Below are 86,232 nucleotides of genomic sequence, written 5' to 3'. Positions count from 1 at the left end.
GGCCTGGGTGTGGCCGATGTTCGACTTGACCGACCCCAGCCACAGCGGCCGGTCGCGGTCGGCGCCGTACGTCGCCAGCAGGGCCTGCGCCTCGATCGGGTCGCCGAGTGTGGTGCCGGTGCCGTGCGCCTCCACCACGTCGATGTCCGAAGCGGACAGGCCGGCGGCGCTGAGCGCAGCGCGGATGACCCGTTCCTGCGAAGGGCCGTTGGGCGCGGTGAGCCCGTTGGACGCGCCGTCGGAGTTGACCGCGGAGCCGCGCAGCACGGCCAGCACCTCGTGGCCGTTGGCCCTCGCGTCGGACAGCCGCTCCAGTACGAGCATCCCGATGCCCTCGGACCAGCCGGTGCCGTCGGCGTCGGCGGAGAAGGACTTGCAGCGGCCGTCGGCGGCCAGGCCGCGCTGCCGGTCGAACTCCCGGAACGGGGTGGGGCTGGACATGACCGTCACACCGCCGGCCAGCGCCAGGGTGGACTCTCCGGAGCGCAGCGACTGGGCGGCCAGGTGCAGTGCCACCAGCGAGGACGAGCAGGCGGTGTCCACGGTGACCGCCGGGCCGGTGAACCCGAAGGTGTAGGCGACCCGGCCGGTGGCGATGCTGCCCAGGTTGCCGTTGCCCAGGTAGCCCTCCAGTTCCTCGGGCACGTGCGCCAGCCTGGTCGCGTAGTCGTGGTACATCAGCCCGGCGAACACCCCGGTGCGGCTGCCGCGAACGGCCAGCGGGTCGATCCCCGCGCGCTCGAACGCCTCCCAGGACAGCTCCAGCAGCAGCCGCTGCTGCGGGTCCATGGCCAGCGCCTCACGCGGGGAGATCCCGAAGAAGCCGGGGTCGAAGTCGGCGACGTCGGCGAGGAAGCCGCCCAGCCCGACCGGCAGTGTGCCGAGGTCCCAGCCGCGGTCGGTGGGGAAGGCGGAGATGGCGTCCCGGCCCGCGGCGACCAGGTCCCACAGCTGCTCGGGCGTGCTGACCCCGCCGGGGTAGCGGCAGGCCATGCCGACGATGGCGATCGGCTCGTCCTCCGTGACCTCCGTGGCGGGGGCGGTGGGTGCCGGTCCGGTCGTGAGGTCGCCGGCCTCGGCGAGCACGAATCCGGCCAGCGCGGCCGGGGTGGGGTGGTCGAAGACGAGGGTGGTGGGCAGCCGCAGGCCGGTGGCGGTGCCGAGCCGGTTGCGCAGTTCCAGCGCGGTCAGCGAGTCGAAGCCGAGGTCGGCGAAGGGCTGTTCGGTGCCGACCTGTTCGGCTCCGGCCAGGTCCAGCACCCCGGCGGCCTGGGTGCGCACCAGGTCCAGGGCGGCGCGGCGGCGCTCCGGCGCGGGCAGCGCGCGCAGCCGGTCGGCCCAGCCGGACCGCTGTCGCTCACGTCGGCGGCCGCGGACCAGGCCGCCGAACACCGGGGGCAGCGGGTCCAGCCGGTGCAGGGCGGTGGTGTCCAGCCGCAACGGCAGTACGACGGCCTCCTCCAGCCCGACGGCGGTGTCGAGGAGTTCCAGGGCTTCCTCGGTGGGCAGCGCGGCGACGCCGCTGCGGGCGATACGGGCCAGGTCGGCCTCGGCCAGCCCGCCGGTGATGCCGCTGCGCTCCTCCCACAGGCCCCAGCCCAGCGCGTGCGCGGGCAGCCCGGCGGCGCGGCGCTGCCGGGCCAGCGCCTCCAGGTGGGCGTTGGCGGCGGAGTAGGCGGCCTGTCCGGCGTTGCCGAGGGTCGCCGAGGCGGAGGAGAACAGCACGAAGCGGGTGAGGTGCCGGTCGCGGGTCAGTTCGTCCAGCCACCGTGCGCCGAGCACCTTCGGCGCCAGCACGGCCCGCAACCGCTCCTCGGTGAGGTCGGTGACCACACCGTCGTCCACGATCCCGGCGGCGTGCACCACCGCCGTCACCGGATGCTCGGCCAGCAGCGCGGCCACCTGGTCCCGCTCGGCCACGTCACACGCCACGACCGCCACGGCGGCACCGCGCCCGCGCAGTTCGGCGGCCAGCTCCGCCATACCGGGCGCAGCGCCACCGCGCCGGGAGGCCAGCACCAGAGCGCGCACCCCGTGCCGCTCCACCAGATGCCGCGCGACCAGACCCCCGAGGGTGCCGCTCGCGCCGGTGATCAGCACGGTGTCCTCAGCCGACCAGGGGGTGCCTCCGGCCGCCTCGGTCACCCGCGCCAGCCGCGGCACGAACACCCGGCCGGCCCGCAGGGCCAGCTGCGGTTCGGCGGTGGCCAGCGCCGCGGTCAGCTCCGCGTCCGTCGCGCCGGCGTCGGAAGTGTCCAGCAGTACGAACCGGTCGGGCCGTTCGACCTGCGCCGAGCGCACCAGACCCCATACGGCCGCGCCGGCCGGTTCGGGTACCTCCTCGGCGGTGGTGGCGACCGCCCCGCGGGTGATCAGGACCAGCCGGGCGTCCGGCGGGGGTTCCTCGGCCAGCCAGCCGCGCACCCGCTCCAGGACGGCGGCGGTGCGCTCGGCCACCGGTATGTCCTCGAGCCGGAACAGCACGTCGGCGCCGGTGTCGCGGTGCCGGCCGGGGCGGGGGGGCGTCCAGTCGAGCCGGTACACGGAGTCCAGCCGCGCGGGCGCGCGCAGTTCGCCGGTGAGGGCGCGCAGCACCACACGCTCGACGGTGCCGACCGGGGCACCGCTGTCGTCGGCGAGGTCCACCCGGACCGTGTCGTCGCCGGTGGGGACGAGCCGCACCCGCAGCGCCGCCGCGCCCTCGGTGTACCAGCGGACGCCGCGGAAGGCGAAGGGCAGCCGCAGGCCGTCGTCGCCGCGCAGGGCGAGGGCGTGCAGTGCGGTGTCCAGCAGCGCCGGGTGCAGGCCGAACTCCTCGGCCCGGCCGCGCTGGGGGTCGGGCAGGGTGACGTCGGCGAAGATCTCGTCGCCGCGCCGCCAGGCCGCACGCAGCCCCTGGAACGCCGGGCCGTAGTCGAGACCGGTCTCGGCGAGCCGGGGGTAGAACTCGTCCAGGGCGACGGGTTCGGCGCCGGTGGGCGGCCACTGCACCAGGTCCGCACCGGTGGTGTCCTGGGCGTCGTCGGTGTCGTCGGTGTCCTCGGCCAGCACACCGGTGGCGTGCCGGGTCCAGGGCAGTGCGGCGTCCTCCGGCCGGGAGTGCACCTCGATGCCGCGGCAGCCGACGTCGTCGGGTTCCGAGATGCCGACCCGCAGGAGGAGGCCGCCCTCGGCGGGCAGCACCAGCGGTGTCTCCAGGGTCAGCTCGTCCAGCCGGGTGTCGCCGAGCAGTCCGGCGGCGTGCCGGGCGAGTTCGACGAACGCGGTGCCGGGCAGCAGCGCGGTGCCGGTGACCCGGTGGTCGGCCAGCCAGGGGTGGCTGCGCAGGCTCAGCCGTCCGATCAGGACGGTGTCGACCGCGCCGGGCAGGGCGACCAGAGCGCCGAGCAGGGGGTGTCCGGCGGGCAGCGCGCCGAACGCGGCCGGGTCCGCCGGTTCGGCGGGTTCCAGCCAGTAGCGGCGGTGCTGGAAGGCGTAGGTGGGCAGGTCGACCGGGTCGGCGGCGGGCAGGTAGCGGGTCCAGTCGATGCTGCCGCCGTGCACGTGGAAGCGGGCCAGTCCGGTGGGCAGCGACACCGACTCCGGCTGGTCGCGGCGTAGCAGCGAGACGAACGCCGCCGTGCTCTCCTCTGGCAGGCAGCCCGGCCCGGCGGCGGTCAGCGCGGTGTCCGGGCCTACCTCCAGGAAGGTGCTGACGCCCTGTTCGTGCAGGTGGGCGACGGCGTCGGCGAAGCGCACGGTGTCCCGGACGTTACGCACCCAGTAGTCCACGCTGGTCGGTGCCGCGTCGATGTCCACGGTGGACACGAAGGGAATGGTCGGGGCGCTGAAGGTGACACCCGCGATCGCCTCCCGGAACCGCTCCAAGACCGGCTCCATCAGCGGCGAGTGGAACGCGTGACTCACCCGCAACCAGGTGTGCCGCCACCCCCGCTCCTTCACCCGCTCCGCGACCGTCTCCACCGCCGCCCGCACACCGGACACCACCACCGACCGCGACCCGTTGACCGCCGCGATCCCCACCTCACCGGCCAGGACCCCGAGAACCTCCTCCTCGCCGGCGTTCACCGCGAGCATCGCCCCACCCGGCGGCAACTCCTGCATCAAAGCGGCCCGCGCACACACCAACGCCACCGCGTCGTCCAGCGACAACACCCCGGCCACATACGCGGCCGCCACCTCACCGACCGAATGCCCGACCACGAAATCAGGCACCACACCGAACGACTCCAGCAACCGGAACAGCGAGACCTCGAAGACGAACAGACCGCACTGGGCGAACAACGTCCGATCCAGCTCCGGGCCACCGTCCAGGACCACCTCACGCACCGGACGACCCAGCACCGACTCCACCCGCGCACACAGGTCCTCGAACGACTCCGCGAACACCGGATACCGCTCAAGCAGCCCCCGCCCCATCCCCGACCACTGCGAACCCTGCCCGGGGAACAGGAAACCGGTCAGCCCACCCCGGTCGGCCGGCCCGCTGATCGCACCAGGAACACCCTCCGCCAGCGCGGCCAGACCCGCCAGCAACTCCTCCCGGTCCGCCGCCACCACCGCACCCCGGTACTCCAGAGCGGCACGGGTGGTGGCGGTGGCGTATGCCAGTCGGGGCACGGTCAGTTCGGGTCTGGCCGCGACGAACTCGCGGAGCCGGGCGGCCTGGGCGGCCAGACCCGTCGCGCCGCGGCCGGAGAGCACCACCGGCATGGGCAACGAGAGCGTCGGCTCCGGCCCGGCGGCCGTTTCCGGCCCGTCGTCGGCCGGTACGTCCGGTTCGGGGGCCTCCTCCAGGATGACGTGTGCGTTGGTGCCGCTGATGCCGAAGGACGACACCGCGGCGCGGCGGGGCCGCTCACCACGTGGCCAGGGCACCGCCTCGGTGGCCGGCGTCAGGGTGCCGGACGCCCAGTCGATGTGCGGGGACGGGGTGTCCGCGTGCAGTGTCCTGGGCACGGTCTCATGACGCAGCGCCAGCACGGACTTGATCACGCCGGCCACTCCGGCCGCGGCGAGGGTGTGTCCGATGTTGGACTTCACCGTGCCCAGCCACAGCGGCCGGTCGCGGTCGGCGCCATAGGTCGCCTGCAGCGCCTGTGCCTCGATGGGGTCGCCCAGCGAGGTGCCGGTGCCGTGTGCCTCGATCAGGTCGACGTCCGTGCCCGAGAGCCCGGCGCCGGCCAGCGCGGCGCGGATGACCCGCTGCTGGGAGGGCCCGTTGGGGGCGGTCAGCCCGTTGGACGCGCCGTCCTGGTTGACCGCGGAGCCGCGGATGACGGCGAGCACCGGGTGGCCGTTGCGCTGCGCGTCGGACAGCCGTTCCAGCACGAGCACGCCGACGCCCTCGGCCATGCCCATGCCGTCGGCGTCGGCGGAGAACGCCTTGCAGCGGCCGTCGGCGGCCAGCACCCGCTGGCGGCTGAACTCGATCAGTGGACCGGGGCTCGCCAGCACGGTGACGCCGCCCGAGAGGGCCAGTGAGGACTCGCCGTTGCGCAGCGACTGCACGGCCAGGTGCAGGGTGACCAGAGAGGTCGAGCAGGCGGTGTCGACGGTCATCGCCGGGCCCTCGACGCCGAGGGTGTAGGAGATGCGGCCGGACAGCACGCTGGACACGACGCCGGTGACGAGGTGCCCTTCGACGGTTGCCGGGGCGTGCGCCAGGCTGGTGCCGTACTCCTGGTAGTTCTGGCCGACGAACACGCCGGTGCGGCTGCCGCGCAGCCCGATGGGGTCGATCCCGGCCCGTTCCAGCGCTTCCCAGGACGTCTCCAGCAGCAGCCGCTGCTGCGGGTCCATGGCCAGCGCCTCGCGCGGGGAGATCCCGAAGAAGCCCGCGTCGAACGCGCCCGGGTCGTCAAGGAAGCCGCCGCGCCGCACGTAGGAGTGCCCGGAGCGCTCCGGGTCCGGGTCGTAGAGGCCCTCGACGTCCCAGCCACGGTCGGTGGGCAGGTCACCGGTGACGTCCCGGCCCTCGGCCAGCACCTGCCACAGGTCCTCCGGGGAGCGCACCCCGCCCGGGTAGCGGCAGGCCATGCCGACGATGGCGATGGGCTCGGTGCGGGACTGCTCGACCTCCTGCAGGCGGCGGTTGGCCTTGCGCAGGTCGACCATGACCCGCTTCAGGTAGCCCCGGAGCTTCTCTTCCTCGGACACGTCCACTCCCCTCCTCAGCTCGCCCCGAGTTCGCGGTCGATGAGGTCGTAGATCTCCTCGTTCGACGTCGGGTCGAAGTCGTCGTCCCCGCCGCCGATCAGCGACAACATCGCCCGCAGGCGCCGTTCGATGTCGGCCCGCTCGCCGTCGACGTCCGCCCCGGCGAGCCGTTCGGAGAGGCGGTCCAGTTCGGTCAGGATGGGTGGGTCGGCGGGCGCCAGCCGGGTGCGCAGGTACTCGGCCACCGCGGCCGGGGTGGGCTGGTCGAACACCAGCGTGGCGGGCAGCGTCAGCCCGGTGGCCCCGCCGAGCCGGTTGCGCAGCTCGATCGCGGTCAGGGAGTCGTAGCCCAGGTCGCGGAACGCCTGGTCGGCGGCGACCGCGGTCGCGCCGGAGTGGCCCAGCACCACGGCGGCCTGCTCGCGTACCAGCCGCAGCAGGGAGCTGCGGCGTTCGGTGTCCGACAGCCCGGCCAACCGCTGCGACCAGGAGGAGCCGGACGGCTGTCCTTCCGGTTCGGACGTGTCGCGCAGTGCGCGCCGCGCCTCGGGGATCTCGGCGAACAGCGGCCTGCTGCGGGCCGAGGTGAACAGCGGCATGAACCTCGCCCAGTCCACATCGGCCACCGACAGTCCGCTCTCGCCGCGCTCGAGGACGGTACGCAGCGCGTCCAGCGCCGGCCCGGGGGCGATCAGCGGCAGGCCTTGCCGGCGCAGCTGGTCGGCGTCCACCCCGTCGGGGAAGCGGGCGCCGTCCCACACGCCCCAGGCCACGGAGGTCACCGGCAGGCCGGCCGCGCGGGCCTGCTCGGCCAGCGCGTCCAGTTCGGCGTTGGCCGCGGCGTAGGCGCCGTGGTCTCCGCTGCCCCACACCCCGGCGATGGAGGAGTAGAGGACCAGCGCGTCCAGCTCGGCCGGGTCGAGGAGTTCGACGAGGTGCCGGGCGCCCTGGACCTTGGCGGTGAGTACGTCGGCGTACTCGGCCAGGTCGGTGTCGGGCAGTGCGGCCAGCCGCATCAGCGCGGCGGCGTGCACCACCGTACGCACCGTCTCGCCCTGCTCGCGCAGCCCGGTCAGCAGCGCTTCCACGGCGGCGCGGTCGCCGATGTCGCAGGCCCGCGCGGTCAGCCGTACACCGAGGCCGTCGAGTTCGGCCGCCAGGTCGGCGACGCCCTCGGCGTGCGGGCCGCTGCGGCTGACCAGCACCACGTGCCGCGCGCCGAGTCCGGCCAGCCAGCGGGCGACTTCCGGGCCGAGCGCGCCGGTGCCGCCGGTCACGATCGCGGTGTCCCTGGCCTGCCAGCCGCCGGCCGCGCCACCGTCGAGCGGGGCGTGCACCAGTCGGCGCAGCAGCGTGCCGGAGCCGCGCACGGCCAGCTGGTCCTCCTCGCCCCAGCCGCCCGCCAGGACACCGCGCAGGTGCTCCAGCGCGGCCTCGTCCAGTTCGGCGGGCAGGTCGACCAGGCCGCCCCAGAACGTCGGGTGTTCCAGCATCGCCACCCGGCCCAGGCCCCACACCTGCGCCGCACTCGGCTCGCGCGGCGGATCGTCGTCGCCGGTGCGCACCGCACCCGAGGTCACCAGCCACAGCGGCACCGCCGCGGCCAGGTCGCCCAGCGCCTGTACCAGCGCCAGGGTGGCGGCCACGCCGGTGGGCACCACCGGGTGCGCGGGGTGCGGGCGGCGGTCGGCGGCCAGCAGGGACAGCACTCCGCGTGGGGTGTGCTCGGCGAGCGCGCGGCGCAGCTGACCGGTCAGGGTGGCGCGGTCGGCGCGGTCGGTGTCCACGGTGACGGCGCGCACCGGGAGGCCGCCGGTGAGCGCCTCCAGCCGGTCCTGCCAGTCCTGCTCCACGCCGGAGGCGGGCACCAGGGCCAGCCAGTCGCCGTCCGGTGCGGTGCGCTCCGGCGTGCCGGCGGCGCGCCACTCGACGCGGTAGCGCCACTGGTCGGACCGGGACCGGGCCTGCTCGGCCAGCCAGTACCAGCGGTGCTGGAAGGCGTAGGTGGGCAGGTCCACCGTCCGCGCGCCGGTGCCGTCGAAGACCTCGGCCAGCCGCACCCCGGCCCCGCGGACGTGCGCCTCGGCCAGCGACTGTAGGAACCGCGGCCAGCCGCCGTCGTCGCGGCGCAGCGTGGACAGCACGGTGGCCCGTGCCCCGGCGGCGTCGATCGTCTCCTGCACGCCCGGGGCGACCACCGGGTGCGGGCTGATCTCGAGGAAGGTGCCGATCCCGGCGTCCAGCGCGGCGCGCACCGCGTCGGCGAACCGGACGGTCCGGCGCAGGTTGGTGTACCAGTACGCGCCGGTCAGCTCGCGGGTGTCGAGCCGCTGGCCGGTGACCGTGGAGTACAGCTCGATCCGCGCCGCGCGCGGGCTGATCCCGGCGAGCAGTACGGCCAGGCTGTCCTTGACGGCGGTGACCTGGGCGGAGTGCGAGGCGTAGTCCACCGCGATGCGCCGGGCCCGTACCCCGCGCGCCGCGCAGTCGGCCTGCAGGTCCTCCAGGGCGGACGGGTCTCCGGAGACGACGGTGGAGGTGGGGCTGTTGATCGCGGCCACGGCCAGCCGGTCGTCGGCGAACAGGGCCCGCACCTCCTCGGCGGGCAGCGCCACCGACATCATGCCGCCCTTGCCGGACAGCTCGGTCAGCGCGCGGCTGCGCAGGCACACCACCGCCGCGGCGTCGGCGAGGGACAGCGCCCCGGCCACGCAGGCCGCGGCGATCTCGCCCTGCGAGTGGCCGATCACCACCTCCGGTTCCACCCCGTGGGCGCGCCACAGCGCGGCCAGCGACACGGTGACCGCGAAGGTCACCGGCTGCACCACGTCCACCCGCTCGAGCGTCGGCGCGTCCGGCGCGCCGCGCAGCACATCCAGCACCGACCAGTCCACGTGGGCCTCGATCGCGGCGGCGCACTCGGCCAGCCGGGCGGCGAACACGGGCGCGGAGTCCAGCAGTTCCAGCGCCATCCCGGCCCACTGCGCCCCCTGCCCGGGGAACACGAACGCCACCCGTCGCGCCGCGTCGGCGGCGGTGCCGCGCAGCACGCCCGGGGTGTCCCGGCCCTCGGCCAGTGCGCCGAGCCGTTCCTCCAGCTGCTCCCGGCCCTCGGCCAGTACGACCGCGCGGTGTGCCAGGGCGGCCCGGCCGGCCGCGCTGGACCAGGCGATGTCCAGCACCCGGTCGCCGGGGTGGCCGGCGAGGTGCGCGGCCAGCCGCGCGGCCTGCTCGCGCAGGGCCTCCTCGGTCTGTCCGGACACCGCGACCGGCAGCAGCCGGGGCTCGGGTTCCGGTCGCCGCGCACCGGACGCGTCCGCCGCGGCCTGCTCGAGGATGACGTGCGCGTTGGTGCCGCTGATGCCGAACGAGGACACTCCGGCGCGGCGCGGGCGGCCGGTGTCCGGCCAGGGCTGCTCCTCGGTGAGCAGCCGCACCCCGCCGGATGCCCAGTCCACGTGGGAGGAGGGCTCGTCCACGTGCAGCGTGCGGGGCAGCACCCCGTTCCGCAGCGCCTGCACCACCTTGATCACGCCGGCCATCCCGGCCGCGGCCTGCGCGTGCCCGATGTTGGACTTGATCGACCCCAGCCACAGCGGATCGCCGTCGCGGTCGCGGCCGTAGGTGGCGAGCAGCGCCTGCGCCTCGATCGGGTCGCCCAGCGGAGTCCCGGTGCCGTGGCCCTCCACCGCGTCGACGTCCTGGGGGGACAGTCCGGCGGCGGCCAGCGCGGAGCGGATCACCCGCTCCTGTGAGGGACCGTTGGGTGCCGTCAGGCCGTTGGAGGCGCCGTCCTGGTTGATCGCGGAGCCCCGCACCACGGCCAGCACGCGGTGGCCGTTGCGGCGCGCCGCGGACAGCGGCTCGAGCAGCAGCAGGCCGACGCCCTCGGACCAGCCGGTGCCGTCGGCGCCGGCGGCGAAGGACTTGCACCGCCCGTCGGCGGCCAGTCCGCGCTGCCGGGAGAACGCGGTGAACGTGGTCGGCTCGGCCATCACCGTCACCCCGCCGGCCAGCGCCAGTGAGCACTCCCCGGAGCGCAGCGCCTGCGCCGCGAGGTGCAGCGCCACCAGCGAGGAGGAACACGCCGTGTCCACGGTGACCGCGGGCCCCTGCAGGCCGAGGGTGTAGGCGATCCGGCCGGAGGCGACGCTCGCGGCGGTGCCGGTGAGCAGGTGCCCCTCGACGCCTTCGGGCAGCTCGCGCAGCGTGGTGGCGTAGTCGTGGTACATCACTCCGGTGAACACGCCGGTCTGGCTGCCGCGTACCGAGGTCGGGTCGATCCCGGCCCGCTCCAGCGCCTCCCAGGCGGTCTCCAGCAGCAGCCGCTGCTGCGGGTCCATCGCCAGCGCCTCGCGCGGGGAGATCCCGAACAGCCCGGCGTCGAACCGGCCGGCGTCGTGGAGGAAGCCGCCCTGCCGGGTGTAGGAGTGGCCGGCCCGGTCCGGGTCCGGGTCGTACAGGCCGGCCACGTCCCAGCCGCGGTCGGTGGGGAATCCGCCGATGGCGTCGCCGCCGGAGGCCACCAGGTCCCACAGGTCCTCGGGTGAGGCGATCCCGCCGGGGAACCGGCAGGCCATGCCGACGATCGCGATCGGTTCGTCCGCGGCCACCACCGGGGAGGCGGCCGCCGGGGTGGTGGCCGGGGTGGCGTCGCCGGCGAGTTCACCGCGCAGGTACGCGGCCAGTCCGGCGGGGGTGGGGTGGTCGAACACCACCGTCGCGGGCAGCCGTACCCCGGTCAGCCGGGCCAGCCGATTGCGCAGTTCCACCGCGGTCAGCGAGTCGAAGCCGATGTCCTTGAACGGGCGGTCCGGTGCCAGCCCGCCGGGGTCCAAGTGGCCGAGCACCACCGCCGCCTGGGTCAGCACCAGGTCCTCGAGCACCCGCAGCGGCTCCCCCTCGGCCAGCCGCCGGCGCAGCCCGTCGGTTCCGTCCGCCGCACCGTCCGTGGCGGCGGCGCGGCGCGCCACCGGCACCAGTCCGCGCAGCACCGGGGACAGCACGCCCTCTTCCGCCCGCTCGCGCAGCGCCGCCGGGTCCAGCCGGACGGCCAGCAGCACCGGGTCGTCCAGCGCGGTGGCCGCGTCGAACATGTCGAGCGCGGTGCCGGAGTCCAGCGGCACCATCCCGGCGCGGGCCAGCCGGGCCCGGTCGGTGTCGGCCATCCGCTCGGTCATCCCGCTGCTCTCGGCCCACAGGCCCCAGGCCACCGAGGTGGCCGGCAACCCGGCGGCGCGGCGCCGCTCGGCCAGCCCGTCCAGTGCGGCGTTGGCCGCCGCGTACGCGGCCTGCCCGGCGTTGCCCAGCGTCCCGGCCACCGAGGAGAAGAGCACGAACGCGGTCAGCTCCGGGCCGGCCAGCTCGGCCAGGTGCCGCGCGCCGTCCACCTTCGCCCGGAAGACCTCGGCCATCCGCCGCGGGGTGAGCGCGGCCAGCACACCGTCGTCGAGGATCCCGGCGGCGTGCACCACCGCCGTCACCGGATGCTCGGCCAGCAGCGCGGCCACCTGGTCCCGCTCGGCCACGTCACACGCCACGACCGCCACGGCGGCACCGCGCCCGCGCAGTTCGCCGGCCAGCTCCGCCATACCGGGCGCAGCGCCACCGCGCCGGGAGGCCAGCACCAGAGCGCGCACCCCGTGCCGCTCCACCAGATGCCGCGCGACCAGACCCCCGAGGGTGCCGCTCGCGCCGGTGATCAGCACGGTGTCCTCAGCCGACCAGGGCGTGCCTCCGGCCGCCTCGGTCACCCGCGCCAGCCGCGGCACGAACACCCGGCCGGCCCGCAGGGCCAGCTGGGCTTCCCCGGTCCCGGCCAGCCGGGGCAGCAAGGCCACGGACGCGGCGTGCCCGTCGGTGTCCGCCAGCACGAAGCGGTCCGGGTTCTCCGTCTGGGCGCTGCGCAGCAGGCCCCACACCGCCGCGGCGTCCGGGTCGACGGGCGGCTCGCCCGGGCCGGCGGCGACCGCGCCCCGCGTGAGCAGCACCAGCCGGGACGCGGCGAACCGCTCCTCCGCCAGCCAGCGCTGCGCCACCGCCAGGGCGTCGAGGACCCCGGCCACCTCGACGCCCACCGCGGCGGGCACCTGATCACCCAGCTCGTCCAGACCGCCCGGGCCCGCGAGCGAGGCCCACGTGCTGTCCTGCGCCGGGGGCACCAGCGGGACCCAGCCGGTGCGGTACAGGTGATGCTGACGGCGGGCGGCGAGTTGCTCGGCGGTCACCGGGCGGAAGGCCAGCGAGTCGATCACCGCGACGGGGTTGTCCTCGGCGTCGGTCATGGTGATCGACACGGCTCCCTCGGCCGCGGGGCGCAACCGGACCCGCGCCGCTGCGGCGCCGGCCCGGTACAGCCGTACCCCGGTGAACGCGAACGGCAGCGCGGTCGTGGCCGCGGGGTCGGCCGTGCCGTCGGCCGGGATGGCCGCGTGCAGCGCCGCGTCCAGCAGCGCCGGGTGCAGCCCGAACGACCCGGCGTCCCCTGCCGCCGGTTCGGGCAGGGCGACCTCGGCGAAGAGTTCCTCGCCGTGCCGCCACAACCGGCGCAGGCCCTGGAACACCGGCCCGTAGCCGTAGCCGAGCCGGGCCAGTGCCGGGTAGCGGTCGGCCGGCTCGACCGGGGTGGCGCCTGCCGGCAGCCAGCCGCCGGTCTCGGGCGCGGGCGCCTCGGTCACGCCGAGCCTGCCCGTGGCGTGGTGCGTCCACTCGGGGCCGTCGCCCGGCCGGGAGTACACGTCCACGGCACGGCCGCCGTCCTCGCCCGGCGCGCCGAGCACCACCTGCACCCGCACGCCGCCGCGTTCGGGCAGCGGCAGCGGCGCGTGCACGGTCAGCTCCTCCAGCACCGGGCAGCCCGCCTCGTCTCCGGCGCGCACGACCATTTCGACGAACGCGGCGCCGGGCAGCACGACGGTGCCGAACACCGCGTGGTCGGCCAGCCAGGGCTGGCGCTGCCGGGACAGCTCCCCGGTCAGCAGCACCTCACCGGTGGAGGCCACCGGCGCGGCCGCGCCGAGCAGCGGGTGGTCGGTGGCGTCCATCCCGAGCCCGGCCGGATGCGCCGCACCCGCCGGTGTGGTGAGCCAGTAGCGCTCCCGCTGGAACGCGTAGGTGGGCAGCTCCGCCCGGTGGCCGGCGGCGCCGAACGCGGCGGTCCAGTCCACGGGGACCCCGCGTACGTACGCCTCGGCCAGCGACAGCAGGAGCCGGTCGGGGCCGCCCTGGTCGCGGCGGAGCGAACCGACCACCACGGCCTTGCTGCCGGCCGACTCGACGGTGTCCTGTACGGCCGCGGTCAGGATCGCATGGGGGCTGGCCTCCACGAACACCCGGTGCCCGGCGCGGTCCAGCTCGCGGATCGTCCGTTCGAAGTGGACGGTCCGGCGCAGGTTGCGGTACCAGTACTCGGCGTCCAGGACCGCCGTGTCCAGGCGTTCGCCGGTCACCGTGGAGTAGAACGGGACCTCGGCGCTGCGCGGCTGGAGTCCGGCGAGCCGGTCCAGCAGTTCGGCGCGGATCCGTTCCACCTGGGCGGAGTGCGAGGCGTAGTCCACCGCGACCAGCCGGGCCCGTACCCCTTCGGCGGTCAGCTTGGCCTCGAGTTCGCGGAGCGGGCCGGGTTCGCCGGACAGCACCACCGCGGCGGGCCCGTTGACCGCGGCCACCGACACCCGCCCGGCCCAGGGCGCCAGCCGCGGTTCCAGCTCGGCGATCGGCAGCGCGACCGACATCATCCCTCCGGCGCCGGACAGGGCGCCCAGCGCGGCACTGCGCAGCGCGCTCACCTTCGCGGCGTCGCGCAGGGACAGCGCCCCCGCCACACAGGCGGCCGCGATCTCACCCTGCGAATGGCCGACCACCGCGTCCGGCTCGACCCCGAACGACCGCCAGAGTTCCGCCAGCGACACCATCACCGCGAAGGACACCGGCTGCACCACATCGACCCGGTCCAGCCCGGGCTGCCCGGCCTCCCCCCGCAGCACACCCAGCAACGACCAGTCCACGAACTCGCCCAACGCCGACGCGCACTCGGCCATCCGCGCCGCGAACACCGGCGACGACTCCAGCAGTCCGACCGCCATCCCCGCCCACTGCGCACCCTGACCCGGGAACACGAACACCGTGCGACCGTCCACGTCGGCCACCCCGCGCACCAGGCCGGGCGCCTCCTCGTCGGCGGCCAGGGCGCGCAGGCCCCGTAGCAGGTCCGCGCGGTCGGTGGCGGTGAGCACGGCGCGGTGCTTCAGCCCGGCCCGGGTGGTGGCGGCCGCGCGCGCGACGGCCTCCAGGGTCAGCTCGGGCCGCCTGTCCAGGTGCGCGGCCAGCCGCTGCGCCTGCGCGCGCAGCGCGGCCGCGGTCTGCCCGGACAGCACCACCGGCACCGGAGCGGACCGCAGTACGGCGCCCGGCTCCACCGCTGTTTCCGACGTCACGTCGGGCGCCTGCTCGACGATCACGTGCGCGTTGGTGCCGCTGATCCCGAACGAGGACACCCCGGCCCGGCGCGGCCGGTCGCCCTCCGGCCAGGGCCGCGCCTCGGTGAGCAGCCGCACGGCGCCTGCCGACCAGTCCACGTAGGGTGAGGGTTCGTCCACGTGCAGCGTGCGCGGCAGCAGCCCGTGGCGCATCGCCTGTACGACCTTGATCACCCCGGCGACCCCGGCAGCCGCCTGGGTGTGGCCGATGTTGGACTTCAGCGACCCCAGCCAGAGCGGCTCACCGTCGCGGTCCCGGCCGTAGGTGGCCAGCAGCGCGTGTGCCTCGATCGGGTCGCCCAGCGTGGTGCCGGTGCCGTGCGCCTCCACCAGGTCCACGTCCGAACCGGACAGGCCGGCCGCGGCCAGCGCGGACCGGATCACGCCTTCCTGGGAGGGGCCGTTGGGCGCGGTGAGCCCGTTGGACGCACCGTCCTGGTTCACCGCCGAGCCGCGCAGCACCGCCAGCACCGGGTGGCCGTTGGCCCGTGCGTCGGACAGCCGCTCCAGCACGAGCTGCCCGGCGCCCTCCGCCCAGCCGGTTCCGTCGGCCGCCCCCGCGAACGACTTGCACCGCCCGTCGGGCGCGAGCCCGCGCTGCCGGGAGAACTCCACGAAGATGCCCGGCGTGGACATCACCGTCACCCCGCCGGCCAGCGCCAGCGAGCACTCCCCGGCGCGCAGCGCCTGCGCCGCCAGGTGCACCGCGACCAGCGACGAGGAGCACGCCGTGTCCACGGTGACCGCCGGGCCGCGCAGGCCCAGGCTGTAGGCGATCCGGCCGGAGGCGACGCTGGCCGTGGTACCGGTCAGCACGTATCCGTCGAGCCCCGCGGCGCCCTCGTGCATCCGCGGGCCGTAGTCCTGTGCCATCACCCCGGCGAACACACCGGTCGCACTGTCCCGCAGGGACAGCGGGTCGATCCCGGCCCGCTCCAGCGCCTCCCAGGAGGTCTCCAGCAGCAGCCGCTGCTGCGGGTCCATGGCCAGCGCCTCGCGGGGCGAGATCCCGAAGAGTCCCGCGTCGAACTCCGCCGCCCCGTACAGGAAACCGCCGGTGCGCGCGTAGCTGCGGCCCGGCCGGTCCGGGTCCGCGTCGAACAGCCCGTCCAGGTCCCAGCCCCGGTCGGTGGGGAACCCGCCGATGGCGTCGCCGCCGGAGGCCACCAGGTCCCACAGGTCCTCCGGCGAGCCGACCCCGCCGGGGAACCGGCAGGCCATCCCGACGATCGCGATCGGCTCGGCGGCGGGCGCCGCCACCGCGGGCGCGGTGTGCACCGGTGTCCCGGCGGCGGCCAGTTCGGCGATCAGGTGCTCGCTGATCCGTTCCGGGGTCGGATGATCCAGTACGACCGTGGCGGGCAGCCGCAAGCCGGTCACCTCGGCCAGCCGCTGCCCCAGCTCCACCGTCATCAGCGAGCCGAATCCCAGGTCCCGGAAGGGGCGGCGTACGTCCAGTTCCTCGGCGGAGTCCAGCTCCAGCGCCGCGGCCACCTCGGCGCGCACCAGCGCGCGCACCGCCTGCTCCCGCTCGTCCGCGGGCAGCCCGGCCAGCCGCGAGGTGGGCCGCGCCTGCGTCTGGGCCGCCGGTACGTCCGCCAAGGCGGGAAGTGCGCCGCCGGTGGCCGTCACCCCGGCCATCCAGTGCCGCCGGCGCTGGAACGGATAGGTGGGCAGCGGGATCCGACGGGCGCCGGAGCCGGCGTAGAAGCGTGCCCAGTCCACGGGTACGCCCCGTACCTGCACCCGGGCCACGGCGGTGAGCAGCGATCGCCGGTCCGGGCGTTCCCCGCCGGTCATCGCGGGGACGAACGCCACGTCCTCCGGCGCGCTGCCGGGGCCCATCGCGCACAGGGTGCCGTCCGGCCCCAGCTCCAAGAACGTGCGCGCGCCGCCCGCACAGGCCGCGGCGATCGCGTCGGCGAACCGGACCGTGCCGCGGGTGTGCCGTGCCCAGAACTCCGGCCAGTCCAGCCCGGCAGCGTCCAGTTCGGCACCTGTCAGCGAGGACAGGACCGGCAGGGCCGGCGGCCGCCAGTCGATCCGGGCGGCGGCCGCGCGCATGCCGTCCAGGATGCCGTCCATGTGCGACGAGTGGCTGGCCATCGGCACCTGGATCCGCCGGGTGCGGCGGCCCCTGGCGGACCAGCGGTCCGCGATCGCCAGCGTGGCGTCCTCGTCGCCTGAAATGACGGTGGCGGTCGGGGAGTTGAGCGCGGCGACCGACACCAGTCCGCCGGTCGCCTCGACGTCCGGCAGCAGCTCCGCCTCGGACGCCTCCACCAGCACCATCGCCCCGCCGGGCGGGACGTCCTGCATCAGCCGGCCGCGGGTGGCCACCAGCGCGCAGGCGTCGGCCAGGGACATCGCCCCGGCGACGTGCAGGGCGGCCAGCTCGCCGAAGGAGTGGCCGAGGACCGCGTCCGGGGTGATCCCCCAGCTCTCCACCAGCCGGAACAGCCCGACCTGGACGGCGAACAGCGCGGGCTGGGTGTAGGCCGGCCCGTCCAGCAGTGCCGCGTCCGCCGAGCCCTCCTCGGCGAACATCACCTCCAGCAGTGGCCGCGGCAGGTGCGGACGCATCTCCTCGGCGATCTCGTCCACCGCCGCGGCGTACACCGGGTGGCGCCGGTAGATGTCCCGGCCCATCCCCGGCCGCTGGTTGCCCTGGCCGGCGAACAGGAACACCGTCCGTCCCTCGACGGCCGTGCCGCGTACCACGCGCGCGTTCGCCGCGTCCCCGGCCAGCGCCTCCAGCAGGGCGGGCACCTCCTCGGCCGACTCGGCGACCAGCACCGCCCGCCGCTCAAGCGCGCTGCGCGTGGTGCCCAGCGAGTAGGCGAGGTCCACCGGGGTCGCCGCCGACTCGCCCACCAGGCCGGCCAGTTCGGCGAGCGCCGCCGGGGCCCGTGCGGACAGTGGCACCAGCACCGGGCCGTCGTACCGCTCGGTGTCGCGATCCGGCGCCGCGCCGGGAGCGGGCGGTTCGGCCAGCACCACGTGGCAGTTGGCGCCGCCCATGCCGAACGAGCTGACTCCGGCCAGCAGCGGGCCCTCCACGGCAGGCCACGGCCCGGTCTCGGTGACCACCCGCAGCCCCAGCTCCGTCAGCGGGATCCGTGGATTCGGGGTGCGGAAGTTCAGGCTGGGCACCAGTTCCCGGCGCGACAGGCACAGGACCGTCTTGACCAGGCCGGCGATCCCGGCCGCGCCCTCCAGGTGCCCGATGTTCGTCTTCACCGAGCCGACCAGCAGGGGCCGTTCGCGCTCGCGCCGCGTCACGGTGCCCAGCGCCGCGGCCTCGACCGGGTCGCCCAGCGGCGTTCCGGTGCCGTGCAGTTCCACGTAGCTCAGGTCGGCCGGCGACACCCCGGCCGCCGCGCACGCCAGCCGCACCACCTCCTGCTGCGCCTCCTGGCGCGGAGCGGTCAGCGAGTCGCCGCCGCCGTCGTTGTTGGTCGCGCTGCCGCGGATCACCGCGTGCACGGTGTCCCCGTCGGCCAGTGCCGCCGACAGCGGCTTGAGCACCAGCACCGCGCCGCCCTCGCCGCGCACGAACCCGTCGGCCCGCTCGTCGAAGGTGTAGCAGCGCCCGTCCGGGGAGATCGCGCCCAGCGCCCGGGTGACGTCGTAGCCGTCCTGGGCGATGTTCAGCTGGACGCCGCCGGCCAGCGCCACCGTGCACTCCCCTGCCGCCAGCGCCCGGCAGGCCAGGTGGACCGCGACCAGCGCGGAGGACTGCGCGCTGTCCACGACCAGGCTCGGGCCGCGCAGCCCCAACGCGTAGGACACCCGGTTGGCGATCATCGCCCGGTTGCGGCCGGTGGCCGAGTGCGGGCTCAGCCGTGCGCCGCGGTGCGCGGCGTAGTCGTCGTAGGTGGCGCCGACGTACACCCCGGTGCCGTCCGCGGTGCCGCCTTCACCGTCGCCGGGGACGATCCCGGCGTCCTCGAACGCCTCCCAGGCCAGCTCCAGCACCAGCCGCTGCTGCGGGTCCAGCACCGCCGCCTCACCCGGGGAGATGCCGAAGAAACCCGCGTCGAACGAGTCGACCTGGTCCAGGAATCCCGCCCGCACCGGCTCGCCGGAGGGCAGCACGGGCACGGCCGGGCCCTCCGGGTGGCAGCGCAGCGGACCGGGTTCGCCCAGCGCGTCCCGCCCGTCGCGCAGCAGCTGCCAGAACTCGGCGGGGTTCGACGCCCCCGGCAGTCGGCACGCCAGGCCGACGACCGCGACCGGTTCCTGGTCGGCGGCGTCACGCACTCGGTTACCCACCCGGGTCTCCTCCTCCACGTCCATCATTGGCGAGGGCATGCCAGATCTGCCCGGCAGTCATGCCGGACCGACAACTTCCTTGACACTGCGGGCAGGCCGGGGCGTCCCGTCGTGCGCACCCGGCACGGTCGGCCGGCGGGCAGGGCAGGCCGACCGACCCGGCCTACGCAGGCACCGGGCCGGTCGCATCCCGGATCGAGCACGGACCAGCCTCGGGCGCCGGCCCCTCCGGGCCGCCGGACATCACCCCGTGACACGGCCCCGGACCGCTGCGGGGCCGGTGGTCACGGTGCCTGCCGCGATCAGCAGGACACGGGTTCGCTCAGGCCCGGACGAACTCCACCGGCACCTTCAGCGCCACCGTGTGCTTGCTGTTGTTGGCCCACGGCACCGGACCGGTCAGCCGCACCTCGGCGACCCGGTCGAGCAACACGCTGAACAGCGTGCGCAGTTCGATGCGGGCCAGGTCCACCGCGAGGCAGCTGTGCGGCCCCCAGCCGAAGGCCACGTGCGGGTTGGGGTCCCGGCGCACGTCGAAGGACATGGCGTCGGCGAACACGCTCTCGTCCCGGTTGGCCGATGACCACCACAGTGTGACCTTGTCCCCGCGGCGGATCTGCACGTCGCGGAACGTGAAGTCCTCGGTGGCCGTCCGCCGGTTGTACGGCGTCGGCGTGGACCAGCGCATCATCTCCTCGACCGCGCTGCCCAGCAGGGACCGGTCCTCGCGCAGCGCCTGCCACTGGTCCGGCCGTTCGGCCAGGGCGAGCAGGCCCACCGCGATCACGTTACGGGTCGGCTCACTGCCGGCCAGGGACAGCAGGTTGACGAACACCTCGCGCTCGTAGTCGCGCAGCGGCGGCTCGCCGTGGCCTTCGGGCAGGTCCTTGGCGGCGATCACGGACAGGAAGTCCTGCGCCGGGGCGGCCCGCTTCTCGGCGATCAGCTTGACGCCGTACTCGTACATGGCCAGCAGCGCGGCCTGGCTGCGGGAGGAGGACTCGCCGGACTCGCGGTCCTCGTAGCCCATCACCACTTCGGTCCAGTCGACGAACTGCGGCCAGTCCGCGCGCGGCACGCCCATCAGCGCGGCCATGACCTCGACGGAGAAGCGGCCGGCGACGTCGTTCTGGAAGTCGCAGGAGCCCTGCTCCACGACCTCGGAGACGATCGCCTCCGCGCGTTCGGTGATGGTCGGGGTCAGCGCGTCCAGCACCGGACCGGTGACCGAGGGTGTGACCAACTCGCGCAGCAGCCGGTGCCGCGGGTCGTCCATCATGTTCAGCATCGCGCCGGAATAGGTGCCGGCGGGCAGGTCGTCGAGGTGGGTGCCGCCGCCCTCGCGGTCGCCGCCACCCTGGGAGGACAGCAGCGGATGGGCCGCGGCCTCGACCACGTCGGCGTAGCGGGAGAGCACCCAGAAGTTCTCACCGTCGCGGGTGCGGCCGGGCGGGTGCAGCAGGATGGGCGCTTCCCGGCGGAGCCGGGCGAAGACCTCGTGCGGGAACCCGTCGCCGAACCGGTCTTGGTCGCTGAGGTCGAAACCACCGAGAACGGTGGGTAACTCGGTTTGGGGAGTCTCAGTGGCGCTTCTTAACCGCGGGACGGCAGGTTGCTCCAACGACATGAAGTCTCCAGTTTTTGCGCTGACGCATCACGGGACGTCAAATGCACCAGCAGTGTCACCCGATCGTGGAAAAATCGTCAAGCGCCTCCTCGACCGGATCCGCTCTCGAACTGAGAGATAGGGATCCATTTATCGGCGGTTTGTTAAACACTTTCTATCGGTGGTTTGTCAAAGCGAGGAGTAGGGCAGTAACGGCGGGGGTGTCGGCATGATCGCGGGCGTCGGTGACTACGACCCTTGGGGAAGTGGCCGACAGGGGGTGGCGCGGGGGTGCGGCTGCGGTGAGGCGCGGCTGCGCGCCGGGGTGCGGGCACACGGTACGGATGAGCGCCGGTGGACGGACTCGCGTGTGCTGTCGCCAAAGTCACAGTGCACCAGCGGCAGTTGTGCCACTCGTTGTGGTCGGCGGCGGTGTGAGCGCCGGCGTCACCGGGCCGCAGCAGGCCCGCGGCCGGGCTCCCCGCCTCGGCCCGCCCCGTGGCCGACGAGCCGTGCCGCCGGGCGCGCGCAGCAGCAGCAACGGCTGGGCGACCTGGGGCAGCTCGCCGTCCGGCCGGCGCGGGAACACCCGCAGCGTGTGCGCCGCGTGCAGCGCACCGTCAGCGGGTAGCGCCCGGAAGCAAGCCTCTCCTCTACTCCCCTTCGTCCGCCGGGGCCGACGGCTGGGGCCGTCCCGGGCTGACCGGGCCGCTCGCGCAGCCCGGTGCCGCGGGGTCGGACGGTGCGGCCGTCACCGGTCGACGCCTCCCAGAACGGGGTCGATGGACGCGACGACGACGATGACGTCGGCCAATTGGCCGCCCTCGCACATCGCCGCCAGGGCCATCAGGTTGGTGAAGGACGGATCGCGGAAGTGGACCCGGTAGGGGCGGGTGCCGCCGTCGGAGACGACGTGCGCGGCCAGTTCCCCCTTCGGCGACTCGACGGCCGCGTAGGCCTGCCCCGGCGGGACGCGGAAGCCCTCGGTGACCAGCTTGAAGTGGTGGATCAGGGCCTCCATGGAGGTACCCATGATCTTCTTGATGTGGTCGAGGGAGTTGCCCAGGCCGTCGGGGCCGAGCGCGAGCTGAGCGGGCCAGGCGATCTTCTTGTCCGCGACCATCACCGGCCCCGGCGCCAGTCGGTCCAGGCACTGCTCGACGATCCGCAGCGACTGGCGCATCTCCTCCAGGCGGATCAGGAAGCGGCCGTAGGCGTCGCAGGTGTCGGCGGTCGGGACGTCGAAGTCGTACGTCTCGTAGCCGCAGTACGGGTCGGACTTGCGCAGGTCGTGCGGCAGACCGGCGGAACGCAGGATGGGCCCCGTGACGCCGAGTGCCATGCAGCCGGTGAGGTCGAGGTAGCCGACGTCGCGCATGCGGCCCTTGAAGACCGGGTTACCGGTGGCGAGCTTGTCGTACTCCGGGAGGTTCTTCCTGAGCGTCCTGACCAGGTCCCGCAGTTGGTCGACGGCGCCGGCCGGCAGGTCCTGGGCGAGGCCGCCGGGCCGGATGAACGCCTGATTCATGCGCAGGCCGGTGATCAACTCGAAGGCGTCCAGGATGAGTTCACGGTCGCGGAACCCATAGATCATGACCGTGGTCGCGCCCAGCTCCATACCGCCGGTGGCGATGGCCACCAAGTGCGAGGCGATGCGGTTGAGCTCCATGAGCATGACCCGGATGACGGTGGCCCGGTCGGGGATGTCGTCCTCGATGCCGAGGAGTTTCTCCACGCCCAGGCAGTACGCCGTCTCGTTGAAGAACGACGTGAGGTAGTCCATGCGCGTCACGAACGTGGTGCCCTGCGTCCACGTGCGGTACTCGATGCCCTTCTCGATCCCGGTGTGGAGGTAGCCGACGCCGCAGCGGGCCTCGGTGACGGTCTCGCCGTCGATCTCCAGGATCAGCCGGAGCACTCCGTGGGTGGAGGGGTGCTGAGGGCCCATGTTGACGACGATGCGCTCGTCGTCGGCGCGCGCGGCGGACTGGACGACCTCGTCCCAGTCCCCGCCGGTGACCGTGTAGACGGTGCCCTCGGTCGTCTCGCGGGCGCGGGACAGGGGGGTGGCGTTCGCGTGTGAGGTGGTCATCAGCTGTACGACCTCCGCTGGTCCGGAGCCGGGATCTGGGCGCCCTTGTACTCGACGGGGATGCCGCCGAGGGGGTAGTCCTTGCGCTGCGGGTGGCCCTGCCAGTCGTCCGGCATGATGATCCGGGTCAGGGCCGGGTGACCGTCGAAGATCAGCCCGAAGAAGTCGTAGGTCTCGCGCTCGTGCCAGTCGTTGGTCGGATAGATCTCCACCAGCGACGGCACGTGGGGGTCGGCGTCGGGCACCGAGATCTCCAGGCGGACCAGCCGGTTGTGGGTGATCGAACGCAGGTGGTACACGGCGTGCAGCTCGCGGCCCTGGTCGCCCGGGTAGTGGACACACGAGACGCCGGTGCACAACTCGAAACGCAGCGCGGGGTCGTCGCGCAGCGTACGGGCCACCCGCACGAGGTGCTCGCGCCGGATGTGGAAGGTGAGTTGGCCGCGGTCGACGACCGTTGTGGTGATGGCGTGGTCCGGGACGAGGCCCTGCTCCTCGAGCGCGCCCTCGAGTTCGTCGGCGACCAGGTCGAAGACGCCTTCCTCACCGGGCGCGCATCCCGGGCCGCCGTACGGCCGGGACGACGGGGCGGGCAGTGCGACCGTCCTGACCAGGCCGCCGTACCCGGAGGTGTCGCCGCCGTTGTCCGCGCCGAACATGCCCCGGCGGACGCCGATGACCTCACCGGCCGCCTCCCGCGCGGCGGGGATGTGCCCGACGCGTTGCGCAGGGGAGCCGGCCGGCAGAGTGCCGCTGCCGGTCAACGCAGCAGCCCCTTCATCTCGATGGTCGGGAGCGCCTTGAGCGCCGCTTCCTCGGCCTCGCGGGCCGCTTCCTGCGCGTTCACGCCCAGCTTCGAGGTCTGGATCTTGTGGTGCAGCTTGAGGATCGCGTCCATCAGCATCTCGGGGCGGGGCGGGCAGCCGGGGAGGTAGATGTCGACGGGGACGATGTGGTCGACGCCCTGGACGATCGCGTAGTTGTTGAACATGCCGCCCGAGGAGGCGCAGACGCCCATGGAGATGACCCACTTGGGGTGGGGCATCTGGTCGTAGATCTGCCGCAGGACGGGCGCCATCTTCTGGCTGACCCGGCCGGCGACGATCATCAGGTCGGCCTGGCGCGGTGAGCCGCGGAAGACCTCCATGCCGAACCGTGCAAGGTCGTACCTGCCCGCCCCCGCCGCCATTAACTCGAAGGCGCAGCACGCGAGGCCGAAGGTCGCGGGGAAGACGGACGACTTCCGTACCCAGCCCGCGGCCTCTTCGACGGTACTCAGCAGGAATCCGCTCGGGAGTTTCTCTTCAAGTCCCAATGGGTGCCCCTCAACCGTTGTAGTCCTCTGGTCCATTCCAAACCGCCGCGCCGCCGGACGTACGCGTGGGCGACGAAGTCGGTGAGCGGAAAGAGCAGCATCTCCACGTATCGGAACGGCCCAGTGATCCGAAAATGACGGCCCGGGGATACAAAGCGCCGCCGTCCGCGGGCGTGGAGGTGAGCTCGATGCCGCACTCGTGCGCTTCAGGTTCTGCCTGATCGAACCGTCCGGTGTGACGCGCACAGAGAAGACGGCGAACGCCGCCCGAGGGCGCCGAGCGCGAGGATGGGTGCGTAGGCGTTCACGCCCCTCAGCTCCTTCCAGTCGTCCTTGACCGATGGACCGTGCGCGTCAGGCGTCACTCACCACCTCCGACCCGGCCCGTGGCCGGTCCCGAGGACCGTCTTCGAGGGGTGTCCCCCCGCGAAGACCGCGACATTGTGAGGCAGTTCACAAGCCCGACCGGGAGCATCTTAAGCCCGACGGGCTGTGATCTGCGACATAGAACTCAGACGCCGGTTTGTGATCTTCACCACTCGATGGAGGATCATCACGATGAGCGAGACACAATCGCTATACACAGAGCGCCGGTTGATCACCAGGAGTGAGTTCCAGGGGGGGCTTCGCTGGTCAGTTGACGTCCCCTCTACCCAAGTCAGTGCGCCCAAGGCAACTTTGTCCTTGCTGGCGATGCATGGTAAAGGGGCATACTTCAGCCACATCGCGCTCGGCGCGTCGCGTACCGCGTCCAACGAGCGGATGCGGGCAGACCGTTGGTTCGCCCGGAGCGGTCTGCCCGTTGTTCAGGCCTTGATGGCGTTGAGGGCCAGGTTCAGGGAGCGCATGGCGGCGGCGTCGTCAGCCGTCGCCTTGCCGCGCAGCGCAGCGCCCTGAAAAGCGTCGATCAGAAACGCCGCAAGGTCAGTCGCGGGCTCCTGTGCCGTGATCTCACCGGTCCGCTGCCCCTGCTCGATCACCGGAGCCAGCACCCCGACCCACTCGGCGATGCTGCGGCGGACGACCGAGCCGACTTCCTCGCCTGCCGTGGGCGCCTCACTGGCCATGGTCATCAGCAGACATCCGTACTCGACGCCGGTGGAGCGGGTGCGCGCGGACTGGGCGGCGAAGTGTTCACGCAGTTGCTCGATCACCGGGAGACTGTCGCTGCCGAACATGGACAGGTCCGTCCCACGGCTGTAGCGACGGACGATCTCAGCGGCGAGTTCCTGCTTGCTCTTGAAGTGATTGTAGAAGGAGCCCTTCGGCACACCCGCGGCGTTGGTGATGTCCGCCACGCTGGCGGCACTGAAGCCTTGGCGGCGGAACACGGTCTCCGCGTGTTCGATCAGCTTTCCCCTGACGCTCACCTGAGGCATACCAGCAATATGGCCGGTCTGCTTGAAATTGTCAAAAAGTCATGCACTGCGACGGACGACGGGCCCGCGGGACCCGGCGGATGCACACGACGCGTCCCTACGCGGCCCTTTGGGCTGTCCGGGACATGTCCGGGACAGGTCGGGCCGGGGTCGAACGATGCGTTCCGCCCTACGATCCGTCGCCATGAACACCACACGGAGAACGATCCTGCGCGGAATGGTGGCGGCCCCGGTGGCATCGGCGGCGGGCGGCCTGACCCTGCCCGGCCAGGCCGCGGCGGCGGAGCGGTACCGGCTCAAGGGACGCTCCGCTCCCACGGGGGCGTCGGCGTACAGCTACCGGAGAGCCATCAACGGGCTGAGCTCCTTACTCGGGGGCCCGGTCTCCCTCAACGAGGTCCTGACGAGGACCCCGGCCCTGAAGGCGGACCGGGTCACCCGGTGGCCGGAGGATCAGGACGACGGGACCAAGCCCCGCCCCGACAAGGAGCCGGAAGAACTGCTGTACGCGTTCCGCTGGGCGAATGCCGACTTCGTCGACAAGAACTGGCGGCCGCAGGGCATCACCACCACCTACGACGCCAACGGCTCGGCACCCGCGACGCTGCTGGTGTCCTGGTACGGCAGGCTCGCGGCCGAGAAGCAGGGCGCGCGGATCAGCGTCGTCAACTGGAACGCGACAGGCGACCCGACGTACCAGCATGTACTGCTCGTGGAGCCGTACGGGCTCCGCGACGACGGAGGAGACCGGTACGACTTCCGCGAGTCGGACCTGCACGCGGGCGGCATCGCCTGGTACGGCAACAAGCTGTACGTCGCGGACAGCATGATCGGGACGACCGGCTTACGGGTGTACGACCTCGACCGGATCTTCAAGGTCACCAAGGGTCCGGGGCTCGGCCGCCAGGCGGACGGTACGTTTCACGCGCACGGGTACGACTACGTGCTGCCCCAGTGCTACGCCTATGACGCCACCGGCAGCGCGACACGTGGGTTCACGTTCTCGCAGGTGTCGCTGGACCGGACGAAGGGCCGGCCCGCGCTGCTGGTGAGCGAGTACCGGGCGGGCGGGAGCTGCCGGCTGGCGCGGTGGGAACTGGGGAGCCGGAGCAGTGGCTACCTGAGCAGCACGCAAGCCTCCTGGCAAGCCGCCGCGAACCGGGAGGTGCGGGTGCAGGGCGCGGTCAGGGCCGCCAACGGCAGGTACTACTTCTCATCGAGCCACGGCACGAAGAAGCCGGGACAACTGAGGTCGTGGCGGGAGGGGGCGGCCGCGGGACGGCGCGAGTCGTACCTCAACATCGGCTGTGAGGACCTCAGTTACAGCCGGATCAATGGCCGGGTGGCGCTGTGGACCCTTGGCGAGTACGCGAACGACCACGAGAGCGACAAGCCGAGCCACCTCGACCGCAGGGCGCCGTTCAGCCGCTATGTGTACGCCGTGAAGCCGTAGGCGGTGTCGGCTCGTCCTGCCGTACCGGCGCACCCGGCCGTCGGGGAGCAGGGTGACCCCGGTTGCCGGGCCCGGTGCGCACGAGTGCACGGGCTCACCGACGGTGAGGCGGGACGGGCCGACGCGCACCGGGAGCCGTTGGGCGGTGCGGAGGGCAACGGGCCGAGGTGACCGGAGCGGTCGGCGGGGGCTTGCGTGGCCGGCCGACCGCCTGGGCGCGGTAGCGGACGGCACCGTAGTGTCGGACGTGCGCCGGGAGCGGGAGCCGTCGAACGGGAGACAGTATGGATGCCATGAAGATCGGGGCAGTCGAGACCGACCGGTTGAGCCTCGTGCCGCTCGCTGTGGAGCACGCGGACGAGATGGCCGAGGTGCTCTCCGACCCGGCTCTTCATGTCTTCATCGGCGGTGCCCCGCACTCTGCGCAGGCTTTGCGGTCACGGTATGAACGCCTGGTGGCCGGCTCACCGGAGCCTTCCCAGACGTGGTGGAACTGGGTGATCCGGCTCCGCGAGGAGCAGCGCCTGACCGGGACGGTGCAGGCCACGGTCACTGCTGCTGAGCGCGGATATGCGGCCGAGGTCGCCTGGGTGGTCGGGACTCCGTGGCAAGGGCGCGGGATCGCCACCGAGGCCGCACGGGGGCTGGTCGCCTGGCTGCGGGAGCAAGGCGTCCGGGTGATCCGTGCCCACGTCCATCCGGATCACCACGCATCCGCTGCCGTTGCCGCTGCCGCGGGCCTGGCTCCCACCGATCACTGGCACGACGGCGAGATCAGGTGGGAACTTCCGGCGACGCAGTCACCCACCGGCAGCCGCTGACCGTTCGCGGCGCAGTCGTGCCGCGGCGTCGAACCCGTGCGGATCTCGTCGGCTCCACCGCGAAGTGGCCGTTGTCGGAGGGGAACACCCCGCAGGTGGCGAACGGGGCCGCTCCTGCGGGGGCGGGCGGGCTTCGGCTCCCTAGGCTCGTGCGAACCCGTGGCTCCGCTCCACTTTCGCCACATGCAGCGTGTAGTTCTGGTACCACTCGTCCCGCCCGCGCTTCTGCGCCGCGCGGTGCTCGGCGTTGGACCGCCACTCCGTGAGGGCGTCGGCGTCGCGGAAGTACCCGACGGTGATGGACAGCCCGCCCGGCGTCTGCGCGTGGTCCATTCCCAGGTACCCGGGGACGTCCTTCACCAGGTCTTCCATGCGTGCGTTGGTCTCGCTGTAGCCGCTCTGGTTCTGGGTTCGCACCGCGGTGAAGACAGCGACGTAGTACGGGGGTTCAAAGGCCTCGACGGGCGCGACAGGCGCTTCGAAGTGATGGCTCATGGCGCCACTGTAGGTCAGGATGCGCCCGGCGATCCGGCGCATTTCCTGAACGGGACACCTCAGGGATCCGGCTCTTGACCCCAGCTGTCACCGGTGGCGAACCACCTCGACACGTACGTCCTCCAGCCGGGCCGGCGCCCTCACGCCCCGGAGCCGGCGGCCCGGTTCTCACCCGTGCTGGTGGACCGGGCCGAGTACCTCGTCGGCACTGCGGGGTTCCGTGCGCGGCTGCTGGTTGAGCTTGTGGCGCTGGATGGAGGACTGCCGGTAGACCTCTTTGCGGGCTCGCATGATGTTGCCGAGGGGTGCGTGCTCGGCGGTGACCCGCCAGGGCGTGAATGTAGCTCTCGGTTCTCTCGATCACCGTCTGCAGGTACTCGTCGAAATGCGGGTCATCGTCTTCGACGTCCGGCGTGTAACGGACGAACTGTGCTGCCATGACTTCGACCTCTCCTCGGAGACCGTGGCGGGCCTCAGATGACCGGCAGCGCCCTCAGTCCTCCAGTTCGGCGAGCCAGCGCAGAGCACGCAGACCCGGCACGAAGCAGTACTCGCCGCCGCGGGTGACCACGAAGCCGGGCAGGTTCCGCAGACGGCGCCGGACCGGCTTCTCCGGGATGGTGGCGCTGCCGGTTCCGTCGTGATGGCCGGCCACCGGGTCCTTCTCGCCGGGATAGCCGATGAAGTTGCCGTCGTTGACCCACTCGGCCTTGATGAACTCGAACTGCCGTTCAAGATGGGCCCCGATGAAGACCCCGACCAGTCCCCGGTCGGCGCCGTCGTCCTCCAGCACGCCCTCGGGCAGGGGCGGGCCGTAGGTGGTGCCGCGGCGGATGAGGCGGTGCATCCGCGCGTCGCCGACGATGGTGGCGTCGCGGGGGTTGTTGCGCCGGATGTGCGCTCCGGCGGGGCACCGGTAGCCGCGGTCGTCGTTCTCCCGGTACAGGAAGTTGTTGACGCGGTGCGGATCCGCCGCCAGCTCCGGGTCGTCGTGCTCCGGCGTCAGCGTCAGCGGCGCTCCACTGGGCCAGCGGCCGATCATCTTCGCCGCCAGGAGTGCCTCCTCCTGCTCGCTGGAGGTGTTCGCACGCAGGTACTGGCGCCAGGCCGCCACATTGGTGTGGATCTTGCGGACGGCTGCGTAGGTCCCGTTGCGTCCCAGCACATCGGGGCTGGGCATGGGCGGCAGATTGCCGGTTTCGTCGGGGTAGCCGAGGATGAACTCGCCGGCCTTGATGGGGGGTTCCTGGGGGTTGGAGCACGGCAGTTCGACGCCTTCGATGTTCGGATGGCTGATGCCGTCGCGGAAGCCGAGGGTGGTGCGCCCGGTCGGAAGCTGTTTCACGTCCTGCTGCCAGATCACCTGGACACCGGGCGTGTCCTCGTAGACGACACGGGCTCGGCCCAACTCCTGCTCGAGCTGTGCCGCGTCGGACGACAGGGCGCTCAACGCGATGTGCACCTCGCCCGTTCCGAACGGTGCTTCCCAGTGCTCCGGGGCGCTCTCCCCCACGTCACCGATCAGCTTCGCCCGAGCGGCCATGCCCTCACGGAATGCCGGCGGAAAGCTGTCCAGCGCCTCCTGGGGCACCCCCAGGGCCTTCAGCCCCTGGTAGGTGAACGCCACAGCCACCCAGGCGTCCTGGCTCAGGTCCACGCTGGGCAGACCACCGGACGTCAACGGGAGCAGTCGCCGCAGCAGGGCCCGCCCGGCGTGGCGGTCGTCGACGCGCAGGAAGACGAACTCTCCCTCGTAGGGCACCGGCCGAGGACGTAGCGCCCCGCTCTGGATGTCATCGATCTCGATGTCCGCGCCGACTGTGCTGCTGCTGTCCGCCGTGTTCATGATGGCTCGTGCCTCCACATCGGTCTCTGACTGGGCAAGCCCGCAGCAATCGGGTGCGCGCCTGCCGACGCGGTCCACCGATGGTGTGTCGGCTCAGAGGGTCGGCTGTGCCGGGTTCTAGGCCGAGGCCTCCTCCAGCAGCTTCTGGAAGGCCGGCGTGGCCACCAACTCCGCGTTGGCCGGGTTCTCCAGCGCCGCCCGGAACGCAGGGGTGTCGAGTACCTCCTCGAACGCCTCTTCCACGCGGTGGTCCTTGTAGATCTGCTGAACGGTCAGATCGGGATAGGCGCTGACGAAGACCCCCGCGGGCTCCTGGTGGGCGAGGAACCACTCCTTCACCCCTGGATCTTTGATGCCGGGGAACCCTTCGCTGTGCGAGAAGACCTTGTCGAAGCGTTCCCCGACCACCGTTTTGGCGAAGTCGTCGATGTAGGTGTCCCAGGAGCCGTCGAAGACGCTGGCGAACATGAACCGGGTGTCGTTGTCGAAGATCACGTGCCGTGCGTCATGCAGAGTGCCGATCTGGCGCACCGCCGCATGGACCCTTTCGTCACCCGTCGGGTCGGCGAGCGCGGCAAGATCTTCACGCAGCGCGTTCGCATGGCCCTGCTTGATCTTGGTGAAGACGGTGAACTCGCTGCAGACCCCGTCCGCCCTGCCCGGGCGATCGGCGTGAGCCGATTGAGCTGTACCTGTCGTCGCAGTCATCCTGAGACTCTCCTGCCACGGATCGGTGCGAGGGACGCCAAGCGCTCGAACATGGGGCACCATCGCCCTCGCTTATCAACCGTGACCCCGCATGCATCGCCAAGCAACTGGGGTCCTGCGGGTGTGGAAAGCAGCCTCGGCTGCCGGCTGGCCTGTCCGACGCCGTGAACGTAGGAGCAGGTCGAAGCCAGATCCTCGGGTTGTGACGGGCTCCTGAGGACAGATCCGCAAAGGCGCAGGAAGATTGAACGGGATGTCCCGAGGAAGCCGTCGTGGCGTTCCCGAACAGCCGCTTCCGCGGAACACCGAGAAGCCGTCCGCGCGGCAAGCCGCGCCGGCCGCGGAACGGCTTTCCGTCGGGGAGTTCGCCGTTCACAAGCGCGGGTTCCGGGCGGGCGACGACCGCACTGGCGCCCCTTCTGCGGGCCGGGGGCGCGTGCGCGACAGGGCCGCGGCTGCCCGCCCGGGCGGTCGGGTCATCCCCTCCCGCGAAGCAGCCCCCGGAGGCAACCATGGGCAAAGTTCTCGGTGACGTGCTGGGTCTTGCGGCCGCTGTCGCGATCAGCCCGCTCCCGATCATCGCACTCATCCTGATCCTCGCCACGCCCAAGGGACGTCTCAACGGAACGCTGTTCACTGTCGGCTGGATCCTGGGACTTTCCGCACTGGGCGCGGTGATGCTGGCGATCGCCTCCCCTGCGGATGCCTCGGCCGACAAGCACCCGGCCACCTGGGTGGGAGCCCTGAAGCTCGCCCTGGGTGTGCTCCTCGTCCTCTTCGGCGCCCGGCAATGGCACCGACGCCCGAAGGATCCCTCGCAAGCCCAGCTGCCGAAGTGGATGAGCGCGATCGACCGCCTCACGCCGGTCAAGGTCTTCGGACTCGGACTGGGCCTGGCCGCGCTCAACGCCAAGAACGCCCCGCTGACCATCGCCGCGGCCGCCTCCATCGGCTCAGCCGGCCTGCCGGTGGGGCAACAGATCGGATCGCTGGCGATCTTCGTCCTGATCGCCACCCTCGGCCTGCTGGCACCACTGGGCGTCTTCCTGCTCGGAGGAGAGCCCGCCAAGAGCACGCTCGGCAATTGGAAAGACTGGGCGGCCCAGCACAATGTCGCCGTGATGGCGGTCCTGTTCTTCGTCCTGGGACTGAAACTGCTGGGAGACGGCGTCTCGATCCTCACCCCGTGACAGCCGCACCCCCTGACAGCCGAGGCGAGGTGCTGAGCCGGCGTGAAGGGGGTGCGTCGCGGGCGTGCACTGGGCCGGTAGCACGATCCCGTGGCGATCGCGGTCTGCGTACCCGCGGTGGTCAACCTGCCGCAACGGCGAAGGGACCGCCGGGGCCGAACGCGTACCGCGCGAAGTTGTCGGCGATGCGGCGGTGTCCTTCGGGGTCGGGGTGGATCTCGTCGGGCAACGGGTTTTCGGCGTAGTCCCTCTCGCCGTACAGGTCACGACCGTCGAGGTAGTGCAGGTTCGGGTCGTCGGCCGCCCGCTGTTCGACGATGTGGGCGAGTTCGTCGCGGATGACATGGAGCGTCAGGCGGCCCGTGGCGCGTTCCGCCGGATCGCCCGTGGCCTTGAACCGCAAGGTCCCCCCGTCGAAGTCGGGCGCGAGGGGACCGGGCGTGTCCTCCTGGACCGGGCACAGGATGGGGGACACGACCAGCAGCGGCGTGGCCGGATGCCCCTCGCGGATGGTGTCGAGGAAGCCGTGCACCGCGGGGGTGAAGGCGCGCAGGCGCATCGCGTCGGTGTTGACGACGTTGATGCCGATCTTGAGGCTGATCAGGTCCGCGGGGGCGTCCCGCATGGCACGGGCGGTGAACGGGTCGAGCAGCGCGCTGCCGCCGAACCCCAGGTTGACCAGCTCCACGCCGCCCTGGGCCGCGGCCAAGGCCGGCCAGATGGCGGTCGGGTGGGCGGCGTTGGAGCCGTGGCTGATGGAACTGCCGTGGTGCAGCCACACCCTGCGTCCGCGGTCGGGTGCCGGCTCGACGGGGGCATCGGTGCGCAGGGCGATCAGCTCGGTGATCTCCGTGTGCGGAAGCCAGATCTCGACGTCCTTGTCACGCGCCGGCAGACCGGTGAAGCGGGCGGCGCCGGCAGGCCCCTCGCTCAGTTCGGAGGCCTGGGTGACCATGTCGGTGATCGTGCGGACGTTGCCGCCGGCCACCGTGGCCTGGGCCGCGAGACGGCCGTCGACCAGCAGGTCGTAGACGCCGTCCGCCGGGGCCGGGAAACCTCGGTAGACGCGCTTGGTGGGCAGCGTGTCCAGTTCGATGACGGTGGCCCGGGTGCGGAAGGCCAGCCGCACCCCGGACGGCTGGGCCTCCGCCATGGCCAGTTGCTCGTCGGGGATCTGCCGACGCGCCGGACCGGGCAGCCGGTGCGGGAGCAGGCCGCGCGCGGTCGGTTCGAGCTCGAGGAAACCGCGGAGGATGTCCGCGGTGACGGGTGTGGTGGTCCAGTCGTGCTCGGTGTTCATCGCCCCAGCCTGTCGATCGGGATGCATGAGTTGTTCGCGGATCAGGGTGTGTCCCGGTCAGCCCAGGCGCTCCGGAGACAGACCAGCTCGAACCATAACCTTGCCCCTACTCAGCGATAGCCATTATGAAGTTGCCTAATACTTTTAGGCAACTTAGCCTGCCACTTATGAAGCCACTGACCGAGCCAGAGATCCGTAGCGCCTTCGTGAACTTGCACCAAGGGCGAGGCGAAGCGCCTGTCCGTTCCCGTGACCTCGCCGCGTTCATCGCCGAGATCACCACATGAAGCCCGTGGCCGACGTCATCCGCCCGACGCTCCGACCGTTGCACGCCGGACGGTCCCGGAGGGTCAGGCCGGCGCCGGCTGTCCGGTCCGCTCGACGACGACCATGGCCATGTCGTCGTTCAGCCGTCCGCCGACGTACTCGTCCAGATCGGCGATGATCCTCCGGAGCAGTTGCCCGGGCCCGTGGTCGACCCAGGCCGCGGCGCGTTCGGCGAGCGGATAGAAGACGCCCCGGCCGTCACGCGCCTCCGTGACCCCGTCGGTGTAGAGAACCAGCCGGTCGCCGGGGGCGAAGGGAAAGACCGCGGTGGCGTAGGTAGCGTCGAAGATCGCACCGAGACCGAGCGGAGGCGCCGGCTCGGGCACGGCGAGCGCGATCGCCGTGCCACTGTCTTCGCGCAGCAGCAGGGGCGGCGGATGCCCGCAGCTGATCACGTGCACCACCGGCTGGTCGTCCGGGATGTCCAGCACCACCGCCGTCACGAACCGTTCGTGTACGTCGTCCGCGGCCCCGGAGAACTCCCGCAGACCCCAGTGGACCGCGTCCTCCACGTATGCCACCAGGTCGGGCAGCGGCAACTCCCTGTGGGCGGCGGCCCGGAAGGCGCCCAGCACGATGGCGGTGTCGCTGATGGAGGCGAGGCCCTTGCCGCGTACGTCTCCGATGACCAGCCGGGTCGACCCGCTGGTGCGCGCCATGGCGAACAGATCGCCGCCGATACCCGTGTCGGCCTCGGCACTGCGGTACGCCGAGGCCAGGGACACCGGCCCGGCCCGCTCCGGAAGGGGGCGCAGTACGACGCGCTGGGTGGCGTCGGACACCGAACGCGCCCGGACCAGCTCGCACTCGCGCCGGTCCCGCAGACGGGCGAACAGGGCCAGGAGGGCGGAGAGCACGGCGAGCGCCGCAGCCTCGACCAGGACGCTCTCGGTCGCCAGGGTTCCTCGCTCCCACCCGGCGCCGACCAGCGCGAGCACCGCCAGTGTGCCGACCAGCGCGGTGGTCCGCGGTCCGGCACCCATGGCAGTGATCGCGACGGCCACCACCAGCAGGTGGGCGAGGTGAACGTCCGGGGGCAGGAAAGCGTCGGCGACCGGGATGGCCACGATCACCAGCAGTGGTCCGACCAGCCACCACTGGTACGGAGGCGTCCGGCTCCAGCCCCGTAGCTTCTGGGCGACAGAACTCACCCCGGTCTCAGCGCTCATGCCTGGGCACTCCTGCTTCGGCTCTCTCATCATGACGACGTGCATAACCACGAGCCGACCACCGGTGATTCCAGCCGGGGTGACGAGGACCCTCGGCCGATCACAGGCGTGCCCTCCATGCAAACGCTCGCCGCTCGACCGCGTCCCTGCCGGCCTCCGCATCCGACATCAGCCACCGCACGGGCGGTTACGTCCGTTGCGCCGGCGGCGGGGTCCGGCCGGCAGGCCGAGTTCGGCGGCCGACGGGCCACGCCGACAGGCCGGGTCGTCCCACCAGCACGCTGCGCATCCTGCTGATCGGTGCGACGGACTGACGGCAGCCTGTTTCCGTACCCTGGTGGCATGCGCATGCGCCCTACTCTGAGCTGGACCCCTACCGAGGACCTGCCGCCGGGCACCACCGATCTCGAACCGGTCGCCGATGCGCTGAGCACCGGCGGTGTGCTGGTCCTCAGCGGGGCGGGCATCTCCACGGAGTCGGGCATCCCCGACTACCGGGGCAAGGGCGGGAGCCTGAGCCGGCACACCCCGATGACGTATCAGGACTTCACCGGCAGCGCCCAGGCGCGGCGCCGGTACTGGGCGCGCAGCCACCTCGGCTGGCGCACCTTCGGCCGCGCCCGCCCCAACGCCGGGCACCGGGCCGTGGCCGCGTTCGCTCGGCACGGACAGGTCTCGGGTGTGATCACCCAGAACGTCGACGGCCTGCACCAAGCGGCCGGCAGCAAGGGTGTCGTGGAACTCCACGGAAGCCTGGACCGGGTCGTCTGTCTTTCCTGCGGCGCCTTCAGCCCGCGCCGGGAACTCGCCCGGCGGCTGGAGGAGGCCAATCCAGGCTTCGAGCCGGTGGCCGCAGGGATCAACCCGGACGGTGACGCCGACCTCACCGACGACCAGGTCGGGGACTTCCGCGTGCTGCCCTGCACGATCTGCGGCGGCATCCTCAAACCCGATGTGGTGTTCTTCGGCGAGGCCGTTCCGCCGCAGCGGGTCGAGCACTGCCGCACGCTGGTCCGTGAAGCGGCCTCGCTGCTGGTCCTGGGCTCCTCACTGACGGTGATGTCCGGACTCCGGTTCGTCCGGCAGGCAGCCCAGGCCGGGAAACCCGTGCTGATCGTCAACCAGGATCCGACCCGAGGCGACCGGCACGCCCTCACCCGAGTCGCGCTCCCCCTGGGGACAGCCCTCACCACCGTGGCCGGCCGCCTGGGCATCCCCCTCGACGGCCATACGGCGGCGTCGACGAAGTCCTGACGGTGGTGGGTCGCCCACGGGGTTCACGTCGAGGCCGGCGCGTATCGGTTCCTGCTCATCACCGCGGCTTCCGAAGGACGCCCCCGAAGCAACCACGTGCCGCGTCGGGACGGTGATCCGACCGGCCCAGTGCGCCACGACGAACGCTCCGTAGGACCAGCCGACCAGCAGGGCCCGGTCGACACCCCTGGCGGCGAGAACGGCATCGACGTCCTGTGCCCTTTCAGAGGCTGCGGGCGGTGATGTCGCCGTGGGAGGTGGTGGCGCGGATGTCGAGTTCGGCGGTGCCATCGTTCTTGAGGGCGTTGCTGATGCGGCCGTAGCCGGTGCTGGCATCCAGGGCGGCCGAGACGCCGCCGGCGGCGGCGACCGAGATGTCTCCGGACTGGGTGCGGAGCACGACCGTGCCGCGCACGGCCTCGTTGATCCGGATGTCGCCCCTCGCTGTGCTGATCTCCGCGGGGCCGTTGAGGCGGCCGATCTCGACATCGCCGTCGATCGCGGTGAGGTGGACGCTCGCGGCCTCGTCGATCTTGATCTGGCGGTACGCGCCTTCGAAGGCGACGTCGCCCAGCCGGCCGACGCCGCGCAGCTCGGAGCCGGCGGCCTTGGCCTCGACGCGGGAGCCGGCGGGCAGCTGGACGGTGACCTCCATGGATCCGGACGGGCCGAACAGCCGGCTCTGGGGCTCGGCGGTGTGGATCCGCAGGACGCCGTCGGCGTAGGCGACGGCGGTCTGCTCGGCGGCCTGGACGTCGCGGCTCTTGGCGGGGTTGGCGGGACGGACCTCGACGGTGGTGTCAACGCGGTCGGCGGCGATGAACTGGATGCGTCCGGCGGGGATGTCCACGACGGCGGAGATCGGGGCGGGGGTGTCGAACTTCTGCATCGTGCTCTCCTGTGCTCACTCGTTGTTTCTGACACCGGAAACGCTACGTTGCTTTCCATAGTTCGACAACATACTCGTTGCATAAAATCAGCATTCATGCAGCTCAGGACAAGGAAACTGTTGCAACTACTATGAAAGGAACGCAACGAACATAGCCCCGGTCATTGCAATGAGGGAAAAGTGAACGCTATGCTGGAGGGGCCAGGGACCACCACGAAGGATCACCGAGGAGATCGCGATGCCGGGAGGCAGGCTCACCCAGCAGGAACGCCAGCAGATCGCGCTGGGGCTGGCCGACGGCCTCCCCTACGCCGAGATCGCCCGGCGCCTGGGCCGCCCGACCTCGACGATCACACGTGAGGTGATGCGCAACGGCGGCCCCACCGCCTACCGCGCCGACCTGGCCCACCGCGCCACCGAGCGCCGCGCCCACCGGCGCAGGCCCGCGTCCTCCCGGAGCCCGGAGTCAGTCCCCCAGCCGCACGGACGCGATGCCGAGGCCGTGGCCGAGTACGAGGAGACGCTCACCACCGTCCTCATGGCCTCGGGCCTGCCCAAGATGACGGCCCGGGTGCTGACCTGCCTGTTCACCACCGACGCGGGCAGCCTCACCGCGTCCCAACTCGCCCAGCGCCTCCAGGTCAGCCCGGCGTCGATCTCCAAGGCGATCACCTTCCTGGAGGGCCAGAGCCTCGTCCGCCGAGAACGCGACGAACGCCGCCGTGACCGCTACGTCGTCGACGACGAACTCTTCTACCAGGCGACGATCGCCAGCGCCCGGTCCAACGACCAGCTCGTCGCCACCGCACGCCAAGGCGTCGCCGTCCTCGGCCCCCACACCCCCGCCGCCACCCGCCTGGAGAACATCGCCCGCTTCCTCGACTTCATCAGCGAAAGCATCACCCGTGCCGCCGAACAGGCCCGCGAAGTCCTCCACACCAAACCCGCACCGACCTCGAACGACACCGCCCGACCGATTCCAGACCGAGACCACGGATAGACAGCCGTCGCGATCGTCGCGGGCAGGCTCACCCCCGGCGTCGCCGAGGTGGGACAGCCCGCGGCCTCGCCGAGGAGGGACAGCCCGGAGTATCGCCACTCGTGCGAGGCCCAGCCCGTCCCCCGCCCCCCGGCAGCCGTGTTCCTGCCGGCAGGGCGCACGGTCTGGCCGTAGGAGCCGAGCGGTAGAGGTGTCGGGGCGGACGCCGCGCGGCCCGAGGACCTTGGCCGGCCCTGGGGACGACGACGGGTGAGGAAGACCGGCCCGGGAGTGCGGCCCTTGAGCGGCCCAGGGAGCAGCCGGGGAAGCAGCCGCGCCGTGCCGGCGTCCCGGAACACCGTCTGAGGCACCGCCTCCAGCGCGAGGTGCTCGCGTCCCCGACCACGGGCGGCGGGCCTCCGGCTGGGTGCCCTTGGCCCTCACCTGAGCACGGCGACCGGCCAGGTCTCCCTGAGCAGAGGGCGTGCCGATCAGGCCGTTGTCTTCGACTGGGACGTGCTGCCCTGGGAGCGCAGTTGCTCATTGATGCGCTGGGCTTCTTCGAGCTGGTCCTCGAGGATGACGATGCGGCAGGCAGCCTCGATGGGGGTGCCCTGGTCGACGAGTTCGCGGGCGCGGGCGGCGATGCGCAGTTGGTAGCGGGAGTAGCGGCGGTGGCCGCCTTCAGAGCGCAGGGGGGTGATCAGGCGGTGTTCGCCGAGGGCTCGGAGGAAGGCGGGGGTGGTGCCGAGCATCTCGGCGGCCCGGCCCATGGTGTAGGCGGGATAGTCGTCATCGTCGAGATTGTCGACGGGACGGGAACCAGCAGGGGGCATAGACCTCTTCTTTCGGGGACGCGTCGGGGGGCCCGGGTGCCTTGTCGGCACCCGGGCCCCGAGCTTTCAACACCATCTACCGGCATACTGCGCCGGCCTTCTTTGTCCGCAGGTTCCGCCTGAGAGGGCGGGGCTGCGGGGATCGCGGATGCGTGACCGGGGACCACCTTCCAATCCGGGGCCTGCGGTACCCGGACGGACTTCTTCCTCGCCCGGGCGATCCTGATGGCGTTCTGCTCCTTACCTTCGGTTACTCGGTTGTACTACGGAAACGCGGGTACTGCTCGACTGCTCGCGACCCTGGGGCCGCGTCCTGCTTGACCTGCATGTACGGCAGTTCGTCTCTGCCGTACCCTCATCGACTTCCTGGGTACAACAGAAACGGTAGCCCTGTCACGCGCCAATGTCTACCGTGACCGCGACAGATTTTCTTGAGAGTCGATACGCGTACTTCTGCCGCCAGTACACCCGGAAGAGTGATGCCCCGGCGGTGAATCCGTGCGGCACGAGAACCGCGACCGCATCGTGCGCCGCATGTTCGATGCGCTCGGCCACCCGGTGCTGCGCCTCGTGCGCACGTCCATCGGCCCGATCAAGCCGGACGAACTGCGCGTGGGTCGGCATCGCGGGCTCAACCCCGGCGAGTCGGTGCGCAGTTCAGGCTCGGCGAGCGCGAACCCAATCGCGGTTCTCACGCACGACGGTGAACCCTGCCGATCGATAGAGCGCCACCGCGGCGTCGTTGGTGGACGGTGTCACGACGGCGACCGCGCTCGCACCCCGGTGGGCGAGAGCCGCGCACGCGCCCAGCACGGCATCGCGCCCGTAGCCGTGCCCGCGATGATCCGGATGGGTGCCGACCGGCTCGAGCAGCCCGCACCTGCCCACGCCCGCGAACCATCCGGTCGCCGCGGCCGCGGGCTCCCCCGCGGGCGTGCGGACGAGCGCCTCGACGGCCAGCCCGCCCGCCGGCGACCGCTTCATGGTGTGCCAGCGCTCGACGGTGAACGTGGATCCCGCGAAGGCGGACCGCTGAACCAGCACCCGGTCGGCCGCACCGGCCTCACCGACCGGCTCGGCGCGACTCGACACCGCCCGCGGGGTCCACGACATGACGAGCCAGGACTCCTCCTGCTCGACTTGCCACCCGGGCACAGGCAGACCGTCGGACCAATCGTTGCCGGGCTCGAGCAACCCCTCGGCGTCGGCCGCGAGCGCCCCCAGATCGGCGCCGGGCGCGGTGGTCACGCGCAGCACGGGGCCGTCGAGGAAGCCGACCGCCACCGGCACCACATCATCGGTCCACAGAAGAACGGCGGCGTCGTCGAAGCGCAGATGCCACCCCACGTCTCCGGGATGGAGGCCGCCGCCCGGGGCATCGACCGGCGTCCACTCGCACAGCGCGCGCAGCGCCGGGCCGGTTTCGGCAGGGGGCAGGCGATGCCGCGCGAGTGAGGTCATGGACGGCAGGTTAGCCAGCGGGCCACGGTGCCGCGAAGGCTTTTGACCAGCCGTCGAACCGCTCGACCGCCCCGGCCGTGGGCGTGGGTGCCCGGGGCATCGGTGACCGGCTGGAGCATCGGCGGCACGCCGACCGAGACGTACGGCCGGCCTCCGCGACCTCGCCACCAACGTCTCCGCCAACACGCGAGACCGACATCGCCGCTACACTGCACCGATCCTTGACCACGTGGACGCCGGTGAGCGCTCCTGCCGGGGCGGGTAGGCTTCCGCGGTTGAAAGCCGATGCTCTGCCGATGCGCTGGGGGGGGACCATGCCGGCCGACGACGAACGGACGGTGGCGGAACAGGAGTTGGTGCGTGCACTCTGTACTGCTCCTGGCTGCTCACCGGCGCCGGCTGGGTGCTGACCACGGCCGTGGCGGCAGGACTGAGCGGGGTACTCAAGCGCAACTAGGGCCTAGGGTGAAAGCGCTCGCTGTGGGTTCCGGAGCGAGTGGAGCGGTGGGCCTTGATCAACGCGGCCGGGCTTCGTACCCTCGCTCGATGGGACACGACGACCTCCCGACCCTTGAACTCGCCTTCCCGGGTCCCGAACGTGACCGTGGTGTGGCGGCGATCCTCAGCGGTCACAAGACCGCGCTCACGGGTCTCCTGGAGATCTACAAGCACGCCGGAGAGGCAGTACCGGTGACCGGCCAGCGATTCTCCGTGCTTGATTCCGAAGGTCGTCCGGCCGTCACGATCGAGCTCGTCGACGTGCGCGTCGTTCCCATGAAGGACATCGACGACGACTTCGCGCGAGCCGAGGGACGCGGTTACTCCGACGTGGCGGAGTGGCGGGCAGCCCACGAAGAGTTCTTCCGGAGTGAGGGCGTGAGCGAGTACCTGGGACGCACCCCGGCCATTGATGACGACACTCTTGTCGTTGCGGAACGCTTCCGAGTGGTCGAGCTCGACGACTCGGGTAGTCGGTGACCCGCTTCGACTCGTTGAGAGTCCGGGGGGGATCAGCCGTACAGCCCCTGTCGGTGCTGGGAAGGCAGCTGGCCGTAGCCACTCGTTGATGGCTGCGACCAGCACGGTTGCCTCGTAATGGACGGCGGGCTTGTCCTGTCGCGTGGCAACGGCTCGGTGGCGCTCCTGAATCCCAGGCCATGCGGCGCTGCGGGCGTCCACGGGTCCCTTGGGGCACCGCCCGCCCGTGGACCGGCTCGGGCAGGAAGTGGGCGACGGCCGCTCGACTGCCCGCGGCGCTTCGATTCGGACGTCGCACAGGTTGACGACGGAGTACGTACCTGGCCGACCACCCCAGAGGGGCGCGCGGCTGTATGGCGGGTCCTTGGACGGCCGCGTGGGCTAACGTCCCGCGCTACACCATCCGGTGGCTTATGGCCGCCGCAGCGTTACGCAGCTAAAGCGATTTCCTATTCATTCCACTGTCCAGCTCTTGGTACTGACCCGCCGTCACACGGCTCAGACCCCAGTCGAGGAGAGTGGAGTACATGATGACATCGCCGCGATGGCGATCTGTTCTGGCGTCGTCCGCCATGGCGTCCGCGCTTGCCGCAGCACTGCTGGCGAACGCGGGAACCGCCTACGCCCAGGACGACACCACCCCGCACCCGACGCCCGCGTACCCGAAGTCAGCCACTCACCCGGACAAGCCCGCCCATCCGTTCCACCCCGGCAAGCCGGTGCACCCGGTCAAGCCCGAGTACCCCACCAAGCCGGACTACCCGACCAAGCCCGTGCACCCGGTGAAGCCGGACTACCCGACCAAGCCGGATTACCCGACCAAGCCCGTGCACCCGGTCAAGCCCGACTACCCGACCAAGCCGGATTACCCGACCAAGCCCGTGCACCCGGTCAAGCCCGACTACCCCACCAAGCCCGTGCACCCGGTCAAGCCCGAGTACCCCACCAAGCCGGACTACCCGGTGAAGCCGGACTACCCGACCAAGCCGGATTACCCGACCAAGCCCGTGCACCCGGTCAAGCCCGACTACCCCACCAAGCCGGACTACCCCACCAAGCCCGCGCACCCGGCCAAGCCCGACTACCCCACCAAGCCGGACTACCCGACCAAGCCGGACTACCCCACCAAGCCCGCGCACCCGGTCAAGCCCGACTACCCCACCAAGCCGGTACACCCGGTCAAGCCCGACTACCCCACCAAGCCCGCGCACCCGGTCAAGCCCGACTACCCGACCAAGCCGGAGAAGTCGGAGAAGACGGACCGCGAGGCGCCGGAGAAGGAGCGCGGCTCGTCGCGCTGGTGAATGGACCAGTGACCGCTGAGGCTTCGGCCTCGACGGTCCCTGCGTAGCGAACGACACAGGTCGGTCGCGAAACCGGGCCCGGACATCCGGGCCCGGCACACTGCTGTCCGGGACCGACCGGGCTGGAGCCCAGCGCTGCGAGCACGCCCGCGATGACCTCGGTGACCGTGATCCGGCCGTCCTGGACCACGGTCACTGCGGCGGCCGCGCCGGCCGGACACCGCCGACGACCGCCTTCCACAGACACCGTCGTCGACTCCAACGCACCGACGCTCAAGCCGTCGGACACAGAGTCGCCACGGCCGTGCGGCACAGGAGAGCCTCGGCCTGGTCCCAGCCCAGCCCCTGCTCGACCACCAGGGCATGCCAGCCGGAGGGGCCGAACCAGAGCCACAACAGCGCCGCCGTCTCCTCCACCGAACACCCGGGTGGGGGGCTCAGAGCGTGCAGATGACGCGCGGCGAGGTTCAGCGCGTCGCGGTAGGAACCGGTGGCCCGCTCCCACAGATCGGCCGCGTTCTCATGGACGGGCAGAGCCATACGGATCACCTCGTGCACGGTGAACTGGCCCTCGTTGCCCACCCGGGTACCGTGCGCCAGCGCTCGAAGGACCGCCTGAGGTGACGTCAGGGCCAGGACTTCCCGCATCGCCTCCTCGTAACCGGACGTGACGACGCCCTGCTCGACGATGGTGTTGAGGATGTCCGTCTTGCTCCCCACGCTCGCGAAGACCGTCTTGGCCGAGACGCCGGCCACCGTCGCGATGTCCGCCACCGTCACCCGACCGTAACCGCGTTCCGCGAAGAGCCGGGTCGCGCTGCCGAGGATGAGGGCTCGGGTGCGCGCCGCGGCTTGTTCCCGCAAGGGCGAGCTGTACGAGCGTTTGGCGGTCGGCATGGGCGCATCTTAACAACATTGCATGGCTTCTGATACTAATGATTAGGTTCATCACTACCTCAAATTGGAGGCGCTGCCGTGCCCATGCAGCCCACGGAACTGGCTCACGGACTGTTCAGGGTGCTCGAAAGCGGCGATGCCGCGCTGGCCGAGGAGGTCGTCGGCACAGAGTTCACCAACCGGGAGAGTGCGGTCTCACCGGCGGCCTGCGCGCTGCCCGGTCCTGCCGGAGTGCTCGCCTCCAGTGCCTGGATGCGGTCCGCCTTCGCCGATCTGCACTTCTCCGTACTCGGTGTCGCCCACAACGACAACCAGGTCTGGGTGCGACTCATGATGCAGGGCCGGCACACCGGTCCCTTCGTCCGCTACCGCAACGGTGAGCTGGACCAGGCGATCCCTCCCACGGGGCGACAGATCGACTTCGAGCAGATACATGTGCTGACCCTGGCGGAGAACAAGGTGGTGCACCACGAGGCGGTCCGCGACGACATCACGATGCTGGGGCAGCTGAGCGTCTTTCCCCCCACTCCCAGCGCGGGACTGCGCATGCTGGCCTGGAAGGTGACGGGACGCGCCGAGCGGGCGGCGCGGGAGATCACCGCACGAGCGGCGCAGGCAGCCGCCACGGTCGGCCGCCAGACGGTGTGACCGGCCAGGGCCGCTTCGACAGGCGGCCCCCGCACGACGGCACGCTGAACGCGGTCCCGGGCATCGGCACACGCCGTTCACGCCCGTGTTCCGCGGCAGGAACTCGGCGCACCAGGCGGTCACGCGCTCGGCCGGTCCCGAGGAGCTCTGGTCACTTGCCACTGGCCACGAAGGTCCACGTAGGGCCTGTCCGGCGAACCTTGCCGGACAGGCCCCTCGTCGCGAGGAGGGCTCAGCGCTTGAGCGTGAAGGTGAAGTCGCCGGAGAGCTTGCCGCTCAGCCGGACTGCCGAAACGACTTTCCCCTCCGTGATCAGTCTCTCGACCTCGGCCCGGGAAAGACCGCAACCTTCAGCGATCAGTCGCACCGGCCGGACAGGGATCCGCGCCGCAAAGCGGACCGAGACGTCGAGCACCTCGCGTTCCAGGTGATCCGATCCGCCGGTGTCGAGGCGCCAGGCGTTGTCCCAGTCGAGGGCGATGCGATTACGGCGGCGCACGACAGGATCCTGGAGCAGCTCAGCTGTCAGGCCCAGGTCGTTGTCATGCAGTCGGTCCAGCAGCTCAGGTCGCACGGAGCGCACATTCGTCCGCTCCAGGAACGTGACCTTCGCGGTTTCCCCGCAAGCGGTACAGAGCACGAGGAGCCAGGCGTCGATGCGCTTGTGGTGTGCGTTGACGCGGAATTTACCGCTTGCCCGGAAGCGCTGGGACGCGCACGCGTGGCAACGGCGGAGGACGGTCGGCAGGCAGGTGGGCATGACCACCCAGTTTTCGAGCACAGAAGTACACCGGTTTCAGTGAGAAATCCGCAGCAAAAAGGAGCGCGGCGCACATGCGCGACGCGCGACGATTCATCGCTCGGGAGGTCTCACAGGGTGTACAACGGCACGTCCTTGACTAGACGACTTGGTTCGCCAGCACGGTAGTGGCCCACAGCGCCGCTGCTCCACTGGTTTTCCAGTGCCGCATCGACAACGTTCGCCCCCGCGCGCGGTCCGACTGGCTAGCGCGGCGTTCTCTCGACGGCGCCGACCACCTCACCCGCAAGGTGCCACATCCCGGCGGAACAACGCGGTCCACAGCCACGTCACCCCGAAGAGCGCTGAGTCGGGCGACTCCTCCCGCATACGGCGCAGTTCGACCTCTACCAGGTCAGAGAAGATCCAGCGCAGCGATTCGGACGTGTAAGCGAGACCGCCCTGCAACTCGCGTGTACGGTACAGCTCGGCGTCGGCGAGCTCCGACCCCATTCCCCCCTCGCCGGCGGCGAAGCAGGTGAGCGCGAGATGGCCGCCGGGAGCCAGGACGCGGTCGAGGAGTGCCAGGTAGCTGACGCGCCGGTGCGGCGGCACGTGGTGGAAGCATCCCGAGTCGACGACCAGATCGTACGGGCCGCTCAACTCGGTGGCGGAGAGGGCGAAAGCGTCACCCCGCAGGAAGCGGACATCGACTCCGACCTCGCGCGCCCGGTCCTCGGCCCAGGCGAGGGCCACCGGGGAGAGGTCGACGGCGTCCACCTCGAAGCCATGTGAGGCGAGGTACAGGGCATTGCGGCCTGCCCCGCATCCCAGGTCCAGGGCTCGGCCGGGAGCGATCAGGTCCTGGTCGAGGTAGGCGGCCAGGTTCTCGTCCGGCTTCGCCACGAAGAACGGGACCGGACTTGACCGGTCGGCGTAGAAGCGGTCCCAGAAGTCCTTGCCGTCACCGGTCGCCAAGCGGCCGGCCTCGGATTCAGATGCGAACAGCCCGTCCAAGAGTGCGAGGACGTCCTCGACGGTGCGTACGGTCCGGTCCACCGGGCCCCCTTTCAACCAGGATCGATCATAGGAACGAGGGGGATGAAAGACCAGGTCAGACAATGCTTCCCGACGGCTGCAGTGGGCTGCTGCGGGCCTCGGACGAGACCGGGGGGCCACCCACTCCAGACCCGACTCCGCGTCCGCCCGAGCACCCCCGGGGGGCAGGAAAGGACCATCTCGAGCCGCGCTCAGCAGACTATTTCGACGGGTTTTCCAGCGGCGCTACAGGGCGAACGGTGTCTTCCGCGCCCACCCGCGCAGGCGCGGGATCGCAGACACCGTTCCCGAAAAGGCTGATCAGCAAGAACACCGTCTCCACCGTGGTCGTCAGAGTCCGAGGCCGCCCGCCACCGACACTTCCCGCTTGGTGAACTCCCCGGTCAGCATCGGCATGGCCTTGCCGATGGCCGCCTTCGCCTCGGGCAGTTCCAGCGAAGCATCGTGATGAGCCTTGGTCTTCCAGACCTCGGTCACCCAGATCGTCGTGTCATCCTCGTCGGCCAGGCCCACGATGTAGACGTCGCACCCTGCCTCACGAAGGCCGTCGACGGCGCTCAGCAGAATGGAGACGACTTCGTCGCGGCAACCAGGTCGGGTCTTCATCGATGCCAAGCAGCCGTAGGTCATGCAGGCCTTCTCTCTCCTCGGACGAGGCCGGGTCCCCGCCCGCGGCAGCACCCTGCCATCAGCAGCCCGCAAACTCAATGAACGTCGGTCCGGCCCCAAGTGGCCGCCTCTGACCCCCGCGCCGTGGAGGCGCTCATCCGTCACCCTGGCAACCCGGCGGCCCGATCGGTGACGTGCCCTGGTTGCCCGCGCCGGCGGACGGGTGCGGACAATGTCCGCGTGACCGATAGTGCCGCCGCCCCCGTTGCCGAGTCCTGGGCGCGTATCGATGCCTGGTTGGCCGCCCATGCCCCGGCCAGTCTGGCCCGGCTGCGCCCACCGGCGGAGCCCGCCGCTCTGGCCGCCGCCGAGCAGGTGCTGGGGATGCAGCTGCCCGCCGACCTCGCCGCCTCACTGGCCTGCCACAACGGCTCCGACCCGGACTCCGCTGTGCTACCCCCCCTCGCGGACCTTTTGTCGGTCGAGGCGGTGGTCGGGCAGTGGGAGTTGTGGAACGGGGTCATGGACGACATGGACGAGGGCGAGGAACCGTGGGGGGTGATCGCCGGCGAGGTGCACTGGCACCGCCGGTGGGTCCCCGTCACCATCTTCCAGGGGGACCTGGATGTCATCGACATGCGCCCCGGCCCCGGCCAGGGCCGCTTCGGTTCCGTTCCGCACGACGGCCCCGGATACTTCGGGGACCATGCATGGCCGTCGCTCGGCGCCGACCTGGAGGCGGTCGCCGATGTGCTGACGACCGGCCGGATGACCGACCCGCCCAGGTTCGACGACCCCTATGTCAGTCCCGACGGGGAACTGATCTGGGGCTGACCGCCGTCGGTGTCCAGGCTCGTGGGAACGCCGGAGCAGCACGCTCAGCGAAATACGGGGTAACCCCACCGGGGGCGTCTCGACGCAGCAGCGCCGCAGGTACGCATGAACCCATGAACACAGACGACGTTCAGGCACGGACGACGTGGCGCGGGCCCGGAGCGCTCGTCGCGATCCGGGCCGCGGCCCGCGTTGTCTGTGTGCCGCCCTGGCGTCGTCAGACCCTGGGGACTCCGCCTGAGTTCTGGACCTCGGACAGCGCCTTCTTGATGGTGACCTTCGCGAAGTAGCCGGCGCCGAAGAATATGCACTGGACGACGTACCAGAACTTCTCGGCCCCGGTCATCTCGACCAGCCCGTACTCGCTCAGTGCCTTCTTCACCGGGACCTTCTGGAAGTAGGCGGCACCGAAGTAGATGCAACCCAGGACGTACCAGAACTTCTCCCAAGAGGTGTTGGTGCCCTGACCGAGGTACTGCCGTTCTGCCATGACGTTCTCTGCCTTCCGATGACTGTGTGGGATCCGGGAAACGCGCCGATCCGGACCCTTGCGGGCAGCCTCGGGCAGCAGTCACGCCCAGGCGGACGCCTGGTGGCATGCTGAAGCACGAGTTGAGATGGCGTGGGTGATGCGCACGTGTCACAGTGCTGGTCGTCATGACGGCCAGCCGCCCCCCGGATGTGCAAGCCGCAGCATAGGGCAAGCGACCGTGATCGTCACCTTGGTCGTGCCGAAGCCAGGAGCGCAGCTCGGAGGTTCGGGGCCTGGACCGGCGACGCTCGCCGACCTGGGCAGAACCTGTTGGGGCGTGGTGGTGAAGGGCGGTCGCCACCTGGTCGAACGTCCCGAAGCCCGCGCGGCTGAACGGCCGCAACCGATGCCGGCCATCGGCCGTGGCGTCAGGTCACGGCCGCGGGAAGCGGGCGCGCATCGCATCGATGCAGGTGTCCCGGGACGTGGGCCCGCCGAACCGGAGACGGTCATAGGCGGTGAACGCCGGTTCCAGTGCGTCGAGTTCATCGATCAGAGCGTGCAGCCGCTCCGCCCACAGCGCTGAACCGGCCGCCGGCTCCTTTGCTGCGGCACCGATCGCGGTCGTCAGGTAATCCTTGCGCTGGATGGTGGCCGGGGTCACTGAGTGCAGGCACACGTACTGTCCGCTGAGATACGCATTCCACTCCGCCTTCCCGGTGACCGGGTCGGTCCAGTGAGCGGTGAACCACGCTTCGAGCTGGTCCGTGCCACCCGCTTCGTCGGCAAGAGCGAACAGATCGGCCGGCACCATCTCGGCACCATCGGAGCGCAGATATCCCGGAAGCGGCAGACGCCGCCCCAGCATCATCCGGCGGACCGCGTCGCTGTCGACGCCATGGACCGCGCACAGTTCCTCCAGGTCGATGAACTGTGCGCTGACGTACGCATCGTCGGCATCGGTCATCGGATGGTCGCCGTTGACCTCGCGGAACCGCTCGGCCAGCTGCTGCTTCAGGGGTGTCTCCGACATCGGGTAGTCCTCCGGCGTCACCAGCGCGGGGGTCTCCCGCACAGGATTCCGCACGCTACCGGCCGGATGGTTCGGCACTCACCGAACCATCGAATGACGCAAAGCGCCCAAGACACCCGGTCAGCGGGGCGCGGGCACATGTCCATACCGGCTCAGCCGGTCCTTCGTCATCGAAGACTTCGCAATGGCCTGAGGTCACACCGTCCCGGTGGCGTGGGGTCATGCCGGTGACCTGGGTCCATCCGGGTGGTCTGGGGTCGTGTCGGGCTGTCGGCGCGTGATCGGTTGGCCATGCTGGGCCGGGATGGGCACCCTTCCCGGCGACAAGGAGCACCCGTATGCCGACGGACCCGGTCGGACGATTCCTGGCGGCCCTGGACCCCGATCACCGCAACGCCATCGGCGCCAAGCCGCGCGAGGAACAGGAGCGGCTCGCTGCGGCCTGGGAACGTGAGCTGGAAGCGGATGACGAGCTCGACACCCTCGACGAGCTGTCCCCGTCGGCCGCGGAGGCCGAAGCGGCGCGCCGTGTCCTGGAGCGTGAAGCCGGCTGAAGGGTGCCGCAGAAGGTGGATCGATCGTCGGTGATCACGTCCTGTGAGGCGTGGTGAGGTGCCGAACGGCCACTGGCTCTGCTGGAGCCGTCGATGCCGAAGGCCACACTCGTGGCCACGGCTCGCTGAGGCGTCAGGTGCTCAGCTCGGGTTCACCGGCGTCGTCGTCAACAGGCGGGCGTCAGACGAGTGTTCGGACGTAGGTTGTGCGGTGAATGATCCACGCCCCGGACGAAAGACGGACACGACTCATGACCGACCCCGCGACGACGCCCGGACCAGCGACGCACCAGACCATCGACACCTCGGTTCCGCACTCCGCCCGCATCTGGAACTACTGGCTCGGCGGCAAGGACAACTACCCCGTCGACGAGGAGGCCGGCGACGCCTACACCGCCGTCTTCCCCGGCATCGTCACCATCGCCCGCAGCAGCCGCGCGTTCCTGCGCCGCACCATCACCTATCTGGTCGACGAGGCGGGCATCCGGCAGTTCCTGGACATCGGCACCGGCCTGCCGACCGCCGAGAACACCCACGAGGTCGCCCAACGGCTCGCGCCCGAGGCACGGATCGTCTACGTCGACAACGACCCCATGGTCCTGGCCCACGCCCGCGCCCTGCTCTACTCCTCCCCCCAGGGCGCCACCGCCTACATCGACGCCACCATCGCCGACCCCGACCGCATCCTGGCGGCCGCCGCAGAGACACTGGACCTCGCCCGGCCCACCGCACTCATCCTCAGCAACATCCTCGGTCACGTCGCCGACTACGCCCAGGCCCGCTCCATCGTGACCCAGCTGATGGACGCCCTGCCGGCGGGCAGCTACCTCTCCGTCAACGACGGCTCGCGCGGTATCGACCCGGTCTTCGAACAAGCCCAGGACGCCTACAACACCAGCGGCGCCGTCGCGTACAACCTGCGCACCGTGGAAGAGATCACCGCGTACTTCGACGGGGTGGAACTCATCGATCCCGGCGTCGTCCCGGTCACGCAGTGGCGTCCGGAGCCCGGTACACCCGCCCCGGACGTCATCGCCGAACACGGCGGACTCGCCCGCAAGCCCTGACGCGGCAAGCACGCCGGCCCGCACCCCGCTCAGCTCCGCCTCGGGTGAGGCGGAGCTGAGCGATCCGCGCCATACACGCCGGTGCCGGTGCCGGTGCCGGTGCCGGTGCCGGTGCCGGGAGCTTGGTTCCGTGACCCCGCATGCTCCGCGACAGGCGAGCCGGCCGGGGTTCCGCTCCTGATCAGGCGGCGCGGCCTGCCTTCAGCGCCGCCGCGGTCTCCGCGACGCGCCGGGCCTGGTAACCGATCGCCTGCAGAACCTCCTCGCTCGGCGTGCCCGCCCCGGTGGAGGTGCCGTAGGGGGTGCCCGTCTGGAACTGGATCGGGTCGGTGTAGCCGGGCGGGACGATGATGCCGCCCCAGTGGTAGAAGGTGTTGCTCAGCGCCAGGATCGTCGACTCCCGGCCGCCGTGGGCGGTGTTGGAGGCGGTGAACGCCGAGTACACCTTGTCCGCGAGCTTGCCCTGGAACCACAGGGGACCGGTGGTGTCGATGAACGCCCTGAGCTGGCTGGCCGGATTGCCGTAACGGGTCGGAGTGCCGAACAGCACCGCGTCGGCCCAGGCCAGATCGTCGTGGACGACCTCCTCGACGTCCGCGCTCTCCTGCACGTGCTGCGCCCACGCCGGGTTGGCGTTGATCGCCTCCGGCGGGGCCGTCTCGGCGACCTTGCGCAGCCGCACGGTGGCGCCGGCCTTCTCCGCCCCCTCGGCGGCGGCCTTGGCCAGGGCGTGGATGGTACCGGTGGAGCTGTAGTAGATGATCGCTACGTTGACGGATTCCATGATCGATTCCCTTTCCTGTGCAGGTCCGATCAGTACGACGAGACAGCCCGGCAAGATGTGAGGCGATGCGGCCGACCTCACACTTCGAGGCGGCGACTCGTCGTAGAAAGGTGAGACCGAACGTCCTAGGGAGCCGGTGACACCATGACCAACCCGTCCGAGCCCGAGCCGGGACACGGCCGGCCCGATCCAGGCCTGCAGGCGATCATGAGCGAGCGGCGTCAGCTGACCAACCTCGCCTACCGGCTGCTGGGCTCCCTGGCCGACGCCGAGGACGTCGTACAGGAGACCTACACCCGCTGGTACGCCCTCACCCCGCAACAGCAGCAGGCCATCGACTCCCCCGGCGCCTGGCTGACCACCGTCGCCAGCCGCATCTGCCTCGACCAGCTCGGCTCGGCGCGCGCCAGACGGGAGCGCTACGTCGGTGAGTGGATCCCTGAGCCGCTGCCCGACCACACGGAGTGGATCAGCGGGCGGCCGAGCGCCGGCACCGTCGACCCGGCCGACCGGGTCACCCTGGACGAGTCGGTCAACATGGCCTTCCTCGTCGTCCTGGAAGCGATGACCCCGGCCGAACGGGTCGCGTTCATCCTCCACGACGTCTTCCGTTACCCCTTCACCGAAGTGGCCGACATCGTCGGGCGAAGCCCCGCGGCATGCCGTCAACTCGCCTCCTCCGCGCGCCGTCGCATCCGCACGTCGCAGCCCGACGCGGCCTCCACAGCCCAGCGCGCGGGCATCGTCAGTGCCTTCAAGCAGGCCTGGGAAGCCAAGGACATCGACGCCCTCATCGGCCTGCTGGCCCCCGACGCCACCGCGACCGGCGACGGCGGCGGACTCGTGACCGCCGCGCTCCGCCCGGTCGAGGGCGCCGAAGACGTCGCACGTTTCTTCGCCGACCGGCCCGCCGCAGCGCCCGGCATGACGCTCGTGGAGACCACGGTCAACGGGCAGCCGGGCCTGGTGGCCCAACGCGACGGCATCACCGTGTCCGTCATGGCCTTCCACATCACCGGCAACCACATCAACCACATCTGGGCCGTACTCAACCCTGACAAGCTCCGCCCCTGGACAACGAACTGACAAGCCTGTGGTGTGTGGTGGGATGGCGGGCTCCTGACCGCCCCGAAAAGGGCGCGCGACGGCCGATGAGTTTCACCGCGGTCCGCGGTCAGACCTCATGACCGATGCGCGACGACCGCGAGAGTGGCCCGCGCCCGGCGCCGGCTGAACCTTTGCAACCAGGCACGAGACAGCGAGGAACCGTAGATGCGCACCTTGATCAGCACCGCCTTCGTCTCACTCGACGGCGTCATGGAAGCCCCAGGCGGTGAACCCGGTTACCGGAACTCCGGATGGACCTTCAAGCACGTCGACTTCCTCCCCGAGGCCTTCGCCATCAAGGGCCGCGAGCAGGAGGAAGCCACCGCGATGCTGATGGGCAGGGTCAGCTACCAGGCATTCAGCCCGGTATGGCCGGATATGGGGGATTTCGCCGGCTACAAGGTGATGCCGAAGTACGTCGTCTCCACCACCCTCACCGACGACGACCTGGTGTCGAACTGGGGCGAGACCACGATCCTGCGCTCCACCGACGAGGTCGCCGCACTGAAGGAGACCGAGGGCGGCCCGATCATCGTTCACGGCAGCATCGCCCTGAACCACAGCCTCTCGGACGCCGGCCTGATCGACCGTTACCACCTGCTCGTCTTCCCGCTTCTGCTCGGCGCGGGCAAACGCCTGTTCAGCGCCACGGACAAGGACACCCAGAAGCTGAAGCCGGCCGAGCACGAGGTGTACGCCAACGGTCTCCAGAAGAACGTCTTCGACGTCATCCACTGACGAGGCACCCGCACCACCCTCCGCCGGCGGCGGCCACGCCCCCACCGCCGCACGGCAGTCGCAGGCGTGGCCGTCCCGCCCGGGTCAGAGGGTCATGAAGGGTGGGTGGTCGCTGAGCAGGAGCCTGAGCAGTGACAAGCGGATACGCGACAGAACTCGGCGGTGCGGCGATGCAGGTGCAGACACGGTACCCCCAGCAGCGGTAAGGTACGCCTGGTTGCGTACCTACGAGCAAGGTACGCAACGACGCGTACCTTGTCGAGAGGTGGAGTGATGGCCGCAGGAGAGTTGGCGCACCCTCGCGCCGAGGAGCTGGAGGTGGGACCCATCCTCTTGGCGCTTGCCGACGGGAACCGGCGTCGGGTCGTGGCTGAGCTCGCCGAGCGGCCGGACGAAGAGCGGCTGTGCGCTTCCTTCGACCTGCCGGTGAGCAAGTCCAGTCGCACCCGTCACTGGCGCGTGCTGCGCGAAGCGGGCTTGGTGTATCAGCGCGACGCCGGGAACGGGCTGTACATGCGCCTCCGCAAGGAGGACTTGGACCGCAGATTCCCGGGCCTGATCCAGGCCGTTGTCGCTGCGGACTGAGGCGTCGTCCCGGTTGTCAGGGCGGCGATGGCCCGGGAGGGCTGCGCCATGCCGCCGAAGGCCAGGAAGGTGGAACCTTCGGCAGTCCGCGCGGGGCGTGATGCCGTATCGGCTGGATCATGCGTCCGGCCCCAGGCGGGGCACCGGTCGTGCCCAGCCTCGGCACCCCTGCCCTGTGCGTGGCACGTTCGCGTCCGGACGGGACACCGGGCAGGCAGCCGCACCGGGATCACGGACGCCCAAGGACCCATGTCGCGCGTCAGTCGGCGATGACGTCGGCGTCGAACAGGCAAGGCTCAGGGACAGGACCTGAGGAAATCGATGAGGGCCGCGTTCACCTCGTCCGGGCGTTCCTGCTGGGTCCAGTGGCCGCAGCCCGCCAGTGCGAGGGGTTCGCGCCACAGGTGGGGCATCAGGTCGGGGAGTTGCTCGATGAGTTCGGGTGTGCCGGGGAAGGCCGGGACGACGTCGCGGTCACCGTAGATGTACAGGGCGGGCGAGGTGACGACGGCGCCTTGCCACGGAGCGGTCAGTTCCCAGTTGCGGTCGAGGTTGCGGTACCAGTTGAGCGCCCCGGTGAAGCCATGGGAGAAACTCTCGGTGAGGGCGTCGAGATGGTCCTCGGTGAACCATTCCGGCAGTTCCTCGGGGTCCGGCATGGTCGCGAGCCAGCCGCGCTCGGGGTCGACCAGTGGCTGCTTGCCCTCGCCGGCGTCCGGAGCGTCACCGGAAGCCCAGTAGAAGAACTTCCGTAGTGCGGTGCGCGTGTCCTTCGCGAACTCGGCGTCGGCGACGCCGGAGCGGTCGAAGTAGTTCCAGTAGAAGCGGCCACCGAACCTCTTGTCCATCGCGGCCAGCGGAGGCTCCGTCCCCCGGAAGGGCGGCGGCACGCTCAGGCCGGCCACGCCGAGCACCATGTCCGGTCGCAGCAAGGCGGTGTGCCAGGCGACCGGCGCGCCCCAGTCGTGCCCGACGACGTACGCCTGGTCCTCGCCCAGGGCCCGGACCAGTGCGACGACATCGCCGACCAGGTGGAAGATGCTGTACGCGTCGACGGCGTCGGGACGGTCGCTGCGTCCGTATCCACGCTGGTCGGGGGCGACCACCCGGAAGCCCGCGTCGGCCAGGGGGCCGAACTGGTGCCGCCAGGAGAGCCACGACTCGGGGAAGCCGTGCAGGAGCACCACCAGGGGGCCGTGGCCTTGCTCCGCGATGTGCAGCCGAACGCCGTTCACGTCAACCATGCGATGCTCCACCATGTACGTGAGCGTACGCGCCGTGATCTTCGTACGGCGGCGGCCGGGCCCGGGCCCGCCACGGGCGTGCCCCGTTCGTCGCACAGGCAGCCGGCCGGCCACCGTCCGGCTCCTCGTCCAGGTATCGGTCGTAGCGGTGCGCGGTTCAGGTGGCCTGGGGCCAGGTCCGCAGCAGGGCAGCGATCCTCTTGGCGGTGCAGCCGGGGTCCCGGAGGAGATCGCGCAGGGCTATGGCGTCGTCGCGGGTGGGTTTGACCGAGATGCCGGAGGCCTCCAGGTACATCACGCCCGTCGCCGCGGCCACCGCGAGGTTGGAGTGCTCGAGCCAGCGGCAGCGGCCGAGGATGTGCACCAGGGCGGCGGCCCGGGCATAGGGCCCGTCGTAGACGGGTGTCTCGAGCAGTTCGGCCCGGTGACAGGCGACTGCCGCCACGGGCACCCCGTAGTCCTCGGGGGCGGGATCCCCCGCTCCGGCGATCTCGGCGACCTGCAGGATCCAGGGGACGTCGATGTAGAGGTCCATCAGGCGGCGTGCGCCTCCGTGGAGCGGCGGTCCGCCTCTTCGGCCTCGTCGAAGACTGCCTGGTGGTCGTCGAGGAAGCGCCGCGCGGCATCCAGGCCGCGCTGCCTCAGGCCACTGGTGTCCTCCCGTACGAGGACGGCGATGTAGTCGCCGAGGCTCAGGCCACGGTCCCTGGCGCGTGCCTCGGCCAGTTCCTTGATCTCGTTGTCCACGCGCGCGCCCAGCTGTGTCTTCGCCATCCCCCCATGGTAACAGCTGTTACCAGACGGCGGGGGTGGAGGAGGCGGGCCACTCGTCGGCCGCACCGACGAGTGGCCCGGCCTACGCCTCAAAGAACCCAGGCCTCGTCGTCGAGTGCCAGGAGGCGTTCGATCGTGTCCGGGTCGGGCAGCGGGCCGTGGTCCGCGGTCGCCTTGAGCGCGCAGGACGCGGTGATGTGACCGAGCCGCAGGGCGCGCCGCAGGTCCCCGCCGTCCAGCAGTCCGGCGAGGAACCCGGCCGCGAAGGCGTCGCCCGCGCCGACGGGTTCCACGACGTCCGTGCGCAGGGCCGGTACCGTGCACGCCGCCTCGTCACCGAAGGCGGTGGCGGACCGGGCGCCGTCCTTGACGACGAGGATCCGCGGACGGCTCAACAGCCGCCGTACGTCGGCCGCTTCGAGGTCCGCACCCCACAGGTCCTGTGCCTCGTCCAGGCCGACGAAAGCGATGTCGGCGCGGTCGGCGAGGTCGCGCAGCACGGTGGCCGCCGCGCCGTCGCGCCAGAGCGCGGGACGGTGGTTGACGTCGAAGCTGACGGCGTACGGTCGTGCGTCCGCCGGAGTGCCGAGGGCGCGTTCCACCAGGCTCCGGCAGGAGGCGGACAGCGCCGGGGTCACGCCGGTGAGATGGACCAGGGACGCCGTCCGCAGCCGTTCGTCGTCCAGGGTGTCGGGGCCGAGGGCGGAGGCCGCCGAGCCGGTCCGGTAGTAGTGGACGCGGGTGCGGGCGGGGCCCGGGTCCTTCACGAGCAGACCGGTCGGTCGGTCGGGGTCGGTGCGTACGCCGGTGACGTCGACGCCCGTCGCGGCGACCGCGGCGCGCACCCGCCGGCCGAACGCGTCGTCGCCGAGCGCCGACAGCCAGGACACCGGGCGGCCCAGGTCGGCCAGGTACATCGCCACGTTCGATTCCGCTCCGGCCACCGACAGCCGCAGGTCCTCGGCGCTGTCGAGCGGCCGGGGCGGTGTGGGGGCCAGGGCGGCCATCGTCTCCCCGACACACACCACGGGCCCGTCGACCGGACGCCACACGCTCGTCATACGGCCTCCCCCGCCGGACGGTAGGGGGCCGCCGGTGGACCCGGGACGTCGACGCCTACGGTGAACAGGGCGCCGTCGTCGGGGGTGGGGTCGGTGAGGCCCACGCGGGCCGAGGTGATGTGCAGGACGTCCTCTTGCAGGCACACTCCGGCGGGCCGGCGCGCGGGCAGCCTCAGGGTGCGGTGCAGTGTGCCGTCCGGCAGGTAGCGGCGTACGGTGCCGGTGCCCCACACCGCGATCCACACGCCGCCCTCGAGGTCGACCGTCATGCCGTCGGGGCTGCCGTCGGCCACGGTGACGAAGGTCTGCGCCGCGCCGAGTGCACCGGTGGCCGGGTCGACCTCGTGGCGGCGGACGACTCCCCGGGCGCTGTCGGCGAGGTACAGGGCGGTGCCGTCAGGCGTGAACGCGGGCCCGTTCGGCACGGTGATGCCGTCCAGCACACGGGTCACCGTGCCGTCGTGGTCGACCCGGTAGAGCGCACCGGCGCCCTCGCCCTCGGTGCAGGCCATGCTGCCCGCCCAGAACCGGCCGGCCGGGTCGGCGGTCGCGTCGTTCATGCGCATGGGCCGTGCGGCGTCCGCCTCGGGCCGGGCCAGCCATGTGGTGGACCCGTCGGGAGCGAGCAGGCAGATCCCGGTCCCCGCGGCGGCGATCCAGGTGCCGGGCCGGCCGGCCACAGGGGCCACCGCGCCCAACGGAACGGGCAGCCGCGCCAGTTGGCGCAGGGGCGCGGTGGGCTCATCGGGAGCGGCGAGCAGCCTGCCCGTGAGGATGTCGACGAGCACGATGCCGTCGCCGGTCCAGCGGATGCCCTCGCCGAGTTCCAGCCGGTCGGGGCGGAGGGTCTCGATCACGGCGTGAACTCCTCGGCGACGGCGCGGAAGGCGCGGGCGCGGGCGCGCAGGCCGGTGATGCTTCCGCCGTCGGCGGCGTCACCGACGAGGGGGGAGCCGACACCGACCGCGCTCGCCCCGGCGGCCAGATAGGCGCGGGCGGCGGCCTCGTCGACCCCGCCCACGGGCACGAACGGCTCGTCCGGGAAGGGGCCGCGCAGGGCCTTGAGGTAGGCGGGGCCGCCGGCCTCGGCGGCCGGGAAGATCTTCAGCGCGGCCGCGCCGAGGCCGCGTGCGGCCACGATGTCGGTCGGGGTCATCACTCCCGCCAGGACCGGCATGCCCGCCTCGATCGCGGCGCCGACGCCCTCGCCCAGTGCGGGGGTGACGGCGAAGTCCGCGCCCGCCCGGCGGGCGGCCCGGGCGTCGTCGGCGGTCAGCACGGTCCCGGCGCCGAGGGGGCGGGCGGGGCCGAGGGCCTGCCGGGCCCGCGCGATGACGGTCAGGGCGTCCTTGCCGGTGAGCGACACCTCGATGAGTTCCATGCCCTCCTCGGCGAGGGTCAGCACGGTGCGCAGCGCCGCGTCGGGGTCGTCGCCGCGCACGATGGCGACGAGGCGGTGGGCGGTCAGGGCCGCTCGCAGGTCCATGGAGCAGGGGTTCCAATCCACTCGGGTTCGGCGGAGGTCAGGGGGGCACAGCCGTCGGTCAGGGTCCGCGGCGAGGCACCCGCCCACCGGCACCCGCAGCGTCAGCGGCAGGCACAGCCCGCCGTCAGTGTCAGTCGCCAGCGTGCCTCGCCGGATGCGGGGACGACGGCCGTGTCGCCGGGGGCGGCCTCGGTGAGGTCGAAGACGCGGCCGAGCATCGGCTCGACCCCGATGCTGCGGTAGGGGTGGTGGGCGGGGAAGCCGCCGAGGTTGCGCCACAGGGCGATCGACAGCGGCTGTCCGTCGGCCTCCACGGTCAGGGCCAGCCGGTCCTCGTCGTCGTGCACACAGGCGCGGGCGGTGTCGACGACCGCTCCGACCGCGGTGCCGTCGTCCGGTCCCAGGCGGTCCAGCCGGACGCCGCGGGGTGCGGGCCAGCTGCCCTCCACGCAGGGGTGCGGGTCGGGGTAGAGGCGGGTGCGCGCTCCTTCGCGCAGGCGCAGGGTCGCCCGCTCGGAGAGGTCGAGCAGGGCGTGCGCCGCCCAGACGAAGCGGTGGCCGGGGTCGGCGGTGAGGACGTAGTCGGCCTCGGCGCCGTCGGCGGTGGGGCGGATGGTCCGGGTCAGCGCGAACCGCTCGCAGCGCACGCTCTGGCTGCCGTTGCCGTCGTCCGTCCAGGGCCGTGACCACGCCTCGCCGTGGTCCGGTGTGCCGCGGACGGTCGGCACGCACTCCTCGAGGCCGCCGGCGTCGACGAAGGCGTCACCCGGTGTCACGTGCGCGCGCCGGGGGTCGTCGCGCCGCCACAGCCACTCCCGTGAGCCCGCGCGCAGGGAGGTCCAACGGCCGCCGTGGGCGGGGTCGGTGCGGATGTCGAGGGGCACGGTCACCACTCCGCGAAGGAGCCGTCGGCGTGCCGCCACACCGGGTTGCGCCAGGTGTGGCCGGTGCGGTCGGCGGCGCGTACGGCGGCCTCGTCGACCGTGATGCCCAGGCCGGGGGTGTCGCCGCGGAGCGCGTGTCCGTCGACGAAGCGGAACGGCTCGGGGTCGACCAGGTAGGAGAGCAGGTCGGCGTCCTTGTTGTAGTGGATGCCCCGGCTCTGTTCCTGGATCAGGAAGTTGGGGGTGGCGAAGGCGACCTGGAGGCTGGCGGCCAGGGCGATCGGGCCGAGCGGGCAGTGCGGGGCGAGCAGGGCGCCGTAGGTCTCGGCGAGCGAGGCGATGCGGTGGACCTCGGATATGCCGCCGGCGTGCGAGAGGTCGGGCTGGGCGACGGCGACTCCGGCGGCGAGGGCGGGCAGGAACTCGGCGCGTCCGTAGAGGCGTTCGCCGGTGGCCAGCGGTACGGAGCTGGCGGTGACGAGGCCCGGCAGCAGGTGGCTGTGCTCGGGGAGGACGGGTTCCTCCACGAACAGCGGGTGCAGCGGGGCCAGTTCGGTCAGGACCCGGCGGGAGGTGGCGGCGGTGAAGCGGCCGTGGAAGTCGACGGCGACATCGCGGTCGGGGCCGAGGATGTCGCGGGCGGCGGCCACGCGGGCGACGACCGCCGCGGTCTCGGCGGCCGTGGCGACCGGTGAGGTGGCTCCGGCCGCGTTCATCTTGACCGCGGTGAAGCCGGCCTCCACCTGGGCGGCGATCTGCTCGGTGAGTTCGGCGGGCTCGTCGCCGCCGACCCAGGCGTAGACCCGGACCCGGTCGCGCACGGGGCCGCCCAGCAGGGCGTGCACGGGAGCGCCATAGGTCTTGCCGGCGATGTCCCACAGGGCCTGGTCGAGGCCGGCGACGGCGCTGGACAGGACGGGGCCGCCGCGGTAGAAGCCGCCCTTGGTGAGTACCTGCCAGTGGTCCTGGATGCGCAGCGGGTCCTGGCCGACGAGGTACTCGGCGAGGACGTCGACGGCGGCGCGGACGGCCTCGGCGCGCCCTTCGACCACGGGTTCGCCCCAGCCGGCCACGCCGTCGTCGGTCTCGACGCGGCAGAACAGCCAGCGGGGCGGGACCAGGAAGGTTTCGATGCGGGTGATCTTCACTGCGGGCGGGAGCCTTCCGTCTCGTCGGGACCGCCGATCCGGTCCAGGTCGCGGCCGGCCTGCTCGAGCAGGGCCCGCATGGCGGCCTCGGCGGCCTGCGCGTCCTGGTCGCGTACGGCGTCCAGGACGGCACGGTGGGCGGGTACCGGGTCCTCGCTGTGCGGGGAGCTGTGCACGATGCGGTCGCGGTGGGCCAGGCCGGACTCGATGACCATCTCCATGCGTTCGAGGAGTTCGTTGTGGGTGGCGGCGAGCAGCGCGCGGTGGAAGGCGAGGTCGGCGTCGACCGCGTGGGCGGCCCCGGCGTCCTCCTCGCCCATCGCCGTCAGGGCGCCGTCGAGGGCGGCGAGGTCGGCGTCGGTGCGCCGCTCGGCGGCGAGGCGGACGGCGGCCGGTTCGATGATGGCGCGGACCTCGGCGAGGTTGCGCAGCAGCGCCCGGTCGGACTCGGTGGTGCTGCCGCCCTCGAACTGCCAGCGCAGCACGTCGGCGTCGAGCAGGTTCCAGTGGGCGCGGGAGCGCACGAAGGTGCCGCGCTTCTGGCGGGCGTCGACCATCCCCTTGGCGGCGAGCACCTTCAGTGACTCGCGCAGGGCGGTGAGGCTCACGTCCAGCTCGCTCTGCAGCGCCACCAGGTCGAGCGTGGCCCCCTCGGGGATGTCGCCGCCGAGGATGCGGCGCGCGAGGGCTTCCACGGTCTGGCCGTGCACGCCGCGGCGGGCGTAGGGGGTCATGTCGTACAGCCTTTCTGCTTCGTCCGGTGTGCGGTCGGCGCGGTCATGCGGAGGCCTTGACGACGCTCCAGCCGCCGTCCACGACGAGGCTCGTCCCGGTGATGTAGGAGGCCTCGTCAGCGGCGAGGAAGGCGATGGCCGCGGCCACCTCCTCGGGGGTGCCGAAGCGGCGGGCCGCCGTCTCGGCGACGCTGCGCTCCCGGTCCTCCTCGGGCACCCTGTCCCAGGCCGCGGTCAGGATGGGGCCCGGCACGACGGCGTTGACGCGTACCTCGGGACCGTACTCGACGGCGAGCTGGCCGCACAGGGAGAGCAGGGCGCCCTTGGCGGCGGCGTAGGCGGGGTGTCCGGGGATGCCCTTGTGGGCGTGGACGGAGGAGGTGAGGACCACTGATCCGTGGCGCTCGCGCAGGTCGGGCAGGACCGCGCGGAAGCCGAGGAAGCTGCCGGTGAGGTCGACGTCGAGCTGCCGCTGCCAGGAGGCGAGGGTCATCCGGTGCGCGGGTGTGACGTCGACGGTGTAGGCGTTGCTGACCAGGACGTCCACCGGCCCGTAGGTGTGCGCGGCGGCGACGAGCCGGGCCCAGTCGCCCTCGGCGGCGACGTCGGCGGCCACGAATTTGGCGCTGCCGCCGTCCTCGGTGATCCGCTCGGCCAGGGCCGCTCCGCGTTCCTCGGCGATGTCGGCGAGCACGACGGCGGCTCCCTCCGCGGCGAGGCGTACGGCCGTGGCGGCACCGATGCCGGAGGCCGCTCCGGTGATCAGGGCCGTGCGGCCGGTGAAGCGGGCGCCGGGCCGTGGTGCTGGCTGCTCCATCGTGGGGTTCGACTCCTTCGGGTGCGGGGCGGGCCGTGCTGGAAACATATGTGCCTCACCGCCGGGTCAGCACGACCAGTTCGGCGTCGTGGGCGGCGCTCCAGGCGAACGGCAGCCCGTGGTGCAGCAGATGGGCTCCGGCGTACGTCGTCCCGGTCTGCTCGTCGCGGTAGAGCGCCGCCGGGTCCAGGCCCCGCAGCCGAAGCCGGTCGGGGCGCCCGGGTACGAGCGGGGCGCCGTCGAGGCGGCCGGTGCTCAGCGCGGCGACCACCGTGCGGTCGCCGTGGTCGTACTGCACGCCGCAGGTGGTGTCGTCGGGGGTGCCGAGGAGCCGGGCCTCGCCGTGGTGGACGATGTCGCGGACCTCCTTGTAGCGGGCGATCCACCCGGCGGCCTCGGCCCGCTGCTCCGGGCTCCAGGCGCGCAGGTCGGCGCCGATGCCGAGGACGCCGCACAGGGCGTTGACGAAGCGGAAGGCGAGGCTGCGCGGGCGCGGGTCGAAGACGCCGGGGGCGTCGGTGACCCAGGAACTCATGACGTGCGGGGCGTGGGCGTGCAGGAAGCCGTGCTGGATGGACAACCGGTCCAGCGGGGCGGTGTTGTCGCTGGGCCAGGCGACGTCGGTGCGCGCGAGGGTGGCGTGCTCGATCCGTCCGCCGCCGCCCGCGCAGCCCTCGACGGTGACGTGGGGGTGGGCCGTGCGCAGGTGGTCGAGGACGCGCAGGTACCCGGCGACGTGCTCGGCGTCCAGGTCGGCGGGGCCGGCTCCGGGGCGGCCGCGTTCGGTGGGCGGCCGGTTCATGTCCCACTTCAGGTAGCCGATGTCGTAGGTGCGAAGGAGCCGGTCCAGGGTGCCGATCACGAAGTCCTGGACGTCCTCGCGGCCGAGGTCGAGCAGCAGCTGGTTGCGGACCAGCCGGGCGGGGCGGCCGTCGATCCGGTAGACCCACTCGGGGTGCTCGGCGTACAGGCGGCTGGCGGGGCTGACGGACTCGGGCTCCACCCAGAGGCCGAAGTCGAGGCCGAGGGCGCGGACGTCCTCGACGAACCGGTCGAAGCCCTGCGGGAAGGCCGCCGGGTCCGGGTACCAGTCGCCCAGTCCGCCGGTGTCGTCGCCTCGGCCGGTGAACCAGCCGTCGTCCACGACGAACAGTTCGGCCCCGATACCGGCGGCGGCCTCGGCCAGCTCCAGCTGTCCGGCCGCGTCGACGTCGAAGCCGGTCGCCTCCCAGGAGTTGTAGAGCACCTTGCGCGGGCGGTGCAGCCGCTCGCCGGCGAGCCGGCGTTCGTAGCGGTGCCAGACCCGGGCGAGCCCGTCGAGGCCGTCCGGGCTGAACGCGCAGGCGAGCCGCGGGGTGGTGAGGGTGTCGCCGGGTGCCAGGCGTACGGCGCCCTCGTGCGGGACCCGTCCGGCGCGTATCCGCACGGCGCCGCCGGGTTGGGCCTCGGCCGTGATGTGCCAGTTGCCCGGCCAGGCGAGGGCGATGCCGTAGGCGGCGGGCGCGTGGCCGTCCTGCACCGCGAGCCAGGGCGCGTACGCGTGCCCGGGCACGGCCTGGACGCTGCCGATGGTGAACGTGCCCCGGGGCAGGTCGAGTTGCGTCTTCTGGAACTCCTGGGACCACTGGCCGGTGAGGTAGGTCAGCCGGGCGACGTCCGTGACGGGGACGTTCACGGCGGCCGAGTCGAGTCGCTCCAGGCGGAGTTCGGTGTGCGCGGTGAACTCGGTCCAGCGCAGGATCACGTCGGTGCCGGGCACGGTCTCGTAGCAGAGCACGGTCCGCAGGCCCGCCATGGCGTCGTGGAAGGCGAGGCGCAGGGTGCCCTCGCCCTCCTCGGCCCCGGCGTACTCCCACCACAGGCCGCGCTCGCCGCCCGGCCGGGCCGCCACGAGGTCACTGCCGGTGAACGGCCGTAGCCCGTAGGGCAGGTACTCGGCGGGGGCGGCGTCGGCGGGCGTGATGAAGTGGGTGCGGTGCGACCAGTCCAGGGCGGAGGGTCCGGTCTCGACGCCGAGCGGGCCCCAGGCGTCGAGTTCGGCCCACGGGCCGTCCGGCGACAGGCGCACGGTGTAGCTGGTGTTCTCCGTGCGCAGGGTCCAGCGCGGGTAGGGCGTCATTTCACCGCTCCCAGGTTGAGGCCGGCCACGAAGTGCCGCTGGAACCGCAGGAAGACGGCCACGGTCGGGGCGGCGGCGATGACGGAGCCGGCGGCGACGACGTTCCACATCGACACGTACTGTCCCTGGAGTCCGATGAGGGCGGCGGTGATCGGCATCTTGGTGTCGCTGCGCAGCACGGTGATCGCCCAGAGCAGATCGTTGAAGATCCAGGTGAAGGACAGGGCGCTGAGGGCGGCCAGGGCGGGCCGGGTCAGCGGCAGGATGATCCGCCAGAAGACCTGCCACGGTCCGGCGCCGTCGACCACGGCCGCCTGCTGGATCTCCGCCGGTATCGCGCGCATGAAGCCGTGCAGGACGAAGACGTAGAAGCCGACGCCGAAACCGGTCTGCACGCCGATGAGGGCGGGCAGGGTGTCGTAGACGCCCATCAGTTCGCTGAGCTTGGACACCGGGATGAGCAGGATCTGCGGAGGGAGCAGGTTGCCGCCGAGCATGAGCAGCAGCAGCGCGCGGCGGAAGGGGACGTCGTAGCGGCTGAGGGCGAACGCGGCCATGGCGGCGAGGGCGAGGGTGAGCAGGACGCACGGCACGGTGACGAGCAGGCTGTTGATCAGCGCGCGCTGCTGGCCGCCGTCGACCCAGGCCTGGCGGAAGTTGTCCAGGGTGAAGGAGTGCGGTCGGCTGCCCAGGCCGTGTGCGGCGATGTCGTCGAAGGAGCGCAGGCTGGTCACCAGGACCAGCGCGATGGGCAGCAGCCACAGGACGGCCAGGGCGCCGGCACCCAGGTGGAACCCGGCGGTCGCGGCCCGCTTGCGGCGCGGCACCGCCGGCGTGGCGGTCGTGGCGGAGGTGGCGGACATCAGTCGGCCTCCCGGAACGCGCGGATCAGGTAGGAGGCGATGACACCGAAGGCCAGCACGAAGATGACGACGGCCAGGGCGGAGCCGTAGCCCAGGCGCAGGGACTGGAAGGCGGTGGAGTACATGTAGGTGCTGAGCAGCTCGGACGAGTGGTAGGGGCCGCCGCGGGTCAGCGACCACACGACGTCGAAGGAGCGCAGCGAGTCGATGACGATGACGGACAGGACGACCGCGTTGACGCTGCGCAGCTGGGGCAGGGTGACGTGGCGGAAGCGCTGCCAGGCGCCGGCGCCGTCGACCTTGGCCGCCTCGTACAGCGCGGGGTCGATGCCCTTGAGGCCGGCGAGGTAGAGCACCATCACGTAGCCGATCTGCCGCCACAGCGCGGGCACGATCACCGCGTACAGGGCGGTGTCCTGGTCGGCGAGCCAGGCGTGGCGCAGGCTGTCGAGGCCGACCGACTCCAGGAGCCGGTTGAGGACGCCGTCGGGCTGGTAGATCGCCTGCCAGACGAGGGCCGTGGCGACCAGGGAGAAGACGACGGGCAGGAACAGGGCGGCCCGGTAGAAGCCGACGCCGCGCCGCTCCTGCTGGAGCAGCAGCGCGGCGGCCAGACCGAGGACGGCGGACAGGCCGCCGAACAGGACGAGCCACAGCACGGTGTGGCCGGCCGCGCTGCGGAAGACGTCGTCGTGGGCCATCTCCCGGAAGTTGTCCAGCCCGACGAACTGGGGGGCGGAGACGCCGTCCCAGCGGGTGAGGGCCAGGTAGAAGCCCTGCACGGCGGGCCAGAACACCCACAGGGCCTCGGCGAGCAGCGGGACGAGGACGAAGGCGAGCACCAGCGGGGGTGTGCGGCGGGGGCCCCGGGCCCGCCTGCGGCGGGGCGCGGGCCGGGCCGGGGACGTGTGGGCGGGGGCGGTGAGAACGGCCATGTCAGGCGTTCCAGATCTTCTCGGCGTCGCGCTGCCAGCCGGTCAGGATGCCGCCGATGGACTTGGGCTCGGCCAGGAACCTGGTCAGCGCGGTGTCCGCGGTGGGCTGGAGGGCGTCGCTGGAGTCGCGGTTGAAGAACTGGGTGATCTCGGCGGCCGCCTCGATGTGCTTGCGGCCCTTCCTGACCAGCGCGGTGCCGGCGTCCTTGGCGTCCGGATTGCAGGGCAGGACGGTGCCGGAGGAGCCCTTGATGTAGATCTCCTGCGCCTCGGCGGTGGCGAGGTAGCTCAGGAGGTCCTCGACCTGCTCGCGGCGGCCGGTGCGGGCACTGGCGAAGTAGCCGTCCGTGGGCGCCTCTTCGGCGAGCGGGACCTTGGCGTCGATGACGGGGAAGCGGAAGAAGTCGATGTCGTCCAGGGCGTCCTTGGGTGCGGCGTCGGCGAAGAAGGTGCCGATCAGCATCATGCCGGTGCGGCCGTTGAGCAGGGCGGTGGTGGCGTCCTGGAAGGGGACGGCGGCGCCGTTCGGGTCGAAGTAGGGCAGCACCTCCTGCCAGCGGTCGAAGACCCTGCGCACCTCGGGATCGTCGAAGCGGTGTTTTCCGGCGAGGAGTTCGCGGTGGTACCGGGCACCGTTGATGCGGATGTCGAGGTAGTCGAACCAGGCGGAGGCGACCCAGGCGGTGTTGCCGCCCGCGCCCAGACCGATCGGGTCGACGCCCTTGGCCTTGAGCTTGTCGCACAGGTCGAGGAAGTCGTCCCAGCTCTTCGGCTCGGAGACCCCCCACTTGGCGAAGTGGGACTTGCGGTAGAACATGCCCCACCAGTAGTAGGTGGTGGGGACGAAGACCTTCTTGCCGGAACTCGCGGTGCAGAGTGAGTTCAGCGCCTTGGAGTAGCGCTTGAGGTCGGGCGAGGCGGCCCAGACGTCGTCGAGGTCGAGCAGCAGGTTCTTCCTCGCGTAGGCGTCCGCCACCGAGCCGGGGTACCAGGTGTAGATGTCCGGCGGGTTGGCCGAGGTGAGGTAGGTCGGCAACTGGGTGCGGTAGGTCTCCGCGGCGACCGTGTTGAGGCTCGCCTTCCCGGATCCCTTCTTGGCGTAGGCGGCGACGATGTCCTGCATCGCGGCCTTGGCCTGCGGGGCGGAGAGATTGGACTGGAGGGTCACCGCGCCCTTCGAGGAACTGGTGCCGGAGGAGGTGGAGGTGACGCAGCCGCTGAGCAGTGCCGTCGTTCCGGCGGCGCCGAGTCCGGCGAGGAACCGGCGGCGGTCGGTGAGTTGGTTGGCCATGATTGATTCCTCGTTCAGTTGAACTGGGTCCGGTACAGGTAGCCGTCGACTCCGCGGAACACCGCGTCGACGGCTCCGTCCGGGCCGGCGACCGCGCCGAGCGCGCCGTCGAACGCGGCGCTCGGGAACTCCTGCCGCTTGCTCCACCCCTGCCAGGCGCCGTCGGCGTACCGCTGCTGCCAGAGCGTGTAGTCCGCGGCCCGCGCGTACAGCACCACCGAGTCGCCGACGGCGACCAGGGTCGGGCTTCCGCTGACGGTCCCGCCGAGGGACGTCCACAGCGACCACTCCCCCGCGGTGTCCCGCGACCGCGTCCACACGTCGTCGGCGGCGGTGCGGACGGCGACGTGGACGCGCCCCTGCGCGTCGGCCACGGCGGAGGGACGCCCGTACGTCGCACGGTCGCCCGGTGCGCCGAGCGACGACCAGCCGGACGCCGGGCCGCGCTGCGCGATCCGGCCGTCCGCGCCCCGCGCGAAGAGCGTCCAGTGCGTGGGGTCGGTGAACGCCACGGACGGGGCGTCGGTCAGCTGCCCGCCCAGGCTCTGCCATGCGTCCCAGCGTCCGTCGGCGTAGATCCGCCGGTAGGCCCGGGAGTCGGCACCGCGCACGAAGACGTCGATCCGGCCACCCGCGGAGGCGTACGCGGCGGGCTGGCCGAGGATCTTGCCCTGGGCCGGAGCGCCGAGATCCGTCGTCCGGCCGTCGGTGTGCTGGACGAGCGAGCCGTGCGGGCCCCGGAAGAACGTGGTCAGCGTGGCGCCGTCGCGTACGACGGCCGGGCTCGCCGTGGACTTCTCGCCCAGGTTCGTACCGGGCGGGGCGTCCGCTCCGGTCAGCTTCAGGAACGCGGTGCCGTGCGCGGGGACCTCGACGGTGTACGACCCGGTGTGCGTGCCCCGGTCGGCGCGTGCCCGCAGGTCGCGGACCCGCACCGGTCCGCCGAGCCCGGCGTCGGCGAACCGCACGGTGCGCTGGGCCGGTCGGTCGGAGCGGTTGAGCAGGACGACCGCGCGCCGCCCGGGTCCGTGCAGGACCTTGCTGTACACGTCGCCTGCCGGGTCGGTGGCGACCCGCACGCCCTGGATCGCCAGCGGGTCCTGGTCGACGGCGATGATCTCCGGGTTGCGGAGCGTTGCGATCATCGAGTCGGACAGGGTGCGCGGGTCGGAGCCGATGACGAGCGGGGAGGCCATCTCGGCCCACATGACGAGCTGGGTGGTGGACTCCTCCTGCGTCAGCTCGTACGACCCGTCGGTCATGCGGCGCATCGGGATGAGGTAGTCCGGGTCGTTGTGGTGGCCGGGTCCCTGTGCCTCGGGGTGCCAGGCGTTGGCGTCCATGTTGCGCAGCACGTTCGGCCACTGGCCGGGGCTCGGGGCGCCCCAGGCGATGTCCGTGCCGGTGCGCCAGGAGTCCGCGATCGCGGGGGCGTAGACGTAGGTGTTGTGGGCGTCCTGCTCGGGCGTGTGCGGCAGGCCCCAGTCGTCGGTGAGCGGGTTGCACAGGTTCAGCAGCATCCTGCGACCGGACTTGGCGACCGCGTCGCTGAACTCCTTGAAGGCCGGGCCCGGATCGAGCTTCGCGCCGATCCCGCACAGGAAATCGACCTTGATCGCGTCGATCTTCCAGCCCGCGAACTGCCGTGCGTCCTGCTCGTAGTACCCGCGGCTGCCCAGGCCGCAGCTCTTGCCGCCGTCGTAGGCGCCGGCGTCGGTGTAGATCCCCGCGCGCAGGCCGCGCCGGTGCAGGTAGGAGACGAGCGCCGGGATGCCGGAGGGGAAGCGGTCGGGGTGGGCCACCAGACGTCCCTGTGCGTCACGGGGGTTGTCGGCCTGCCAGCCGCCGTCGAGCCACACGATGTCGTAGCCGCTGTCCCGCAAGCCGCTGCCGACCAGCTTGTCGGCCACGGCGCGCACCTCCTTCTCGGTGGGCGCACCGAGTCCGTAGTACGTGTTCCAGCCCATGTAGGGGGTGGGGGCGAGACCGCTGTCGTAGTACGCGGGCGCTCCCTGGTCGTCGGCGGCGCGGGCCGTGGCCGCGGGGGCGGCGGTGACGGCGAGGACGGTCGCGACGGCGGCCGTCGTGGCCCGCCTACGGAGTCGGCGGCCTGCGGTGTTCCGGATGTGCGGGTGTGAGGTCACGTGCCTCTCCGGGTGGTTGGGAAGCAGGAGGGCGTGACGCGGGCCGCAGTGCGGGGGGACGGCCGGCGTCACGGCGAAGACTGTGGCGCGCGGCCGAAACCCTGTCAATATTAATTACTAATTTATTCAAACAGAGGGCTGGAAGTGCCCATGACGAAGATCGCCAGGGCACGCAGATGGAGCGGGAACGGCATAGCGTGGCTCACGAGGTGAGGAGAAGCACGAGAAGGTCATCTCGTCACTGCGGTCAGCACGTCATGCCCCGTCCCGGCCGACGGGGTGGTCACGCCGTCGAGGTAGAGCTGCACCAGGCGCGCGCGGAACAGGTCGGTCGCCTGCCAGCCGACCCCCGGCAGCGGGCGGGAGAGTCGCGCGACCGCCGCCAACACCTCCTCGACACACAGGTCCGAGCGTGCCTGGCCCGCTGCCTGTGCCCTCTCCAGCAGTCGTCGTGCCGCCTCCTCGACGCGCTCGAGGGCCCTGCTTGACGGCCCCGGCATCTCGTCGGGTCCGCTGTGAGGCAAGCGGCACACAGCCGCGATCCGCCGACTCGCGAGGGTGTGTACGAAGCGGCTGAACGCCACGAACGGATCCCCTTCGCCCGCAGCGGCCTCCCGGGCTGCCTCAAGCGCGGCCTGCGCCAGTTCTTCGATCAGGCACGCGAGCAAGGCCTCGCGCCCCGGGAAGTGCCGGTACAGCGTGGCGTTACCGACCTCGGCGCGGCGGGCGATGCTGTCCAGCGATGCCTGAAGGCCCTTCTCTGCGAAGATCTCCTGGGCCGCCGCAAGGATGCGAGCGCGGTTGTGCGCGGCATCCGTACGCCGTGCCGGGTGGCGTGGGCCGCCCTGGGCGTCCGACTCCAGCCCCATGCCGCTCCCCTTCCGCGTCCCGCCCCCGCACCTGCCTGTCCGCGCACCGCACGCCGCGCCGGGCAGCGGTACGCCCGCTGGTGCGGCCGTCGAGTTCGGGCCGCACCAGCGGGGCGTACTGCTCGTCGCCTGTCCGGCGGCAGGCAGGGATCAGACGCGGACGGTCTTCAGCGCGCGGGTCCAGGACTCCAGCTGCTCGAAGAGGGTGGTCGCCGCGGCGTCGTGCTGCTCGCCCGGCTTGAAGAGGGAGAAGTTCTCGAAGTCGGTGAACAGGGAGAACGACAGCTGCTGGCGCACGTGGGCCAGCTGCAGTTCGCTGGCCACGGCCCTGAGGTGCTCGATGGCCCGCGCACCGCCGAGCGATCCGTAGGAGACGAAGGCGGCGGCCTTGTTGTTCCACTCGCCGTACAGGTAGTCGATCGCGTTCTTCAGCACGCCGGAGGTGGAGTGGTTGTACTCCGGGGTGACGAAGATGTAGCCGTCGAACTCGGCGATCTTGGCCGCCCACGCCTTGGTGTGCTCGCCCTGGTACTGGCCCATGGAGGGCGGGATGGCCTCGTCCAGGTGGGGCAGCGGGTAGTCGGCGAGGTCGACGAGTTCGTACTCGGCAGCGGTGCGAGCGCCGGCCCGGTCCACCACCCAGTCGGCGACGGCCTTGCCGTTGCGGCCGGGCCGGGTGCTGCCGAGGATGATGGCGATCTTCAGGTCACTCATGGGTTGTTCTCCTTGCTGGGCCGGCTGGTGCTGAACCGAGCCGGTGGATGTGCGGCGGGCGTGGATGGTGGCTTCGAGCCACAGATGACGGCCCGCCAGGCCTTTCATGGCGGTGATGTCGTGGGCGTAGCGGTCCACTCGCGCCGTGGCGGTCAGCACGAGCTCGTCGTCGAGCGTCTCGGCCGTCGTCACGGTGAACGTGACAGGTGCCCGGACTCCGCGGACGGTCAGGAAGCCGAACAGCCTCCAGGTGCCGGTGGCATCCGGCTGTGCGCGGGCGGAGACGAAGTCGATCTCCGGGTGGGTGTCGGCGTCCAGGAAGGTTGCCGAGCGCACTTTCTGGTCGCGTGCGGGGTTGCCGCTGTCGAGGCTGGTCGCATCGGCGGCGGCACGCACACGCGAGTCGGTGAGGGGCTCCGCCACGGAAATGGCTCCGGAGCGCAGCGCGAAGCTGCCGTGGACGACGCCCAGGCCGAACAGGTGCTTGGTCGTGAAGGCGATGCTGGAGCGGTGCGAGTCGATGACGTACTCGCCCCGCGGGGGGACCTCGGCAGCCACTAGGACTCCCTTTCACTTGAATGTTCATGTGTGACGGTAAACCGCCACGCGTGAACATTCAAGTCATGCGCGTGAACGTTCAAGCACGGTAGGCTTCGGGCATGCCCGAGCGTTCGCTATCCCCCGACGACGGCCGACCCCGTTGGCTGAGCCCGGCAGAGCTGAAGACGTGGCACCAGGTCACGCTGCTGCTCTACAAGCTGCCGACGGCTCTCGAGGCGCAGCTGCAGCGGGACGCCAAGCTGAGTGTCGTCGAGTACTACGTTCTGGCGGGTCTGTCCGAACAGCCCGACCGCCGCATGCGCATGAGCGAGCTCGCGGTCCTGGCGAACGCCGAGCTGTCCCGGCTCTCGCATCTGATGAGCAGACTGGAGAAGCGGGGCTTCGTCCGGCGTGAGCCCGACCCCACCAACGGCCGCTACACGCACGCCATCCTGACCGACGCGGGGTACACCCACCTCGTCGAGGCGGCTCCGGGGCACGTCGAGCGAGTACGGCACCTGGTCTACGACATCCTCGACCCTTCCGAGCTGCACGCTCTGGGCGCGGCGGCGCAGAAGATCATCGACCGCATCGAGAGCACGGAGCAGGACGACTGCACCCGTAAGGGCATCACCGCGCAGTACCGGTCGGAGCTGAAGGCCGAGCAGGCTGTGGGCGGCGGCGCGGGCGCATAGGCGACCGATCTGGCGCGGCTCCCGCAGATCGCGGTGAGCCGACCGCGGTACCGCCTCTGTCGGCCACCGGCGAGACGCGTCAGACGCCGAGTGCCTCCGTCCCGAAGTCCCCGCGGGCCGAGAGCACCGTCTTGCGGAACGAGGCCACGACCGGCCGCAGGTCGACGCTGTGCCAGACCGCCCACAGGTGCACCGATGCCTTGTGCCAGGAGAGTTCACGGACCGTCACCGCCTCCGTCGCGCCGCGCAGCATGCTCCGCTGCACCAGCGCGAGGCCGAGGCCGGATGCCACCAGGCCGAGTGCGGTCAGCGGCTCCGCGGCATCGAGCCGGACATCGGGGGTGAACCCGGAGGCGACGCAGGAGGCGACGAACGCGTCGCGCCAGGTCGGATCGCCCGGCCTCTCGATCGCGATCCACGGCTGCCCGTCGAGATCCTCGGCCGTGACCGTCTTCCTGGCAGCCAGCGGGTGGCCTGCCGGCAGAGCGAGCAACAGCGGATCCTCCAGCAGCGGCGCCGAGCGCAGTACGGGATCGTCGCTGTCCGGCGCTTCGCCGACCAGCGCGATGTCCAGGCTGCGCTGGCGCAGTCCCTCGAACTGCTCGGCCGCCGGCATGCTGTACAGGGCGACATGGACGGCGGGGCGTTCCTCCTGCAGGCGGCGCAGCGCGCCCGGCAGCACGCCGGTGTGCATGGCGTCGGCGACGTAGCCGATGCACAGGCCACCCTCTTCCCCCCGTCCCAGGCGTCGGCCGAGATTCTCCAGGCGGTCGGCGTGGCGCAGGAGCGCGCGTGCCTCGGTGAGGAAGACCGAGCCGTCACGGGTCAGCCGGATGCGCTGCTGGGTGCGCTCGAACAGGGTGAGGCCGAGGTTCTTCTCCAGCTGGGCGATCTGCCGGCTGAGCGGGGACTGCGAGATGCGCAGCTGCTCGGCGGCGCGTCCCACGTGCTCCGTCTCGGCCACGACCACGAAATAGCGCAATTGGCGCAGGTCAAGCATGTAAGACCTCTGAGGACTCAAGTATGCCCAAGAGAGTCTTGGACAGTCTGAAGTCTCCACCCTAATGTCGGGAAGCAGAGAACGGCGAACCCTGGCGAAAGCCACATATCTCGCCATCCATCCTCACTGCAAGGACCCCTTCATGACCATCACCCCGCTTCTGTCCGGACGCCTCGGGCTGGGTACCGCCCCTCTGGGCAACATGTTCCGGGCCGTCCCCGACGAGGAGGCCGCCGCCACCGTCGAGGCCGCCTGGGACCAGGGCATCCGCTACTTCGACACCGCTCCCTTCTACGGTGCGGGCCTGGCCGAGATCCGCCTCGGTGAGGCCCTCGCCGACCGCCCCCGTGACCAGTACGTGCTGTCGACGAAGGTCGGCCGCGTCATCCTCGACGAACTCGAAGACCCGGCCGCTCGCGACCTGGGCGAGAAGGGCGGGTTGTTCGAGCACGGCCGGCCCAACAGGATCGTCCACGAGTGGACGGCCGATGCCACCGAGCGCTCGATCGAGGGCAGTCTGAAGCGTCTCGGCGTCGACCGTCTGGACATCGTGTGGGTGCACGACATCGCGCAGGACTTCCACGGTGACGCGTGGCTGCAGAAGTTCGAGGAGGCCCGTACCGGTGCCTTCCGGGTGCTGACCCGGCTGCGTGAGGAGGGGGTCATCAAGGCCTGGGGGCTGGGTGTGAACCGCACCGAACCCATCGAGCTGACCCTCGCCCTCGACGAGCCCCGGCCCGACGGCTTCCTGCTGGCCGGGCGGTACACGCTGCTGGATCACGAGCATGCCCTGCAGCGGCTGCTGCCCATGGCCGTCGAGCAGGGGGTGGGCATGGTCGTGGGCGGCCCCTACAGCTCCGGCATCCTGGCCGGCGGCACCCACTTCGAGTACCAGGACGCGCCCCCGGAGATCATCGAGAAGGTGCGGCGCATCAAGGAACTCACCGGCCGCCATGGAGTGAGCATCAAGGCCGCGGCCCTGCACTTCTCCCTCGCCCACCCGGCCACCGCCGCCGTCGTCCCCGGCGCCACCAAGCCCAGCCGCATCGCCGAAGACCTCGCCGCCCTCGGTGAAGAGGTACCCGCCGCCTTCTGGACCGACCTGCGCGACGCCGGGCTGGTCTCCCCGGCCGCCCCCCTGCCCACCGTCTGACAGCCCCACCTCACCCCGACAGGAGTACCATCATGGCCTCCACGTCCGCGACCGTCGACCTCCCCGCGCCCCCCGAGCGGGTCTGGCAGCTCATCGGCGGCTTCGGCTCCCTGCCCGACTGGCTGCCCTACATCCCTTCGAGCACCCTCGCCGAGGGCGGTCGCGTCCGCCGTCTGGAGAACCCCGACGGCGACGTGATCGTCGAGCGGCTCGTCGCCTTCGACGACGCCGCGCGCTCCTACAGCTACGCCATCCTCCAGGCCCCGTTCCCCGTCACCGACTACCTGTCCACGCTGAAGGTGCGGGACGTCCCGGGCCGGGCCGACGCCTCCCGCGTGGTGTGGTCAGGCACCTTCACCCCCGCCGGGGTCAGTGCCGGCGAGGCCGTCGACCTGTTCCAGAGCATCTACGCCGACGGCCTCGCCGCCCTGCGGGAAACACTGGCGGCCTGAGACCGGCAAACTGCCTGCGGGGTCCGGCGTGACCTGCGAGCGCGGCCGACTGGCGGCCAGAGCCTTGGAGCAGTGACCCGCAGTCGGGTGCTGCCGAGCGCGACGGACGCCGGGTCAGCGGGACGGCCGCCTGCACGGAAGCCACGCGCGCGTGGCCCCGACAGGCGTTGGGAGCCCGTGCGGACCCGCGCGCGTGCCTGGCCCCGCCAGGTGGTGGGAAGCCGTGCGGACCCGCGCGCGCGTGGCCCCCGCGCCGGTCGGCCGTCGGGTCCGCGTGCCGCCCGTCCACCCGCCGTTCCCTCGACTCGCCGAGTGCGGACTGGATCAGGACGGCGACGCACGGCTCATCGGGCATCGGCGGCGTTCGGGGTGCCTACAGTTCGAACTCCAGGTGTTCGACGTCGGTGAGGCGTACCTCCTCCAACTGGCCGGCGCGGCGGCCGTCGTCCTGGAAGTACACCTCCTTGAGCCCCTCGGCGGCGATCTGCTGGAGCTGCCGGTCACCGGCGCCCTGGTCCTGGGCGTCGAAGAGGCGGGCGGCGTAGCGCGGCGGGAGCGCCACGGTCAGGTGCCGCAGCCGGTCGTCGTCGGTGGTGCCGATCGGCGCGGTGTAGCCGATCCGGGCGCGGGTGTCGATGACGATGCCGCCGGTGGTCGCCGCCTGCTGCCGTGCCCGGGCGCGGACCTGCGGCTGCCACCGCTTGCGCACCTCGCTCTCCAGACGGGCGGCGAGGTCCGGGCGCGGCTTCCTGATCTGGTTCTTGACGTACCGTTCGACGGTGCGCTGGGAGATCCGCAGCATCTGGGCGACGGCCCTCGTGCCCTTGAGCTGCCTGACCAGGTACCGCATCTGCGCGCCGGCCGACTTGGGAATCGGGCGCGTGAACGCCCGCTGCACCGCCTTGTCCAGGCCCTCCTCGAACACGCCCATCAGCCGCTACTCCCCGCCGTCCTTGCCGGTGACCTCACCGGTCTTGATGTACCGGGCGAGGTTCAGCTCCGGCGCCTCGAACCGCTCCCGGACCTCCTCGCCCCACAGCACGGTCTGGGTGCCCTCCCACTTGACCATCCCCGGGTTGACCCCGAGGCGCCAGCCGCCCGGCAGCGGCTTGCCCCCACGGTAGGGCAGGAAGTCCAGCGGGCCCGGGCCGTCGGAGGCGTACACGGCGCAGTCCGAGAGGACCGCGACCGGGTACTGCCCGGTGAACGCCGCGTGCTTGACGATCTTGCGGTGCATGTTGGTCCGCGTACGAGAGATCACCGCGGCGCGGATGTCCGGCCGCCACGTCGGCCGGGCCAGGGCCCGCCAGGGCCGGCCGGGCTTCCAGCCCTCGCCGCGCGGACGCTCCCGCAACTTGCCGATGCCGCCCTTCACCGTCGCCTTGATCGCGGACACCACGATCGCCAGCTCCGGGTCGCGCTCCCGGTAGCCGTCCATCGCCGCGAGGAACTCCCGCGGCGGGAGATCGGCCGGCACGCCGAGGTCGGCCATGGTCGCGACGTAGGCGTCACGCAGCCGTTGGTACCAGGCGTCCAGGTAACGGCCGTTGTCGTAGCGGACGTAGGCCTCGACCGGGCGCACGTCGTAGCCCAGCTCCACCGCGTAGGCGACGGTCGGCGTGGCGTACCAGGCCGGGCCCGCCGGTCGCTCGCCCGTCGGCGTGAACGGGCTGGGCAGCAGGCCGCCGTCCAGCTCCACCCACTCCTTCCCGGCCTTCACCCTCGACAGGTCGACATGGGAGAGGTCGACCAGCCAGGAACCGGGCAACTTCGCGTCGAACACCGGGTTCTTGACGTGGGTGGGCGCGCCCAGACCCACGATCAGGCCGTTCGCGCCGGCCGCGAAGGCCATGTTGACATCGATACCGACCAGGAAGCGCTTCGTGCATTCGTCGTCGGTGAGCGGGCGCGCCCAGTCGTAGGCCTCCTCCGCCAGGACCTCCGCCGGGGTACGGCGGTGGAAGCGCGGCAGGTCCTTCAGGAGCGGATGCCCGTCGGGGACCTCGCACGGCGCCGGGTCGACCGGGTCCTTGCCCAGGCTTCCGGGGTTGTGTTCGCTGTGCCGTTCGCCCGTCTCGTCCGGCTCGGACGCGCGGGTCGGCGGGTGCAGAGCCGTCATCAGCTCGAGCCCCGTCACGGCGGTCGACCCGCGCGGGGTCATCACCCGGAGCGCGTACGTGCCCAGGAGCCGGGCCAGGTCCGCCGGCGCCAGCTGTGCGGCGTACGCCCAGTGCCGGCTGTCGAGCGCGTTCCACGACGGGATGCACAACTGCACGCACGAGCGCTGCGCACCCCGCGCCGGGCGGTAGACACGCGCCCACGGCCCGAACCCGCGCTTGGTCAGCTTCCAGTCCGCCCGTGTCAACTGCTTGACCACCTTGTGGTCCTCCGGCAGCCGCCCCGCCACCCGCTCCTCGTCCGTCAGGGTGACCGGCAGGCCGTACCGCTCACACGCGGCCTCGGTGAGGACCAGCAGCGGGTCGGCGTCCTTCCCTGACCCGGCCAGCCTCGGCTGCCCGAGCCTGGCCTCGGACAGCGTCCACTCCACCAGGGCCGAGAGGGACTTGGCGGGCACCTCCAGAACCAGGCCGCCGACGCAGTACGCCACGGTGTCGTCGCCGTCGACGTCCACGACCGCCAGCGGGCCGTTCTCGAACCGCGGGTCCGCACCCGCGGGGGTGCCGGTAGAGGCGGCCTTCCTGCCACCCGGCAGGCGCGCGGGGGACGACGGGCCGGGGGTGCGCGCGGGGCGAGACGGGGCGGGGCGCGACGGGGCGACTCGGGCGGGGGTGTCTTGGGCGGCGGTCTCAGGTGCGGGGGTGCCACTGCTGATCCCGCCGACGGTGCCGGTGCCGCCAGCCCTGTCGGAACCGGTGTCGGTGTCGCCGGCCGTATCGGTGGGAGCGGTGCCGGTGAGGGGGCTGGTGCCGGTGTCGTTCTCGGGGTCGAGGGCGGGGAAGCGTTCGGCGAGGCCTTCGAGCAGTCGTGCGTAGGCGGCACGTTGCGGAGGCCGCGGCTCGGTCTTGCCCGCCTCCCAGTTCCCCACCGCCTCCCGGCGGGTGCCCAAGGCCTTCGCGACCTGGGTCTGACTCAGCCCGGCGGCCTCCCGTAGTCGCCTACGCTCGGCAGGAGGCGGAAGGTCATCCCGGGCAACCTGCTCCAGCAGCGCGTCGACAGCGCTGAACAGCTCCTTCTCAGCGGGCACGGAACCTCACCTCCATCAAGAGAACCTACAGGAAATCGCCCGCTGGATCGCACTCTGAACCGCGCACCGAGTCAGCCCTGAGCGGGCCGTGTTTCCTCACACGTATGCGTACAGCACTTCAATATAGATAGCCTATGATGAAATTCGTTCCGGCTCTCTCCGGTCCGGCTCCTCACACGTATCTCGATCATGGGAATGCAACACACATGTCATCCCCTGTCACTGACGTCACCACGCCGCCCAGAGCTGGTGCCCTCCTGCCGCAGCGCTGGCTGATCCTCGCTTTCATAGGTGTGGCGCAGCTCATGGTGGTTCTCGACTCGACCATTGTGAACATCGCGCTTCCCACCGCCCAGGCGGACCTGCACTTCTCCGATTCCGACCGGCAGTGGGTGGTCACCGCCTACGCGCTGGCCTTCGGCTCGCTTCTCCTGCTCGGCGGCCGGCTGGCCGACCTCTTCGGCCGCAAGAACGCCTTCCTCGTGGGTCTGGTCGGCTTCGCCCTCGCCTCCGCGCTCGGTGGTTCGGCCCAGAGCTTCGAAGTGCTGGTGATCGCCCGTGTCGTGCAGGGCGTCTTCAGCGCCCTGCTCGCCCCGGCGGCGCTCTCGCTCCTCATCGTCACCTTCACCGACCCGGCGGAGCGCGGCAAGGCCATCGGTATCTTCGGTGCCGTCGCGGGCTCCGGGGCATCCGTCGGCCTGCTGCTCGGCGGCTTCCTGACCGGTCACTTCAGCTGGCGCTGGACGCTGTACATCAACGTCCTCTTCGCCGCGGTCGCCTTCGTCGGCGGCTTGGTGCTGGTGCGCCGCACCGCGCGCAGCCACGCCCATCTCGACATCCCGGGCACACTGCTGGCGAGCGCCGGCCTCTTCTGCCTCGTGTACGGCTTCGCCAACGCCGACACCCACTCGTGGTCGTCGGTGAACACCTGGGGCTACCTGGTCGCGAGCGCAGTCCTGCTCGCCGTCTTCACCCTCTGGCAGACGAAGTCGCAGCATCCCCTGCTGCCGATGCGGATCCTGGCCCACCGTGACCGGGGAGCGGCCTTCGTGGCACTCCTCGTGCTGGGCTCCGGACTCTTCGGCATGCTCCTGTTCCTGACGTACTTCCTCCAGCAGGTGCTGCAGTACTCCCCCGTGCGGACAGGTTTCGCCTTCCTGCCCATGAACGCGTCCATCATGCTGACGGCGGTGACCGGTGCGAGTGTCCTCCTCCCGCGGTTCGGCCCGAAGCTCGTGGGCAGCGCCGGCATGCTCCTGTGCATGTCCGGAGCAGCGTGGCTCACGACGCTCGACACGCAGGCCGCCTACACCACCGACGTCCTCCCCGGGCTGGTGCTCACGGGACTCGGGCTGGGCAGCGTCTTCGCCACCGGCATGAGCCAGGCCACGGCGGGTGTCGCCGGACAGGACGCCGGGGTGGCCGGCGCCATGGTCAACACGATGCAGCAGGTCGGCGGCTCACTCGGTCCGGCACTGCTCAGCACCGTGGTGGCGTCGAGCACGGCCGACTACCTCTCCGAGCACCCCGGGCACCGTCCCTCGGTGCTGGTCGAGGCGAGTGTCCACGGCTACACGACCGCCTTCGTCTGGGCGGCGGCCTTCTTCGCAGTCGGCCTGGTCGTCTCCGGGCTCCTCTTCCGGCTGAAGCGGGACCCGTCGGAGGCATCCGCGACGCCGGTGGCGGTCCACTAACCTCCGGCCCGGCTCCGGTCACGGGACGGGAGGGACGGGAGGGACGGGAAGCCGGTGCTCTCACCCTTCGCGTCCCTCCCGGGCCTACCAGGGCATCATGGACGGATGGACAGCACAGAGCGCATCCGCCCGCGCCCGGAGAGGGAAGCATGAGCCCGCGGACCAACGACCAGCGCCGACCGTATCGAAGCGACAAGCGGGCGGAGGCCGCCGCGAGGACGAGGGCGTCGATCCTCGACGCCGCTCTGCGGCTCTTCGTCGACAACGGCTACGCGCAGGTCACGATCGGCGACATCGCCAGGGAAGCCGGGACGGCCGTTCCCACGGTCTACGCCAGCACCGGAGGCAAGTCGGCCATCCTGGCCACCCTGATGAAGCAGGGGGTGGACGACCCGGTCGTCCACCAGACCCTGGACGCCGTGCGCACTGCCACCGACGCCCGGGAGGCGATCGCCGCCACGGCGCACGGGGTACGCCTGGACAATGAGCGTCACCTGGACATCGCCCAGGTGATGATCAACGCCGCCGTGGTGGAGCAGACTGTCCAGGAGGAGCTCGCCCAGGTTGTTCATGCCTACCGCCAAGCACTCGCGGTGCTGGCCGAACGGCTGGAGGAACTGGGTGCGCTACGCCCCGGGCTGAGCCAGGAGCGCGCCACCGACATACTGTGGTTCCTGCTCGGGCTGCCGTCCTGGCGTGTCTTCATCGCGGAATTCAACTGGTCGTGGGACGAAGCCGAACGGTGGCTCGCGGACCAGGTGACTTCCGCGCTGCTCGCAGAGCCACAATGCGCCAGGGCCCGATAGGGCGGTCGATCGTCCAGCAAGTTGGGCGTCGTCCGCCGCAGGGGCTCGGCGCTGTCCGCGACATCCGCAAGGCATGCGCTCGCCATGCGACTCCCGCGAAACCGCCGGCGTCTGCGTCAGGTTCTCGGGATCGGGGCGGCCGGCCTCCCCGGCAGGCACACGCTCTCGCCGATGACCGCCATGCGTGTGCCGGTCGGCGCTGCGGTGCTCGTTCGCCGCATGACACGTTGGCGCATGCGGTGTGCGTGCGGTCCCCGGTGGCCGCCTCATCACCCCGTACCACCCACCGGCGCCCGGACCTCACCCGTACGGCCATGTCACGGCGGGCCGGAACCACGACCTGACGCAACCCCCCTTCCGGCCGCTTCGCCCGAGGGCTCGGCCCGGCGAAAGGCTCAGGAGTGGATCTGTACCTTGCTGTGGTCCCCGAGAATCAGCCGGTGGGCATGCGGCACCACAGGCGCTGGGGTCACCTCCGCATGACGTCCGATCAGGGACGCCTCGATGCGGGCCACACCCCTGATCGAGGCGTTCCGCAGCACGATGGAGAACTCGACTTCGCTGTCGAGGATCTGGCAGTCCTCGCCGACGGACGTGAACGCCCCGATGTAGGAGTGCCGCACCTCGGTCCCGGCGCCGATGACGGCCGGGCCGATGATGCGTGAGTGCGTGACACGCGCGCCTGCCTCCACCACGACCTGGCCGATGATCTCGGACTCCGCGTCGACCTCGCCCTCCAGACGGCTCTCCAGGCTCTCCAGAACCGTCCGGTTGACCTCCAGCATGTCACCGACGTTGCCGGTGTCCTTCCAGTAGCCCTTGATGACCGTGGAACGCACGTCCGCGCGGGTGTCGATCAGGTGCTGGATGGCGTCCGTGATCTCCAGCTCACCTCGCCCGGAGGGCCGAATGGCCCGCACCGCCTCATGGATCGCCGGGGTGAACAGGTACACGCCGACCAGGGCGAGGTCACTCTTGGGCCGATCGGGCTTCTCCTCCAGCCCGATGACCCGTCCGTCGCCGTCGAGTTCGGCGACGCCGAAGGCACGGGGGTCGGGGACGCGGGTCAGGAGGATCTGCGCGTCGGGCCGGTTCTCCCTGAACGTCTCGACCAGACCGGCGATGCCGCCGATGATGAAGTTGTCCCCCAGGTACATGACGAAGTCGTCGTCACCGAGCCAGTCCCGGGCGATCAGCACCGCGTGGGCCAGGCCGCGGGGGGCGTCCTGGGGAATGTAGGTGATCTTCAGGCCGAACTGCGCTCCGTCGCCGACCACCTGCCGGATCTCGTCGCAGGTCTCACCGACGATCAATCCGACCTCCGTGATCCCGGCGGCCGCGATGGATTCGAGTCCGTAGAACAGCACAGGCTTGTTGGCGACGGGCACCAACTGCTTGGCCGAGGTGTGCGTGATCGGCCGCAGACGGGTACCGGCTCCTCCGGACAGCACGAGAGCCTTCATGGGGATCCTTTCGAACCGCGAGGGCGGTTCCGCTCAGGTGCGGTGCGCGTGCGGTGGTGCGGTGGGCGAGCACACCCTGCACCATCGCCCCGCCCCGCCCCGCCCCGGCCCGGGACGTCCGGATGTTCGGCGGACCGTCCCGGGCCGGGGCACGAATCACGGTGTGTCACCGTGTCCGCGTGGACTGTGCCATTCCTCGAGCCCAGCACCCCCGTGGGCCGACCGCGGAGAATGAAGGTCAGCCGAGGTCGGCGACCAGCTGGTCCGCGACCTCGCGGGGCGAGGGCATCCCCGCGATCTGCTGGGCGGCGCGGCGGGCGTTGTCCCGGTACTCCGCGTTGCCGAGCACCTCGGTCACGGCTTCCACCACGGCCTCCGCTCCGGCCGGCGGCATGACCGCGACACCGGTGCGCGAGCCCGCGACGGCTCCGGCCTGGATGAACTGGTCGGCGCCCTGCGGTACGACGACCATGGGCAGGCCGCGCGAGAGGGTGCCCAGGGTGGTGCCGGCTCCGCCGTGGGTGACGACCAGGTCGATGCCGTCGAGCAGCTCGGCGAGGGGGGTGAATCCGACGAACTCGACGTGGTCGAGACCGTCGCCGTAGTCTGCGGCCGACGCGGTCAGGCCGAGGGTCACGACCAGGTCCGTCTTCGAGGCGAGGGCGTCGATCACCGGACGCAGCACCGCCGGCTCCGAGAAGTGCGTGCCGAAGGAGAGCAGCACCTTGGGACGGGCGCCGACGGCGGACGTCGCGACAGTGGTCGTGTCCTGCGTCCCGGCACTGCGGTGGGCCTCCGGCCGTATCGGGAGGCGGCCCTGCGGCGGCTGCCAGTCCGGCCCCTGGAAGACCTCGGGGCAGGGGTCCAGGTACCAGGTGGGCGCGGGCATGGCCAGGCCGCGGTCCTTGTAGCGGCGCTCGGCAACCGCGTCGAAGACGTTGGTGAACTCGGCGGGGATCAACGGGCCGAACGCCAGCTTGGCGTAGGGCACTTCGAGGGCAGCGGCGACGAGCGGGCCCACGTAGTCGACGGCCTCGGCGACGATGAGGTCGGGCTGGAACTCGCGCGCCGCGGCGACCGCGTCGTCCGCGGTGAGATCGATCCGGGCGCCGGCGAACAGCTCCGCCGCGACAGCGGGGTCGGGCGCGGTCGGGTCGTCCACGCCCGCCAGGCGAGCCGCCTCCGCCAGCAGCACGGGAATTTCAGGACCGACGGGCAGCAGCGTCATGCCCTCGGCGGCGAAGAGCGGCCCGAAGGAGGCCGAGGTGATCACGGCCACCTCGTCCCCGCGGTCACGGAACGCGCGGGCCAGAGGCAGCTCCGGCAGCAGGTGGCCGTGCTGCGGAGTGCTGGAGAAGAGGATTCGCATGTGTGGAGTCTAGAGCATTGGATGAAGTGTGACTTCATCCAAATGACGTCACACCCGCGCATGTGACAGGACGGCCTCGCGATGAAGCCGTCCCTGACGTCCGCAGCACGTACGTATCCCGGCTGCACACACAAGCAGGAGCCCTGCGCCGTGAGTGTGTGTCGCGTCCCGTGAGACACCTTCCTGGCAGGAGAGCTGTGGCGTGTGTATGCCCCGGCATGCGATGAGGGCCGTTCCGGTGCGTGGCAGCGCATTGGCGTTCACAGCATGTCCAGTGCCGTTCGCAGGGCGAGCGGTGTCGCCGCTGCCCAGGCCTGGGGCGAGCACGAGTGGGGGTAGGGGACCGGGCGGGCCGTGGCGGTGCGGTCGTAGCCGGCCAGTACCTCGGGCAGGCGGTAGTCGTGGTGGGCGGCCGCCGCGACGAGGCCCTCCGCGACCGTGCGGGCCTGTTCGGCGAGTCGGTGGTGGGCGAGGCCCAGCACGATGACGGCGTTGTCGTGCGGCCAGGCACTGCCGCGATGGTAGGACAGGGGGTGGTACGGCTTCTGACCCGCGGCCAGCGTGCGGATCGCCCAGCCGGAGAAGAAGTCGGGCTGGAGCAGGCGCTCCCCCACGCGGCGGGCGCGGTCCTGGTCGAGGATCCCGGACCACAGCAGATGGCCGGCGTCGGAGGTCAGGGCGTCGGCCTGGCGGCCGTTGCCGTCCAGTGCGAGGGCGGGGAAGTCGGCGTCCGGCATCCAGAAGTCGGTGACGAAGCGGGTGCGCAGTGCTGTGGCGGCTTCGCGCAGGCGCCGGGCGTACGGTTCGTCCCGCCAGAGGGCGGAGGCGAGTTCGGCGGTGCGGATCAGCGCGTCGTAGGCGTAGCCCTGGACCTCGGACACGGCGATGGGACCCTCGGCCTGCGTGCCGTCGGCGAAGCAGACGGCACCCGCCGAGTCCTTCCAGTTCTGGTTGACCAACCCATGGGGATCGGGCTGGTAGACGAGGTAGCCGTGCTTCTCCAGGCCGCCGTCGGTGAGCATCCAGTCGACCGCCCGCCGGGCGTGCCGCTCCAGCCGTACGGCGAGGGCGGGGTCGCCGGTCGTCTCGTAGTGGGCGTGGAGCAGCACCAGGAAGAGCGGGGTCGCGTCGACGGCGCCGTAGTAGCGGCCGTAGGGAACCTGCCGGAAGTGGGCGAGTTCGCCGTGGCGGGTCTCGTGGACGATGCGTCCGGGCTGTTCGCCGCTCGCCGGGTCGTGGTGGCGGCCCTGGGTTGCGGCCAGGGCGCTCAGTGTGGCGGCTGCCGTCGTGGGCCGGTAGGGCAGCAGGAAGTAGGACGTCAGCAGTGAGTCACGGCCGAACAGGGTGAGGAACCAGGGGATGCCTGCCGCGGGGACGTGGGCTTCCTCGCCGTCCACGCCGGTGACCGGGATGGTCAGCAGGTCCACGTCGGCCAGGCCCCGTTCGCAGGTGCGGGTCAGGTCGTCGGTCGCCGCCGGGGTACGGCGCTGCGGCCGGGCCACGGTGGGGGTCCCGTCCGGCAGTCCGTGCGGTCGGGCGTGGACGGTCAGATGGAGGTCGGCCTGTCCGTGGGCGGCGAGTTCCAGGTGCCAGCTGAGCGTGCGGGCGGTGGGGTGCGGTGTGCCCCGGACCGTGTCGAGGCCGGTGGGGGCGGGGTGGCAGACGAGGGTGGTCCGGGAGTGCCAGTCGGCTCGTCGGTAGTCGAAGACCAGTCCTTCGTCGGTGCGCTGGACCTGGCGCCGGCCGCCCGGCTTGTCGTAGTGCCGGTCGTCGGCACGCAGTTCGAACAGGTCGGCGAAGTCCGCGTCGACGGTGATCTCCACGCGGGCGGTGACCGGGTCGGGGCGGTTGCTGACCAGGCGCAGGTGTTCGGTGAGCGCGCCGGCGCTGACGGTCTGTTCGCGGAAGACGGTGTAGGCGGGCGGGTTGTCCCGGGTGCCTGGTGGGGTCAGGACACTGGTGGCCTTGTCGTCGGTCTCGGCGGTGGCGGGCACCAGGGCGGCGGGCTCGGTGCCGTCGACGGTGAGGTGCCAGCGGCTGAGGTGCCGGGCGTCGCGCAGGAACAGTCCGTCGGGCAAGGTGCCGCGGGTGCCGCTGATGCCCCCGGCGGCATCCAGACGGGCGAAGGTGGCGTCCCGTACGAGCTGGACGTGGGCGTCGGCCGGGGTCATGGCGTGGGCTCCTTGGGGTCGGCGCATAGGAGGTCGAGCGTGAGGGCGGCGGTCCAGGAGAAGTGCCGGGCGCCGCGGGCGGCACCGGTGGTCGGGTCGATGTACTCGGCGAAGTCGGAGTCTCCCGCCTCACGGAGGAAACCCTGCCGCAGGCGCTCGGCGTCCTGGCCCCGGCCGTGCGTGCGCAGACCGCGGTGGATCAGCCAGGCGGTGTTGAACCAGGCCGGACCGCGCCAGTAGCGCTGGGCGTCGAAGGCGTGACCGGTCAGGTCGTAGCTCGGCACCAGGCGCGTGGCCGGTGCGCTGAAGCGCGGGCCGGTGAGTGTCTGGACGAGGCGGCTGACGATGTCCGGCGGCAGGTGGGGAGCGAGGAGCGGGACCAGGCCGGTGACGCTGTGCTCCTCGACCAGGGTGTCGGTGGCCAGGTCGCGGACGCGGAACAGCCCCGCTTCGTCGTCCCACAGCCGGGTCACCAGCTGCCGGGTCAGCTCGTCGGCGCGCGCGGTGTGCGCCGCGCCGTCCGCGCCGGTCTCCTCGGCCATGGCGGCCAGGGCGCGTTCGCCGACGATGAGCAGCGCGTTGAAGCAGGGGTCCTCCACCGCGAAGGTGTGCCGGGCGGCGCGGTCGTCGTAGCCGGCTTCGCGGTAGTCGGTCACCAGGCGGACGTAGCGGCCGTAGTCCAGGTCGGTCGGCCGGTCCGCGGCGTGGCCGTGGTTCAGGTCCGCCCGACGGAAGGCCTCCGGCGCGGCCGGGACGACGCGTTGCAGGGCCCGGTCCCAGCAGGGGCTGTTGTCCATGCCGGGCTCCCAGGGGTGGACGACGGCGGCCAGCCCCGCGCCGCCGAGGTCACGGCGGTCGAGGAGATAGTCGTGCCAGGCGGCGAGGCGTGGCCGGACGCGGGCCAGGAAGCCGCGCCGCCGCGACTCCTCGGGGTCGGCGCGGTGCACGAGCCACGCCGCCAGGGCGTGCACCGGGGGCTGGACGATGCCGGAGGTCTCGGGTGTCGCGGGTGCGCCCGCCGCCCGGCCGGCGGTGGAGGAGTGCCAGAAGTCGGGGCTCGGGAAGTAGGCGTCGTCGGGTACGGCGGGGTTGAAGACGATGTGCGGTATGCGTCCGTCGGCCCACTGCGCGGACAGCAGCGACTCCAGCTCCTGCTGGGCGC

The 86,232-nt window shown here is 71.6% G+C and carries 67 protein-coding genes and 4 pseudogenes (1 of these 71 running past the window's edge); 20 read left to right on the top strand and 51 right to left on the bottom strand.

Translation table 11 applies throughout. The features are described from left to right. The 9 genes and pseudogenes from ACGFRF_RS30665 to ACGFRF_RS30625 form a co-directional block, all read right to left on the bottom strand. Positions 1-6,159: SDR family NAD(P)-dependent oxidoreductase (locus tag ACGFRF_RS30665; protein WP_393745475.1), on the bottom strand; the 6,159-nt coding region annotated here is incomplete at its 3' end. A gap of 14 nt (positions 6,160-6,173) precedes the next feature. Further along, positions 6,174-18,935, bottom strand: coding sequence for an SDR family NAD(P)-dependent oxidoreductase (locus ACGFRF_RS30660; RefSeq protein ID WP_393745496.1), 12,762 nt, complete (start codon positions 18,933-18,935; stop codon positions 6,174-6,176). Positions 18,936-19,233: 298 nt separating this feature from the next. Further along, complete coding sequence (locus ACGFRF_RS30655) at positions 19,234-20,538, bottom strand: cytochrome P450 (RefSeq protein ID WP_393745473.1); 1,305 nt, start codon at positions 20,536-20,538, stop codon at positions 19,234-19,236. Between the two features lie 499 nt (positions 20,539-21,037). Beyond that, a pseudogene (locus ACGFRF_RS30650) lies at positions 21,038-21,130 on the bottom strand (esterase); the annotation flags it as partial. A gap of 138 nt (positions 21,131-21,268) precedes the next feature. After that, positions 21,269-22,609: an NADH-quinone oxidoreductase subunit D gene (locus ACGFRF_RS30645; RefSeq protein WP_393745471.1), complete on the bottom strand. Its 1,341-nt coding sequence runs from the start codon at positions 22,607-22,609 to the stop codon at positions 21,269-21,271. Further along, entirely contained in the window at positions 22,609-23,355 is a 747-nt protein-coding gene (locus ACGFRF_RS30640; protein ID WP_393745492.1) for an NADH-quinone oxidoreductase subunit C, read from the bottom strand. Before ACGFRF_RS30640 ends, ACGFRF_RS30645 begins: the two co-directional genes overlap by 1 nt. 14 nt (positions 23,356-23,369) lie before the next feature. Continuing rightward, a complete protein-coding gene (locus tag ACGFRF_RS30635) occupies positions 23,370-23,924 on the bottom strand; it encodes a NuoB/complex I 20 kDa subunit family protein (protein ID WP_393745469.1) in 555 nt (184 codons plus the stop codon). 32 nt (positions 23,925-23,956) lie between these two features. Then, positions 23,957-24,232 (bottom strand): annotated as a pseudogene (locus ACGFRF_RS30630) (NADH-quinone oxidoreductase subunit A); the annotation flags it as partial. A 498-nt stretch (positions 24,233-24,730) separates the two neighbouring features. Then, positions 24,731-25,303 (bottom strand): TetR/AcrR family transcriptional regulator, encoded by a 573-nt coding sequence (locus ACGFRF_RS30625; protein WP_393745467.1) that lies wholly within the window; start codon positions 25,301-25,303, stop codon positions 24,731-24,733. A 184-nt stretch (positions 25,304-25,487) separates the two neighbouring features. Between ACGFRF_RS30625 and ACGFRF_RS30620 the strand changes: the two genes are divergently transcribed. Then, complete coding sequence (locus ACGFRF_RS30620) at positions 25,488-26,756, top strand: hypothetical protein (RefSeq protein WP_393745465.1); 1,269 nt, start codon at positions 25,488-25,490, stop codon at positions 26,754-26,756. A 284-nt stretch (positions 26,757-27,040) separates the two neighbouring features. Next, positions 27,041-27,577, top strand: coding sequence for a GNAT family N-acetyltransferase (locus ACGFRF_RS30615; protein WP_393745463.1), 537 nt, complete (start codon positions 27,041-27,043; stop codon positions 27,575-27,577). 141 nt (positions 27,578-27,718) lie between these two features. On the opposite strand, the gene ACGFRF_RS30610 is transcribed toward ACGFRF_RS30615, so the two are convergent. The 4 genes from ACGFRF_RS30610 to ACGFRF_RS30595 form a co-directional block, all read right to left on the bottom strand. After that, complete coding sequence (locus ACGFRF_RS30610) at positions 27,719-28,072, bottom strand: antibiotic biosynthesis monooxygenase family protein (RefSeq protein WP_393745461.1); 354 nt, start codon at positions 28,070-28,072, stop codon at positions 27,719-27,721. Between the two features lie 168 nt (positions 28,073-28,240). Continuing rightward, the gene (locus tag ACGFRF_RS30605) at positions 28,241-28,363 is read right to left on the bottom strand and encodes a hypothetical protein (RefSeq protein WP_393745459.1); all 123 of its coding nucleotides are present in this window, start codon (positions 28,361-28,363) and stop codon (positions 28,241-28,243) included. Positions 28,364-28,565: 202 nt separating this feature from the next. Continuing rightward, positions 28,566-29,918, bottom strand: coding sequence for a Dyp-type peroxidase (locus ACGFRF_RS30600; protein ID WP_393745457.1), 1,353 nt, complete (start codon positions 29,916-29,918; stop codon positions 28,566-28,568). Between the two features lie 117 nt (positions 29,919-30,035). Then, complete coding sequence (locus ACGFRF_RS30595; protein ID WP_393745455.1) at positions 30,036-30,626, bottom strand: hypothetical protein; 591 nt, start codon at positions 30,624-30,626, stop codon at positions 30,036-30,038. Between the two features lie 512 nt (positions 30,627-31,138). Between ACGFRF_RS30595 and ACGFRF_RS30590 the strand changes: the two genes are divergently transcribed. Further along, positions 31,139-31,816: a GAP family protein gene (locus tag ACGFRF_RS30590; protein ID WP_393745453.1), complete on the top strand. Its 678-nt coding sequence runs from the start codon at positions 31,139-31,141 to the stop codon at positions 31,814-31,816. 121 nt (positions 31,817-31,937) lie between these two features. On the opposite strand, the gene ACGFRF_RS30585 is transcribed toward ACGFRF_RS30590, so the two are convergent. Further along, a complete protein-coding gene (locus tag ACGFRF_RS30585; protein ID WP_393745451.1) occupies positions 31,938-33,116 on the bottom strand; it encodes a GDSL-type esterase/lipase family protein in 1,179 nt (392 codons plus the stop codon). 167 nt (positions 33,117-33,283) lie between these two features. Here ACGFRF_RS30585 and ACGFRF_RS30580 point away from each other — a divergent pair. Beyond that, positions 33,284-33,365 (top strand): annotated as a pseudogene (locus ACGFRF_RS30580) (FBP domain-containing protein); the annotation flags it as partial. A 101-nt stretch (positions 33,366-33,466) separates the two neighbouring features. Here ACGFRF_RS30580 and ACGFRF_RS30575 read toward each other — a convergent pair. Continuing rightward, positions 33,467-34,612, bottom strand: coding sequence for a PP2C family protein-serine/threonine phosphatase (locus ACGFRF_RS30575; protein WP_393745449.1), 1,146 nt, complete (start codon positions 34,610-34,612; stop codon positions 33,467-33,469). Positions 34,613-34,954: 342 nt separating this feature from the next. Between ACGFRF_RS30575 and ACGFRF_RS30570 the strand changes: the two genes are divergently transcribed. Continuing rightward, positions 34,955-35,866 (top strand): NAD-dependent protein deacetylase, encoded by a 912-nt coding sequence (locus ACGFRF_RS30570; RefSeq protein ID WP_393745447.1) that lies wholly within the window; start codon positions 34,955-34,957, stop codon positions 35,864-35,866. Between the two features lie 223 nt (positions 35,867-36,089). Here ACGFRF_RS30570 and ACGFRF_RS30565 read toward each other — a convergent pair whose 3' ends face one another. Continuing rightward, positions 36,090-36,755 carry a DUF4097 family beta strand repeat-containing protein gene (locus tag ACGFRF_RS30565; RefSeq protein WP_393745445.1) on the bottom strand — a complete coding sequence of 222 codons (666 nt, stop codon included), beginning with the start codon at positions 36,753-36,755 and terminating at the stop codon, positions 36,090-36,092. A gap of 238 nt (positions 36,756-36,993) precedes the next feature. Here ACGFRF_RS30565 and ACGFRF_RS30560 point away from each other — a divergent pair, with 238 nt between their 5' ends. Continuing rightward, positions 36,994-37,755, top strand: a complete 762-nt coding sequence (locus tag ACGFRF_RS30560) for a helix-turn-helix domain-containing protein (protein WP_393745443.1) — start codon at positions 36,994-36,996, stop codon at positions 37,753-37,755. 470 nt (positions 37,756-38,225) lie between these two features. On the opposite strand, the gene ACGFRF_RS30555 is transcribed toward ACGFRF_RS30560, so the two are convergent. The 3 genes from ACGFRF_RS30555 to ACGFRF_RS30545 form a co-directional block, all read right to left on the bottom strand. Beyond that, the gene (locus ACGFRF_RS30555) at positions 38,226-38,570 is read right to left on the bottom strand and encodes a helix-turn-helix domain-containing protein (RefSeq protein WP_393745441.1); all 345 of its coding nucleotides are present in this window, start codon (positions 38,568-38,570) and stop codon (positions 38,226-38,228) included. A 393-nt stretch (positions 38,571-38,963) separates the two neighbouring features. Continuing rightward, positions 38,964-39,194: a hypothetical protein gene (locus tag ACGFRF_RS30550; protein ID WP_393745439.1), complete on the bottom strand. Its 231-nt coding sequence runs from the start codon at positions 39,192-39,194 to the stop codon at positions 38,964-38,966. Between the two features lie 33 nt (positions 39,195-39,227). Next, entirely contained in the window at positions 39,228-40,031 is an 804-nt protein-coding gene (locus ACGFRF_RS30545; RefSeq protein ID WP_393745437.1) for a GNAT family N-acetyltransferase, read from the bottom strand. Between the two features lie 546 nt (positions 40,032-40,577). Here ACGFRF_RS30545 and ACGFRF_RS30540 point away from each other — a divergent pair. Then, positions 40,578-41,009 carry an ASCH domain-containing protein gene (locus ACGFRF_RS30540; RefSeq protein WP_393745435.1) on the top strand — a complete coding sequence of 144 codons (432 nt, stop codon included), beginning with the start codon at positions 40,578-40,580 and terminating at the stop codon, positions 41,007-41,009. Between the two features lie 572 nt (positions 41,010-41,581). Further along, positions 41,582-42,313 (top strand): hypothetical protein, encoded by a 732-nt coding sequence (locus ACGFRF_RS30535; RefSeq protein ID WP_393745433.1) that lies wholly within the window; start codon positions 41,582-41,584, stop codon positions 42,311-42,313. A gap of 273 nt (positions 42,314-42,586) precedes the next feature. Here the strand turns inward: ACGFRF_RS30535 and ACGFRF_RS30530 are convergent, their stop codons facing one another. Then, positions 42,587-43,210, bottom strand: coding sequence for a TetR/AcrR family transcriptional regulator (locus ACGFRF_RS30530; RefSeq protein WP_393745431.1), 624 nt, complete (start codon positions 43,208-43,210; stop codon positions 42,587-42,589). 84 nt (positions 43,211-43,294) lie between these two features. On the opposite strand from ACGFRF_RS30530, the gene ACGFRF_RS30525 reads away from it, so the two are divergent. Next, positions 43,295-43,858, top strand: a complete 564-nt coding sequence (locus tag ACGFRF_RS30525) for an ester cyclase (RefSeq protein ID WP_393745490.1) — start codon at positions 43,295-43,297, stop codon at positions 43,856-43,858. Between the two features lie 232 nt (positions 43,859-44,090). Here ACGFRF_RS30525 and ACGFRF_RS30520 read toward each other — a convergent pair whose 3' ends face one another. The 3 genes from ACGFRF_RS30520 to ACGFRF_RS30510 form a co-directional block, all read right to left on the bottom strand. Beyond that, the gene (locus ACGFRF_RS30520) at positions 44,091-44,639 is read right to left on the bottom strand and encodes a DUF1062 domain-containing protein (RefSeq protein WP_393745429.1); all 549 of its coding nucleotides are present in this window, start codon (positions 44,637-44,639) and stop codon (positions 44,091-44,093) included. 258 nt (positions 44,640-44,897) lie between these two features. Continuing rightward, a complete protein-coding gene (locus ACGFRF_RS30515) occupies positions 44,898-45,656 on the bottom strand; it encodes a class I SAM-dependent methyltransferase (RefSeq protein ID WP_393745427.1) in 759 nt (252 codons plus the stop codon). 330 nt (positions 45,657-45,986) lie between these two features. Further along, positions 45,987-46,286, bottom strand: coding sequence for a putative quinol monooxygenase (locus ACGFRF_RS30510; protein ID WP_393745425.1), 300 nt, complete (start codon positions 46,284-46,286; stop codon positions 45,987-45,989). Between the two features lie 219 nt (positions 46,287-46,505). Between ACGFRF_RS30510 and ACGFRF_RS30505 the strand changes: the two genes are divergently transcribed. Continuing rightward, positions 46,506-47,099 (top strand): SMI1/KNR4 family protein, encoded by a 594-nt coding sequence (locus tag ACGFRF_RS30505; RefSeq protein ID WP_393745423.1) that lies wholly within the window; start codon positions 46,506-46,508, stop codon positions 47,097-47,099. 217 nt (positions 47,100-47,316) lie between these two features. On the opposite strand, the gene ACGFRF_RS30500 is transcribed toward ACGFRF_RS30505, so the two are convergent. Both ACGFRF_RS30500 and ACGFRF_RS30495 read right to left on the bottom strand, forming a co-directional pair. After that, positions 47,317-47,589 (bottom strand): hypothetical protein, encoded by a 273-nt coding sequence (locus ACGFRF_RS30500; RefSeq protein ID WP_393745421.1) that lies wholly within the window; start codon positions 47,587-47,589, stop codon positions 47,317-47,319. A 415-nt stretch (positions 47,590-48,004) separates the two neighbouring features. Next, on the bottom strand, positions 48,005-48,604 hold the full coding sequence (locus ACGFRF_RS30495) for a DUF6058 family natural product biosynthesis protein (RefSeq protein ID WP_393745488.1): 600 nt from the start codon (positions 48,602-48,604) through the stop codon (positions 48,005-48,007). Positions 48,605-48,942: 338 nt separating this feature from the next. Here ACGFRF_RS30495 and ACGFRF_RS30490 point away from each other — a divergent pair, with 338 nt between their 5' ends. Together ACGFRF_RS30490 and ACGFRF_RS30485 are read left to right on the top strand one after the other, a co-directional pair. After that, on the top strand, positions 48,943-49,158 hold the full coding sequence (locus ACGFRF_RS30490) for a hypothetical protein (RefSeq protein ID WP_393745419.1): 216 nt from the start codon (positions 48,943-48,945) through the stop codon (positions 49,156-49,158). 251 nt (positions 49,159-49,409) lie between these two features. Continuing rightward, entirely contained in the window at positions 49,410-50,225 is an 816-nt protein-coding gene (locus ACGFRF_RS30485) for an SAM-dependent methyltransferase (protein ID WP_393745417.1), read from the top strand. Positions 50,226-50,406: 181 nt separating this feature from the next. Here ACGFRF_RS30485 and wrbA read toward each other — a convergent pair whose 3' ends face one another. Then, positions 50,407-51,009: an NAD(P)H:quinone oxidoreductase gene (gene wrbA, locus ACGFRF_RS30480; protein ID WP_393745415.1), complete on the bottom strand. Its 603-nt coding sequence runs from the start codon at positions 51,007-51,009 to the stop codon at positions 50,407-50,409. A gap of 144 nt (positions 51,010-51,153) precedes the next feature. Between wrbA and sigJ the strand changes: the two genes are divergently transcribed. The 3 genes from sigJ (at position 51,154) to ACGFRF_RS30465 (ending at position 53,439) form a co-directional block, all read left to right on the top strand. Continuing rightward, on the top strand, positions 51,154-52,095 hold the full coding sequence (sigJ, locus tag ACGFRF_RS30475; protein WP_393745413.1) for an RNA polymerase sigma factor SigJ: 942 nt from the start codon (positions 51,154-51,156) through the stop codon (positions 52,093-52,095). A gap of 186 nt (positions 52,096-52,281) precedes the next feature. Further along, the gene (locus ACGFRF_RS30470; RefSeq protein WP_393745411.1) at positions 52,282-52,854 is read left to right on the top strand and encodes a dihydrofolate reductase family protein; all 573 of its coding nucleotides are present in this window, start codon (positions 52,282-52,284) and stop codon (positions 52,852-52,854) included. 273 nt (positions 52,855-53,127) lie between these two features. Next, on the top strand, positions 53,128-53,439 hold the full coding sequence (locus tag ACGFRF_RS30465) for an ArsR/SmtB family transcription factor (protein ID WP_393745409.1): 312 nt from the start codon (positions 53,128-53,130) through the stop codon (positions 53,437-53,439). Between the two features lie 296 nt (positions 53,440-53,735). On the opposite strand, the gene ACGFRF_RS30460 is transcribed toward ACGFRF_RS30465, so the two are convergent. From ACGFRF_RS30460 to ACGFRF_RS30375, 18 genes and pseudogenes are all read right to left on the bottom strand, one after another. Further along, a complete protein-coding gene (locus ACGFRF_RS30460) occupies positions 53,736-54,683 on the bottom strand; it encodes an alpha/beta fold hydrolase (RefSeq protein WP_393745407.1) in 948 nt (315 codons plus the stop codon). A gap of 157 nt (positions 54,684-54,840) precedes the next feature. Then, positions 54,841-55,218, bottom strand: coding sequence for a fic family toxin-antitoxin system, toxin component (locus ACGFRF_RS30455; protein ID WP_393745405.1), 378 nt, complete (start codon positions 55,216-55,218; stop codon positions 54,841-54,843). Further along, positions 55,218-55,457 carry a hypothetical protein gene (locus ACGFRF_RS30450; protein WP_393745403.1) on the bottom strand — a complete coding sequence of 80 codons (240 nt, stop codon included), beginning with the start codon at positions 55,455-55,457 and terminating at the stop codon, positions 55,218-55,220. The genes ACGFRF_RS30455 and ACGFRF_RS30450 overlap by 1 nt, the downstream gene beginning before the upstream one ends. Positions 55,458-55,546: 89 nt before the next feature. Further along, positions 55,547-56,518: a sugar kinase gene (locus ACGFRF_RS30445; protein ID WP_393745401.1), complete on the bottom strand. Its 972-nt coding sequence runs from the start codon at positions 56,516-56,518 to the stop codon at positions 55,547-55,549. Then, on the bottom strand, positions 56,515-57,375 hold the full coding sequence (locus ACGFRF_RS30440; protein ID WP_393745399.1) for an SMP-30/gluconolactonase/LRE family protein: 861 nt from the start codon (positions 57,373-57,375) through the stop codon (positions 56,515-56,517). Before ACGFRF_RS30440 ends, ACGFRF_RS30445 begins: the two co-directional genes overlap by 4 nt. After that, positions 57,372-58,004, bottom strand: a complete 633-nt coding sequence (locus tag ACGFRF_RS30435; RefSeq protein ID WP_393745397.1) for a bifunctional 4-hydroxy-2-oxoglutarate aldolase/2-dehydro-3-deoxy-phosphogluconate aldolase — start codon at positions 58,002-58,004, stop codon at positions 57,372-57,374. Before ACGFRF_RS30435 ends, ACGFRF_RS30440 begins: the two co-directional genes overlap by 4 nt. Positions 58,005-58,105: 101 nt before the next feature. Further along, complete coding sequence (locus ACGFRF_RS30430; protein ID WP_393745395.1) at positions 58,106-58,894, bottom strand: hypothetical protein; 789 nt, start codon at positions 58,892-58,894, stop codon at positions 58,106-58,108. Beyond that, complete coding sequence (gene dgoD / locus ACGFRF_RS30425) at positions 58,891-60,036, bottom strand: galactonate dehydratase (RefSeq protein WP_393745393.1); 1,146 nt, start codon at positions 60,034-60,036, stop codon at positions 58,891-58,893. The genes ACGFRF_RS30430 and dgoD overlap by 4 nt, the downstream gene beginning before the upstream one ends. Next, complete coding sequence (locus tag ACGFRF_RS30420; RefSeq protein ID WP_393745391.1) at positions 60,033-60,770, bottom strand: FadR/GntR family transcriptional regulator; 738 nt, start codon at positions 60,768-60,770, stop codon at positions 60,033-60,035. Before ACGFRF_RS30420 ends, dgoD begins: the two co-directional genes overlap by 4 nt. Before the next feature lie 43 nt (positions 60,771-60,813). After that, positions 60,814-61,587, bottom strand: coding sequence for an SDR family NAD(P)-dependent oxidoreductase (locus tag ACGFRF_RS30415; protein ID WP_393745389.1), 774 nt, complete (start codon positions 61,585-61,587; stop codon positions 60,814-60,816). A 55-nt stretch (positions 61,588-61,642) separates the two neighbouring features. Continuing rightward, the gene (locus ACGFRF_RS30410; RefSeq protein ID WP_393745387.1) at positions 61,643-63,706 is read right to left on the bottom strand and encodes an alpha-galactosidase; all 2,064 of its coding nucleotides are present in this window, start codon (positions 63,704-63,706) and stop codon (positions 61,643-61,645) included. Next, positions 63,703-64,569 (bottom strand): carbohydrate ABC transporter permease, encoded by an 867-nt coding sequence (locus tag ACGFRF_RS30405; protein ID WP_393745385.1) that lies wholly within the window; start codon positions 64,567-64,569, stop codon positions 63,703-63,705. Before ACGFRF_RS30405 ends, ACGFRF_RS30410 begins: the two co-directional genes overlap by 4 nt. Beyond that, a complete protein-coding gene (locus ACGFRF_RS30400; RefSeq protein ID WP_393745383.1) occupies positions 64,569-65,504 on the bottom strand; it encodes a carbohydrate ABC transporter permease in 936 nt (311 codons plus the stop codon). The genes ACGFRF_RS30405 and ACGFRF_RS30400 overlap by 1 nt, the downstream gene beginning before the upstream one ends. Position 65,505: 1 nt before the next feature. Beyond that, on the bottom strand, positions 65,506-66,795 hold the full coding sequence (locus tag ACGFRF_RS30395; RefSeq protein WP_393745381.1) for an ABC transporter substrate-binding protein: 1,290 nt from the start codon (positions 66,793-66,795) through the stop codon (positions 65,506-65,508). 14 nt (positions 66,796-66,809) lie between these two features. Then, positions 66,810-68,939, bottom strand: a complete 2,130-nt coding sequence (locus ACGFRF_RS30390) for a glycoside hydrolase family 27 protein (protein WP_393745379.1) — start codon at positions 68,937-68,939, stop codon at positions 66,810-66,812. 230 nt (positions 68,940-69,169) lie between these two features. Continuing rightward, positions 69,170-69,808 (bottom strand): TetR/AcrR family transcriptional regulator, encoded by a 639-nt coding sequence (locus ACGFRF_RS30385; RefSeq protein ID WP_393745377.1) that lies wholly within the window; start codon positions 69,806-69,808, stop codon positions 69,170-69,172. A 150-nt stretch (positions 69,809-69,958) separates the two neighbouring features. Then, the gene (locus tag ACGFRF_RS30380; RefSeq protein WP_393745487.1) at positions 69,959-70,522 is read right to left on the bottom strand and encodes an NADPH-dependent FMN reductase; all 564 of its coding nucleotides are present in this window, start codon (positions 70,520-70,522) and stop codon (positions 69,959-69,961) included. Between the two features lie 117 nt (positions 70,523-70,639). Continuing rightward, positions 70,640-71,080, bottom strand: a pseudogene (locus ACGFRF_RS30375) (YceI family protein); the annotation flags it as partial. Positions 71,081-71,181: 101 nt separating this feature from the next. On the opposite strand from ACGFRF_RS30375, the gene ACGFRF_RS30370 reads away from it, so the two are divergent. After that, on the top strand, positions 71,182-71,757 hold the full coding sequence (locus tag ACGFRF_RS30370; protein WP_393745375.1) for a MarR family winged helix-turn-helix transcriptional regulator: 576 nt from the start codon (positions 71,182-71,184) through the stop codon (positions 71,755-71,757). 79 nt (positions 71,758-71,836) lie between these two features. Here the strand turns inward: ACGFRF_RS30370 and ACGFRF_RS30365 are convergent, their stop codons facing one another. Next, positions 71,837-72,757 carry a LysR substrate-binding domain-containing protein gene (locus tag ACGFRF_RS30365; protein WP_393745373.1) on the bottom strand — a complete coding sequence of 307 codons (921 nt, stop codon included), beginning with the start codon at positions 72,755-72,757 and terminating at the stop codon, positions 71,837-71,839. 142 nt (positions 72,758-72,899) lie between these two features. Between ACGFRF_RS30365 and ACGFRF_RS30360 the strand changes: the two genes are divergently transcribed. Together ACGFRF_RS30360 and ACGFRF_RS30355 are read left to right on the top strand one after the other, a co-directional pair. After that, a complete protein-coding gene (locus tag ACGFRF_RS30360) occupies positions 72,900-73,910 on the top strand; it encodes an aldo/keto reductase (protein ID WP_393745371.1) in 1,011 nt (336 codons plus the stop codon). A gap of 32 nt (positions 73,911-73,942) precedes the next feature. Continuing rightward, positions 73,943-74,362: an SRPBCC family protein gene (locus ACGFRF_RS30355; RefSeq protein ID WP_393745369.1), complete on the top strand. Its 420-nt coding sequence runs from the start codon at positions 73,943-73,945 to the stop codon at positions 74,360-74,362. A gap of 373 nt (positions 74,363-74,735) precedes the next feature. Here ACGFRF_RS30355 and tpg read toward each other — a convergent pair whose 3' ends face one another. Together tpg and tap are read right to left on the bottom strand one after the other, a co-directional pair. Then, entirely contained in the window at positions 74,736-75,293 is a 558-nt protein-coding gene (gene tpg / locus ACGFRF_RS30350) for a telomere-protecting terminal protein Tpg (RefSeq protein ID WP_393745367.1), read from the bottom strand. A gap of 6 nt (positions 75,294-75,299) precedes the next feature. After that, positions 75,300-77,567: a telomere-associated protein Tap gene (gene tap / locus ACGFRF_RS30345; protein ID WP_393745365.1), complete on the bottom strand. Its 2,268-nt coding sequence runs from the start codon at positions 77,565-77,567 to the stop codon at positions 75,300-75,302. A gap of 206 nt (positions 77,568-77,773) precedes the next feature. Here tap and ACGFRF_RS30340 point away from each other — a divergent pair, with 206 nt between their 5' ends. Together ACGFRF_RS30340 and ACGFRF_RS30335 are read left to right on the top strand one after the other, a co-directional pair. After that, positions 77,774-79,261: a DHA2 family efflux MFS transporter permease subunit gene (locus tag ACGFRF_RS30340; RefSeq protein WP_393745363.1), complete on the top strand. Its 1,488-nt coding sequence runs from the start codon at positions 77,774-77,776 to the stop codon at positions 79,259-79,261. A gap of 149 nt (positions 79,262-79,410) precedes the next feature. Beyond that, on the top strand, positions 79,411-80,067 hold the full coding sequence (locus tag ACGFRF_RS30335; RefSeq protein WP_393745361.1) for a TetR/AcrR family transcriptional regulator: 657 nt from the start codon (positions 79,411-79,413) through the stop codon (positions 80,065-80,067). Between the two features lie 395 nt (positions 80,068-80,462). Here ACGFRF_RS30335 and ACGFRF_RS30330 read toward each other — a convergent pair whose 3' ends face one another. The 4 genes from ACGFRF_RS30330 to ACGFRF_RS30315 form a co-directional block, all read right to left on the bottom strand. Next, positions 80,463-81,530 carry a glucose-1-phosphate thymidylyltransferase gene (locus ACGFRF_RS30330; RefSeq protein ID WP_393745359.1) on the bottom strand — a complete coding sequence of 356 codons (1,068 nt, stop codon included), beginning with the start codon at positions 81,528-81,530 and terminating at the stop codon, positions 80,463-80,465. A gap of 238 nt (positions 81,531-81,768) precedes the next feature. Next, complete coding sequence (locus ACGFRF_RS30325) at positions 81,769-82,899, bottom strand: glycosyltransferase (protein ID WP_393745357.1); 1,131 nt, start codon at positions 82,897-82,899, stop codon at positions 81,769-81,771. A gap of 260 nt (positions 82,900-83,159) precedes the next feature. Continuing rightward, entirely contained in the window at positions 83,160-85,070 is a 1,911-nt protein-coding gene (locus ACGFRF_RS30320) for a glycogen debranching N-terminal domain-containing protein (protein WP_393745355.1), read from the bottom strand. Next, positions 85,067-86,232: the 3' portion of a trehalase family glycosidase gene (locus ACGFRF_RS30315; RefSeq protein WP_393745353.1), read on the bottom strand. It continues 190 nt past the right edge of the window; the window shows 1,166 of its 1,356 coding nt (coding positions 191-1,356); its start codon lies beyond the right edge, outside the window; it ends in the stop codon at positions 85,067-85,069. The genes ACGFRF_RS30320 and ACGFRF_RS30315 overlap by 4 nt, the downstream gene beginning before the upstream one ends.

It is taken from the genome of Streptomyces sp. NPDC048521 (assembly GCF_043199855.1).
Taxonomy (GTDB): Bacteria; Actinomycetota; Actinomycetes; order Streptomycetales; family Streptomycetaceae; genus Streptomyces.
Note: the sequence above shows the minus strand (reverse complement) of the source record. Positions and strands in the feature narration are given on the sequence as shown.

Coding starts and splice junctions, on each gene's coding strand:
- ACGFRF_RS30660 (WP_393745496.1), bottom strand. CDS start 18,935: ATGGACGTGGAGGAGGAGACCCGGGTGGGTAACCGAGTGCGTGACGCC.
- ACGFRF_RS30655 (WP_393745473.1), bottom strand. CDS start 20,538: ATGTCGTTGGAGCAACCTGCCGTCCCGCGGTTAAGAAGCGCCACTGAG.
- ACGFRF_RS30645 (WP_393745471.1), bottom strand. CDS start 22,609: ATGACCACCTCACACGCGAACGCCACCCCCCTGTCCCGCGCCCGCGAG.
- ACGFRF_RS30625 (WP_393745467.1), bottom strand. CDS start 25,303: ATGCCTCAGGTGAGCGTCAGGGGAAAGCTGATCGAACACGCGGAGACC.
- ACGFRF_RS30620 (WP_393745465.1), top strand. CDS start 25,488: ATGAACACCACACGGAGAACGATCCTGCGCGGAATGGTGGCGGCCCCG.
- ACGFRF_RS30615 (WP_393745463.1), top strand. CDS start 27,041: ATGGATGCCATGAAGATCGGGGCAGTCGAGACCGACCGGTTGAGCCTC.
- ACGFRF_RS30610 (WP_393745461.1), bottom strand. CDS start 28,072: ATGAGCCATCACTTCGAAGCGCCTGTCGCGCCCGTCGAGGCCTTTGAA.
- ACGFRF_RS30605 (WP_393745459.1), bottom strand. CDS start 28,363: ATGCGAGCCCGCAAAGAGGTCTACCGGCAGTCCTCCATCCAGCGCCAC.
- ACGFRF_RS30600 (WP_393745457.1), bottom strand. CDS start 29,918: ATGAACACGGCGGACAGCAGCAGCACAGTCGGCGCGGACATCGAGATC.
- ACGFRF_RS30595 (WP_393745455.1), bottom strand. CDS start 30,626: ATGACTGCGACGACAGGTACAGCTCAATCGGCTCACGCCGATCGCCCG.
- ACGFRF_RS30590 (WP_393745453.1), top strand. CDS start 31,139: ATGGGCAAAGTTCTCGGTGACGTGCTGGGTCTTGCGGCCGCTGTCGCG.
- ACGFRF_RS30585 (WP_393745451.1), bottom strand. CDS start 33,116: ATGAACACCGAGCACGACTGGACCACCACACCCGTCACCGCGGACATC.
- ACGFRF_RS30575 (WP_393745449.1), bottom strand. CDS start 34,612: ATGAGCGCTGAGACCGGGGTGAGTTCTGTCGCCCAGAAGCTACGGGGC.
- ACGFRF_RS30570 (WP_393745447.1), top strand. CDS start 34,955: ATGCGCATGCGCCCTACTCTGAGCTGGACCCCTACCGAGGACCTGCCG.
- ACGFRF_RS30565 (WP_393745445.1), bottom strand. CDS start 36,755: ATGCAGAAGTTCGACACCCCCGCCCCGATCTCCGCCGTCGTGGACATC.
- ACGFRF_RS30560 (WP_393745443.1), top strand. CDS start 36,994: ATGCCGGGAGGCAGGCTCACCCAGCAGGAACGCCAGCAGATCGCGCTG.
- ACGFRF_RS30555 (WP_393745441.1), bottom strand. CDS start 38,570: ATGCCCCCTGCTGGTTCCCGTCCCGTCGACAATCTCGACGATGACGAC.
- ACGFRF_RS30550 (WP_393745439.1), bottom strand. CDS start 39,194: ATGCCGACCCACGCGCAGTTCGTCCGGCTTGATCGGGCCGATGGACGT.
- ACGFRF_RS30545 (WP_393745437.1), bottom strand. CDS start 40,031: ATGACCTCACTCGCGCGGCATCGCCTGCCCCCTGCCGAAACCGGCCCG.
- ACGFRF_RS30540 (WP_393745435.1), top strand. CDS start 40,578: ATGGGACACGACGACCTCCCGACCCTTGAACTCGCCTTCCCGGGTCCC.
- ACGFRF_RS30535 (WP_393745433.1), top strand. CDS start 41,582: ATGGCGTCCGCGCTTGCCGCAGCACTGCTGGCGAACGCGGGAACCGCC.
- ACGFRF_RS30530 (WP_393745431.1), bottom strand. CDS start 43,210: ATGCCGACCGCCAAACGCTCGTACAGCTCGCCCTTGCGGGAACAAGCC.
- ACGFRF_RS30525 (WP_393745490.1), top strand. CDS start 43,295: ATGCAGCCCACGGAACTGGCTCACGGACTGTTCAGGGTGCTCGAAAGC.
- ACGFRF_RS30510 (WP_393745425.1), bottom strand. CDS start 46,286: ATGACCTACGGCTGCTTGGCATCGATGAAGACCCGACCTGGTTGCCGC.
- ACGFRF_RS30500 (WP_393745421.1), bottom strand. CDS start 47,589: ATGGCAGAACGGCAGTACCTCGGTCAGGGCACCAACACCTCTTGGGAG.
- ACGFRF_RS30495 (WP_393745488.1), bottom strand. CDS start 48,604: ATGTCGGAGACACCCCTGAAGCAGCAGCTGGCCGAGCGGTTCCGCGAG.
- ACGFRF_RS30490 (WP_393745419.1), top strand. CDS start 48,943: ATGCCGACGGACCCGGTCGGACGATTCCTGGCGGCCCTGGACCCCGAT.
- ACGFRF_RS30485 (WP_393745417.1), top strand. CDS start 49,410: ATGACCGACCCCGCGACGACGCCCGGACCAGCGACGCACCAGACCATC.
- wrbA (WP_393745415.1), bottom strand. CDS start 51,009: ATGGAATCCGTCAACGTAGCGATCATCTACTACAGCTCCACCGGTACC.
- sigJ (WP_393745413.1), top strand. CDS start 51,154: ATGACCAACCCGTCCGAGCCCGAGCCGGGACACGGCCGGCCCGATCCA.
- ACGFRF_RS30470 (WP_393745411.1), top strand. CDS start 52,282: ATGCGCACCTTGATCAGCACCGCCTTCGTCTCACTCGACGGCGTCATG.
- ACGFRF_RS30465 (WP_393745409.1), top strand. CDS start 53,128: ATGGCCGCAGGAGAGTTGGCGCACCCTCGCGCCGAGGAGCTGGAGGTG.
- ACGFRF_RS30460 (WP_393745407.1), bottom strand. CDS start 54,683: ATGGTTGACGTGAACGGCGTTCGGCTGCACATCGCGGAGCAAGGCCAC.
- ACGFRF_RS30455 (WP_393745405.1), bottom strand. CDS start 55,218: ATGGACCTCTACATCGACGTCCCCTGGATCCTGCAGGTCGCCGAGATC.
- ACGFRF_RS30450 (WP_393745403.1), bottom strand. CDS start 55,457: ATGGCGAAGACACAGCTGGGCGCGCGCGTGGACAACGAGATCAAGGAA.
- ACGFRF_RS30445 (WP_393745401.1), bottom strand. CDS start 56,518: ATGACGAGCGTGTGGCGTCCGGTCGACGGGCCCGTGGTGTGTGTCGGG.
- ACGFRF_RS30435 (WP_393745397.1), bottom strand. CDS start 58,004: ATGGACCTGCGAGCGGCCCTGACCGCCCACCGCCTCGTCGCCATCGTG.
- ACGFRF_RS30420 (WP_393745391.1), bottom strand. CDS start 60,770: ATGACCCCCTACGCCCGCCGCGGCGTGCACGGCCAGACCGTGGAAGCC.
- ACGFRF_RS30415 (WP_393745389.1), bottom strand. CDS start 61,587: ATGGAGCAGCCAGCACCACGGCCCGGCGCCCGCTTCACCGGCCGCACG.
- ACGFRF_RS30410 (WP_393745387.1), bottom strand. CDS start 63,706: ATGACGCCCTACCCGCGCTGGACCCTGCGCACGGAGAACACCAGCTAC.
- ACGFRF_RS30405 (WP_393745385.1), bottom strand. CDS start 64,569: ATGTCCGCCACCTCCGCCACGACCGCCACGCCGGCGGTGCCGCGCCGC.
- ACGFRF_RS30400 (WP_393745383.1), bottom strand. CDS start 65,504: ATGGCCGTTCTCACCGCCCCCGCCCACACGTCCCCGGCCCGGCCCGCG.
- ACGFRF_RS30395 (WP_393745381.1), bottom strand. CDS start 66,795: ATGGCCAACCAACTCACCGACCGCCGCCGGTTCCTCGCCGGACTCGGC.
- ACGFRF_RS30385 (WP_393745377.1), bottom strand. CDS start 69,808: ATGGGGCTGGAGTCGGACGCCCAGGGCGGCCCACGCCACCCGGCACGG.
- ACGFRF_RS30380 (WP_393745487.1), bottom strand. CDS start 70,522: ATGAGTGACCTGAAGATCGCCATCATCCTCGGCAGCACCCGGCCCGGC.
- ACGFRF_RS30370 (WP_393745375.1), top strand. CDS start 71,182: ATGCCCGAGCGTTCGCTATCCCCCGACGACGGCCGACCCCGTTGGCTG.
- ACGFRF_RS30365 (WP_393745373.1), bottom strand. CDS start 72,757: ATGCTTGACCTGCGCCAATTGCGCTATTTCGTGGTCGTGGCCGAGACG.
- ACGFRF_RS30360 (WP_393745371.1), top strand. CDS start 72,900: ATGACCATCACCCCGCTTCTGTCCGGACGCCTCGGGCTGGGTACCGCC.
- ACGFRF_RS30355 (WP_393745369.1), top strand. CDS start 73,943: ATGGCCTCCACGTCCGCGACCGTCGACCTCCCCGCGCCCCCCGAGCGG.
- tpg (WP_393745367.1), bottom strand. CDS start 75,293: ATGGGCGTGTTCGAGGAGGGCCTGGACAAGGCGGTGCAGCGGGCGTTC.
- ACGFRF_RS30340 (WP_393745363.1), top strand. CDS start 77,774: ATGTCATCCCCTGTCACTGACGTCACCACGCCGCCCAGAGCTGGTGCC.
- ACGFRF_RS30335 (WP_393745361.1), top strand. CDS start 79,411: ATGAGCCCGCGGACCAACGACCAGCGCCGACCGTATCGAAGCGACAAG.
- ACGFRF_RS30330 (WP_393745359.1), bottom strand. CDS start 81,530: ATGAAGGCTCTCGTGCTGTCCGGAGGAGCCGGTACCCGTCTGCGGCCG.
- ACGFRF_RS30325 (WP_393745357.1), bottom strand. CDS start 82,899: ATGCGAATCCTCTTCTCCAGCACTCCGCAGCACGGCCACCTGCTGCCG.
- ACGFRF_RS30320 (WP_393745355.1), bottom strand. CDS start 85,070: ATGACCCCGGCCGACGCCCACGTCCAGCTCGTACGGGACGCCACCTTC.